The following is an 89,305-nucleotide window of genomic DNA, read 5'->3' as shown; positions in this document are numbered from 1 at the left end:
TTTGTCCTTCATTCGGCACGCGGGGGCAAGCCCACCTTCCCGACCGCGAGCTTGAGGGACAAGGCCATTACTGGCAGGTCGCTCCTCCGAGCCGTGCCTGCTTGTTAAACGTCTTGAGCGGATGCTAGAGTCTTCAACTTCAAACTCAAGGAAGGGATTAACATGCCAAACCGAAAAGCAATAATCCAAACCAGCCACGGCCCTATCACTATCGAGCTCTACGAAGACAAAACTCCGATCACCGCGGGGAACTTCATCGATCTGGTTGAGCGTGGCTTCTATGACGGCTTGAAGTTCCACCGCTACGAGCCGGGCTTTGTCATTCAAGGCGGCGACCCGCGAGGCAACGGCACCGGAGGATTTGTCGATCCGCAGACCGGGCGCGAGCGAAGGATCAAGCTCGAAGTGACGCCTGACTTGAAGCATGGCGATGCCGGCGCCGTCGCGATGGCAAGGTCTCAAGATCCCAACAGCGCTTCGTGTCAGTTCTACATCACGCTTGGCCCGGCGGCTTTCCTGGATATGAACTATGCCGTGTTCGGGAGAGTCATCGACGGGATGGATGCGGCCAAGCAACTTCGCGCGGGCGACTCGATGACCAAGGTGACTCTGGCCTAAGGGGAATAGGCGCCGGACGACGCGGGTCCGACGGATTAGCACGGATCAGATGCGCGTCATCCGTGGTCTAACTCATCGTTAGTACGACGCGCCCCGTGATCTTGGCGCGACGCATATCTTCGAACACTTCGTTGACCTGCTCGAGAGGCCGCGTTTCGACCTGACATTTGACCCGTCCTGCCGCCGCGAGCTCCAACACTTCACGCATGTCTTCGCGAGTACCTGTCGCCGATGACATAATGCTGATCTCGCGCATCATTATCGCCGGGAACGACAGATCTTCGGCGGGCATCCCAACGACCATTAACACTCCGCTCGAACGCACGGCATAGAATGCCTGGTCGTACGCAGCCTTCGCGGCCGAAGTGACCACTGCTACGTGAGCGCCGCCCATCTTGCGAATCTGCTTCACGACCTCCTCATTCGCCGCGTTCATAGTGATGTCGGCGCCCAGCCGTCGCGCGAATTCTAGTTTGTCATCGGCAATGTCGATAGCAATCACTTGAGCCCCGAAGCATTTTGCGATCTGAACGGCGAGATGTCCGAGCCCGCCAACGCCAAACACCGCGAGCCGTTGGCGCGGCTTGATGCCAGATTTCTTTATTGCGTGGTAAACGGTCACGCCTGCGCAAAACAACGGTGCGGCTTCCTCCGAGGTTAATGCATCGGGTACTTTCAATACATGTGAAGCTTTCGCCTTGATGAACTCGGCGTAGCCGCCGTCAACGGTCGCGCCGGTTATCATCTGCTTGGAGCAAAGATTCTCGTGACCCTCTTTGCAAAGCTCGCACTCGCCACAGGTCCAGTGAGTCCAAGCCACGCCGACGCGGTCGCCGATGTCTAGGTTGTTTACCGCGTCACCCTTCTGAACGATACGGCCCACGGCTTCGTGCCCGGGAATGAGCGGGCGCTTGATGATGCGGAGCAGGTGAGTCCAGTCGCCTTCGGCAATGTGTAGATCAGAATGGCAAACGCCGCAGGCTTCCACCTTGATCAGCACTTCATCGGGGCCCGGCACCGGAGTTTCGGTGTCTTCGATTTGGAGCGGCTGTTTGTACTCACGAACGATGGCTGCTTTCATTGTGTTCTCCGTCTGGAAATCGCGCGTATGCTACTACGTCAGAAGCTAGGCCGCCAGGCAGAGAGAGCAGCAGCCGGGATTTGCCACGAAGACACGAAGACTCAAAGGACCACGAAACCCTTTGTGAACCTTTGGGTCTTCGTGTCTTCGTGGCAAATCCTGACTCCTACCCTGGACTTCGACGCGACTCTCTCGTCGTGTAGAATGACTTCGAATGTTAGTTCTCGGCATAGAAAGCTCGTGCGATGAAACCGCGGCGGCTGTGATCGAAGACGGCCGGCTCATCAAGTCCAACGTCATCGCGTCTCAAGTGAAGACTCACGCGCCGTTTGGCGGAGTCGTTCCGGAGCTCGCTTCGCGCGAGCACCTCGATCGCATCGCGCCGGTGGTGGAAAGCGCGCTCGCCGAAGCCGGTGTCACGCTGGAATGCGTCGACGGCATAGCGGTGACTTGCGGGCCGGGGTTGATCGGCTCACTGCTAGTGGGTATCAGCTTCGCTAAGTCGCTGGCGATGGCCGCCGATAAGCCGATCGTCGGCATTAATCACATCGAAGGACACATTTACTCTGTCGCCTTTGAAAGTCCTCCGGTCGAGTATCCCGCGGTTGCGTTGATCGTGTCGGGCGGGCACACTACGCTTTTCCTCATGCCGGAAGAAGGCAGCTACGCCACGTTGGGTCGAACGCGAGACGACGCGGCGGGGGAAGCCTACGACAAAGTCGCGAAGTTGCTTGGGCTCGGTTATCCGGGCGGCCCGGTGATCGACCGGCTTGCGAAGTCCGGCGATCCGGGCGCGGCTGATCTGGTGTTTACGCTTCCAAGAATGGACTCAACCAATCTTGACTTCAGCTTCAGCGGACTGAAGACGGCGGTGCTTCGCTACGTGAGAGAGAAGGGAATCGAGCCGGTTGCAAACGGCGGCGAGCCGGATCAGAAGATCGTCGATCTTGTCGCGAGCTTTCAAGACAAAGTTGTGCGCTCTTTGCTCGCGCGATTGCGAGAGGCGGTGCGGCGACATCATCCGCGGACGATCATTCTCGCAGGCGGCGTAGCTTGCAACAGCGCGTTGAGGTCGGCTATAGACGCCGAAGACTTCGGCGCGCCGGTCTACTATCCGAGCCCGATTCTTACCACTGACAACGCGGCGATGATTGCGGCTGCGGGTTATCCGAAGCTCGTTCGCGGCGCAAATCACGGGTTCGAGTTCACGGCCTCGCCTTCGATGAAGCTGGAGAACGTTTTTCTGAAGGGCTACGAAGTGCCGCTCAAAGCTAGATACAAGGTGTAAGGTTGTTCTGGGAGCGCAAGCATCCCTGCCTGCTTTTCTCTCGCGCAATGACAATGCAGGCAGGGATGCCTGCGCTCCCAGGCCGCTCGAACAACTATGGACATTGTTGAAGCCGATAAGACCTTGATGAAGCGAGCGCTTGAGCTGGCGCAGCGTGGCGCTGGGATGGTAAGCCCGAACCCTATGGTCGGCGCCGTTCTTGTAAAAGACGGGCGCATCGTCGGAGAAGGTTATCACCGGTACGATCTGCTCAAGCACGGCGAGACTTACGCCATCGAGATGGCTGGGAAGCAAGCGCGCGGCTCGACGCTGTACTGTAACCTCGAGCCGTGCTGTCATCTCGGCCGCACTCCGCCTTGCACCGACGCCTTGATCGAGGCCGGGATCGCGCGCGCCGTGATCGCCACCAAGGACCCGTTTTCGCGGGTCAGCGGTCGAGGCCTCGAGCAGTTGCGCGCGGCTGGAATCGAAGTCGAAGTAGGGCTCTGTGAGGAAGAAGCCCTCCGGCTAAACGAAACCTACTTCAAGTTCGTCACGGTTGATACGCCTTTCATCCATGGCGTGATCGAATACCCGGGTGATGAGTTAGGCTCGCTCAGGGGTTGGATGCCCTCGCGTGGCTTTATCGCAGCGGCAGCCGAGTACGACGCTATCGTGCTCAGTTCGAGGACCGAACTGAACAGCTTGCTGATCGATAACCGGCTTGGCGGGCAACATCACAGGCCACCTGTGATTGTTGGGACCGCGGACTTGCTGGCCCGATACGACGCGATAAAGCGAGAGACCGATGAAGACCTGACTCTGATCAATCTTTCGCTGGCGTCATCAGAGATTCTGCGCGATGCCGGTAAGCCGGCGGGAGTTTTTGAGGAAGCTTCGAACGCGCCGGTGAACAGGCTGTCTGGCGCGCAGAGAGAGCTTGGTTCGCTGCTCGAAGCGCTGGCGCGAATCAGTGTCACCAGCGTCCTTCTCTTGCCGGGCGTGATTGATCCAAGCGCGCCGAAGAGTTTCGAACAGCTCGACAAGCTGACGCTCGCCGTCCCGGGCTCGAAAGGGAAAGACGCCACGGCGACGCGGTTAGCTTTCGCGGATCTTGAATTCGATCTCGAAGAAGTCAGCGTCGCCGAGGCGGAAGGCTATACCGAATTCACCGGCTATCCGAGCTTTCGCGAAGTCGCGTAAAAGACGAATTGATAAGAGCCAAAAAGAGTCTGGGCCAGAACTTCCTTTCCGACCAACGGGTCGCGCGTCGAATCATCGACTCAGTCTCGCCTCTTGCAGACGACATCATCGTTGAGATTGGGCCGGGCGCGGGCGCTCTCACACGTCTGCTCGCTAAACAGAGCGGCTATGTGGTTGCCGTCGAGATCGATGCCCGCTTTGTTGATGAGCTGTACCGTACGGTAAAGACTGACAACTTTTCGGTCGTCAACCGCGACGCGCTTAATATGGATTGGGTTGAGTTCACGAAGAGCGCGATGTCGATGCTTCATCCTCCGCGACGCGACTATCCGGATCGGAGACGCGTTCGAGTGGTGGCTAATCTGCCGTATTACATCTCGACTCCGATAATCGAGAAACTACTCCCGCTCGGCCGCCACCGGTTATTCGATATGACGTTGATGCTTCAGAAAGAAGTAGCCGACCGAATAACGACCGGTCCGGGCAGCAAGGAGTACGGCTACCTGTCGGTGAGAGTGCAGTACTACTGCGACGCGGCGAAGCTTTTTGAGGTCCCGCCGTCGGCGTTCACCCCCGAACCCAAAGTGCAGTCGGCAGTCATCTGCCTGACAGTGCGCGAGCGTCCGGCAGTTGAAGTCGCAGACGAAGAGCGGTTCTTCGCGCTCGTGCGGGCCGCGTTCGCTCAACGGCGAAAGACGATTCTGAACAACCTGAAAGCTGGAGCACGATCGCTCGAATTCAAGCAACCCGTGGAATCGGCTCTGGAAGCTGCCGGCGTGGCATCGCGGCGCCGCGCGGAGACTCTGTCGCTTGGTGAGTTTGCCGCGTTGTGCGCGGCGCTTTATCGCGAATGAAGCGAAATGTCTGTTCGACCAGCGCGCTGATGTTGCTATACTCGTTGTTCGGAAGAAGTAGCGTAGACTGTCCAGTCTGCGCCTGGTGTCGACGACGCCCGAACGTGGAAGGCACGCAGACTGGACAGTCTACGATACATAGGAGGTAAGTATGGTTCGGATACGTCAGATGATTAACGTTCAGGGGCGGGAAAGCTGGACACTATTTGACAGCGGCGCCCGCAATACTTACATCATTCCGGCGGTCGCCGATAGGTTGACCACATCGGACATCTCTCACCCAATCCGCACTGCGCTTGGTGGAGCGATTCAAGAAAGCAAAAAGGCGGCTGTGCTCGAGGCGGAAGTTGAGGGCTTGCCGATATCGACTCACGCAATGGTGATTGACCATATCGGGAAGGACGATGACGGAAAGCAAATCGAAGTATTGTTTGGGGCGTTGGCAATGCAGCAGTGGGGCATCCGTCTAGTTCCTGAACTGGAAAAACTTGACCTGTCACACTATCCCACGGTGTTTGTTGAGTTCTAACCGCGGAAGATATGACGAAAGATAAACTCGAAATAATACCCCTCGGCGGCGTAGGTGTGTTCGGGATGAACATGATGGCGATGCGCTGTGGGGGCGAAACGATCATCATCGATGCGGGCATGGGCTTTCCCGAGGAGGACGCGCCGGGCGTTGATATTGTCATTCCCGACTTCTCGTTTATCGATCAGTATCGCGAGGAGATTTCAGCCATCATCCTGACTCACGGACACGAAGACCACATCGGCGCGGTGCCGTTTCTGCTCAAGGAAGTCAACGTTCCTGTGTACGGTACTCACCTGACACTGGCGTTTGTCGAGAACAAGCTTGCGGAGCACGGCATACTTAAGAAGACGGATCTACATACCGTCGAACCTCGCCAGCGAGTGAAGCTCGGCAACTTCGAGGTCGAGTGGATACATGTCACTCACAGCCTCACTTCATGCACGTCGGTGGCGATCACCACTCCGGTTGGAGTGGTGATTCATTCAGGTGATTTCAAGATAGACGAAACGCCCGTGGTGGGGCCTCCGACTGATCTCGAGCGGCTTACCGAATACGGCGACCGGGGTGTGCTCGCGCTGTTGGCGGATTCGACCAATGCCGAACGCCCCGGCCGCACGCAATCTGAGCGCGCGGTCATTCCGGCGCTCGAAAAAGTATTCGAAGAAGCGCAGGGGCGAATTGTCCTGAGCTGTTTCACAAGTTCAGTTCACCGAATTCAGATCGTGCTGGACCTCGCTCGAGACTACGGGCGGCGGGTCTCGCTTCTCGGCAGAAGCATGCTGCGCAACGTCGAGGTCGCCGACAGTCTCCGGCAGCTCGACGTGCCTGACGGTATATTCGTCAGCCCGTCGGACGCTCGGCAGATGGACGACGATCAGTTGTTGCTCCTCGTCGCAGGGTGTCAGGGCGATCCGATGTCGGCGATGACCAAGCTTGCGACCGATCAGCACAAGAACCTTTCAGTCGGCGAAGGCGATCTGGTCGTGCTGTCGGCGCGGCAGATACCCGGCAACGAGCCGGCGATCTCGCGCTTGATCTCGCACTGCTACAAGCGCGGCGCGCAGGTGATCGACTCAAGCGTTGCGCGGGTCCATGTGTCGGGTCACGGCAGCCAGGAAGATTTGAAGATACTGATCGAAGCTACGCGGCCGAGGTTTCTGGTTCCGATTCACGGCGAGCACCGCCAGCTCTACAGACACAGGGATTGGGCGGCGACGCTGGGAATTGTCGAGCCGGAGAACATCGTCGTGATCGAAAATGGGGACGTGTTAGAGCTTAGCGAATCAAGCGCGGAGATCATCGCAACGGAATTCGTCGGGCGAACCTTCATCGATTCGAGCTACGAGCACGTTGAAGACATGGTTGTACGCGACCGGAAACACCTGTCATACGACGGCATCGTCGTAGCGATCGTCGCGATCAATCCCACATCGGGAGAGCTCGAGTCAGAACCCGAGTTGGTCACGCGAGGCTTCATCCACGAAGAAGATTCGAGCGAGATGCTAGCTGAGCTAAAGCAACTGGTCGAGCAGACGGTCACCAGTGCTACTCACGAAGAGCAGATCGACTACGCGGTGATCAAAGAGAAGATCCGAGTGGCCTTGAAGCGATTCATCCAGAAGGCGACAGGCCGCCGTCCGATGATCATTCCGGTGGTTGTCGAGGTGTAGCCGCAACGCAAAGTTTTGAAATTCTCTAAGGAGTCGACATGTCGTCTGAGCCGACGCTCGCAAGGATGAAGAGTTCGTAGTACGGCCTTTAGGCGGAAGTTTGTAGCACAATGGCCCGACTGTGACCAGGTACAAACTTCCGCCCAAAGGCCGTACTACGAACTCTTTCATAGGCCGAGAAGCTATGAAGAAACCATCATTCGCTAACCTCGCTCCTCTTAGTGGATTGTGGTAGATTCAATACGACCATTCGCACGAGGTAGTGATGCCATGAAAACAGATACTGAGATCAGCACAAGAGAAGCAACGGGCGAACCCGAACCATTTACACCTAGAACGCCCCTGGGTAAGAAACTCCTGGCTATTCGCAACAATATTATCGCCGACGGCCTCCCATTACTCACCCGAGAGGAAATCGAAAGGGAAGTCGCCGAACGTAGAGGCGGCTTCAACAATGGGTCTCTATGATCAGGACCTACCTTGATGCAGGCGTTTTGATAGCAGCCGCTCGCGGGAACGCACCTCTTGCTACAAAAGCATTAGACATTCTTGATGACCCCAATCGACAGTTCGTTTCAAGTGTCTTCCTGAAGTTGGAAGTATTGCCTAAGGCTGTCTATCACAAGAACACTTCCGAGGTTGAGTTTTATGAGGCTGTATTTGATGCCGTGACCGATTGGGCTGATTCCATGGATGAGGTTATCGAAAGAGGGTACAAGGAAGCCCTAGCCTCTGGACTGGCTGCGCTGGACGCCCTTCATGTGGCTGCTGCCGTGATTCTAGATGCTGACGAATTGGTGACTACGGAGAAGAGCGATAAGCCGATGTATCGAACCGCAGCCGTTAAGGTTGTATCGCTATGGGAATGAGAAACAAGTTTGGGCAAGCCAAGGCTTTGTCTCCATCGCGTTGAAACGGAGGACAAAAAGGGAACAGGCCGCCGGCCAATGATCATTCCCGTGGTGGTTGAGGTGTTAGTTGTTGAGAACGCATGGAATTCAGCTTTACCTTGGGTTTGCGTTTGGAAGGGACCGTCGCGTCATATGGAAATCCAGAACTCATTCGGCTCGCTTATGATGTGACCCTGGCATAGAGTTGCGCCCGCAAACCGATCTTGATACCCTCTGTGCGCGTCACCATAGCCGCCGGAGCGGTCAGACCTACTCATGGTTTCCGGCTGGCGTTGTAAGAGAATCGTCACAGTCAAACCCAAGGGGGACAATAATGTCAGGGCGAACTTGTGATACGTGCGGTAAAGACAAACCTCTGTCGGGAGGCAGGACCTGTACGAAAGGTCATTTCACATGCAAGGACTGCGCGCACGGGCATGAACACTGCAAGCTCTGCGGGCATACGCTCCGATAGGAGCGAGCCCCTCGCATGGTCTGGACGATAGTCACAATGAAGCACGGAGGGAGAGTTCAATGGCTGGCGAAATTACTATCAGGGGCAAGAAGGCAACAAAGGGCGAGAGAATGACGAAAGGAACACGTTGGAGACTAGCAGCCGTTACTGGGCGGAAGCGAGTTTTCGTGGGCACGCTGCTGCACACAATCAACATCGGTAACAAGCGGCTCGCTATTTTCAGCGTGCCTAAGTAATCGTCGCATCAGGCGAGGCTAGAGAGTGCCCTCTAACAAGGTACTCCAGCCGACCGTTTTGCCCCTGCTTCGCTGCGGCAAAAAACGGCGGCTGAGCTTGCACGTTAGGCAGACAAACGGAGTGGCAGTGAATTATGAGAAAGAAACCGTCAACCTTTAAGACCCAGATGCTCACGATAATCCTGGCGACCGCCTTAATGCTTGTTCCAAAACCTGGTTCAGTGATGGCGCAGGCCGCGCAAACAGACAGTCGGAACCTGCGAGTGCAACCGTCTGGTCAACTAGCGGAGTGGCCGGGGAAAACAAAGCGGTGGGCACTGGTAATCGGGGTGGACAATTACAAGGATGGACAGATTGGTGCGCTCAAGGGCGCGGGAAATGACGCCAAAGCACTCGCTGCCGCTCTTGTGAGCTACGCTGGGTTTCCCCCTGACCAGGTCATCTTGCTTGCGACGAACCAACCGGAAGAGCGGCAGCCGACGCGAGTCAATATTCTACGCAGATTGTCGAACCTGGCAGCAGTGGTGCCGAAAGATGGACTGTTGCTAATAGCTTTTGCAGGACACGGGATGGAAAGAAATGGACAAGCGTTTTTGCTGCCGATGGACGCGCAGATAGCCGACGATATCTCGTTTTTGGAAGAAACTGCTATCAGCGTGAACCGCATGAAGGACAGGATCAGGGCGACCGGTGTTGGACAGGTCGTTGTTATCCTGGATGCTTGCCGAAACGATCCGACAGGGCGGGCAGATGCGACGAATCCACTGACCGAGGCTTACACGCGAGGGTTCAATTTCGATGTACGTAATCGGGAGGTAACAGCGTTCGCAACACTCTATGCAACAGAGATTGGACACAGAGCCTACGAGTACACCGAAAAGCGGCAAGGATACTTCACATGGGCACTCATCGACGGACTCAAGGGTAGAGCAGCTAACGATCGAGGCGAAGTGACCTTAGCTCGATTGGTAAGCTACATACAAGAAACCGTTCCAAAGCAGGTCGCTGTCGATCTGGGAACCGGTAAACAGCAGCGACCCTTTGCCGTGGTAGAGGGTTATAAGGCGGATGAGTTAGTGATTGCGGTGGCAGGGACGGAATCGTCTATTGCTGGGAAACCAGCGGAAACGACGGATCCAGCAGGGATGGAGCTTACGTACTGGGAAACGATCAAGAGCAGCACCGACGCTGAAGACTTTCGAGCATACTTACAAAGATATCCCCAAGGAACATTTGTCGCGCTGGCGAGCCGGCGAGCACGGCTCGGCGAGACTAACGCACTTACAGCAACCAACCCGTCGGCTTTGCTGACAGTTGATCAAATACTCGACAGGTATCTCCAGGCCGTGGGTGGCAAAGCTGCGATCGAGAAAGCGACGACCCGAGTTGCGAAGGGATCGTATGTACAGATCCAAGGGACAACCAATATAGCCGGCTCTTTTGAGAATTATGCGAAGGCTCCAAATAAGGTGGCGACGATCATGGAATCGCAGCAATACGGTAAAGTTCAGCAGATTTTCGACGGGACAGTCAGTTGGATTAAGAATGTGCGCGGCGGTGCTTACCAAATAAGTGGTGAGGGGTTGGCCCGCGTGAAGCGGGAGTCTGATTTTTACAGAGAAGTCAACATGAGGGAGTTATACCCGACAATGAAGCTGATCCGTAAGGACAAAGTCGGTGATCGGGAAACCTATGTGATAGAGGCTGTACCTCATGAAGGCACGCCAGACACGATATACTTCGATGCACAATCCGGACTTCTTGTTCGACTGGACGGTGTCATCGAGGCTCAAAAGGGCAAACCCGCCTATACCGAGATTTACTTCGAGGATTATAGAGAGGTGGATGGCTTAAAGCTGCCGTTCACGATGCGTCAATCAGGCCCGGGCTATAACATTACAATCAAGCTCTATGAGATAAAGCACAATGTTCCAGTGGATGACGCGAAATTCAAAAAGCCGTAGACTCCGTAGACTAGATCAACCCCATACCTGTTGACTTGATCGCGTAATAGATCAGGATTAGCCCGCCGAAGACCAGCAGAAACAACACGCCGAATAGTACAAACACCCAGGCCCAGTCGCTCCAGAACGAACCCCGCTCGCCTGAAGCGTGCTTGTTAAGCAAACGTAGATTGCGCGTGTTCACCTTCCACACAAAGTCGGCCGCGTCGCCCAGAAAGGGAATGCTGCCGACAACAAAATCGGCGGCGATGTTGAACACCATCCTCGCGATCACAATCTTCGGCAAACCGTAACGCACCGATATAAAAACGATGTATGCCGAAACAATCGCGCCGATGGCGTCACCCGCCACTGGAAGAAAGAACCCGATGATCGGGTCCAAGCCGAATCTTATGTCGGTGCCAGGGATTCGGATCGCCTTGTCCATCAACAAAGCGATGCGTTCGAGATGTTGGTCTATTGGCGGGCGAGACAAAGGCTCCAGAGCAGAGCCTGTGCGTGACAAGCGCGCTCTCTCGAATGGGTCTCGGTCCGGATCCGGCGCCATGTTCTTCGGCTTAGCCATCTCGCACTCTTTCTGTCCCGCGGAACGACTCGATGACCGACTGAATAGCACGATCAATCGAGGCTGACGATTCGGGCCTCGGCGCCGGAGGGCTTCAAAGACAACATGCCTACAGTGCGCGGGAGCGAAAACCGGCGCGGTCCCGCGCTTCCAGGGTTGAACAACATCGTCGTCCCGAGCATCTGTTGATATGGCCGATGAGAATGCCCAAAGATGACGACCATTGGCTGAAGCTCTTCGACCATCTGCTTGTCGCTCTTTCGAAGCTGATGCAACTCGCCAAAGATGTGACGAATGAAAACTCGGCGGCCGGCCAGTTCTTCCACGCGTTGGTCAGGAAAGTTTCCAAAGCTGTCGTTGTTGCCTTCTACTGCGAACACCGGGGCGATTTCTTCCAATCGGGCGATCACTTCGAGCTTTCCAATGTCGCCCGCGTGGATGATCGCGTCGACGCCCTCGAAGATGGAAACGATCGACGGATCGAAAAGCCCGTGAGTGTCAGATATCACCCCTATTCTCATTGGAAATTCCACGAGCAAACACAAAACGTGAAGTCGAGTCTTATTCTATCAGCGAGGCGTGTTCAGAGAAACCGGCTTGCAACCGCGACGCGCGCGAGAATTGGGCGGGCGGGGGAAAAAAGCGCGGACGAGTTACATCAAGAAGACGAACTCGTCCGCGATGACAGAGTGTTTCTCTATCAAGAGCAGCTTCGCGACAGACTAATCGATCTCGATGGCGCCGGATTTGGAGACGCTCACGCGGCGAGATTTGGTCGTATTGCTGATGACGATGTTCGGTTGCTTGGAGCCGGGCGCGAGGTTTCCCGATCGGGCGAAAATGACGGTCGCATCTTCTGAGACTTCGACACCCGCGGGCAGCTCTTCGGCTTCGACGCTATCGAGGCGGCCGTTGCCATTTCGATCGAGGCCGAACCTCTCCCCTTTGGCGTCGAAGATGACGCTGACGCTGACGCGTCGTTCGATTGCCTGCGCTCGCGCAAGCTCCAGTTCCTCTGCTATGCCGCCAGTCGCTGCGTTCAGTTTGTACATCGCAAATCCCATTCGGCCCAGGTGCAAGAGCAGGGAAGCGACGATCAGCACGACCAGAAGCCCGACTATGGCTTCCATCAAGCCGAGTCCCGCATCCGCGCGCCAGGCAGAGTTTGGTTTTGAGAAGACTCTCATAGTGCCTCCGATTTGGGATCGCGACCAGAACAAGTCGCTCTAGTTTAGCAATTGTGCGGCCAGACAGACTTGGGGCATAAAGATTCTAAAATCAGGGCTTTTAGGCTCGATGTGGAGCGGGCTTTAGACAGGAAGGGCTCGCTGTAACTTTGGGATACGGCATGTTACACCGTTTTCACAGTCGAAGCCGGGGCCAATAACGGCAACCGGCAATGAAAGATGGTTCCCGCGCTATCGCTTCTCTCCACCGAAACGTCCCCGCCGTGCGCGACGAGGATCTTCTGGACGAGTGCGAGACCAATACCGTAGCCGCGTGACTTGGTCGTGAAGAATGGAATGAATATGCGACTAAGGTCTTCTGGCGAGATGCCGCCGCCGGTGTCGCTGAACCTGACGTGGGCGTAGCGCCGATCCGGTGCGGCGTCGATCGCTCCGGTAATCACGATGGTTTTTTTGAGCGAGTGCGGATCAATGGCTTCAGCGGCGTTGCGAAGCAGGTTGATGAAGACGCGCCGCAGCAGCGATTCATCTCCGGCCAGTTGTGAAAACTCCCCTTCAACCTTCACCTCGATCGCGTTCCCGGTCAGATGAGGTCTTGCTTCATTGACGCAGGAATCGAGGATCGAGCGCACGTCGACTTTGACCAGACTCAGGTCCTGCGGGCGCGCAAAATTCAGGAAGTCGGTCACCAGCTTGCTCAACAATCTGGTTTCGTTTAAGGCGGCATCAAATGTGACTCGGCGATCGGCGTGGGATGAAGGCCGCTCGGCTTGCGCGTCAAGCAATTGAACGTAGCCGTGAATCGTGGCCAGCGAGTTCTTGAACTCGTGAGCGAGACCGGCAGCCATCTCGCCAAGGTTTGCCAGATTGTCTTTGAGCTTCATTCGCTCGCGAAGCTCGATGACTTCGGTTAGATCGGTCATCAAGCAAAGCGCGCCTTCAACTTTTTGCGACGCATCACAAATAGGCGAGACGCTCAAACCAACGCGGCGCGCGCCGTCTGGCAGCACGACGGCAACCTCTTCACGCCGGAACGACGTAGCTTTATCGAGGCATTCGGCGATCATCGCCGCCATCCGCGGAGATGATCTGAAGAAAGAACGATAATCGACGGTTGGTGAGAAAAGCTCCCCGGTGTGAATCTGCCGGCCGTGCGCAGAACCAGCGCTGAACTCGGCGATTCCAAAAATCTTCATCGCGTGCGCATTGACCGACGTGACGACTCCCCTTGAATCGATGGTGATTAATCCGCTGGGGATGTTGGCGATCAACCGCTCACTGAATCGCTCCGATCGTTCGGCGCGACTTCGTTCCAGTTCGTGAAGGTGCGCGAGCTCTCTTTCGTGTGCTTGAAGCTGTTCGACGAGAGCTTGAAATGTTTGAGCTACGAACTCGCCCTCGCTCATGGCCGACGAGGCACGGACCGGGCTGTGACGCGCGGCCTCCACCATTCTTCTGTATGGTCTCAGCAGCCAGCGGATCAGCATAAAAACGAGCCCGATCCCGAAGACCAACGAGATGATCTGATAGCTGAACAGGTAGATAATGATCGGCGAAGACCTGAGTTGGCTGCCGGTCCAGGAAAACAGCGCAAAGCTCAGCGCAATCAGCGACAGAAGCGACAGGACTAGAACCAGCATTGCCAGCCGGGCTTTGTTTTCGACTGAGCCTAATTTCATAGTGAGTCCAAACACAGCTCTGCGGGATCCGGATCGACAGCCGGGTGATCGGGCGTGCGTCTGAGCATGATCGGCCTCACTACTGTTGATACCGTAAGGACTGAACGCGGGTTATCGCTTGATGCGCCAGACTAGCACAGACTTGTCGAGCGAAACACGCGGTTTTGGGATCACAGGCTCGCGTCACCCTGGTACTCTCCATCTTCGCTTGAAGCCTGTTGCCCTGATCGATCTGACGCTCTCACACTTAGAGTGTTGTCAGTCAAAAAGGAGAGCCGGCCAGTCCTCTTGTACCTTGCCGGCACGGCGTAGACGCGAAAGTAAGCGCCTATAAGCTCAAGCGAAATCTTGTATCCCGGCGCGTGGGGGACGGTGATCTTCGTGAAGTCAAGCATCCCGGAGCCCTGGCGAATTGTGGTATCTATCTTATCCTTAACCAGGCGCGCATACTCCCATAGAGTGACCGCGGCGTTGTACTCGTTCTCGTTCATCCGCCGGAGTTGCCGCATCTTGAACTGCTTGTAAGCGTGCATTCCGAGAACGCCGATGAATACGGCAGCGAGGATAATCAGAACGATCGCCATTCTCCCACCAGTTCTTTTCTCTCGGAGCGCGGGTGTCCGGCCCTCAGATGTTTGGCGCGTGCTCGACTCTGCGGGCGGGACGCGCGCGCTCCAGGTTCAAGCCGAGACGGAGTGCGAATCTCGGAGGTCAACGCACCAGCACGTGCGCACCGGCCGTGGTTGTGTTGGAGGGGGTTCTCGGGAGTAGCTTATACACACCGGCAGGCCGAAAATCAATATCAACCTGCGTTACCTTGCGCGGGGCGTGGGCTTCGCCTGTTCCGGCGGCGAGGTCAACTAACGTGCCGAGCCATCTAACCTGCGGAGCCGGCGGTTGCTTGAAGTTTTCGAAAGCGTGGGGGCACGTGGTAATATGAAGGTGTTGATGATCCCCACTAAGATGATTCACTTCTCGACAAGCCCCGAGACTCGATGTGAGAAAGCGGTAGAGCTTTACGAATTATGATGGGTCGCGTGCGAAAGCTTCGAGAACGGTTCCTCGGACCATCCAGACCTGTTGAATACCTGGTTCGCAACGTACTCTTTCTTGGCTTCTTTGTGCTCCTCTTGCTTGTCGTAGACGTTGGCTATCAGAGCGTACAGAATCTCGCGGAACTGGAGAACGATCACATTCGGATTGACGAAACCGAAGAGCGCCATCTTCGGCTCGTGCTCGACATTTCAGAGACCGCGGGAAAGCTAAAGGCCGAAACGCAAGCCGCTGGAGGAAACCCATCGAATTCTCGTCTTCAGTTTCTGGCGCGGCAGCGACTCGAGACGCTCAAGAAGGAAATGGAGCGCGAAGTCGAACGGGCTCGATCGAGTTCGCTTGCGGATGGGGAAGAATGGACGCAATTCGCGACGTCCTACCGAGACTTTTGGGACGCGATGGAGAGAACCGGCTCGCCTTCTATTGACTGGCACGATGAGCGAGACAAAATGCTGCAGAACGTAAGAGGACTAGTTGAATTGGTCGACCGGGAGCGAGATGAGAATAACATCAAAACGCACCAGATGAACGTGGGCGCGCGCAACCGAATAGTGGCTGCAACGGGAGCGGTCTTGGCCCTGGGTATCGTAGTGGCCGTGTTGGCGTTTTATGAGATCCGCAGGAACCTAAAGCGACTCGCGAACGCTCACGCAGCGAGCGCAGAATCGAGGGACTATCTTCAATCACTTCTGGACAGCCTCGTCTCCGGGGTAGTGGTTATCGGAAACAACGGCGCCGTCGAGACGGTCAGCAAGTCATTCCGAAGTCTGCCAGGGGTCGGGGCAGGGTCCGAAAGGGGACAAAGCTACCAGGAGCTTTTTCGAAGCAACGCTTCGCTGTTGGCGGCCGTGTCAGCAGAACTCTCACAACCTTCGGCAGGTAGCCGTCACTACGGCAGAGTAGATCTGGGCGCGCGGCTGTTTGATTGTCTTACCTCGCCGTTGATAGTGGCGGGCGAGCGGCAAGGAATCATCCTGGTTTTTGTCGATGTCACCGACGCTACGCGTGCTCAGGCGGAGCTACAACGCAATCACGCTTTAACCGCTGTTGGACAAATGACGGCTCAGATCGCCCACGAGATCAAGAATCCGCTTGGCAGCATCCGATTTGCGGCTGAGTTTCTGAAGCGAAAGACGGGAACTGACAACTCAGACGACGTATCGACTATTCAGGTGATCGAGCGAAGCGTGGACCACTTGGCTGCGATCGTTACCGAGTTGTCAGAGTTCGCGCGGCCTAAGCAATTGAACCGCGCGGAAATAGACTTGAATGATCTACTCGACGAGCTGCTTCCGATGGTCGCCGATAAACTAAATGCCAAGCAGATGCGGGTAGAGAAGCACTACAGCCCAGGCGTTCCGCCCGGTTCCTATGATGCCACCGAGTTGAAGAAGCTTTTTTTGAATCTGATAATCAACGCTATCGAAGCGAGCGAGCCAGGAAGCTCGATTGAGCTGCGGACGAAGCTCAACGGCGAACGCGAAGTATCGGTGGACATCGTAGATCATGGGTGCGGTATGGATATCGAAACACAGCGGCGGCTGTTCGAGCCGTTCTACACTACGAAGGAGAAGGGAACCGGGCTGGGGATGGCAATCGCCAAACAGATCGCGGATCTGCACAGCGGTGACCTTAGCGTGGTCAGTCAAGCTGGCGCCGGCTCGACCGCGACCGTGAAGTTGCCTGTAACTAACTTCGTTGAAGCGGACAACAGTATTGGGGCTGTCAATCGTCTTAGCAGATGAGCCTTTTCCCCCTGAAGGACCCAGAAGCAATGGAGGTGAGTCTGATGAAGCTGCAGAAAAACCTGATGCTGGCGGTGAGCACCGTGCTTTCAGTCGCCCTGATCGGTGCGATGAGCGCAAAGACTTTTGCTCAAGATGGCCGGCCACGTTACAGCGCGACGCAGTCCGGGGAGCGAGGCTGGACGATACCTCCGGACACTGTCATCAGCGTGCAGATGAACGGTACTCTCACGTCGCGGACCGCTCGGGTCGGAGACAAGTTCACGGCAACGGTAACAGTTCCGGTGTACGTTAACGGCCGGACTGTCATACCAGCGGGCTCGATAGTTGAAGGCCGAGTTACCCAGGTGACCCCCGCGAAGCGCATGAACCGGTCTGGGACCATAGGAATAGATTTCGATAATCTTGTTTTTCCCAACGGCACTGCTGTCACTCTAGTCGGAAGCCTGACCTCGGATGATCCTGAAACACGACGGCGAATCGATGACGAGAGCCGCGTGTCGGGCGAGGGCAACAACCGGGCATCAGTCTTTGTCGGCGGCGGAGGCGCGATTGGAGCTGTGCTTGGAGGAATCGCCGGCGGAGGCAAGGGCGCGGTGCTCGGTGGAGTCGTCGGGGCTGGCGCCGGTATAGCGAGCATTCTACTGTCAAAGGGTGAAGAAGCCCAGGTGCCGTCTAGTACTCCGTTTGGGATTCAGATAAGGGAAGCGCTGATCATCAGGGAGAGCGTCATTTCTGAGACCGCGTCGGGCGGCGGAGATCGCTCTTCAGATCAACCGGCGGATCGTGCGGGGGATCGCTCGACGGATCGTACCTATAGGCCCGAGGCTGCCGGATCGCAACCGGATATTACAGATCGACCGATTCCGACCCGTAGCGAACCCGAGACTCGGCCTGAGACTCCCAATGATGTGGACAGGTCAACCGCCAATGCTCCCGCGCTTCCGCTCTCATCTCCAGAGATGGTCGGCAGAGCGCAAGCGGCATTGAAGGAGCAGGGCTACTACGAAGGCGAAATTGATGGTGTAGTAAGCTCACGCACCTCCAGCGCGTTGCGGGCTTATCAGCGCGAACACAATCTCCAGGAAACGGGTGACCTGGACCCGCAGACCGCAAAGAGTCTCGGAATTCTGGGCGCCTCGAACGTCAGCGACCGAACTCCTGAGCGCCCGAGAGAGCCCAGGACAGAAAGCACTGAGTTATCGAACACGGTAATGGCAAATGTGCTTTCGGCAAGTGCGAACCGGACGCCTGACGGCGCAATTTCCTTATCGATCAATACGCAAGCGAACACCGGCGGCTGGCGCTGGGTTGGCGAACACGTCGTGAACGGCGACACTCTCGAAGTATACGCAAAGGCTGTAAGGCCGACGGGAATGGTAACTCAGGCGCTTACCAGAGGGCGGATCGACCTCACCGTGCGAGACGGCGTGGAATACGTGCGACGAGTCGTGATTCACTCGGCGGGCGGCGATCAGACGATTGCATTGGGAGGTAGAACCGATGCCGGCGCGGAACCGAGTGCGCCCTCGGGAGCTACGGCTTCCTCGGCGAGCAGTCTGCACCGCAAGGCAGAGGAACTGCTTTCGGAGTACCAGCGGTTGTATGGCGTTCGGATGACCGGTACCGGTGTTGAGGTGGACAACGCGACGCAGTACCGGGAGGCTGAGATAGAATTACTGTTTGCAATAGACAGCTTCGCGAATGCGGCGCAGCTCTATGAACGGTTGGCCAGTTCGCTTCGAGACCGCCAGATCATGCGCGGCGCAACTCTGGCTATGGCGCGGCAGGCGAGACGAACGGATCGCGTTATATCAACCACAACAAGTCGCGCGGCAGACTCGCTGGCAACGAAGTGGGATTCTATACGACAGGACGTTTTGAGGCTTATGCAGACATACAACATCAACTCGTCCGAGATCGAGAACTGATGCATTCATGGTCGAGCGTGTAGCTGTCTCGACCGCTAACCAAGACATGGCACAGTTCGCGACGGCGCTCCAGCGCGGGCAATAGTCACCGGCGACGTCGGCTTGAAGACTGGCAGACCTTATTCGACCAGCCTTATCAACACCGCGCTCCACACCATAGTCAGGTCATCGGTCTTCTGTTGCGAGCTTCAACAATCTCACGGCCAAGATGGCGGACCTGAAAGAAATCGCAAAGCGCGTATTCCTCGGAACCCTAAGGGCGATCGAACCCGACTGTGCGATCAAGCAAAGGTTGCGAGTCGATGGTGAAACGCTGACCGTTGGCGCCCAACAGATAGCTCTTAGTGCCTATGACGAAGTTGTATTGATTGGAATGGGCAAGGCGAGCCTGAAGATGGGTGCGGCGGCTGAAGCTCTTTTCGGCGATAGGATCAAACGAGGAATTTTAGTGACCGACCGACGCTCAAATGTACCCGTACGATCTGAAGTTTTGGTAGCTGGACATCCATTGCCTGATGCCAACAGTTTGATCGCGGGTGAAAGGATTTTGGAGCTGGTGCGATGCTGCGGCGCGGGCTCTTTGATTGTGTTTCTCATCTCCGGGGGAGGCTCCTCGCTGGTGGAGACGCCGGTGTCACCGCGGATATCGCTTGAAGATCTGAGACTCACGAATCAATTTCTGGTCGGCTGCGGAGCTACCATCCGGGAGATCAACATAATCAGAAAGAGTTTGTCGAGGATAAAGGGCGGACGGCTTGGGCGGCTTGCCGGGACTTCGACCTGCGTTGGGCTGTACATATCAGACGTCAATCCCGGTGATTTGGGTTCGATCGCCTCGAACCCGCTCCTGCCAGAAAAGGTTGAAGTCGATGACTTCTTCGACGTGGTGAACAAGTTCAAGTTAATGGACGAACTCCCCGCTTCAGTCGCGAGCTTGATGCGGCAAGGAGATAGTATCAGTTTGTCGGATGAACAAAGCGTGACCGCGAAGCGCCCGGTGACCGAGCTTGTGCTCGACAATTCCAGCGCCGTTCATGCCGCGGCCAAACTGGCGAAGCAATCTGGGTTTCGAGTAGAAGTGGACGCTGACATGGTCGAAGGTGAGTATAGAGCGGTCGCAGAACGGTCGGTTAATCGTCTCTTGAACCTCAAATCTTCGTTTCCGAATGAGCGGGTCTGCGTGATCTCGGGGGGCGAGGTTTCGTGCTCTGTGCGGAGCGACGGTATCGGTGGGCGCAACCAGGAATTCGTGCTATACTCCGCAGCGCGGTTGGCTGACTCAGGCGTCCTTGAAGGAGCAGCGGTGCTTTCGTGCGGCACGGACGGCATTGACGGAAACAGCAAAGCAGCCGGGGCAGTCGCAGATCCCGAACTCGTAATCAAAGCCGGACAACGCGGAGCAGATGCCGCAATCTTCATAAGCAGCAACGATTCTAATTCGTTTTTCAAGCAGGCGGGCGGCCTCGTCGTAACGGGACCAACGGGCAATAATGTCAGGGACCTTAGGGTGCTGATGGCTCAATGAGGCAGGGTCCGGTTAGATTCATTTCGATTTCGAACGCAATGGAGGAGGAGCGATGAGCAGAATCGTACCGGTTGTGGCAGTTCTACTTTTGTTGGTCGCCTGTGATAAGAAACCCGCCCCGGTGGCAAAGCCTCAAAAAGATCCAAAGATAGCAGCGATCGAGGAGAGGATCTCCAAGACGACGCCGGAAGGGAAAGAAGTCATCGAAAAGGTGCTGGCGATGAAGCCCGAGGTGAATGAGCAGTTATCGACCAAGACGGTTGGGGAGATGGCGGACGACTATGCCAAGAACAAGGGCGCGTACAATATAACATCGATTGGCTGGGAAGCGTCTCAAAAGAAGACCGGGAGATGGAAGGTAGTATTCAGCTACCTGGACTGGCAGAAGCACTTGCTGGCAGCGGAGTGGGAATACGATTCGGCCACCAAGAAGGTATACCCATTCGAAAGGGATAACGCTCCCGGCTTCTTTAGCAGCGAAGGAGCAGAGCCACAAGGCAAGAAAGGTAAGAAATAGCGCCATCGCATTCTGAAGCACGCCCGTTGACGAGACAGGCCGCGCTCGATTGTTGGGTCGATGATGAAGTCGGTAGTCCTTATTGTAGATGACGAACCAGCCGCCCGGTTCGGAATGAAGAGGGCGCTGGAGAAGGAAGGGTACACCATACATGAAGCCGACAGCCTCGAGAGGGCGGACGAGGCTGTTGAGAACCACTCGCCTAGCGTCGTTCTTCTGGACGTAAGACTTGCCTCAGGATCCGGTCTGGATTACTTGCCTTCGCTGGTTTCGAGAGAAAACCCACCGGTAGTCATAATAATCACCGCGCACGGCTCTGAGCGTATGGCGGTTCAAGCAATCAAACTTGGCGCTTACGACTACCTTGCAAAGCCTTTCGATGTCGACGAGTTGCGTATCCTCGTTCGCAACGCGTTGGAAGCTCATTCGCTCAGAGTGGAAAACACCAAGCTCCGGCGAGAACTGGCGGCGACCGGTACTTTTGGGCAGTTGATCGGTTCGTCTTCGACAATGGAACGGGTGTACTCTCTGATCGAGAAAGTCGCGCAGACTGACGTCAATGTTCTGATCACAGGCGAGTCAGGTACCGGAAAGGAAATGGTTGCCAAAGAGATTCATATGAGGAGCCGGAATGCCTCGGGTCCATTTGTCAGCCTGAACTGCGCGGCTTTACCGAGCGAGCTGATCGAGTCTGAGCTGTTCGGCCACGAGAAAGGGGCGTTTACCGGAGCTTCGGGAAGGCGAGTCGGGAAGTTTGAAGCTGCCAACGGCGGAACGCTATTACTCGACGAGATAGGTGACATGAGCCTGTCGACGCAAGCAAAAGTTTTGCGGGTTATTGAGGAGAGAAAGTTTCAAAGGCTGGGGAGCAACGAGACTATCTCCACAGATGCGCGGATAATCAGTGCGACTAACAAGCTGCTTGAAAAGGAAGTTGAGTTGGGACGATTCAGGGAGGATCTCTACTATCGCCTATGTGTCGTCAAAATGAGCTTGCCACCCCTACGCGAGAGAAGGAGCGACATCCCGGCGCTCGCCGACGCGTTTTGTCATCGCTTTTCGATCGCGTACCACAGCGAGCCGATGAAGATTTCCAAGGCAGCTCTCAAAGTGTTGCTCGATTATGACTGGCCAGGGAACGCACGTCAGCTAAGAAACTGCATTGAGAGAGCCGTTGTTCTTTCTGACACCCAAGAGGTTACCATTGAGGCGTTACCTGAAGAAATAGCTTCAGATCAAAACCGCGGCCGGCCAGCAACCGAGACATCCGTGACTGCTAAGGGTTCCGAGTCGCTAGACTTCAGGAGCGCCAAGAAAGAGTTTGAACGGCAATTCATCGAGAACTCTCTTGATCAAGCCGGCGGTAACGTAACCAGGGCGGCTGCGAGGCTAGGAATGCACCGTCAGAGCCTTCAGCACAAGATCAAGGAACTCGGGCTGAGCAAGCGATTTGTTTCGGAAGAATGACTTTCCGGTGTTCTTCAGAACGGAATGTCATCCTCAGTAACCGGCGCAGCCGACGCCTCTTGTGCATGCGGCTTGGCGGCTGGCTCATCCCTCATCGCAGGAGCATCGTCGCCGCGAGGTCCGACGAACTGAAGGTCTGAAGCGTTTACATCCAAGCTCATTCTTGTGTTGCCGTCCCTATCCTGATATTCCCTCTGCGTCAACCGTCCTTCGAGGTAGACAAGCTTACCCTTGCTCAGGTATTGGCTCGTCGCTTCAGCTCTGCTTCCCCAGACGCTCACATTGAACCAGGTCGTAATATCTTGATACTCACCTGCTCGGTCTTTCCTGCGCTCTGTGGTCGCCACGGAAAAGCTACAGACGGCAGTGCCCTGGGGGGTGTATCGCAACTCTGCGTCACGACCCAGATAGCCAACAATTGTAATCCTGTTAAACGACGCCATATCTACGCCTCCTGTATTGTTGTTACCCAGGTGAATTGCGAGCGGGACTATATCACATTTCTAGCGGAACGCCATCGAAAAGAGACTCGAATTCGTCTCACATTTTATAATCGCTGGCATCGTCAACAAGGCTTTCAGGCCAGTCATCGGGTTGTGAAGCGGCGTCTTCAGTGATTGCGGTGCTCGAATTCTTGATGACCTCATCGTTGACATAGATAGGACAGTCAACACGCAACGCCAAGGCGATTGCGTCGCTTGGTCTTGAATCTACCACCAGGACTTCACCGGCTCGTGTTAATTCGATCACCGCCAGAAAAGTGTTGTTAATCAAATCCGTAATTACCACTCTTCTCACCGAGGCCCCGAACTCCCAAATAATATTCTTGAGCAGATCATGAGTCATCGGCCGTTGAGTGGCAAGTTTTTCAATCTCGACTGCGATCGCGTTCGCTTCAAAAGGGCCGACCCAAATTGGAAGCATTGACTCTCCGTTGACGTCTTTGAGAATTATAATCGGAGTGTTTGCAGCCGGGTCCATCATTAGGCCGCGGATTTTCATTTCGATTTCCATCGATGTTCCTCAACGGGTCGCGATGTCAAATGCGTCGCGACTAACCAGCGCGCGGTTAAGGTGTTGTCAAAGATTGGTTGCAACCGACTTCGGTTCGATTAGATCACAATAGGTCTGGAAAGTCTATCGAGTAGCTTCTTTGCCCGTCTAGACGGGGTGCGATCAAGACAGGACTTGAGGTCAGTCGAGTTGTTAGTGTGTGCGTTGTCCGGGTAGCTTCGTAGATGTCCTGTCTGTGGAAGATCGGGTGGAGCGAGTGTCATCTCCGGCGGTTCTGTTCGTTTGAACCGCACCGGGCTACTGGTAGCGGACGATGCGCGCCACGGGATCGTGTTCGCCGCTGCTTGACACCAGTCACCCTTGGCATTAGGATGCAAGCGTTTTGGCGGAGCGGAACCAGCAAGAAAATGGTAATTGCTATAGCCAATCAGAAGGGCGGCGTAGGAAAAACAACAACCGCGATCAATCTATCTGCCGCTCTTGCGCGCGCCGGAAAAAAGGTCTTGCTCATCGATTTGGATCCGCAGGCCAACAGTTCGTTAACTTTTCTGGCTCATGATGCGATTGAGCTGTCGATATATGAATTCCTCACTGATGCGCAAGTCATCCGCGAGAACGTCATAAGACGAACTTCGCTTCCGGGACTGGATATTTTACCTTCCAGAATCAGCCTTGCTAAGTTCGAGAGCAAGCTGATAGGTGAATTTGACGCTCCATTCAGGCTTAAAGACAGGATGGATGGTTTGGCCAGTTCCTACGAATTCATCGTCATCGACACGCCTCCGACGCTCGGTCTGATCACCGTGAATGCTCTGGTCGCGTCGGACTATTTGATCGTACCAATTCAACCATCCTACTTCGCTCTCGAGGGAACGGACGACCTTTTAGATACCGTCGAAAAGGTGAGAGCGAGACCTAATCCTAACCTTAAGGTGTTAGGGGTGCTCATAACCCTTCTTGATAAGAGGACAACGCTTGCGAAGGACATTCACGAACAAATCAGACAGGTATTTGGCGAGAAGGTATTCGATACAGTGATCAGCAAGTCCGTTCGCCTGGAGGAAAGCCCGGCTTACAAGGAATCGATCTTTACTTTTGCGCCAAACTCAACGGGCGCCATCGAATATGCTAGCTTGTGCGAGGAGGTAATGCGCCGTGTCTAAGAAGGGACTACCGGACAACTTCAAGCTGCGCCACGACTCTCATTATGTAGAACTGCTGACGAGTAGGGGAGCCGGGGCACCGGTGGGCCGCATGATTCCTATCGATAAGCTTGCGCCCAATCCCTTGCAGCCGCGAGTCGAGATAGGCGATCTGTCTGAGCTTGTTTTATCGATCAAAGAGAAGGGGGTTCTCGAACCTCTGCTTGTGCGTCCAAGCGATGTTGGCGGCAGATTCATGATAATCAGCGGTGAGCGCAGATACCGAGCGAGTATGGAGGTGGGCCTTGCTGAACTTCCTTGCATCGAGATGGACGTGGATGATCGAGCGGTTGCCGAGATTTCGTTGATCGAGAACTTGCAAAGGAAGGATCTCACTCCGTTTGAAGAAGCCGATGGGCTCGTAGCTCTAGCGAAGCGCTTCGGCTACAAGCATGAAGAGATCGCCAGAAAGCTGGGCAAGGCGCGAACCTCAGTGACTGAGACGATTTCAATAGCTAACATACCACCGGACGTGAGAGATCTATGTCGGCGAGCCGACATCGCTTCGAAGTCAATGCTGCTTCAGGTCGCGAGACAGCCGACTGACGACGAAATGCGGGAGTTCGTTTATAAGATCGGCGCCGCCGGCCTGACAAGGGACCAGGCTCGGGAAATAAGACAAGGAAAACCACAGAAGGTGAGGAAGTTTTCTTACCAATACGATGATCCCGACAGTGAATGGTCGCTGACAATTACATTTCGGAGACCGGAAGCGACCAACCAAGAGTTAGTGGGTGCTTTGAAAGACACCCTGGCAGCGATCGGCGACTAAGAATACCTTTACTTCTATTTTTTCGCGAGCTCCGCTCTGTACCGCTTAGCTAGCTTCCGCGCAAGCTTATCGAGCTGAGGCTTGAAAGGCTTTAGCAGTCGAACTCTGAGTCCGCCCTGCTTCTCCCTCCACTTTTCAAAGTGCCTCTCGACGTAACTCTTGATTGCAGGTTCCAGCAAGGTCTTCTTTACGCCTTTCGAAAGCGTGAGCTGGTAGTGCTGGGCAACCAATGATAAGACGACCTGCGCCAAATTCGATTTTAAGGCTAGTCTCGTCAGTAGCCTCTTCGGAAACTTTTCCTTCGGCGCCAAGACGCTTAATGACACCTCTGCCCAGGCTGATTGTCCTGCCATCTTCGGGTGGTATAGAGCTGGTAGGGTGGCCCTTTGTGTCGGTGAAAGCCTCGGCTCCATTATTGTATCCACCAGGACAATCTTAGATAGACCTCTGAGATGCTCTTGTGGGACTACCTCAAGCACCATTTCGACTTTTCGATTTAGATCCTTAATGTGGTTACCCGAGAGAACTTCAATTTTTACATTCATGTTTTTCTTGAGTCTCAGCCAGGCTTTGTATGCAGGAGGTTAGCTGGCGTTATCTACGGTGTTCCCTTCAGCGCATTCTCTAGGATAGAGACTCTGGCTTCGAGCCTACGCACGGTCTTTTGGATATCGGGTAGTTTGGAGAAAGCGACTGATGACCGCAGCCAGTTCCTATGATCCATTTGCGGCGCGCCCGAGACTATCTCCCCCGCCTCGACGGAGTTGGCAATTCCGGTTTGGGGTGTAGCAACCGCGCCGTCTCCGATTTTTAGATGGCCCGCTGCACCGACCTGCCCGGTCAGTACTACTCCGATACCCGTCTTAGTTGATCCGGCAAGTCCGACCTGGGCACATAGGAGGTTATCAGTACCTATGTCGCATCCATGTCCTATGTGAACCTGGTTATCGATCTTGGTTCCTCTATGAACTCGAGTCTCGCTCAGCGTGGCGCGATCAATTGTGGTGCAGGCGCCAATTTCGACGTCGTCTTCAACAATCACAGTCCCCGTCTGGATGATCTTGTACCACTCACCATTGGATTGCTTTGCGTAGCCGAAACCGTCCGAGCCGATGACTGCGTTGTCCTGGATGATGCAGTTTCTTCCGATGATTACCCCTTCGCGTACGACGCACCCCGAGTGTAACAGAGTGCCGTCGCCGATCTCGGCGTCCTCTTGTACTGTACATCTGGCGTGTATTCGAACTTCATCCCCCAAAACTACGCGTTCGCCAATGTACGAAAGGGCGCCAATGTATACGTTTTCTCCGATAACCGCCGTGTCGGCAATCCACGCCGTCGGGTGAATCGATGGAGGCATAACGGTCGTGGAAAAAAAAATCTCCACTGCCTTTGCAAATGCCAAATAAGGATTCTCATGCCGTAAGAGAGCAAGACTCATCGGAGGACAGTCGTTGCCGACTAGAAGAGCGGAGGCCCTGGTTCGCTTTGCTTCACCTTGATATTTCTTGTTTGTGAGGAAGCTCAGATCTCCTTCGCGCGCGCTCTCTAATGTCGCCACGCCAAGGATATCGACCGATCCGTCCCCTTCCAACCTACATGAAAGTCTATCCGCAACCTCTGCTAGTTTCACCGGCTAACCTTTACAGTCCTGAGTAGTGGATAATCAAACGTTCTTCACGGCCTCACAAAGAAGAAACCGTTGCGTCTGACTTCTTTCGCAGTTCGCATAGAATATGGCAAACTGATCGCTACGCCGTCAACCCCGCTAATCTTTGGGCAGCCATGAGTGCGTTATTCGAAGAGAGGTTTTTGAGTTATCTGCGCGTCGAGCGAGGCCTGTCCGCCAATACGCTGACTGCGTACAGAAATGATCTGGGAAAGCTCTCCCGCTTTGCGAAATCGTGCGGCAAAGATCCCTTGTCGCTAAAGGCGGAGGATCTCGCGACGTTCGTGCGGTCGCTCCATAACCAACGCCTAAACCCTAAGTCCATAGCCAGGGCGTTGGTGGCCGTTCGAGGTTTCTATAAGTTCTTGATACAAGACGGGCATCTAACGCTCGACCCAAGCGCCAACCTCGAGACTCCCAAGACGTGGCAATCCCTGCCTCGGTTCCTTGCGACCGAGGAAGTTGACCGGCTGCTCAGCTCTCCAATTACATCGACAGACCTGGGATTGCGAGACAAGGCGATGCTCGAGGTTCTGTATGCCACTGGCCTTCGTGTTTCCGAGTTAGTTAGTTTGACGCCCGGAAACCTCAACCTCGATCTTGGATTTTTGACAGTCTTCGGGAAGGGGGACAAGGAGCGAGCGGTTCCACTAGGAAGGAGCGCAGTTGAATGGACGCGAAAGTATCTTGCCGTCCGCACGCGCCTAGTGCTTAAGGGCAGCGCAAAGCCAGCCCTGTTTATTAATGACAACGGGCAGCCTCTCACCAGGCAGGCGTTCTGGAGAATATTAGTGTCGTATGGTGAAAAGGCTGGAATCGGTCACATCACACCCCACTTGCTCAGACATAGCTTCGCTACTCATCTGCTCGAGAACGGCGCGGACCTTCGGTCAGTGCAAATGATGCTGGGACATAGCGACATAAGTACGACGCAGATTTATACACACATAACCAACGAGAGGCTTCGAGAAATATATAAGAAGTTCCACCCTCGGGCTTGACGCGACAGCAATCGAAGGGCGTCATATCTCTGCAATATGGGGACTGCGAGTGAACATCTCGACCAAATAGTCATGCAGGCAGTTATACAACTGCCGTTGAAAGTCCCATTCGAATCCTCGTGCCTCAATCTCTCTCGGCTTTAGATGAAGTCGATAAGGTTCATCGTACACTCTCTTTACCTTCAGCGTGACAATCACCTCAACGCCGGGTGACACCTGACGCGCCTCCCACTCGAACAAGGGATGCGAATAGCGGGAGAGTTCTTTTGTGACCTTGTTCAAGTATTCTCGTTCTCTTGCGCTATCTGGATCCGACATTTTGAGTCCCTCCGATCACAATTAGTAACCCAATCGTCCGTTTGCGATTATAGCTGACTCAAACCAAAAGTATGAAAGTCGAGACCCGTGATTGCGCGTCGCCCGACTGCCGCAAAGGCATTCGTATGACAATCTGAAGACTGTGAAATCCGAAACGACGGATGAAAGTACACCGATCTCAGTTTGGACCAAAGTTGACAAACGAATTCTTCGATCCCTAGTATGCTTCTGCAGCCCCGGTGGAGAATGGTTAATGGCAAATATCAATCGAGAATCAGTATTGGCCGTACTTCGAACGGTCGAGGACTCGGACCTCAAGCGTGATATCCTGAGTCTAAACTTCGTCCGCGATCTTGAAATTGACGTCTCCACAGTCAAATTCAGGCTGGTAGTGAACACGCCCGCATCTCCCGTCAAGGCAAAACTGGAACGATCTGCGCGCGAGGCGGTACTGAGCGTTGCGGGTGTGGAAGCGGTCGAAATCAGTCTTGAGTCGGAAATACCGCGGGCGCGGGCGGTTGAAGGCAAACAACCGGTGCCAGGTATATCCAACATTGTTGCGGTCAGCTCGGGTAAGGGCGGAGTCGGAAAGTCCACGGTCGCCGTGAATCTTGCCATAGCGCTTGCTCAATATGGGGCTAGAGTGGGCCTGCTTGACACTGACGTATACGGGCCTAATGTGCCGATTATGGTCGGCGTCAACGCGGAGCCGGCGGTGCGTGGACAAAAGCTGCTTCCACATCGAGTGTATGGAATTGAGGTTATGTCGATCGGATTTCTCAACCGCGGAGACCGTCCGGTGATATGGCGTGGACCCATGCTGCATACTGCGGTTAAGCAGTTCCTTTACGACGTGGAGTGGGGAACTCTCGACTATTTGATTGTCGACATGCCTCCCGGAACTGGAGACGCCCAGCTTAGCCTCGCCCAACTCGTGCCTGTCCAGGGCGCAGTCCTCGTCACCACGCCTCAGGAAGTCGCAATGGCTGACGTGCGCAAAGCGATTAACATGTTCGAGCAGGTCCACATCCCGGTTCTGGGTATCGTTGAGAACATGAGCTATTTCGTTTGCCCGACGTGCCAGGGCCGCCATGAAATTTTTGGATCAGGAGGCGGCGAGGAGTTAGCAAAGCAGTTCAATACGAATCTGCTCGGGCAAGTGCCGCTTTCCATCAACGTGCGGGAAGGCGGCGACATAGGTGTTCCCATAGTTGTCGGGGCACCTGATAGCTTGCAGGCAGTAGCGTTCAAACAGATTGCACAGAACGTCGCGACCCAGGTGGGCCTCCTTGCTCTACGCGGCGGCGGATTGCCCGTAATAGATATGAGCGACAGTCGCGGCGATCGCTTCGCGGTATAGGCGGGCATCGTGCATTGCGCCGTTGATAAGCTGGGGGCGTGCATTTATAATGTTGAAGCGGGTTGGGCTCCGGTTGGCGTCGGCTTCATCAGGAGAGCCCTTAAACAGCAAGAATTCGGATAACGTAAAAAGAGGAGAGTACGAATGGTATCACTAACTGAAACTGCTACCACGGAAGTTAGAAAGTTCATCGAGGCTGAGAACGCTGGACCGGAAGCTGGATTGCGTATACGCGTCGTTCCCGGCGGCTGCAGCGGATTCTCGTACTCGATGCAGATTGAAGATGGACCGCGTGCCGGCGACGAGATTCTGGATCACGAAGGCCTCAAAGTCTTCGTTGACCTGTTCTCTAAGCAGTATCTTGAAGGCGTCCAGGTCGACTATGTGAACTCGGTCATGGGTTCCGGGTTCACCTTCAGCAATCCGAACTCTACTGGTAGTTGCGGATGCGGTAGTTCGTTCTCCGTCTAAGGAACGCAGCCGCTCAGTCGGTTCGAGAGAGGCCGTGAGTTCACACCGCGGCCTCTTTCGTAGAGTGCCCAGTGGCGCCTACTGTTCTGTCTCAGCTACTCCGTGTCGCGAGCACTCCTTGTTTACTCATGCTGATACCACCTCGATTCATACCGCCATACTAGCCCGATAATTAGAAGATTTCTTACATTATTCAAACATGGGACGACCAAAATTGTGGGGCATTTGAAGTGCCGAGCTTCGCGGTCGACATTTGGTTGACACTCAAACGACTGATGTTTATAGTGGGACGCTCTCACGTGACGGCGCCTTGCTGGTCTTCGAACTTGTAAGAAAGGCACAGGCCAAAGAAACGAATCAGAATGACTAAGGAGGACGTATGCTACCGGCTTCGATTCTTCAACTGTCAATTTTAATGCCCGATCTGCGGCTAGGATTCTTTTTCTCGGACACGATTTTTCACCCACCGACGGAGGCTTCGGCATACATCCAGATAATTCTTAGGTGGCTCCACTTCCTGGCTGGGATAATTTGGATAGGGCACCTCTATTATTTCAACCTTGTTAACGTGAACTTGATGAAAGCCCTCGACGGCCCAACCAAAGGGAAGGTGATTCCTCAGTTGATGCCCAGGGCGCTTTGGTGGTTTCGATGGGGGGCGCTGATCACCGTGTTAGTCGGGTTGGCGTACTACGCTATGTACATGCTGGCAACCGATGCGAAGAACCCTGCGAACGTTGCTGCCGGCGGCAGGAACGTTTGGGTCATCTTAGTGGTGTGGCTGCTCATGCCGCTGATAGCATTCGCAATTGAGATGGCTCTAGTTAAAAAAGTAGATAACGGCTGGGTGCTGGCAGTGATTGTCGCAATACTCGTGAGTCTAATGACGATCGGAATTATCTGCTGGCTGGCATCATCGCTTCCGATGGTTGTGAGCACGTCTACGTTCGCTATAGGGATCGGCGGAGCACTCGGGCTAGTCATGCTGTTCAACGTCTGGGGGATCATCTGGCCCAATCAAAAGCGCATCATCTCCTGGACTGCAGACAATGCGGAAAACGGCACCGCCATTCCGGCAGAGTCGGCAAAGCTGGGCCGCGTAGCATTTTTAGCGTCACGAACGAACACTTGGCTTTCCGTACCGATGCTGTTCTTAATGGCGGCATCGTCGCATTTCAGCGGCTTCCTTGGTGTCAACAAGCTGTGACAGACATCGACAATGCGGCGGTTTCGCGCTGCCGCTAAAGAAGATTATGAAGCGCTGAGGGCGGAACTGATGAAGCTACAAGACCACCCACGAAGTAATCTGGGAGCGGACGGTACCCGGACTCAGAGGCTGGAAGCCGCCTTCAAGCTGCAACACAACCTGAAACATATTACTTTAGAGGTCGTCCTCGCGACACCTATGATGTCAGCTTAGGTATCCGGCCTCTCGTCGAACGCGTTGGAGCTTACTTCGTTGAGGACGACTGGTAAGGCTTCCAACTTCAACTCAGTTTCGAAGCGAACCCATTTTTCGTTGAGAGCTTAGACTAAGGCCAGGAGTTTTGCGTGTGCTCCTTGCTGATGTTAAGGTTCACCTATCACCGAGCGAAGACGGAGCGACGATGTCCGAAGCTAGCGAGCAGACGACTAAGGTATCTATCCTGTATGAATCCCAGAGGGAGCTACGGGCGCGATTTGGTTTGTCCTATGGTTGGGAAATGGCTCAGTCTTATTCCGGCGTCTCAGAAGAGCATCGGGGGGTGCGCGGGAATGCTGGTCTGATAGACCTCTCCTATTTTGGCGCGATCAAGGTTTGGGGTAGTGAAGCTGTTCAATTCCTCAATGGGTTAGTGACCAATGATGTCAAGACTCTCGCAGCGGGAACTGGAATGCGGGCCGCCTTCTTGACGGGCCATGGCAAAGTAAGAGCGCTTTGCCGGGTCTTAAACCTGGGCGAGGAGTTTCTGGTTGTTACTGATCCTCAAACACATGAAAAGGTCTTCAAGTACGTATCCCCGTTTTCGTACGCGGGTGACTTTAAAGTGGAAGATGTTTCCGAGAAATATCGACTTCTATCGGTGCAGGGGCCTAAGGCACACCTCATTATGAAGGAGGTCTGCTTTGAACCGGTCCCTTCGCTTGACGAGTATCAATGGTTTGACACGCTGATCGCTGGCCACCGCGCACTGGTTACGCGGAGTTCACACACCGGTGAACTCGGCTTCGACATCTTCGTGCCGGCCTCGGCGCTCAAGGATCTTTGGGATTTCATTCTGCTCAAGGGTCAGTTTCACTCAATTGTTGCATTCGGCCTTCTGGCATTTGACTCGCTAAGATTAGAGGCGGCAATTCCAGCATATGGGATCGACGTTGATGAAACGAACATGATGCTTGAGATAGGACTTGAAGACGCGGTTAGCTTCAAGAAGGGTTGTTATACCGGGCAGGAGGCGGTTGCGATGGCGACTTATCGCGGGCACATCAGCAAGAAGCTCTCAGGCCTAAAGATAGAAGGCGATTCGATACCAAAGCGCGGAAGCGTTGTCATAAAGGACGGAAAGGAAATTGGACTTATCACGAGCGCGATGCGGTCGTTGAGCGTCGGATCAATAATAGCCTTAGCCTATTTGAAATTTGGATTCTTTGAGCCCGGCAACATTGTCGAGGTTCAATCGGACGCCGCGCCGCTTTTAGCGCAGGTAGTAGAATTGCCTTTTTACAGAAGGGGTTGACTGAGAGAATGCGAGATGACACTTCACGTTCTTTAAGCGAATTGTCAAAGCCGATCCTTCTTAAGTGTTTGCTTGAGGTATAGCAAATCAGGCTAGGCATTGGGGTGAGGTCATCAATGGTGGGATTGGCGGCATGAACAATCTGCACGCAAGACCCAAAGTTGGTGTGATGGGTTCGGCCGGCAAAGGCACGAACGAAGCCGACTCAACGCTCCTAACCTCTTTGGCCGAACGGTTGGGGCAAGTAATAGCTGAGCGTGGTTGTGTGTTGGTGACCGGCGCCACGACGGGTTTTCCTGACATTGTTTCTCGTTCGGCGCGGAGACATGGCGGCGTGAGCATAGGCATCTCACCGGCTTCCTCCAGAGAGGAGCATGTCTCTCAATACGCGCTTCCGGATGATGGGGTCGATCTAATAGTCTACACCGGCTTCGGCCTGAAGGGGCGGAACGTGGTCAACGTGCGAACCTCAGATGTCGTCATCATCTTCGGAGGAGGCATCGGCACGCTGAACGAGTTCACGATTGCCTACGATGAGGAGAAGCTGGTCGGTGTGCTCGAGGGAACCGGCGGCGTAGCCGATCGAATCAAGGAAATCATAGCGCTATCGAATAAGCAGGCCCGGTGGGAGCTAGTCTTCGAGTCGAGTCCCGAAGCCCTCATCGATAATTGTCTGAGAGTGTTACGTAGGAGTAGCTGAAAGCGACCTGCCTTTGGGGGGGCTGGCAAGGCGGAACACGGACTCATCGACTTTTTAAGCGGATGTCATCGGAGTGCTCCAATAGCGATTCTCGTAGTACCTTCGCAATCCATCGATGCCTTCACGAAGGAGATCATTCACCGTCACGTCACCCTCAACTGGTGATGTCACGCTGATCTTACCATCGTCTCCGGGCTTAATGGAAAGATTGCCCTTAGGTGTGAGCATCTCGATCAACCCATCCCATAGGGATTCGTCCATGACGATCACGAAGCCGTCGCCGCCAAATGCGTAGACCTTGTCATCGCCGGCTTTAACATAGGACTTATCGTGCTCGGTCTGAAGCCAGTCGATTAGACTCGCAAGTTCGGTCAGCAATCCCTTGTAGGGGCCTTCGAAGCTTCGTTCTGTTGAAGTTCTTGTCATTGTTAGTTGAGCGGGGCTCAGTTTCTTTTCGCCGGACGACCGCCCGGCTTCAGTGAACGGTTCACCCACGGCCTTCCCAACCAATCTGCTTCAATTGACCGTTCTCGAGGATAACGGGCACGGTGGGATCTCCTTCGGTGATCGACAGCATCTCCTCTCGGAATTTCATATTGTCTTGCGCGTTAAACTCCTCGAAGGCGATTCCGCGCGCGTTGTAAGACTCACGAGCTTTTTCGCAGTAGGGGCAGCCGGGCTTGGTGTATATTTTGACTTCCAATGAACCTTTCTCCTACAGGGGCGTCACAGGTGAAGCGGCCAACGCCGGTAGTTTAACAAAGTGATCTAACTGCTGCCAAGCGCGATCTCCAAGATTTGATTAGGGTTCCCACAAATGATATCGTTTCGGCGTTGGCGCGGTTCGCTGAATCATTCATGATCGGGGTTCATAAAGAACGAGCGAATGCTGATGAAAAATCTAGACGAACCAAAACAACGAGCAGCGGAGCGCGCACTGGAGTTAGTCGGTAGCGGCCAGGTCATCGGTCTGGGAACTGGCTCTACGGCAAAGTTCGCGATTGAAGGATTAGGCCGCCTTGTTCGAGCAGGACTGTCGATCAAGGGTGTACCCACGTCGATTGCTACTGAGCGAATGGCGCGCGAGCTTGCGATACCGCTTATAGATCTGAATGACGCCGGCATGGTAGATGTCACTCTGGATGGCGCCGACGAGGTCGATCCGGATTTCAATATGATCAAGGGTGGGGGCGGCGCCCTTACGCGTGAAAAGCTTGTCGCGCTCGCCTCTGTAAAGAGAGTCATATTAGTCGATGAGAGTAAGCTTGTTTCAAAGCTTGGTCAGTCGCGCCTGCTGCCCGTCGAAGTGCTGCCATTTGCGTGGACATTTTCGGCGCGTCTGTTGAATGACTTCGGCTGCGTAGCAAGCCTGCGTGAGCAAGGTGGAAAGCCTTTTGTAACCGATAACGGCAACTACATCCTTGACTGCGCCTTTGGTGCTATCGAAGATCCGGCGGCTTTGGAGAAGAGAATCAAACTCCTTCCGGGCGTAATCGAGTGCGGGTTGTTCATCGGAATTGCTGATGCGCTGATTATAGGGTTCCAAGACAGGGTCGAGGTCCGAGAGCGCCGCGCTTGATTTCCTTTGCCTGACCGCATGAGCCTGCTGTAGAATCCCCCCAACCCCCAGACATCTTCCTGCCCCTTCCGGAGGTTATCTGTGAATTCGTCAGACGTGAGAGAAGGACTCTTTGAGAACTTTAGAGAATTGGTGGAGATAGAAGTGTGTCGCCATCGCGCGATGGTCCCCGAGAACAACAAACTGCTGCGATGCTTTCAATACATTAAGATGGATTCGGTCTCGGTTGGCGACTATTGCTGGAACGGCGAGTGTACCAACTGTCAGATCTGGTATCAGGCGGAGAGTGGTGAGATCAAATCTGGCCTTGCGTGTCGATTGTATGTGACGGCGGGTATGATTATCACCGGGTTGAGTCCGAATCTCAAAACTGATCTGACGGAATAGAAAATCAATCCCTTGCTTTAAACACAAACCTGTAGATCATTTCGGCCAGAGCATCTACCGCACGCTCCTTATCGAACTCGCAACTACCGATCGCGTAGTCCTGGGACACGTCAAAAACAACTCTGTGCACAATGAAAGCTGCGGCATCCACGTCGATATCCCAGGTAAGGCCGGCCTTGTGCGCAAGCGATATCAATTCCTGCAGCCTTGCGATGGAGCGATCCATCACCGCCCTATGCCGCGCCGCAAAGTCTTCGTCCTTAAGCAGAAGCTCGCTTACTACCCGATGAAGCCCGGAGTGCTTTTGTTTGTCGGCGATGGTGTGTGCTATCGCTTGTCTTATCCTTCGCTTTAGATCGGAATCGAAAAGGTGTTCGGGTTTGAGGCTCGCAAAGACGTTCTTATACAGTTCATCAGCCAGCCGGTCGAAAATCGTGAGCAGCAGTTGTCGTTTATCTGTGAAGTACACGTAAAAGGAACCAATGCTTACGCCGGCTTCGGATGCAATGTCATTAGATGTGGTCTTCTCGTATCCGCGCTCTTGGAACAACTGAATCGCCGCCTGAACAATCTTCTCTTTGGTCTGTTTGCTGCGCTCCTGCTTCGGATTTGCCGGGACGCCCAGCACTATTGATTCACCCATCTGGTTCCTCCGTGACTCCTGCGAACGCTGCTTGATTATTTCGTGACCTATTATACCCGCCCGTGAGGCCGCGCTCAAAACAATAACCGACGATGGGTCAGGATCGTCGTCCGCCTGGTTGTCGATTTGCTGCCTCATGGGGTGGATGATATCCTTTTCATCTTCAACTTTGAGATTGATCTTGAACTTAAGGAGTAATGTATGAGGGCGGTGGCCATAACCGGACACGGGGGCTTGGAGGTCCTCCAAGTTACTGATCTTCCCGACCCGGTAATCGATGACAATGAAGTGTTGATCCGCGTAAAGGCATGTGCGCTTAACTATCTGGACGTTTGGGTGAGACGGGGGCTGCCGGGCGTCGAGATCTCGATGCCGCACGTTCTTGGCTCGGACATCGCCGGTGTCGTAGCGCAGGTTGGCCGCCTGGTCAAAAACGCGAAACCCGAGCAGGCAGTGGTGCTCTCGCCCGGCGTATCGTGCATGCATTGCGAGTATTGTCTGTCTGGCCGCGACAACCTGTGCGCGTCGTACGACATATTGGGTTATCGCGCAAACGGCGGGTACGCAGAGTACGTGAAGGCGCCCTCGTTTAATGTGATCCCAAAGCCGGAGAGCCTAAGCTTCGAGGAAGCAGCATCTATCCCGCTTGTGTTCCTGACGGCGTGGCACATGCTTGTCAATAGAGTCGAGTTGAAACCCGGCGAAACCTTGCTGGTGCATGCCGCGGGCAGCGGCGTTGGCTCGGCCGCGATCCAAATTGGAAAGCTTTTAGGCGCTCGAGTCTTTGCCACTGCGAGCACCCCCGCAAAACTCGCGAAAGCCAGGTCTCTTGGCGCGGACGAAGCCATTAACTATCAACAAGAAGATTTCCTCGATGCTGTCAAAAGGCTGACCGGTAAGCGCGGCGTCGACGTCGTCTTCGAGCATACTGGCGAAGAGACCTGGGAGAAGAGCGTTCGCAGTCTCGCGCGAAGCGGCAGGCTGGTGACGTGCGGCGCCACATCGGGCTTCAAGGGTAACCTGGACATCAGGTACTTATTCTCCCGGCAGATCAGTCTCCATGGGTCATACATGGGAGCGAAGACTGAGTTGCTGGAGGTTATGAAGTTTTTTGAAGACGGCAGATTGAAGCCGGTAGTTGATCGTGTGCTGCCACTCGAAAAAGCAGCGGAGGCGCACAAAGCTATCGAGGATCGCGCCCAGTTTGGAAAGGTTGTGCTAGTACCGTGAGAGAAATGCCGGCCGGCCGACACCGAAGCTCGAATCTTTAACCCAAAACATTAAGCGTAGATCGCGGCTTTGCGATTCTGGGTGAGGCATCAGAGCTTTGGATTGGATTGTAAAGAGTGTCTCGCTCTACCGGTCTGCGCCCGGCGCCGCGCACCATCTCTTCCATGCCGAGTTTGGTCAACTGGTTTTCGTTTCCCTCCGCCAGGTACGATTCCATCAGCGAGCCTCCATCGTTGATGGTGCCGTCGAGATCGTCAGCGCCAAAACGCAGCGCTATTTGCGCCAGGTTCTTGCCAAGCATTACCCAATAGGCTTTTATGTGCGCGATGTTGTCGAGCATCAATCTCGAGACGGCAATTGTCTTGAGGCTGTCAATACCACTGGGGCCGGGGAGATGCGAAAGATCCGTGCCTTTCGGATGAAATGCGAGAGGGATGAAACACATAAACCCGTCAGTCTTGTCTTGCAGCTCGCGTAGCTTCACCAAATGGTCCACACGGTCTTCGTAGGATTCGACGTGCCCATACAGCATCGTGGCGTTAGTGTGGATTCCGTGGCGGTGGACCTTCTCAGCCAGCTCAAGCCATCTTTCTCCCGAGGTCTTGTGCGCGCAGATGCGACTGCGGGTTGGGTCGCGGAAAATCTCGGCGCCGCCGCCCGGGCAACTATCCAGGCCGGCAGCTATCAGCCCTTCAATAACCTCTTCATCGCTCATCCTGCAGACTCGCGTCAAGTGATCCAGTTCGACCATAGTGAAGGCCTTTAGATGCAGGTCTGGAAATTGTCGCTTGAGCTCGCTGAGCAACGATGCGTAGTAATCGAATTGCAGCCTGGGGTGTAGGCCCCCAACGATATGAAGTTCGCGCGCCCCCTCCTCGTAAGCCTTCCGAGCAATCTCCACGCACTCTTCAACCGACCACTCGTATGCCTCGGGATGGCGCACTCGCCTATAGAAGCCGCAAAAGGCGCAATCAGAGATGCAGACGTTGGTATAGTTCATGTGACGGTTCACATTGTAGTAGGTGAGGTCGCCGTTGATTCGCTCCCGCACTTGATTCGCAAGCGACCCGACCGCCAGTAAGTCGTCACTTCGGAACAGCGTCATTCCGTCCTCGAATGACAAACGCTCGCGGCTTTCTACTTTCTCGGCTATCCCGTTCAATTCCGTAGGCAGGGAAGTCTCGCGCATTAATGCCTCCATCGCTGATGTCACTTCAATCGTGCCGCTGAGATTATACAAATAATGTGAGGCGTCACCAAACTTTGCTCGCGGCCCAAAAGAAAAGCGCGCCCTCTCGGGCGCGCTTGCGAGGTTCCTCGTGGACGTCATCGATCTGGTCAGTTGAGGGCACAGCCGATCGATTGACCACCGGGTTATGGATTGTCTGCCGGCTTTACGATGTCTTTGAGTTCGGCGCGCAACCGATCGATCTCTAGGATGCGTTCAGAGATGCGCTCAAACAAGGCGGCTTGAGCTTTTACCCCTTCGCTGATCAAGAAGGCGGCTGCCTCCGATCTGCTCTTGAAGATTCCTGTCTGAACCAGCGCGTCAAGGCTCTTCAATGAGTCATCGTTGACGCGTACCATCACGACATGATCCCTGGCGGCGAGTGCCGAATCGATTGCCTTGCCTATTGACTCGGTAGCTTTGTTGAAGGCCTCACCTGTTTTCTGAGCCACCTCTTTGACTGACGAAGCTATCTCGTCAAAGCCCGACTTCGGGCGGGTTTCATCGTTTTGAATGTTGGTGACCACGATATCGTCGTAGTCGGGGGACTTCTCTTCGATGACTACATCACCTGACGAATTTCTCTGTTCTGCCATTTCCCAATACCTCCTTACCTTCATTGTCGTAATTTCATTACGTCAAATCAAGTGGTGAGGTTCGGCTTGAGGAGTGATTCAAGCGGGTTTTGTCTCAACGCCGCTAAGTAAATCGTTGCGGACTGAACGGCTGTGCAATATGATGAAGAGCTTTTCCTGGCCGCAAACTCGTTACTGTGTTCCGGGGAGTTGTATACCGGCAGTGCTCTAGCCTTTAGAGCAAATCCATACACATTGGACGGTGACCTATGATGGAAACACGTAGCAAACCAGCGCTGCACTCCGCAATAACGGTGCCGGTAGTTCGAAAACTACTGCATCGAGGCGCCCGCTTGCGAGTGGCGCGCATACTCACCAAAGCGTATCCGGTCGAGGTTGCGCGGCTGTTGTCCGCATTGAAGGGTTCGGAACGCGCGCAGGCATTTAAGATTCTGCTCGACGAAAGCGACGTGCAGCACATCGCTAATGTGATCAGTGAAATGTCACTGAGCGATAGTCTTCCACTGCTCGAGCAGCTCAAACCGGGGCAAATTGCCGCGTACTTGAGCGAGATGCCGGCTGATGATGCAACCAATCTCGCCTCACGCTTGCGCGACCCTTTAGCCGCTCAGGTCCTGGCGTTGATGGAAGCGGAACCGGCCGCCGATGTTCGCGAGTTGTTGGAACACGAAGAGCGGACCGCCGGCCGCATAATGACGCGCAACTACTTCGCTCTTGACGAGGACGTGACTATAGCCGAGGCGGTAGCGGCCCTTCAGAAACGTTCTGAAGAGTTCGAGATGGTCTTCTACGTCTTTGTAGTCGACAAACGAGATTACCTCGTTGGGGTCGTCAGCTTGAGGAAGTTGCTGACTACTCATCCGGCAACTCAGTTGAAGCGAATAATGGTTCAGGATGTGATCAGTGCGAAGGCGAGTGCTGATCAGGAGAAAGTAGCGAGGTTGGTGGCTGAATACAATCTGCTCGCCGTTCCCATTGTGGATGATGAAGACAAGTTAGTTGGGATTGTTACCGTAGACGACGTCATAGACGTTCTACAGGAGGAAGCTGAAGAAGACTTGCTCGCGCTTGCTGGGGTCTCGGCTGAAGAACGAGTAGATACGCGCCCCCAGCGCTCGCTCCGCTTGCGAGCGCCGTGGCTATTGGTGAATCTCGCCACTGCTTTCCTTGCCTCCTATGTCGTGTCCCGCTTTGAGGGTTCAATAAAACAATTGCCTCAACTTGCGACCCTTATGCCGATTGTGGCAGGAATGGGCGGCAACGCTGCCACTCAAACGGTGACCGTCATCATTCGGGGGATGGCCCTGCACGAGCTTGTCAACACAACGCGAGTTACTCTCAAGCAGGCAATCGTGGGCTTAGGCAACGGGTTAATAAACGGGCTGGTCTGTGCGGCGGTGGTTGCTGCGTTCTATCACAGCGTGTGGCTCGGCGTGATCATAGCCGCGGCGATGATAATCAACATGGTCGTTGCGGGAATAGCCGGCACGCTTCTCCCCGTCTTGCTTAGACGATTGAATGTTGACCCTGCGGTGGCCTCATCGGTTTTCGTGACCACATGTACAGATGTGGCGGGCTTCTTCTCGTTCCTCGGCATTGCCACGTTACTGCTGAACCTGAAGATACTCAACCCCGGATGAAATGGGATTCTCGGCGCGGCGCTTGACCTCCAATGATGTCATTAAGCAATCTCTTGGCGCTCGGGAGGTAATCGCGAGGCTCAAAGGCGAGCAAACACCCTGGCTAAAGCACAACCAGCCGTGAGTTGAAGAGACCCTATGGCCACTGCTCGCCTGCCTGTGGGAACCATCATCAACGCCGTGTCAAAGGAGCCGCCTGAATAGATTGAACCCGATGCTGAACTTGCTTGGCGGCAGAGCCTGATTGCTCGAGTTGTACCGCGCCGTTGTAGTCGTTTGAGTGTTTGAGAACGTGAGAGAGAAGACGTGACGTCCGATTCGCTTTTCGATTCCGAATGCGATTGCGGCTTCGGACTCGTTCTTGAATCCGGTGACCTGTCCGATGTTCGGATCGAAGTTCGGAGTTATCCGCCCCAACTTAAAGCCGACCCGCGGCGTGTACTCGAAGAGCAGAGAGGTCGTGGGCCGGATTCGCGCGTTCATTCCAAACCCGAACGACCCGGTATGCTGGCCGAGTCTGAGCTTCGCGGCCAGCGGCTGGGACGATAAGAATTCCTTGAATCGATCGCTGCCGTTAGCATTGATGTGGGCGGCCGGCGAGAAAAACAAATTGAGATACTTCGTGAGGCTCCGGCCGATCATCGCCTGAAAGTTATAAGTGTATCGCTCGGTAAAATTGTAATCGCCCTCAATGCTCGTGTAGGCCGACAACGCAATGGGAGAACGGCCGGCTTCGTCGAGAAGGTGATATCCGAGACCGAGTTCGATTGTCTTGCAAAGTCCGGGCTCACAGATCGGTGAGCGGTAGACATTGGCGTACAGCCGGTCAGTTATCCCGTACGTGAACCCGAATGACGAGACCGCAGAGCTATCCAGCCCCAGCAGATCCTTGGAGATTCGCGCTATGTGCTCATCGGCATCCTCCAAGTCAAACGGCGTGATCATCTCTTGAAACCGGTGGGTGAAATGCATGTTAAGGCTGTGTCGCCGCACCGCTTTCGGCGTCGGGATGTTTACGATGTGGTAATCGTACGGCTCGTATGCCTTGCTGCTCTCGCGCTCCTTGGTTTGGGCCGGCTGGGTTGGTTCTTTCGGCTTCTGCGCCTGCGCCGCAACAGGCTCGGAGATCCGCTCGACGGTTTTGTTTGAGGTATCAATCCTCAAGCGCTCGCCTGCGGATTCGACTATCACCACCCCTCGAGCGTTCGAGTCGAATGTCACCTTCATCTTTGAAGGCGCCTCCTCGGATGATCCTGTCACGACCAACTCACCGGCCATCTCGGGACGGCCGTCTTCGCGAAAAGCCGTACAGGAGAGGTGATATCGGCCCACCTTGTTTGGAGTCAACTCGATCACCTTCGTCTGCCGTGCCTTGATTTCCTGATCGATGTCAAATTCTTTGATCGCGAACGCGTGATCGACATCCTCGGAGGTGACGACGAGTTTGATGTGTTCGCCCTTGTTCACGTGGATGGTCTTCGGGCTGAAGTCGAATCCGCGCGCGGTGATTTTGATTTCGCGGGGCTGCGGCCGATCGGTTAGAGGTCCAGCCGCGCACACTGCTGTGAAGAATATGACCAGGAGTGGTGCGGTGATTCCAGAGGCGCTTCTCATCGTTTTCATTCTTTTGGGACTCCTCGACAGAATGGTAATAGTGGTTCGGTCTGAACTATGTTAGACGCCGCCGTGGCGAGTATAGACTGGGTTTATGCGTTTTCCAACGCCGGTTGATTGGGAGAAGCGAAAGGATATGTCATGACTTTCGGACGTGCGAGCGTATAATCGGTTTCCCCTTCGCACCAGGAGAAAAAGATCCATGGCGAGAGAGCCGGCAAAGACCCCACGCGAGATGCCGAGTTCCAAACGAAGGCCATCTGGCGTTGTGATCGCCGCGGCAGTCCTGGTTGTAGCAGTCGGCGCCGGGCTCCTTATACTCGCATTCATGCGCTCGAGCCCGGCGGGCCGGTCCAACGGCGCGGCGGGCAATACACCACCTGTTTCGGACGGACGAGCGCGGCAGCAGTCTTACGAAGTCATCAACGGCTATCCTCACGATCCGGCCTCGTTCACGCAGGGTCTCTTGTGGAGGGACGGTGGTTTCTATGAAAGCACCGGCTTGTACGGTCAATCAAAGCTGCGGCGTTTGGAGTTTCCATCTGGCAGAGTCCTGAAAGAAACCAGCCTTCCTCCGCAACTGTTTGGCGAAGGGCTGGCGCTGGTTGATGGCCGATTGATCCAGCTTACCTGGACTGCGCATCGCGGGCTTGTATATGACGTCGAGACCTTCCGGCTGCTTCAGGAATTCAACTACGACACGGAGGGCTGGGGACTTACTTACGACGGCAAGAACTTGATCTTAAGTGATGGCAGCAGCGACCTGTTTTATTTTGACCCTCAAACATTCAAGCCGGTCAAAACGCTTGCTGTGAAGATGAACGGTCAACCGATTCACGAGTTGAACGAACTGGAATTCATCGACGGCGAGATATGGGCGAACGTGTGGCAGAGTGATCTAGTCTTGCGCATCGACCCTTCGACGGGACAGGTCACATCATTCTTGAATCTGAAAGGGATTCTCGCGCCTTCCGACAGGAAGGGAACCGAGGATGTACTGAACGGGATAGCCTACGACGCCGAGCAGAAGCGAATCTTCGTGACCGGGAAGCTCTGGCCGCGAATCTTCGAGATAAGAGTCAAGTGAATGATTGCTGGGGGGTTCCGATAGCCGAGACGTTTCGACACTGCTTGAACCTGAACGCCACCGACCGCGATTTTTCCATTAGCCCAGGCGTTCACGCCTGGGTTGCGTGTGGGGATGGTCAGGTTAGCCCCGTTCACGGGGCTTTCCAAGCCGCTTTAGCTTTTGAATTTCGAATCCTGAGTTGAACAATTGCCTGAAGGCCAAACCAAAGCCCGGTGAACCGGGCTATCTGGTCGGGCGGCACGCGTGACCCAGGCGTGAACGCCTGGGCTATTGAAAACCGACCGCGAGCGTGAACGCCTGGGCTGAATTATTCTTCCAGTCGCGCAGCGAGTTCTTCGACGGTTGTAGCCGGCTTGAGGCACGTGTAGTTGCGGCATACGTATGCCGTAGCCTTGCCGTCAATTGCAGTTCTTCCCATCAACAACTGAATCTCCGACGCGGCGCCCTCGGCGTCAGGCTCGCACGCCGCGACAACCTTGTTAGGCAGATAGCGAGAATGGATTTCTTCGACGAATGATCTGACTTCGTGCGAATCAAGTTTGCCGGCGATTGCGATTTCCTTAGGCTCCGAGAGATAGAAATCGAGCGCGCCCAGCATGTACCCGAACGCGCTCGGGTAGCGGCTCATTGCCGGACGCATCGCCCGCAGAATCGTTACGGCGCATCGCGAGTATTCCTGACCTTGAGTGAGGAGTCCCAGTTTTAGAAGCGCGATCGCGGAAACCGAATTCCCCGAGGGCGTCGCGTTGTCAAAGTAGTCCTTCGTGCGCGTAATCAGCTCTTCGTGATCCGACGATGTGAAGTAGAACCCCCCGTCTTGCTCATCCCAGAACCGGGCTATCATAGTGTCCGCGAGCTGGCGAGCTGGCGTGAAGAATCTCATCTCAAAAGTCGCTTCGTAAACCGCGAGCAGACCCTCGATCACGTACGCGTAGTCCTCGAGGTAGCCGTTCAGTTTCGCCTGACCCGCTTTGTAAGTGCGCAACAATCGCCCGTCCTTCATCAACTGCGTTGTGAGGAACTCCGCGTTGCGCACCGCGACCTCTCGATAGTCGTCGCGCCCCAGGATGTTCGCGGCTTCAGCGAACGCCGTCAGCATAAGCCCGTTCCACGCAGCAAGCGTCTTGTCATCGCGCCCCGGCCTCACTCGCTGTTCACGCGCATAGAAGAGCTTTCGCTTGCACGCGTTGATTATCCTGCTGATCTCCTCGACGCTTCCGCCTTTTTCCACGGCGAACTCTTCAAGCAAACGAGGCGTGTTGAGAATAGAGTTGCCGTGTTCAAAGTTGCCCTCCTTGGTCACGTCGAAAAAGTCGCAGAAGATCTCACCGTCCTCTCCGCCGAGAATGCTCAGCACTTCGCCCCTGGTCCAAACATAGAACTTTCCTTCTTCGCCTTCGCTGTCGGCGTCCTCCGACGAATAGAACCCGCCGCTGCGGTCGGTCATATCGCGAATGATGTATTCGAGCGTCTCTTCCGCGATTCGCCGGTAAACCGGATTCTTCGTTTCCTGATATGCATACAGGTAGATCCGAGTCAGTAGCGCGTTGTCATAGAGCATCTTTTCAAAGTGAGGAACCAGCCACCGAGCATCGACCGAATACCGCGCGAACCCGCCCCCGAGATGATCGTACATTCCGCCGCCGGCCATCTTCTGAAGTGTCGTCTCGACCATGTTCAAAGCCTCCGGCGAGTGCGTGCGCTTGTGATGACGCAGCAACGACATCAGCGTCATCGAAGGGGGGAACTTAGGCGCGCTACCGAAGCCACCATGCTTGTTGTCGAAGCTGCCGGCCAGACCAGAGAACGCCTGGTTCAATACTTCGGTCGTCAGCATTTCGTTTGATGCGATGAATCGATCGCTCTTTTTCAACTCAGCGGTGATCGCGTCCGCGCTTGCCAATATGTCCGCTCTGCGGTTCGTGTAAGAGTCGGTGATCGAAGTTAGCACTCGCGGAAATCCGGGCATGCCGCGGCTGTCTGTTGGCGGATAATAGGTGCCGCCGTAGAACGGTTTCAGATCGGGGGTGAGAAAGACGGTCATCGGCCATCCGCCGTGGCCGGTCATCATCTGAACGGCATTCATGTATATTGAGTCGAGATCGGGACGCTCTTCGCGGTCTACTTTTATGCAGACGAAATTCTCGTTCATCAGCCTGGCGATGTCTTCGTTCTCGAACGACTCGTGCTCCATCACATGGCACCAATGGCAAGCGGAATAGCCGATTGAAAGAAGAATTGGTTTGTCTTCCGAGCGCGAGCGTGCGAGAGCTTCAGGCCCCCAAGGATACCACTCGACTGGATTGTGCGCGTGTTGAAGAAGGTACGGACTAGTCTCGTCGATCAGTTTGTTTGTGTGCCGTTCGCTGGTCATTGATGTCCTCGCGCGCGATGGGGTCCACTTGAATTGAACTATACTGGCTGAATTATTGATTTACCAGTAGAGAGCCAATTGGCGAACGCGATTGAGGCGGTAGTTCGTATTCAAGTGGGCTGGATATGGAGGAGCAAGATTGCATTGGCGCGACTCAAGTGGGGGTTGCGTCTGCGCTGCCTTTTATTCCGCTTGCTGCTTCCTGTCGGCCGGCTCTAACGTGTGCGTCGTGTGGTCGGTGACGCTGAACGAAGGCTCCGGCAGGACACGCGGCTTCGATTCAGCTAGTTCATTAGTGGTGAGTTCCGTCTGTTGAGGGATGGGATATGCTTTTTTAGCTTCGCGCATTGGGCGCAACAACAGCCAGATAATCACACTATCGACTCCCAGGAAAGCCAGGAAAGTCAGAAGCGAGAAAGCGATGATCAGCCCGTTGTTGAAGTGAACCACTTCCTTCATCACCGCCATCAGACCGATGACCGCCCCGATACCGACGACGGTGACAGATACGAGGGCCCACACGAGAGATTCGTGTGCCATCTCGGACGCTATGCTCGGGCTGCGGTCCTTCGCATTCAATTCGGCCCCACAACGATTGCAATAGCTCAAGCTCGACGACACTGCGGTACCGCAGGATGAACAATACATTTGATTACCTCACTGAGGCGATACGATACGGCGAGTTATCGAGTTTGGCAATTGCACTGTCGACGACAGGCAAGTGTATCCTGAATCGGTTGACCGGTCTCGCTTTGAAAGAACTCATTCGGACTTCGCTTCGACGGCCAGACGTCACTTGCACAGCAGCTTCAAAGGACCCATGCTGTATTCATTGATGCTCTTAAACTGGAACGAGCGGAGGGTATCGACTGCGGTTCATAGCGCGGCAGGCGCACAGATCATGGCGGAGACAAACACCTCTCATCCTGTGTTGCTCTATGATGGGCTGTGCGGCTTCTGCAGCAAGGGTGTTCAGCGCATCCTTCGCTACGATAAGCGGAAGACCATGTTCTTTGCCGCATTGCAGAGCGATTACGCCAAGTCGATACTGACCCGCCATCCGGAATTGAAAGGCATAGATTCGCTTGTGTTCGTAGAGCCCCTCGACTTCGCGAACCTGGAGCAAGTGTTCGTGCGATCCGATTCGGCGCTGCATGTGGCTCGGTATTTGGGTGGGCCTTGGAAACTGGCTCTCGCCGGGTACATCATCCCGCGATCCGTTCGAGATTACCTTTACGATCAGTTCGCAAAGCGACGGTACCGGTGGTTTGGGAAGTATGATGCTTGTCTGCTACCGGCGCCGGAAGTACGCGCGCGTTTCTTGGACTAGCGAACTACAACAAACCCCGTTTCGAAGATGCTATCGTCACCTGCTCGTCGAAACGACTGAATGATCCAGCTTTGATTGACGTATCAGCAAAAACAACGGCAAGCCCAGAGAAACCCTACTAGAAGATTGGAGGCGATATATATATCCAGAGATGACACATTCTCAATCTGGTTCCCTCCGAGTTAAACAAAGACCTATAGCGCGAGTGAAGACACAATCAGGTCCTGGCCAAAAAAGCCCGACACCTTGTTCGCGAAGAGCTGCTGGAAAGGAAGCGATGTATCCAGCCCATGCTCTCGCAAGAAACGAAACAACTGAGAATAAGGAAGAATCGTCCCCGCGACGCAAGGTATGAAATAAAGAATCTGGGTCGTTTTCATGGCGCTCATCGTCTCCTTTGCTGAATGTACCGTGGACTGTCCCCGGCCTGCTCGCGTAGCTGTTCAGCGGGCTCGAATCGAGCGCGAGCAGCGCCGTGAGCGGGAGCGCAATGCGCGTGAGCATCCCGTCCCGAAGATCGAGACTGTCTGCCCAGCCCAGAGCTTGGTGAAATCGCGATGGCGCCAGAGCCCGGTGAATTGAGGTCGCAAGAAAAGGGATGACGGGAATGCCATCGTGCGATGGCGCGAACCGTGTCTATAGCGGTCATTGTCGCTACTTTCCAGAGAGCTGATTCACAATAACAAGCCGCCAAGGGGTCGAGACTCTGCGCTGGAGTCGGTTGTTAAAACTTCTAATTTCCTTCCGCATAGTTACTAGGCAGGCGCGGTTTATAACCTTTGTCCGCTTCGATGCGCTTCAGAACGGACGTATGGATCTTGGCGCCCTCTGGAATTTTCCGCATTGCTGGCCGCCATGCCCGCCAGAACCCTGTGCGTGACTCGTGGATCTCACTCAGAGGATCCGGTTTTAGCTTCTCCTTCCAGCCATCCTTGAGTCTCAATCCCTCTCGTTGAGCATTTTCCAGCATCCAAATCAAAGCAATGTCAGACAGACCGCGCTGCTCATACCACCCGCCAACATCCGAATGCACGCCCGCAAACCAAACCTGGGCGACGTTTTGACCGGGCTGCAGATCCTCCTCTTCCCAAAGGGTGATGGGAAATTTTTTTCGCTTTTCATCGATGGAAATTGCCTGGTAGCCATGCGCCACGTCCTTGTTAAGCCGGGTATTAAAGAATTTCCTCTTGCTATATACCCAGCCAAGTGAGCCAACGGTATCCCACACGCCAATAAAATGAGGTTTGCATTCTTGACAGTAGGTTTCCTTGAATCCGGCTGCATTTCGATCATTGTCGGGGGTGTTGTATATATCGCTGGCATAAGGAATCAAGTTGACGCTGCCTTTTTGGAGCAGCCCAACTTTGTGAAGCATACCCGCCAGGGCTCGCGCGGTGTACGCACCGCGGCTGAAACCAAACAGAAATACTCTGTCGCCCGGCTGGTACCTGTCCATGAGATAACAATAGGCATCTTCGATGTTTTCCGTGAGGCCCCAGCCAAACGCCTTGCCGATAAGCACTCCGATCTTCTTGCCCAGAATGCGGCCAAAAACACTGAAGGTCCCGACGCCTGGATCATAATTTGCTATTTGATCCTGATCGCGCACAACGGTCTTATACATTTCGACAACGTTGGTATTGTGATCTCCGTACGAATTCCCGGTTCCATCGCAGCACACAACGATATTAGTCATGACCCATTCCTCCTTTGATTTTGTCGAGTGTTATCAAAGCAGCTTTGTTTAGGCTCTTAGCCGGCCTTCACAGCAAAGTGAATGTGATTCTTATGCTGGTCCAGCGTTGCGCTGTTGTAGTTGTGCTTCTGACCCACGTCGTAGTTCCAATGATTGCGATCACCTTGGCCGGCTACAGTAGCGTCAAAGATGATCTCATCGATCTTAAGCTCCAGAACCTCCGCATCGGTTGCGATAGCCGGCAGCAGCATCGCCGCTATCTCTTCGTTGCCGACATCGAACGCACGCCCCTCACCGTGATGCCCTTCGGTGCGAACAATCGAGCTTATGCGAATCTTCTGTAATTTGGAGACCTCGAGGACTAGCTTCTGCAACAATGCAGAAGCCTTTGTTCCGTCATTCTCCCCGAGTAGTTGTTTCTTCAACTTGTTTGGAGGCGGATCGAATATGATCCGGCCTTCCGTGATCTGCGACTTCAGTTCATCAACTACACTCATGGCCTCTCCTTTCGCTGCGATGTTGCGGCAATTCCTTTGAGCCCGGCATATTTTACGGCCATCTTCTTTACCGTGTTCGCTCCACGAACCGTTGCCAGCTGACCAAGAGTCTTGCTAAACACAGTATTGGAAATGGTCGATTCGCTTTGCTTCGTGCGTCCCAACCAGTAGATCTCCCGTCCACGCAGATGCAGGTCATCGACTTGGGTTCTCAGGGCCATCAGCCCTTGCTTGGATCTTTCGTCCGGCGTTTCGCTCAGGAACACAATGTTGAACGCCACAGCCGCATCGAAATCGGATGGCGAGAACGGCTGGTAATTCGCGATCTCGACTAACTCAGGTTCGGTTCGTATAAACGTGACGACTTCATAACCAAGTTCTTCGCGCAACCCATTCTCGATTTTCTTCTCGAGGGTCTTTACACTCTTAGATGTCGATTCAAAGATTACATTACCGCTCGCAATGAAAGTTTCAACATTGGAGAAGGCGAGCGACTCGAAGATCTGGCGTAAGCGATCCATCTTGACCACGTGGCCGCCAACGTTGATGGCCCGCAGGAATGCGAAGTATCGGGTCATTGATTCCTGTCTTGGCCAACTTCAGTTGTCGAGTTTTCTATAGCCAGCGGGCACTTGAAACGAGGAGTCAGAACTCGAACTTTCGACGATTCGCGCCTGGTAGGTATCGTGACCGTAAGTCATCCTTAGCGGAACACCAAACAACGTTACTATTTCCACCAAGCCTCTGGCACGCCCACTTGTCCAATAGTCCTTTGGAAAAATGCTCCTCATTTTCTCACCAAATGCGCGCACACTCTGCGGAAGGAGTTCGCTGGACACCCAGAACTCGGCTTCGGTTTCACCCTTATTCGTCTGAATGAGCTTGCGAACTCTCAATCCCGATATCGTGTCGGTCTCTTCGGTCAACTTGAGATCACCGCCTTGCGCGGCGTCGGCGTCCTTCGGTGATTGTGCGATTTCGACTGCCTTTCGGCTAGCGCTAGCCTGCAACTCAGCATAGGTTTGAACACGATAAGTCTTATCTTTGTTGTTCATCGTGAAAAAAGCTTCGTCACTGAAGAGGACAGCATCTGAGCCGTCATTGAACTCGAACAGAAGGCTCTGAGCATTCACGTGAATAGTGGCGATCTTTGATCCGTCCTTTTTTACAAACTCAATCACCCTGGATTTCGCCGAAACGACTCCGGCGTTGCCAGAAGTAAGAAACGCCAGCATCAGACTGAGTGCGAGTATCTTGATTTTCATTATCTCTCCCTCCCCTGTTAAACCTCTCGGCTCCACGATTCAGCGGATTATAAATGACTTTCGGCGGATTTGAACAGTGGTAAGGATGTAACTGCATTTGGTTGGAATCGCCGCGTTCGGCTGCCGCGGTTGTTCGTGCTATTATGCTGGCGCTTCAAAGCGCCGGTATCGAGATCGAATCCGGGGCTGGCTCTGAAAAGGGAACAGATTTCTTAGCAAGGTCACGAAAGCTCAAAGAGAATCCCATCGCACAAAGAGAGGAACCATGACTGAGCGAATGAATCGGCAATGGAGGCTCGCGGCGAGACCCGTGGGTAAGTTCAAGGAAAGCGATTTTAGTTTTGCTGAGGCGCCGGTGCCCGAGTTGAAAGAGGGCGAGCTGCTCGTTCACAACCAGTACCTCTCTCTCGATCCAACCAACCGCGGTTGGGCGAATGAGGTAGATACTTACCTGCCGGCCGTCAAGCTCGGCGATGTCATGCGTGGCGGCGCGATCGGCGTTGTTGAAGAGTCGCGCAATCCAGGCTTCAAAGCGGGCGACCACGTTTCAGGTTTGCTGGGCTGGCAGGACTACGCTGTTACGGACGGGCTTGGTCTCACGAAGCTGCCTGACATTCCCGCGGTTCCATTGACTGCTTACATGGGATTGTTCGGTCACATAGGGCTGACGGCTTACTACGGGTTGCTTGACGTTGGCAAGCCGAAAGCCGGCGAGACGCTGGTTGTGTCTGCGGCCGCCGGAGCCGTCGGATCGCTGGCCGGACAGATCGGAAAGATCGTAGGGTGCCGCGTCGTCGGGATCGCGGGCTCTGATGAGAAGTGCCGCTGGCTTGCTGAAGAGCTGGGGTTCGACGCGGCCGTCAACTACAAGAAAGGGAACGTGCTCGAGGCCCTGAAGCGGGAGTGTCCGAATGGCATCGATGTCGACTTCGAGAACGTCGGAGGCGAGATTCTGGATGCGGTGCTGGCCCTGATAAATATCGGAGCGCGTATTTCATTGTGCGGATTGATCTCACAATACAACGCGACAGAGCGAGTGCCGGGCCCGTACAACCTCGCGATGCTGATCGTAAGGCGCGCGCGAATCGAGGGTTTCTTAGTAACCGACTACATGGACCGCGCCCAGGAGGCGATGACCCAACTCGGGCGCTGGTTGATGGAAGGTAAGATCAAGTACCGCGTGGATGTCGTTGAAGGCCTCGACCAGGCACCGCGCGCGGTGAACAAGTTGTTCGATGGTTCCAACCAGGGCAAACTCGTGATCAAGATATGAATAGGTTTCTGGTTTGTGGTTTCTGGTTCTTGGTTTCTGAGGTGAGGACTGTCTTTCACCGAGCCACAACGAGAAACTAGAAACCAGAAACTCTCAGGGTGTGAGGTTTGCGCCGAAGATTGCCTGAAGCGGCGCGCCCTTATTGTCCCAACCCAATGTCGTGCACACCACGCGGCCCTGCCAATCGGCTTCCGAACGTCCGGTTAGCTCGACACTGATTGTAAACGTAAGCGCGCCCGTCGCGCCCAAGCGGTGTACAAACGGGATAGCTTCAGAATGGCTCATGCCGCTTGCGGATCTAGTGGCGATCAGCACTCTCTGCCATTGAGCCGCGCGATTAGCTTGCTCTAGCATATTGAACGTCAGATCGTAGCGAAATCCAGAAGGGGTCTTCCTCGATCGCACTCGGATCAACCGTGAATCAAATCCACCGGAGCTTCCGCGAGGTAGGGCAGGCATGGGCGAGGTCGAGACTTTCGTGGTCGTCACTGGTGGTTGTGGCGGCGTCACTACACCCGGCTTTGGACCAGGTTGCGCGGCTGTAGAGCTGCGTGCGCTTCGCTCGGTCGCTGAAGCGGAGACACCTTCGTTGCTTTTTCGCTCGGGGGGTTGCTCAGCCGGTGGCGTCGAAGCTACCGGTGAAGGCTGCTCGTCCCTGTAATCTTGCGCTTCTTGAGGCGTGGGAATGAATGGCGAGGGTTGGACTGCTGCTTCGGTCGCACTGGCAACTCGCACGACGGCTGGAGACGGCCGCCTCGACAGATTTGAAACCAACGCGTAGATAGCCACGAGCGCGAACACTGCCAGCGCGAGAACGGTTGCGATCGCGGCGACTCGAAAGCCAGGTCGTTCGAACCCTCGCTCTTGAACCTCCGTCAGCGACTCAGGGTAGAACAATTCGGAATCGCTTTCCTCAGAGCTGCCGCCGGCCGTGAGTTGTGGATAGTCGAATTCAAGAACGGGAGTGCCGGTCGCGACTTCAGCCGCGACTGGGGCCGCGCGATGCGGCTTTTCTATCTGCGGACGCGTCAGATTGAGACGCGTGAGCCGATTTGAGAGCGTAGCTTCGGTTTGTTTTGATGGCAGTTCAACCGTAGCGGCGCGTTCTTTGTTTGAGAGCCTGGGTATGTGGTGTTTTGTCAGCGGCACGCCGTGCATGGGGCATTCGGAGAAAGTGAGCGGGTATTCAGAAGCACAGGTTGGGCAGTACAACACGAGTGCCGCGGCAGTCTCTGCATGGATCTCAGCGGGGACCTCAGCGGGAACTTCAGAGGCGATCGCCGCATTCTCAGACGATCCGCTCGAGCGAGTCCCAAGACTCGAGCCGTCATCCGGACAAAACAAATATGTGTCTTCCATATCAAGCGCGCAAACTGGGCAGGTCTTCATCTGCTCCTCCCGCGTGAACCGGACTAAAACATCGATCGCCGTTAGATGTTCAACAACTGGAACTTCTCATCACCAGATGCGTTAGCCCTCGACAGGAGTTGCCCGTAAAGCCGATTGCAATCGCCCCTTTGAGCAAAGGATCGCCGGCGCCGGGAGCGCGACAACCCGGTTCGACCTTGCCTCGAAAGCTGGCAAACGCGCAAGGTTGTCGGTATTCTTGAACAGAATGCGAACACACATAAACCTTTCGAGGCAGCCTTTCACAAATCACCGCGTTCTGTGGATTGCCGTGGTGGCGGTCTACTTCACAAGCTTCTGGCTGTTCCTTTGGATCGCCGGTGAGAAGGATCGCGTGATCGCGAAGGAGATAGAAGTCAAACAGCGCATCGAGGGGCAGAAGCAAGCTGAGGCCGAAGCGAAGCTCGAACAGGAGCGGCGCAATCGAGCGCAAACCAAGACCGTTGTCACCGAGCAGCAAGCGTTGGAGCTCGCGGCCGCGCGGCAGTTGATTCAACGCAAGGGATTCTCGTGGAATAGAATGATCGGCGACATTGAAGGCTATGTACCAAAGAACACTCGCATCATGAGCATCAAAGTCGAGGAGCTTATGGGCGACTCGGAACAAGTGATGGCTAGAGTCCAGATAAAGGCGGTCGGCACCACGCCCGGCGAGATGACCGAGATGATGATGAGCCTCGATAAGTCGGGCGGATTGTTTACTGTCGGTGAAACCGGTCAGGAAACGGCGACCGAGAGCGGTGAAACACCTTTCACTCTCAATCTGACTTATAAACCTTCGAGAGGTGACGCCCAGTGAGCACACACGTGCGAGAAAGAGTGCCGCGTTCAGAAGTTCGCTCGATCAAGGTGACCGGGATACCGTTCGGTCTCAACCCCGGCGAGGCGATCGCGGCTTTATTTGCCGTCGTGTCTCTCGTGCTTGTCCTTGTGTACTACTTTTCTTCGCTGAAACCCGAGCAGGACCGCTTGCGCATTCTGGAAGCGGAACTTAGCGAGCAGCAGAAGAACATCATTGCCAGCACAGGCCATGTCGGCGAGGAAGCGACATTTCTCGACACGGCTAAGAGTGCACTGGAGACTCTGGACGCGTTCAAGACCAGCCATCTGAAACCGTTTTCGTCGGGGCGAATAAGTCTCATAAAAGAGATCAACGCGCTCGCTAAAAAGAACAACGTCGCGCTGACCAGTGGAATAGATATGGGCTCGAGCATGGGCGACTCGGGCGGCGAAGGCGAAAAAAGTACTGGCGAGACGAAACGCAAGAAGGCCGACGAAATGCTCAGCGCGATCCCGAGCGTCGCTTTTCGATTTACTGTGTTCGGGCCGTACTCCAACGTGCGAACGTTTATCAACGAGCTCGAGCACGATAAACAGTTTGTGGTTATCAACTCGGTCAATCTTTCGAATCAGGATGCGCGCGCGACAAGCAGACGCTCGCGCGGAGAAGGAATGTCGGGAATCATGTTGACGATCGAGATGTCTGCATACTTTCAGCCGATGTAGCCTGGACTCTGGATGTATCCGCTATCGAGAAGGAACGAATGGCCAAGCGAACTTCATCATCAGAAAAAACAAAACGTATCCTCCTGGCCGGGCTGGGGGTTATTCTCGCGGCCGTCTTCGTCTATCAGATCTTAAACAGTGGCTCTACTCCCAAGTCAAAGCGCGGCACTCAAACCGTAGCCAACACGCCTGGCGCGCCGCTTCCGGCGACGGCGTCGTCATCCACGGTCCCGCCACCCCGACGATTGGGTGCCGCCGCGCAGCAGGAAGCGCAGATGCAGCAATTGCTCTCCGACCTGACGCCGCTCAACTTGAGGTTGGCTTCCAGCGGGGGAGGTCCAAGCGCGCCCGGTAGCCGCGGAAATATCTTTGCTTATTATGTTCCGCCGCCAACGCCGCCGCCGCCGCCTCCTCCTCCTCCTCCAATTCAACTTGTGTCGATGCAGCCTCAGTCAGCAGTGGCGGGCACTCCTCGTTCGTTCACGATATTGGTTAGCGGCAACAAGATTCCTGCCGATGCGCAGATACTCTTCGACGGCGCGCCAAGGGTCACCAAGCGCGTGAGCGATACGCAGCTTTCGACGGAAATGGTATCCGGGGACTACAGTCTTGCACGCAACATCAACGTGGAAGTGAAGTCCCAAAGCAACCCGGCTGAGAACTCGAACTCGATACCATTCGTCGTTCAGCCGTCGCCTGAGCCCCAGTTTATTTACAAGGGAAGATTGGGCACCCTCAATCAGCCGCAGTATAACTACGCAGTGTTTGAAGTCAGCACAACGCGAGAGGTTACTCGAGCGAAAGTTGGCGACACGATAACCGGAGTATGGAAGATCGATGCAATATCAGCCGACAGCGTCGATGTCACCCACACACAGTACGGCATCAAGCGGCGCGTGCCTCTCCAAGACAAGGTGAGATGATGCTTTTCGAAGTTCCAAGTTTGGTGGATAATCGCGATCGGGCAAGCTCAAACGAGCAAGGCTGGGCGTTGCTCGGGTTGCTGTTAGCGCTCGGCGTGATGAGCATCGTGCTTGTTTCGTCTGTAGTTCCTAATGTTCAGATGCAGGTCCAGCGCGACAAAGAAGCCGAGATGATCTACCGGGGCACGCAGATGGCGGAAGGAGTCGCTCGCTACTACGGCCGCGGCACGCTTCAGCCGCTTCAGGTTCAGCTTCTTCTGACAACTCCATACGGCCCGCTCACAGAGCTGGCTAAACTGCGCGAAGGGGTTACGCTGGGGGTCAAAGAAATAAAATTCGTGAGACCATCGGCGATGATAGACCCGATGTTTAGCTCCGATTGGGAGCCCATACGCGCGCGCGACCCGAGGGTCATGAGATTCCTGCAGGCCTGGTTAGCAGCAACGGGAACAGTCAAGATCAGTCAGGATTACTTTCTTATTGCCGGTCCGCCGCTCCAGCGAAGCGCCTTCGAGAAATCAGAACCATCGACGCCAATTCAATCGCCGGGCGCCGCCGCGCCAGGGCAGCCGACTCCTCCCAATCCAGCAAACCCCGGTAACCCTCAAGTCAAGCCGCCTGACCAGAAACCTGACGACGACGATGATGACGATGACGACGAGGCGACCAACGATCCGTTCGCTCGCTTTTTTGAATCTGGCGGTCCGGGCCACAACAGCGTTCCAATTGTAGGTGTCGCGTCGAAAAAGAAAGGCAAGGCGACGACCTCATACTTCGGACTCGACAAGTACGAAGACTGGGTCTTCATCTACATCCCGAGGAACTTTCAAGTAGGGTCAGGGCAACCAGGGTCAGGGCAACCAGGCTCAGGGCAACGGAGGGTAAGCCAGTAGAACAGACAGTAAATCGATTTTTCGCTCATCCCGTTTTGGTTTACACTCTCTACGCCATCTCTTGCGAGTACAGCGAACGCGGCGTTTAGATCGCTTTCGGCTGGGGCCTCAGGCCGATGGCAGAGCGATCGCAGTCGAACGGACTCGAAATGGCCACCAGCACCAACCCGCAAGAACCAAATCAAAAAATCTCTGAAGTGAGTTCCGAAGCTGTTCAAGCCGCGGACGGTGATCCTCAATTGATTCGCGGCGTCGGCCTTGCAAGCGCTACCAGGCTGAACATGATCGACATGATCGGCGTCGGTCCGTTCATTACCATACCGCTGATCGTCGCGGCGATGGGTGGACCTCAAGCGATGCTCGGGTGGATATTCGGCGCGCTGCTGGTCATGTGCGACGGCTTGGTTTGGGCGGAGCTTGGAGCCGCGATGCCACGCTCGGGCGGATCGTATCGCTATCTGAAAGAGATCTACAACCCTGCCAAGCTTGGCCGGATGATCTCGTTTTTGTTCATCTGGCAACTCACATTCAGCGCGCCGCTTTCGATCGCTTCAGGCTGCATAGGCTTATCGCAATACGCCGCATTCATCTGGCCGGGCCTGAACAAGACCTTCTTCGCGAAGACCGCCCAAATCCAGATTCCAGTGATCGGCGCGCTTGACCTGAGCGTGGCAATGACCGCCGGAACGTTGGTGGCGATGGGCACCGTCGCAGTAGCGGTGTTTCTGCTTTATCGCAAGATCACGATCATCGGCCGTCTCGCAGGGTTCTTGTGGGTAGGCGTGCTGGTGACAGTGTTGTGGGTGATCGTTGCGGGCGTCTCGAACTTCGACAAAGCGCGCGCCTTCGACTATCCGCCGAACGCTTTCACTCCGTCCCTCGCTTTCTTCCAAGGTCTGGGCGCGGCAATGCTGGTGGCGGTTTACGACTACTGGGGCTACTACAACGTCTGCTTCTTTGGCGGCGAGGTGAAAGACCCGGGCCGCGTGATTCCTCGCGCGATCATCTACTCGATAGTCGCGGTGGCGGCGATCTATATCGTGATGAACATCAGCATCCTGGGCGTGATCCCGTGGCAGGAGCTGAACGAAACAGCCAAGCCCGAGAACGAAGCCGTGCGCAGCCACATCATTTCCACGCTGATGGAGCTATTGTACGGCCACTGGGCCGGTGTGCTGGCGAGCCTGCTGATCATGTGGACGGCGTTCGCATCGGTCTTCTCGCTCATGCTTGGGTATTCGCGCGTACCCTACGCTGCGGCAGTGGACGGCAATTACTTCAAGTCGTTCGCGCGAGTTCATCCGAAGCACAGGTTTCCATACGTCTCGCTTCTTGTGATGGGAGGAGTTGCGGCGGCGGCTTGTCTGCTTAAGCTCAAAGACGTGATCACCGCGCTGGTGGTGATAAGGATCATGGTTCAGTTTCTCGCCCAGATAGTCGGCGTGATCGTACTCCGCGTAAGGCGGCCCGATATGCCGCGCCCATTTCGAATGTGGCTGTATCCGATCCCGTCAGTGCTTGCCTTCCTCGGGTTTGTTTATGTACTGGTGATGCGGCCGAAGTCGATGCAGCCGATCTGGCTTGCGCTTATGCTGGTGATGATTGGTTCCGCGATCTATCTGGTGAGGTCGAGGCGGCGGCGCGAGTGGCCGTTCGACGAGCCCGGGGCCGTCGCCAATACGGGCGCCGAATAAACTCGCCCTCTCATTCAGTCGCGTCTAAGCAGGCTCAAGAGAGAGTGTTTGGTTGTAGCTTTGCGCGACTTGAACTCTTCAACCCAGCCCTGTGTTGTCAGGAACAATTGAGTCGCCGAAGGCGGCTGTGCTTGCTTCTCGCTCTCACGATCGACCTGTTCTCGTTTGACTAGCCTTACCGTCATTGTTGATCACCCAAATGTGAATGCCTGGGATACAGGCACCCAATCACCGAGCAACCTGGATGCCAAAAGTATGAGACGCTTGATTCTGCGGAGCGCGACGGATACCATACGAACAGAGTCTATCGTCGGGCGCTGGTTGAGAAGCCGGTGGAATCCACACGCAAGATGTGGCGCAGGGTTGCCGCGAGTTCACGGATGGCGATCTTCGGATCATCCGCAGCAAGCTGTCGTAATAGACGATGGGACAAACCGGCGTTGTGTGAATGCGCTCCTCCGCCATTTCGCGTAGCGCCCACTCGGGTTCAGATAAGTGCCACCGTAGAGACTCCGAACAGGCCGGTGCGAGATGCGAGTGGAAGCCCCTCGAAGATCCCCGGCTAATCCGGTTCCTTGTCTGCAGGCGTAAGAGCAGCGGTATTGATATGAGCCGTTCCGAAGAGCTACTCAGATTTCTAGAGCAACTTCGAATCACCGATCTGATTGACTTCGTCATTGTCTGGGCGATCATCTACGGACTGCTCAAACTTGTGCGCGGCACCCGGGCCGTGCAAATGGCTGTCGGTCTACTCGGAGTAGGTCTGCTTTACCAGCTTTCTGTACTACTGGGGCTCGAAACGCTCCAATTCGTCATGCGGAATACGTTGCTGTACTTCGGATTTGCGATATTGGTGATCTTCGCACCTGAGATACGTTCGGCGTTGATGCGAGTAGGATCGAACCTGGGCCCGTTCCGGTTCGGGCACTCAAAGGCGAGCCACGAAGCCTACGATGACATAGTGCTTGCCGCGATGACGCTCTCGTCTAGAAAAGTAGGCGCCCTGATCGTGCTCGAGCGAAACGTTGGGCTGCAGAACTATATTGACACCGGCGTGGCGCTTGCGGCTGTGCTTTCGTACGACCTGCTGGTGACGATCTTCGATGAGCACACTCCGCTGCACGACGGCGCAGTCATCATTCGCAACTACCGAGTCGAAGCTGCTAGCTGCTTTCTTCCGCTCACGCTCAATCCCAGGTTGTCTAAGGAGCTGGGCACGCGCCATCGAGCAGCCATAGGCGTCACTGAAGACACCGACGCGGCCGCCATAGTGGTGAGCGAGGAGACCGGCGTCATCTCATTCGTTCAGAACGGCGAGATCACTCGCTACCTCAACAGCACTTCACTTCGCGATTTGATTCGCAACGCGCTGGAACCCCAGCGGCGGCTTGTTGAAGCCGTTCGTCCTGCCCGCCGCGCGCGCCGCAAGGCTGAATTGCCGGCCGATACCTCACGAGAGCAAGTCAGCGAGACCTATATCAAGTAAGAGCATGGCGATGCACTGGATGAATGACTATTTGAAAGCGCTGAAAGAGTACGGCAGGGACTACGTGCTCGAGAACACCAGCCTAAAGGTACTGGCGCTGTTGATCACCGGTGTGTTGTGGCTTTCGGTGGCGTCGCGGCCGGTCAGTCAGGTCGCATTAAACGGCGTGCCGATCGAGTTTTCCAATCTCTCTCCCAACCTGACGCCCTCGAAGTATCCGCCGCTTGTGGCACGGGTCTATATTGAAGGGTCGCGCGATGTGGTTGATACGCTTCGAGCTGGACAGTTGGCGGTGACTGCCGATATGTCCGGAGTTGAGCCCGGTGTCAGAGTGATACCGCTCAAGGTCGAGATCAACCGTTTGCCCGCGAACGTCAGGATGAAGGAGATTGAGCCGCCGGCAATCACCGTAACCGTCGAGCGTGTGGTTGAAAGGGAAGTGCCCGTAGTTCCCAGATTCGAAGGCGAGCCGCCGATCGGCTATCAAGTGATCGACTGGCAGATTATTCCCTACACTGTCAAAATCGCCGGCGCGGAAAGCCAAATGCGTGAGATCACCGAAGTCTCGACCGAGACTGTCAGGCTCACAGACAAGACCGCCACGTTCAGCGCGCCGGTGGCCATCGACATCGGGTCGCCTAATCTGAGTATAAGCGAGGACAGCGGCCGCAAGGTCATGCTCACGGTCAACATCGGCGAGGTTCAAAAGGAGCGCGTCATCGACGACGTTCCCGTTGCTCTACTCGGCTCCCCTGGTCGCGCGCGCGCGATACCAAGGCTTGTCAAGGTGACGGTCTACGGCGCGCGCTCGGCAGTCGATGACATGACCGCGTCCGATGTCAGCGTTAGTGTAGAGTATCGAGGCGCGCCGGGGATGGTCATCCCTAAGGTCACGCTTTCGCCGGGGTTCGAGAACCGGGTCGTGGTGCGGTCGGTCACGCCTCAGACAGTTCGAGTCAGGTAAGCTGTCTCAATAAAAAGCAATCAACCTGCGGTACATTTGCAAAGGAGCATTTGTTGATGCTGGGAGCCGCGAGACAAAGACTGTTCGGGACCGATGGGATTCGAGGGATCGCAGGCAGATTTCCGCTCGATGACAAAACGGTGGCATTGATTGGAAGATCACTTGTTTTGAACCTTGCCCGAGAGCTTGACCGTGCGCCCAGCATATTGATTGGCCGCGACACGAGGGAGTCGGGGCCGCAGATCGAGATGACGCTCGCAGCCGGCGCTACGGCCGCCGGAGCGACCGTGAGGTCAGCAGGAGTTATCACCACGCCGGGTGTTGCTTACATCGCCCGCACGACCCCGTTCGACGCGGGCATCGTGATATCGGCATCCCACAATCCGTATCGAGACAACGGCATCAAGGTGTTCTCTACGTCAGGCAGGAAACTCGCCGACGATATGGAGCGCCGGATAGAAGCGGATATCGCCGGCCCGGCCGACGTGGCCGCCGAGCAGAACCATCACAAGGGGCAGCTCGACTGGCTTCACGATCAAGCGACAGCGGAAAGGGAGTATCAGGAGCGTTATATCCACTACCTTGCCGCGGAAGTGGGCCGGGGTTTGAGATTCGAAGGGCTAAGGCTGGGCTTGGACTGCGCTAACGGAGCAGCATCCGCTATTGCGCCGGCGTTATTTGATCGTCTCGGCGCGCAAGTCGAGGTCATTTCTGCCGAGCCCGACGGCCGGAACATCAACGAAGGATGCGGATCGCTTTACCTTGAAGGCTTGCAACGATTGGTCGTCGATCGACGGCTCGATCTTGGGATTGCTTTCGACGGCGATGCCGATCGCGCGCTGTTCGTCGACGAAGGCGGAAGACTGGTGGACGGCGACGCAACACTGTTGATTCTGGCGGATGATTTAAAGAAACGCGGGCTACTGGCAGGCAACCGAGTGGTTTCCACGGTCATGAGCAACATCGGCCTCGAGATAGCGCTGCGTAAAAGGGGAGTAGAGTTAGTGCGGGCGCAAGTGGGCGACCGGTACGTTCTCGAGGAACTACTGGCACGCAATGCAAAGCTCGGCGGCGAGCAGTCGGGGCACATCATCTTCCCGGATATCTCGCTTGCCGGGGACGGGATGATCACCGCCATCGAGGTGCTTCGTGCCGTGCGCGATGCGGGTTTTCCGCTTGGCCGGCTTGCAGCTCAGATGACTCGTTACCCGCAGGTGCTCGTGAACGTCCGCGTTGTCGACAAGCCGTCGCTTGAAACGCTTCCCGAAGTCAAAGGCGAGATTGAGCGGTTAGAGCGCGATCTGCAAGATCGAGGGCGACTGCTGGTGCGATATTCCGGCACGGAAAATCTGGCGCGCGTAATGATCGAAGGCGAGAACGAGCTTGAGATCACGGAACAAGCGAACCGGCTTGCGGACGTCATAAGGAAAGCAATCGGCGAATAGCTCGCACTCACGGAAAAGACGATGCACCAGTATTTCTTGACCACGCTCCGACCGGTGAACTAACATCGAAGGTGATCGCTACCGAGGGCCAGCCAGGAGGTAATTCTATGAGAAGGTATTTCTGTTCTATCACCCTTTGCGCTTTGATAGCGCTCGGCGCCGTGCCCGCGCGCTCGCAGGCAGCGCGCGAGGCGACAATCGAACCCGAAACCAAGGCCAAGATCGTTCTTCAAACTCGACTCAGCTCGAAGCTGAGCGAGCCAGGCGATCCGGTGAGAGCTGTAATAGACGAACCGCTATACGTCAATGACCAGCTTGTGCTGCCGCGCGGCACTGAGTTCATAGGGCGGGTTACGCAAGTCACCCCGGCCCGGCGCCCCCAGAAGCAGGGGAGCATCGCCATAGCTTTCGAAAGAATCGTCTTGTCCTGGGGCGAAGAACCGGTGTCGGTCGTCGTCACATCGCTTGACGACTGGGACAAGAACGAGAAGCTAAACGCCGACAGCGAAGGCAAAGTCAAAGGCGGACACAAAGGCGAGAATACGGCGCGCAATGTTGAGCGCGGCGGGGTGATCGGCGGCGCAGGCGCAGGCGTGGTGATACTCTCGGGCGGCGGACTGGGCGCCGGCGCAGCCTCGCTCGGAGGTGGCCTGCTCGGTGGTCTGTTGCTGACCAAGGGCGGGGAAGTCTTCGTGGCGCCCGGAGCGATCTTCCGCGTGAAGTTCGTGAAGCCGATTACCTTGCCCGTCGTTCAGGCGGGGTCGCCGCCTCGGTCGATACAGCAAGATGACGCGAAACCTGCTCAACCGTCCGACAGGAAGCCTCCCGGCCAATAGCAACCATGTGCGGGCGGCGACTTGTCGCCGCCCTTCGGATCACGGAAGAGCGGCGACAGTAGATCCACTCCAAAGACCGAACCATGTGGCACCGCACGAAGCGACTCATCAATTCTTATCTCGACGACTTGATCCAGCGAGTCAGTGGTCCCGACCGAGAGGCGCGTGGCGTGACGCGCGCGGAACTCGCGCGCCTGAACGAACTTGAGGTTCAGACCCGCGCTTCGGCTAAGGTGCTGGAGAAGGAATTGGCCGAGGTCGGGCTGAAGATCTTGGGGGTAGCCGAGCGCGAGCGAATAGCACGAGAACGAGGCGATGATGCTTCGGCATCGACTGCCGGAAGCCAGCTTGTCACGCTCGCCGCCGAACGCGATTTGATCAAGCAGCATCTCGGCGAAGCTAACGCGGCTGCTGAACGCGCACGCGCCCTGCGCGAGGAGCGGCGGCTTCTAGGCGAGGACCTCGCGACCGAGACTTACATGACCTCGATGCGCGAGAACCTGTCTTCCATACAAAGGCCATTTGACAGCACGGATCCGGCCGCGACTATCGAAGAAATGCGGGGGCGCATAAAAAGTTCAGGTGGGTTCTCGACCGATGCTCGAGTAGCCGAAGCGGAGCGCGAACTCGAAGCGGAACGAGCCCGAGCGCGAGTTGAAGATATCCTTTCGAGGTACAAGCAAAGCGGCACCGGCGGCCAGGCCTCGAGTCAGACCGAACGGACAGCATCGCAACCCGCTCCGGCGGCGCAGTCTGAACCCAACTCTCCTCCAGCAGATTCTGACAATGAGCCAGGCCAATCAAAGACGCTTGGCCGCACCGATGGCCCCGTCCGTCCGATAGACTAGTGCGGTGTTGCGCCGGCCTAGCGAGCCACTGCTGGGCAGGCGAGCTTTTGGGGCAGTTGCCGTGGTGTGGATTTGAGCTTCAGGAAGGGCCGCTCGATCAAGTAGTGCGAGATCGTGGCAAGGATGATTGTGACCAGGATGGCGCCTGCCAATTGTAGGACAACCGGATAAGCGGCGAGCGCCTTCCGAGCCGCATGCAGAGTAAGTTGCTGATAGAGATAAAGCGAATACGAAATTCGTCCGAGGAATCTAACGACTCCCCACTCAGTCCAACCCCACAAGCGCGTCGAGCTGAAAGCGATCAGTTGCACTACGAGGATCGCGACGAGCAAGGGCTCTATCGCGAAACCGACGACGTCGCGATACCTATCTATATAAAGCTCACCCCCGTAGATGGAAGTCGCAAGAAGCGCAATGGTCATGAACGGCAATAGCGCATTGGCTGAGACCGCGCGCCACAGAGATGAAAGCGACTGTCTCTTGAGCAAGACTGCCAACAGGCACCCGACCATCAATTCATCAAGACGCGTATCGAATGCAGCGTAGATGTACGCTTGATCGACATGAAATCCGTAGCATAGAACGGCGCGATAAATCCAAACGGCCCCGATCAAGCCGATGAGAAACGCGGTCAACTTTCTGAGGTTGCGGCGCAGCAATAGAAAAACGAACGGCCATAGAAGATAAAACTGCTCTTCGATGGCCAGCGACCATGTATGGCTGAACCCATTGTTAGGATCGCCGTTGATTGCGTTGTAGTAGTTGCTGGTGTAGAAGAGCGCGCTCCACGCGTGAGGCCACAGCACAGTTCGGCCGGTCTCCAGCAGCAGCGCGACCATGATCAACCAGTACACGTAAAAAGCGGGGAAGATCCGAAGTGTCCGGCGCTTGTAGAATGCGCCGAGCGAAATCGTTCCGTTTCGGTCATTCTCCTTCAGAAGGAGCCAGGTAATAAGAAAGCCGCTGAGCACAAAAAAGATCATCACGCCGTGACCACCGGGCACCATCTCAAATCCGAAGTGTCCAATGATGACGAGAAAGACAGCTACCGCGCGCAAGCCATCAAGCGCGGGTATGTGCGAATGGGTGAGCTTTGAATCTAATTGGACCGGCAGAGACATTCTTCTCTTCTTCTCGAGCGGCTGGCGACAAGATTCGCGTAGGCGCGTGCCGCCTAGTGCAGAGATATGTCCAACCTCGTGGGTTTTCCAGATTCGATAGGTTCGTTTCGCTCAGGCTCGTGGTCCGGGTGCTGGGCTTACCGCCTGATGGGTTGTGGGCTTCATTTCGCTCAGGCTCGTGGTCGGGAAGGTGGGCTTGCCCCCGCTGTTGAATGAGGCGGTGCGCTCCTTGTTGACAGCGGGGGCAAGCCCACCTTCCCGACCGCGAGCTTGAGCGGGGTAGCGTTCGGACCGGTTGTTTGTGCGGATACTAACGGCTAAGGCCGCGCGGCGGATTCGAGAAAAGCCTTCAGCTTTCTTGACCGAGACGGATGGCGTAGCTTCCTTAATGCCTTTGCTTCAATCTGACGAATGCGCTCGCGGGTTACTGCGAAATGCTGGCCGACTTCTTCGAGCGTGTGTTCACTTCCGTTGGGACCGAGGCCAAAGCGCATCTTGATGACTTTCTCTTCGCGGGGTGTGAGTGACTTCAAGACTTCTTCGGTGATCTCACGCAGGTTGGAGGTTATTACCGCGTCGGCTGGATTCAGGATCGTCTTATCCTCGATAAAATCGCCCAGATGAGAGTCTTCCTCCTCACCGATGGGCGTCTCGAGCGAGATCGGCTCCTGGGCAATCTTCAAAACCTTGCGCACCTTTGAGACGGGGATGTCCATCTTCTTGGCTATCTCTTCGGAGCTGGGCTCGCGGCCGAGTTCTTGAACCAGCGCGCGGGAGGTGCGAATGAGCTTGTTGATCGTCTCAATCATGTGTACAGGAATTCGAATCGTGCGCGCTTGATCGGCTATCGCCCGGGTGATCGCCTGACGGATCCACCAGGTTGCGTAAGTCGAGAATTTGTAGCCGCGCCGCCACTCAAACTTGTCAACAGCCTTCATCAGACCGATGTTGCCTTCCTGGATCAAGTCCAGGAACTGCAGGCCGCGATTGGTGTACTTCTTTGCGATCGAGACGACCAGTCTGAGGTTCGCTTCGATGAGCTCCTGCTTGGCGACGCTTGCTTCGTACTCGCCGGTGCCGATGGCAGCAAGCGAGCGATCGAGTTCGAGCGCCGAAGCATGCCATCGCGCTTCCATCTCGGCTAGCTGCCGCTCGGCGTCGCGAAGGTTGCGTTTCAGCTCGCGTTCGTCCTCGTTCCACTTCTTCTTGTCAATCGCGCGGCGAGCCTTGTCGATGCCGGCTCGCGCATCGCGCGACCTGTTGACTCCTTCGCGGATAAGCCCGGTGAAATGATCCTGCTGTTGAAGCACCAGATCCAGCGCGCGAGCCAGACGACTCAGCTCGACGCGGGCGACCGCCAGCTTGCGTCTCAGCCTGGGCACTCTGGGGGATTTCTTTGGCTCTTCCAGCACCCGGTCGTGCAGCTTGAGCATTCGGGTGTAGCTCTTCTTCAATTCACCCATCGATTCAAGCGTCGCGACGTGGTATTCCTCGATGCGCTCTTCGGTGATTGCTTCCTGCTCGCTGAATGTGACCACTTCGCGGATGTGCAGCTCGCCGCGCTTGAGCCGCTCGCCGATCTGGATCATTTCCTCGATGCAGATGGGCGAGCGCGATATAGCCTTGAGCACACGCTGGCGGCCTCGCTCTATACGCCGCGCGATTGAAACTTCGCCGTCGCGGGTCAGCAGCGGAACGACCGCCATCTCGCGAAGGTATAGCCGCACCGGATCATTCGTCTTGTCCAACGTACCCGGAGTCAGGTCGAGATCCAGTTCCTCGTCGAGCGCGTCTTCCAGTTTTCCGTCGCCGTTACTTCCGATCGCGGCGGCGGCGGCTTCGATGAACTTCTCGTCTGAATCAGATATCGAGATTCCTTCGGCGCCGATCACATCGAGAATAGCCTCGATCTCGTCGGCGGAATTCATGTCGGGAGGCAGCAGCCGATTTATGTCGTCGTAGGTGAGATACTCCTTCTCCTTTCCTACTTCGAGAAGTTTCTCTACTTCGTCGGAATACTTTTCGTTGATATCGGACAACCCTTGCTCTCCTGTGGGGTGACAATTCACAGAGACGCTTTCAAGCCACTGTGAATTCGTACCCTCATTGCGAAAATCTGTCAAGATACTATTCGTGCAACAACACAGATGTCAGGGCGACGGGGGCATTGTAAGACTTTCTTAACATCTCCGATCAAACACGAAGGCACGAAGACACGAAGAGAGATGGGAAGAGAAGCTCAATTCGGCTTTGTGCCTTCGTGCTTTGTGGTTGGATGATCTCATTGTTTCTTCAAGTGACTTACGCAACCGACAGCGCAAGTCTTCGCTTCTGGAGTTCTGTTTTCTGCTGATACAGGAGCAGCACTCGTGCGCTGTCTTGCTCTCGTTCGGCCTGGCCTATCTCTATCTGAATCGCATCAAGCATTCGCTCGAAACGTCTTCGGCGCAGAGAAGAGAGCGCCTCGGTAGCCTTCTTGAACAGCGTGTCGAAGTCATCGCCGCCGGCCCAGGCCAGGTCGCTCATCAACAATGCCGGCAGCAACTCGCGTTCTGACTCCGCTTCTACGCGCTCGGTGAGATTGTCGAAATGAAACTCGACCGCGTGCTTGTCCATATCAATGACTGCCGCGAAAATCGCTCCAGTAGCCAGTTCCGCGTAGTCATCTTCGATCAGAGCCGAGATCATCGCGCGGCGCACTTCCTCGTTTGAGAGCATCAACTCGAGCAATTGGCGCTCGCCAACGGTGATCTCTTCGGCAGCTCGCACTCGCTTGTTGTCCATCGAGTGCTGCCTGTTTGTAGCCGTGCGCTTTAATTCTTCACGAACGACACGCGAGTCAATCTTTAGCCGGTCGGCGATCTGGCCGGCGTAATCGGCGCGCGCAACCTTGTCGCGCATTCGCGCCAGGTGCGGAAGAATCGCGTTTATCGCCGCGACCTTTCCCGTCGGCCTCGAGGTGTCGTGCCCGGCGATCGACGTATCAACGATGTAATCTATGTACGGCTGGGTGGTCTTGAGCAGCTCGCGGAAGCGATTGACTCCGTGCGCTCTGACGAATTCATCGGGATCCTGTTTAGTCGGCATTCGCAGTATGTTTACCTTGAAGCCTTCGGCCAGCAGCACGTCTATCGATCTCAATGTTGCAGCTTGGCCGGCGGAGTCAGGGTCAAAGTTTACGACGATCTGAGGCTGGTCCATGTATCGCCGGAGAAGTCTGACCTGGTTATCGGTCAGGGCAGTGCCAAGGCTCGCAACGATATTGTGGACGCCGTCTTGAAACGGAATGATGTGGTCAAGGTAGCCTTCAACCAGAATTGCAAAGCCAAGGTTACGAATCTCGTTCTTCGAATGCGCGAGCCCGAACAGGTTGCGGCCCTTTGTGTACACGCTTGTCTCGGGCGAGTTCAGATACTTTGGCTCACCCTCTCCCATCACTCTGCCTCCGAATGCGATCACACGGCCCTGAGGGTCGGTGATTGGAAATATCAGTCGCGCGCGGAACCGATCATAGAAGCCGCCGGCGTCTTTCAACACAGCTAAACCGCTGTTGTGAATCTCGTCGGTCGTGGCGCCGCGTTCTTTGAGATGGTTCGTCAGTGCGTCCCAACTATCTGGAGCGTAACCAAGACGAAACAACTTCGACGTTTCTTCCTCGATCCCTCGCGAGTGGACGTACTCGCGAGCGCTCGCGCCTTCCTCGATGCTGTTCAGTTGAAGCTCAAAGAACTCCGCGGCCCACTCGTTCAGGCGGAGAATGCTCTCGCGGTCGCGGGCAATCTTTTTGTGATCTTCGGTTTCCTCGACGACCGGAATAGGGATGCCGCTCTTCTGGGCTACTATCCGCACCGCTTCCGGAAAGCCACAGCCTTCGATTCGCATCACAAAATCAAATATGCTGCCGCCGACGCCACAGCCAAAGCATTTGAACAGACCCTTGCCGCTATGAACAGTAAACGAAGGAGTCTTTTCAGAGTGAAAGGGGCAACAGGCGAGATAGTTCGCGCCGCGTTTCTTGAGGCTGACATAGTCGGATACCACTCGGACTATGTCGCCCTGGTTCTTAACGTCGTCGGCAAAGCCTTGCGGCAGACGCATCGTTTAATCCAATCGTTGATAGGAACTTTGAAGGAGCAGCCGAACAAGCTAGAGAATTTCTAGCAGCAAACAAAAAACGGCGCAAGGCGTGGTCGATCAACCTGGGTTGGCCATTCCCGGTGAGGAATGCTGATGCTCGTTAGTGTCTCAATTTGATTGTCCGGCAAACTTCAGTTTGTCGTAGCAACCGGCTTATGTCGACAAACGGAAGTTTGTCGGACAATCAAATTAAGACACCGCCTGGTGTTCCTTGAGCTGTCCCGCGGAGCTTCGTAAAAAGACTAACAGGCTGTCGGTCTCGATCACGACGGGCGACGCGCTGCCGGGTCGCTAGAGAGGACGCGGATGGCGCGAAAGCTTGCATAGTCACTGGACGCTTTAATCAGCCAGCGGCGCACGAATTTAAACACCGTTTCTGATAGACATTTCGCGCTTCGCTTCCGTGAACGCAACTTCTTCCAGCTCCACGCGTTCTTTGATTACCCTTGTCAGCCAGTCTCCGACGTTCTTCTCTCTGTGCAGCTTCGCGAGGAAGGCAACCCGAGCAGCTAGCTCTGGCGGGAGAAAGACAGATCCCGGTTTTGCTCTGCGAACCCGGATTGGTTTCTCCCAAGCTGAATCATCATCGGCTTGCGATTCTACTATCTCGTCGATTTCTTCTTCCGTAAGTTGCTTTCTCGTTGGCTTCTTTCTTGATTTCATTATTCAAAGTCCGAAGGGGTGAAACTGCTCCACTTGACCACAGGCGTATCTTACATTGAGCCGATCGAGTTCTGGAAGGTCGTTGAACCGCGGGCCAGGTGCCACTGGCTGAGGGTCGATCTTGACGATGACTGCCTCCCGCGTATAATCATTGGTTTAACCGGCTCAAGCCTCCGCTGACATGCTGTAATGAAAGATTTCCGCATACTCCTCAAGAACGTCAGACCTTACGCCGGACTGTTTGCGATAGCTTTCCTGTTGATGATCTTTGTCGGGGTGTTTGAAGCCGGCCGAACCGCGCTGCTGAAATCCATCATTGACGAATTGCCCGGCGCCTCGAACGGTCCAACCACTGGTCCCGCCTCGTTTGTCGATGCACGCAGGTACTTGCCACAGAACGTAGAAGCGTTGCCTATCATCGCGATCCTGCTCGTGGGGTTTACCGTCATTCGCGCTGCGTCGGAATATCTCTCGAGCGTCTTGATGTGGCGTATTGGCGTTAGCGCGGTGGTCGACCTTCGGCAGAGGCTGTACGATCATATCCTTCAGCAGTCCAGCGAGTTTTTCACCGACCATCCGACCAACCAACTGACGACTCATATCCTAAGCGACGCCGAGAAGGTGCAGGTGTCTGTTTCGACGCTGCTGGCCGATATGCTGCGTGAGGGGCTGACTTTTCTGTCGCTGCTCGCCCTGGTCTTCATTCTCGAATGGAAGCTTACTCTGGTGGTATTGATTGTGGGACCGCTCGTGTATGTGCTGACATCCAGGTTTGGCAAAAAGCTCAGAAGGATTGCACACTGGACTCAGGAAGGAATTGAAGACGTCCTCGACGTCTCGCAGGAGACCATAGCGGGGCACCGTATTGTGAAGGCATTCGGAATGGAGGGCTTCGAGCAGCGCCGCTTCCGCGATGCGCTCCACCGGCTGGCAAGTCATCAGGTTCGCGCGGCCAGAGTTGTCTTTTTGTCGTCGCCGATTCTGGAGCTGGTCGGCGTGGTATTGGCCGCCGGGTTCGTTCTTTATGCCAACCGGGAGATCGAAGCGGGGAGGATGACGATCGGAACCTTTGCGTCGTATATCGTCGCAATGCTCGGCATGTACGACCCGTTGCGGCGGCTGTCGCGAATTCAGAACCACTTCCAGCAATCATTTGCGGCGATATCGCGAATATACACGCTGCTGAACACCCACACCGAAAAGCGCGACCGGCCTGATTCGATAGATTTGCCGCCGCTGCGAGAACGGGTCGAGTTTCGCGGCGTTTCGTTCAGGTATCAAGATTCGAACGACTGGATCTTGAGGAATGTGAACCTCGAAGTGAACAGGGGTGAAGTCGTTGCGCTGGTCGGTCTGTCGGGCGCCGGCAAGTCTACTCTGACTAGTCTGCTGATGAGGTTCTATGATCCTACGAGGGGCGGGATATTGATCGATGGCGCGGACATCCGGGACGCGAGACTTGCGAGCCTGCGCGCGCAGATCGCTCTTGTTACCCAGGAAGTCATTCTGTTCAACGACTCGATTGTCAGCAACATCGCATATGGCGGCGGGGACTCTGATCGAGCGAAGATCGAAGCCGCTGCTCGCGCTGCCTACGCGCACGACTTTATAATCGAGCGCGGCGGCTACGACACGCTGATCGGGGAGCGAGGCGTGAAGCTCTCGGGCGGCGAACGTCAGCGGCTTGCGATAGCCCGCGCCATTTTGAAGGACGCGCCGATCCTGGTGCTCGACGAGGCGACTTCTGCGCTCGACACACAATCCGAGCGCTGGGTTCAGCGCGCGCTTGCGAACCTGATGCAAGGCCGAACGACTATCGTGATAGCGCACCGGCTGACGACGATTCACCGGGCAGACAAGATCGTCGTGCTCGATCGCGGCCGAGTGGTGGATGCAGGGACGCACGATCAGTTGATGTCCCGCGGAGGGATCTATCGCGACCTGTATGAGCTTCAGTTTTCCGACGATCTGATTGGCGAAGAAAGGGAAGCGGTCCGTAGTCCGTAACTACACACTACGGACCACGGACTACTGACTACTAACGAATACTTATGATCAAAAGCATGACCGGGTTCGGACAGGGAAGCGCCGAGGGTGACAATTTCCGCGTACGCGTGGACATTCGCTCGGTAAACAATCGCGCACTCGACGTTCATACGCGACTGCCGCAGGAATTCTCCAGCCTCGAGGTGAGCTTGAAGAAGCAGGTTCAGGCGGTGGTCAAACGCGGCCGCGTGGACGTGACTGTGTTTGTCGAGCAGTTGAAGGCGGCCACGTTCGAGATCAATCGCCCGCTGGTATCAGGCTACCTCACGGCATTGTCCGAGTTGAAGCGTGAATTCGGACTCGACGGCGACCCTTCGCTCGAGCTGATCGCGAAACTTCCGGGCGCGTTGCAAGTTTCGCAGGATTCGGGCTCACTCGATGAAAAGCTTGTCGCAGGCGCGGTGGCCGCGGTGTCGCAGGCGCTAGCATCGTTGACCGAGATGCGAGTGGTTGAAGGGCAGGGGCTCGCCGCTGATCTCACTTCCAGGCTCGACAACATCGAGCGGCAAATGCCGGCCATCGAAAACGAAGCCGCGCGCTTGCCGGCAGTCTATCGTGAAAAGCTGATGAAGCGGCTCGAGGAAGTTGTGGCCGGCGGACAGGTAGATGAAACGCGGATCGCTCAAGAAGCGGTGATGTTAGCCGACCGGTCCGACATAAGCGAAGAGATCGCGCGCTTCAAGAGTCACGTCGCTCAGATGCGGGACTTGCTTCAAAGCACTGACGAAGCGGGCAAGCGGCTGGATTTCATCTTGCAAGAGATGAATCGCGAAGCAAACACGATACTGTCGAAGTCCAACGACCTTGCCATAAGCGACGCGGCTATAGTAATCAAAACCGAGGTAGAGAAGCTCAGGGAACAAGGTCAGAATGTCGAGTGATACCCCCAAACGAGCGGACCATCGCGCGGACTCTGGAGCCGACCCGGTCGCGGCCAGTCCCGCCGAACGTGGCAACCTGATAGTCGTGTCGGCGCCGTCGGGAGCCGGCAAGTCCTCGCTTGCCGAACGAGTGTTGAAGCGCGTTCAGGATGTGCGATTCTCAATCTCCTACACCACGCGCGAGCTTCGCGGCGATGAGCAGCATGGGGTTGACTACTACTTTGTCAGCGAGGAGGAATTCCGCGCGATGGGCGAGCGCGACGAGTTTCTCGAATCCGCCGAAGTGCATGGCAACCTTTACGGCACTCACGAGCAGCCGGTTGAAGAGATGCTCTCGCAGGGCCTCGACGTGATGCTGGATATAGACGTGCAGGGCGCCGAGCAAGTGCGCCGGCGCGTTGCGGACGCGATTTTGATCTTTGTTTTGCCTCCGTCGCGCGAAATCCTCGAAGCTCGTTTGCGAGCGCGAAACCTCAATGAGCCGGCCGACGTCGAGCGTCGATTGCGCCACGCGGGAATCGAGGTGCAGTTGTATGAGCGATTCGACTACGTCGTTTTGAACGACGATCTGGATCGCGCGCTGGCCCGGCTTGAGGCTATAATAATCGCAGAGCGTTGCCGTCCGCAACGCCAGAGAAATCGAATCGAGTCCATAATAACTACCTTCGGAGGTGAGCCGTTTCATGCCTGAAGTAGACGACGAAGCGGGTTGGACAACAGAGATAGACAGCAAGTACCGGCTTGTGTTGCTTGCGGCCCAACGCAGCAAGCAGCTTCAACGAGGGGCTAAGCCGCGTATATACCCGGCTGCCAGGAAGACGACGCGGGTAGCACTTGAAGAGGTGCGGAAAGGGCTGGTGCGCTATCAGCCGATGGTCAAGCCGCTCAAAGCGGAATGATCATCTGAGTTTGGTAGTCCCGCCTTCAGGCGGAAGTTTGGATGGTCGACGACCATCGGCTACAAACTTCCGCTTGAAGGCGGGACTACGAACCTGAAACTGTTAGGTGAAGCATTATGATAGTTGCTCTCGGCGTTACCGGATGCATAGCGGCATATAAGGCTGTCGAGGTCCTGCGCGGGCTCCAGAAACGCGGGGCTGCCGTCAGAGTCGTGATGACCCGGCACGCCACCGAGTTCGTTGGCCTGCTCACATTTCAGTCCATCTCCGGACTGCCGGTGATAACCGAGATGTTCGCGCCCACCGATGACCCCGAGATCAAACACATCCAGTTAGCTCAATCAATCGATCTTCTGCTGGTCGCTCCAGCGACGGCTAATGCGCTTGCGAAGTTCGCCAACGGGATCGCCGACGATTTCCTTTCCACGCTGTACATATCCACCACCGCGCCTATGCTTGTCGCGCCTGCGATGAACGTAGAGATGTGGGGCCACCCCGCAACTCGCGAGAACGTTCGCCGATTGCGCGAGCGCGGTGTTCAGTTTGTAGACCCGGAAGAAGGTTACCTCGCGTGCCGCACTGTGGGTGCCGGGCGTTTGGCCGAGCCTGATGAGATCGTCCGCCGGGCGTGCGAGATCATCGGTCTTGCTGCGGCGCCGAACTCGAGCGATGATGCGGCCGGGCTTCCACAGGACCTTCGCGGCGAGCGCGTGCTGATCACCGCCGGACCGACACAGGAGGCGATCGATCCGGTTCGCTTTTTGAGCAACCGCTCGTCGGGGAAGATGGGCTATGCCGTGGCTGAAGCCGCACTCGCGCGAGGGGCAGACGTCACATTGATAACCGGGCCGGTCTCGATCGCGGCGCCAAAAGGCGCGCGCACGATCTCTGTTCGTTCTGCCGCGGAGATGTACGAGGCGGTGAAAGCCAATCTCGAAGGCGCAACAATGGTTGTGATGGCGGCGGCCGTCGCCGACTATCGTCCTGCGAGCGTTCATCAACAAAAGATCAAGAAGAACGGAAGCGCGCTTGTGCTCGAACTCGAGGAGACCGACGACATCCTGACGGCTGCGGCTGGCGGGAATGGCTCACGCGTTGTCATAGGTTTCGCTGCTGAGACTGAGAATGTGCTTGCGAACGCGAAGAAGAAGCTCGAGGAGAAGGGCGCGGACTTGATCGTCGCCAATGACGTATCGGCTTCGGATTCAGGATTCGACGTTGACACCAATCGAATCGCGCTAGTATCAAAGGAAGGTGTGGTCGAGCTGCCGCTGATGTCAAAGCGCGAGGCAGCAATGCGAATCATCGACGCGGCAAGAAGCATGAAGAGTGCGCTGGGCTCTTGTAATAGTCCTGAAGCATAATTGCAGTCTTAGGCGCCAGAGTTGGGTAGCGTCCTAATCTTGTGTTGATATTCACAGGCGACGGAATATTTGGACTGCGGCGGCTTTTTGTGCGTTGCCGCCGCTTTTCGTGATTGCCCACGAAACGACAGAAAGCGGTGGCAACGCAAAGACGCCACCGCAGTTCAAATACGCGGTCGCCCGGTAGTGTCCTAATCGACCAACACAAGATTAGGACACAACTCAGAGTTGCGTCACGCTGTTGGCAATATCCTAGCCTATGGTATTCGACCTGATCGGAAGGATCGGCGACATCGAGACTATTGCTGTCGGGAATTCAATCCACGATATTGTGCGTTTGAGAAGAATGTACGGGGCCGGTCATTGGAGGAAACTAAAGGGCAGAGGGACAATTCGGCTCAAAGATGGGACCATATGCGAAGCTGAGCTTCATTGGTATGAGGCGCATGGAATTGGGAAAAAAGAGCTAAAGATCAAAGACTTCCTGGAAGAATGATTATGGGAAAACCGAAGGATCAGCAATTTGCGGTGTGCGTCAACAACAACGAGTATCCTGCGTCGCTGGAAGTTCGCAAGATCTACGAAGTACTTCCAGATGATAAGGCGGCGAAGCACGGATTGGTTCGGATCGTAGACGAATCCGGTGAAGACTATCTCTATCCCCAAGATTACTTTGTTGCGATCATCCTGCCACAAGCGGCCGAGAATGTCTTTCTGAAAGCATCCTAGCAACCCGCAGGCGTAAATAACTGCAAAGCGCCGGTGCTATAGCATCCTGGAGACCAACGTGAATCCTACTCTGACGCGCAAGTTTCAATCGTGGGCACTTGTCTTTTTCGTAGTCGCCGTTTCTTGCTGGTCTCCCTTTGGTTCTCGATCGCGCGCCGATACGCGGCCGGCCGAAGACCGCGGCGCCATGGCGTTGGGCCAGGCGATCAAACGGCTTGGTGTGGTCGGCAGCGTGCTTCACACCGGTGCTCATCCGGATGATGAAGACAGCGGCTTGCTCGCCTACCTTGCGCGAGGGCGGCAAGTGCGCACGGCCTACCTGTCGCTCACCCGCGGAGACGGCGGCCAGAACGTGATCGGTCCCGAGCTGTACGAGCCGCTCGGCGTGATTCGCACCGATGAGTTGCTTGCTGCGCGAAAGATCGACGGCGCGCAACAGTTCTTTTCCCGCGCGTTCGATTTTGGGTTCAGCAAGTCACGCACTGAGACGCTTTCAAAGTGGGACCGCGAAGCTGTCCTCGCCGATATGGTCCGGGTCATTCGCACCTTTAGGCCGCTGGTTATCGTGTCGGCCTGGAGCGGGTCACCTAACGATGGGCACGGGCATCATCAAAGCTCTGGCCTGTTGACTCAGGAAGCATATCGCGCGGCGGCTGACCCGTCGCGTTTCCCCGAGCAGATCAAAGAAGGCTTGAGGCCCTGGCAAGCGAAGAAGCTATACCTTCGTTCGTTTGACGGCGCAGCGAGTCCTCGCGAGTTCTTACCGTCGCTGGCGACGCTTTCACTGAACACCGGCGAGTTCGATCCGTTGCTTGGCTGCAGCTACTACGAGCTCGCCGCGCGAGGACGCAGCCAGCACCGGTCTCAGGACCAGGGAACCATCGAAGCGCGCGGTCCGCGGCTCTCGCGGCTGCGATTGATCGACTCGAGGCTTGGTCCGATCAAGAATGAAAGGGACATTTTTGAAGACATCGATTCGTCGATGGTCGGAATCGCCGCATACGCCGGAGCCGCGGCGGCGAGGCTGAGAGATCAGCTCGCGGAAATTCAGTCGGCTGCGGATGAAGCAAAGGCGAAATACAATCCGCTGGCGAAGGCTTCGGTCACTGAGATAGTGGCGCGCGGCTTGAAGAAGCTGCGCGAGATCAGCAACGGGGTTGGGGCGCTGGGCTTGAATGAGTCTGAGCTGTTTGAGACGACCTTTCTTCTCAAACAAAAGGAAGCTGACTTCGCCGACGCGCTGTTGAAGTCTGAAGGCGTGGTCGTCGATTGTCTGGCTGATGACGAAATCGTCACTCCAGGTCAGGCGTTCGCCATCACTCTGAGCGCGTACGTGAACTCGGCTGCTAAGCTCGGCTCGTTTGGATTGCGAACACCCACGGGCTGGACAGCGGTTCAGAAGGGAAAGGAGAAGGTCACCGAGGTTGACGGCAGGCTTGTGCTGGAAGCTCAATACACCGTCACCGTCTCGGCCGATGCCGACCCGACCCGGCCATACTGGCTGAACAGCCCTCGCAAGGGCGATATGTTCAAGATCGATAAGCCGGAAAAAGGCGCAACCGGGATCGAGCCCGTTTCTACTCCTGCGCTGATGGGGGTCGTGGACTTCAACATCGCCGGCGCATCGATACAGACCAACCAGAAAGCTGAGTATCGTTATGCCGACCGGGCGGTTGGTGAGATTCGCCACGAGCTTAAGGTCGCGCCCGCCGTGTCGGTCAACGTCTCACCGGACCTCCTTGTCTATCCGAAATCCGCGGCCGCGATCGAACGCCAAGTGACCGTGTCGGTGACTAACAATCAGAAGGGCGGCGTACGCGGTTCCGTGACGCTTCAGAAACCCGCTGAGTGGCAAGTGACACCGGCGTCTGCCAACTTCGAGCTGAAACGCGAAGAGGAGCGAGCCTCGCTCAGCTTCGTCGTGAAAGTGCTGGGCTCCAGCGCAGAGACTCGGCGCACGTTGTCGGCAGTCGCGACCGTTGATGGGCGCTCGTACCGCCAAGGTTATCAAGTTGTCGCTTATCCTCACATCGAGCCGCGTTTCGTCTATCACGAGGCTCAAGCCGAAGCCGAGGTGATAGACGTCAAGGTGGCCCCGGGTTTGAAAGTCGGCTATATCGAGGGAGCGGGCGACGATTTCGCCGCGGCCCTGAAACGCATTGGCGTTGACGTGAAGACGATCGACTCGAAGGAACTCGCGTCCGGTGACTTGAGCGCGTATGACACGATCGTCGCGGGCGTTCGCGTGTACGAGGTTCGCCCCGATGTGATCGCGAACAACGCGCGATTGATGGATTATGTGAACCGGGGTGGAACTTACATTGTTCAGTACAGCAGGGGCAACTTCGAGACGGGCGGGTTCGCGCCCTACAGGACCGGAAGAGAAGAGAGACAGGACGCGCGCGTTTCGGGGCAGGGGGCGCGGCAAGCTGATCGAGAGCCGCGGCTCTTGTATCTCAGCGAGGCTGAGATCGCTTTCGCTCTCTCGAAGTCAGCGACAAAGCCAAGAGCCGGGTTCATCGGAGCAGCGGGCGATAAGGTGCTTGATTCGCTGCGCAGCGCGGGACTCGACGCGCGACCGCTTTCAGCTAGCGAACTCGGGAGTGATTTGTCACAACTCGACGTGATCGTTGTTGGCTCAGACGCGTCGTCAAAGGCCGAGTTGGCCCAGTACAACGCGCGTTTGCTTGAATACTCGCGTAGGAAGTTGGTGGTCGCGGGTTACTCACAAGCCCAGTTCGTGAGCGGCGATTTCCCGTCGTATCCGAAGCCTGACGCCCGGCCTTTTCGAGTGACCGACGAGTTGGCGGCGGTGACTATACTCGAACCCAATCATCCGCGTTTCAATTTTCCGAACAAGATCACCGAGCGCGACTTCGATGGCTGGGTGCAAGAACGCGGGGCTTACTTCCTGGGCGACTGGGATTCGCATTTCAAACCGTTGATGGCTAGTCACGACCCGGGCGAACCGGACTTGAAGGGAGGGGAAGTGATCGCCGAGTACGGCAAGGGGATTTATGTCTACACTGCGTACGCCTGGTTCAGACAATTGCCCAAAGGAGTACCGGGCGCCTATCGGCTGATTGCGAATCTTGTGAGCTTGTCGAAAGCGAAGGCTGCTCGCGGACAATCCGCAAGATGAACCTAAGTGCGTAGGATCGCAGGTCGGGAAGGGTGGCTTGCCCCCGCTCTTTTTCGTCAGTGTCCAGTTTGAGCAACAAGAGCGGGGGCAAGCCACCCTTCCCGACCTGCGACCCTTCACTCTCCAAGCTGAAGTCTCAATCCCTTGCTTTACCAGTGCTGGAGCGCGGCCAAGCCACCCTTCCCGACCTGAACCCTTCACTCTCCAAGCTGAAGTCGCGATTCTTTGCTTGACCAGCGCCGGTCCCCGGATAAGAAGATCGATTTGAACGCTCCCGAGGAACATACTCAGTGTGAGCCGCTTCTTGCTTCGGGTTTTGTTTTTAACAACCGCTCAGCCTCTTCAAGCGCAGCATCCCGATGCTGCTGAATATCCGATATCTTCAGCTCCACCGTCTTGTCCGGAGTCACTCCCGTTCCTTCGAAAGTGTTTCCCTTGGGGGAGCGGTAGCCGTATTCACTCACCGCAAGCTCACCCTTGCCCTTCACGCTTCTGAACTTCGATATGCCGAGCACGCATCCGCAACTCCGGCGGCCGACCACCATAGCGCGGCCGTTCTCCTGCATCACTCCGGCGAACAACTCCGAGCCGCTGCCCGAGCCTTCGTTCACCAGGATCGCGAGAGGACCCTTGTAGACCTGCTCATCGTCATCGGTGCGAACGTAGACCGATTTCCCCGCGCGCGTGCTGAACTTGCCAAATGCAACCTTCGAGTTGAAAAAGTAGCTTGCGATCTTCGCAACTTCTTCTGCTTCGCCGCCGGGGTTGCCGCGAATGTCGATCACGATGCCGGGTGCATCCTTGAGTTGTTCCAGCGCTCGCCGGAATCGTTTTCGGATTGGCGATTTCCAAAGCGTCAGCCTGATGTAGCCGTAGCCGGATGGTAAGCGGCGTGAGGTGACCACTCCGGTATCGGCGACGATGCGGCGCGTCAATGCTACATCCAGCACTGAACCGTCTGCCCGCCCGAGGCTCATTCGAAGAGTCGTGCCGGGGGCCCCGTCAACGATCATCCGGTACAGCCTGAGCCGAACGGCGCGATCCGTGGACGAGCCTGCTACGCGAGCGCGCGCATCGGCCAGTTGTTGGGAGACGGGCTTGCCGTCGATGGCAAGCACGATCATTCCTTCCTCGACGCCCGCGCGAGCGGCGTCTGAAACCGGCTCCACGCTTACGACGACCGGTTTCCCTTCAACCTCGTAGATGGAGACGCCGGCGCTGACGGCTTGCAAGCGTTCGCGCTCGCGGCGCTCTTCGGGGATGTGAAAGCGTGTGTGGGCGTCGTGCAGCTCGCCGACCATACGCTTGAGGAGTCCGTAGAATTCGTCTTCGGTGTTTGTCCGTTCGATGAGCGGGCGATAGCGCTCGCGCACACCGCGCCAGTCTACGCCGTTGAAAGAAGGGTCATAGTACTTCTCGTTGATGGTTTCCCAAACCTCCTCGAAAACCTCGACCCGGTCCTTGGGCGACAATGGATCCGATGAATCGCGGGCCGCGATCGAATGGGCGGAGTTGCCTGGCGGGCTACCGCTGCGCGCGCCACTCGCGAAGAGCACCAACGCCAGGAGGACAAATGTTGTGTATCGTTTGAACCGGCGCATGTTTTTTTAGAAGATCACAATCGCCTTCAATCTAGCAGACCACAGCCTGGCGCTATGCGCGCGAGGGCAGTCAACACCTGCACTATAACAACCAGGTTTTGTTGCTACAACGAAGGAGCGTCCTATCTCAGTTGACCGTTGTTCAACGAGGTTGATAGTTTCTAGCTTGGCTAAACCCGAGGATCGAGAGAGAAAGGAACTCATAGTATGCTTCCGTCTTTTCAGAACGAACCCTTCACCGACTTTGCCAGCGAGCGCAACGCGGCAGTGATGCGCGAAGCGATCGCCGACGCCGAATCTCAATTCGGGCGCGAGTATCCGCTTATCATCGGAGGCAAGCGCTACACGACCGGCGACATGCTCGCTTCAGTGAACCCATCGAACTACGAGGAGGTTGTCGGGCTCGTACATAAGGCCACCGTCGAGCTCGCGGACAAAGCGATCGAAGCCGCAACCGCCGCTTTCCAGGAGTGGAAGAACGTCGCGCCTGACGTGCGAGCGCGCTATCTGTTGAAGGTCGCTTCGCTGCTCCGCAAGCGCAAGGCAGAATTCAATGCGTTGCTCGTCCTGGAAGTGGGCAAATCGTGGGCGGAGGCAGATGGCGACGTTGCCGAGACCATCGACTTCGCTGAGTTCTACGCGCGCGAGATGATCCGCTACGGTCAGGAGCAACCGCTGACGGCGCTCGCCGGCGAGCAGAACGAACTCGACTACATCCCGATGGGGGTGGGGATCGTGATTCCACCTTGGAACTTTCCTCTTGCGATCCTCGGAGGAATGACGCTGGCCTCGGTAGTGACCGGCAACACCGTGGTGCTCAAACCCTCCAGCGAGAGCCCAATAGTCGCCGCGAAGTTTGTCGAGCTGCTGGAAGAAGTGTCGCTTCCGCCTGGTGTGGTGAACTTTGTCCCCGGCAGCGGCGCAAAGATTGGCGACTACCTCGTAGGCAATCCGCGAACTCGCTTCATCGCCTTCACGGGTTCGAAAGAAGTCGGGCTCCACATTAACGAGCTTGCCGCGAAGACCGCCGAAGGCCAGTTGTGGATCAAGCGAATCGTCTCCGAGATGGGTGGCAAGGATACGATCGTCGTCGATGAGACCGCTGATCTGGATGCGGCAGTTGATGGAGTTGTCGCGTCGGCGTTTGGATATTCAGGACAGAAATGCTCGGCGTGCTCGAGAGTAGTCGTGGTTAACCAGGTATACGATGAGGTTGTTGGCCGAGTCGCCGATCGAGCTGGCAAGCTTAAGGTCGGTCCGGTCAAGGAACAGGAGAACTGGACGGGTCCCGTCTCGAGCAAGAGCGCGTATGAGTCGATTCTGAACTACATCGAGATTGGAAAGGGCGAGGGCAAATTGATGACCGGAGGCGGCCCGCTAACGGAGGGCCAACGCGGATGGTTTATCAAACCGACGGTGGTCGGCGACGTGGAACCGATGGCGCGCGTCTCGCAAGAGGAGATTTTCGGCCCGGTCCTGGCGGCGTTTCGGGCGCGAGACTTCGACTCGGCGCTCGAAATTGCCAACAACACGCAATATGGTTTGACCGGCGCAGTGTACAGCCGCGAGCGTGGAAGACTCGAGCAAGCTCGTCGTGATTTCCACGTGGGCAATCTGTACTTGAATCGCAAATGCACCGGGGCCATGGTTGGCGCGCATCCGTTCGGCGGCTTCAACATGTCCGGCACCGACTCAAAGGGCGGCGGGCGCGATTACCTGTTGCTGTTTCTGCAGGCTAAGGCGGTGTCCGAGAAGCTTTAGCAGGCTGCTTAAAAAGTCGATGACACACAAGTATTCAGGTGCAATCCTACCAGCGCAGTTGGTGGATAGTTCATATTCGACATGGCTGTCATCAGCCGGAAAGTGACTCCGAGCGAAGAGTTAGGCTGGGTATAAACGAACCACCAACTGCGTTGGTGGGATTACCGGGACTCCCCGAGTTTCGTGTACAGTGAACTATCTATTCCGTGGGCAATGAGAATTATTGCTAAGCTACTTCTGGCGGTCCGCGGGTTCTTGACCACGGTTCTACCGCGCCGTTATCTTTAGTCTTATGCAGAGAGCAAGTGTTATCTTCCTACTCGCTGGCTGTCTGACTGCCTCGGCTGCCGCGCAGCAGACGGCGCCGGAAACGAAGACGAGCGTGCAAGTCCAGCCATCAACGCCGCGGGGCGGGTTCATCACTCCTTCCGAAGTAAACGTTCGCATCGGGGCCGACGTCAGGACCTTCGTTGTGATGGCGGCGTTGAATGTGGCCGGCTTTGACTATGAGACGGGCGATCAGCCCTTGTCCTCCGCGCGCGCCGCGTTGAGAAAAGACCTCGCCGCGCTTGATCCGCAGGTGAAGGAAAAGCTCGCGGCGTTTTACAAAGCACACAGACGGCCGGGCATGGACGAAACCGCCGATGCAGCCCGGTATGCCGCGCTCAGCGTGATGATGACGCAGCCTCCGGGTTTCACGATCTACCAGTCGTCAACAGACCTCGCAATCCCGGACGACTTGCAGCCTCTGCTCGGTTTTATCCCGCTGGTTCGAGAGTTCTACGTGAAGAGCGGGATAAGAGAACTCATTCCGAAATACATGTCGATTGCAGAAACGTCCGCGGCGGCCTATCGCATTCCAGTCGGCACGGTGATCTACGATGTCCTCGACTACTTTCATACGAAACCAGAAACGGTAATCAACATGCGCCCCCTGGTCATTACGACCGGCGAGGCGGATTTCAAAAAGCAAAAAACGACGGTGATCACTCGAACTCGCACGAGGCAGGTCTTCGTCATCCCCGATCCGCTTGCCGCGATGGATACTTCGACTGTGCGCGGCGACATTCTGAATCAGAGAGAAGACTTATTGTCGCGCAAGATTGGCGACGACTACATCGTGATTGTGGGACCTTCGCGAGCTGGTGCTGCCGATCCGGTGCGTCAGGCGATGATAAGATTCGTGATCGACCCGATGGTCGAGCGGCACTTGAAGGCTTCGCTCGAGTACAGGGATCCGATGCTGAAGCTGGTTGCTTCGGTGCCGACCGCGGCAAAGCAGTACTCGAACAGCGTGTATCTTGTCGTCCGCGAATCGCTGGCGCAGGCCACCGAGGCGAGGCTGCGGCGGATAAATACCATCGCTACTCGAGGAAGCTACACCGAGGACGACGCGGTGTTCGACCTTGCGCAAGCTTATCTTCGCGGCGCGGTGCTCAGCTTTCACTTCTATGATTCGCTAATCGGTTTAGAGAAGGTCGGCATCAGCATGGAAGACTTCTTCGATCAGATGGTGGCGACAGCGAAGTTCGATCGCGAGGCAGCGCGGCCGAGGGAATTCGAGCCCGTAGTAGCTCGCGTGTCGGCGCGCCGGTCTAAATCGTCGAAGAGCACAAATAGCGAAGGCGCCGCCGCCGAAGCGGCGATGGGTGCGATGGCAGCGAAGATCCTGAGGTCTGATGATCTGATCAGGGAGAAGCGGTTCAAAGAGGCGCGTTCGATCCTGGACGAGGTGCTGTCGGTGGAGCCTGGCAACGCCAGAGCCCTGTACGGGCTTGCGCAGGTCGTGACTCAGACGGCCTCGGCTGCTGAGCTCGACCCCAAGGCCGATGAGAACGACAAGATTCAGGCGCAGCATGAACGGCTCGAGCGGGCGATCAAGCTCTACCGGAAGGCGATCGAAAATGCGTCGAAGGATTCCGAGCGCTGGTTGATCCAGTGGAGTCATGTGTTTCTCGGACGAATATTCGATTTCCAGGAATTCCGCCCGGACGCGCTCGGCGAGTATGAGAAAGCAATCGCGCTGGGTCCCAATATTCCGAACGGCGCGTATAAAGAGGCGCAGGAAGGAAAAGAGCGCCCGTACGATCAAAAATAAACCCGACGGCGGTTCCGAGTTCAGGGTTCCGGGTTCGGGGTTTAAACCCGGAACCCGGAACTGTGAACCCTTGAACATTGAAGCGAAGCGATGAACTCTTGACGGTCACTGGTTGCGGCGGTTATCATCGTCGCCGTCATAGAAAACAAGAGAAGACCGTAAGACCTGCCCTGGAGTTACTGATAATCCTCACACGACTTTTTCCAAAGGAAAGGTGGAGATATGTCTGTCAGTTTGGGGATAAACGGTTCTGCGGATGTTCAGGTAGTAGCGGGTGAGAGCCTGGTGCTGCGGATCGCGGCCTACGATCCTAACGGAGTCAGCAAGATTTTCGTCCAGTGTTTTCAGTTCAGCATGGCGAGCTCCAGCAAATCAAAGCTGGCCGTGGGGGAGGTGTCAATTCCCCTTGAACAGAGTTACTCGCAGACAAGCTTTGACCTTACCATTCCGATTCCTGAAAACGCTGCTCTAGGAAAGTGGGGCGTCCAATTGATCGAGTTCACGAATCAGCGCGGGTACAAGTCATCGTTCTATCGCGGTCACGGAAAGTTCGACAAGGTTGTATTCGAGGTGGTGCCGCCTCCAAGCAAAGAGGATGAGTTGCTGCGCTTCGATGGAGTGGAGATTGCCGGACGGGGCCGCTGTGCGTGAGGGAGAGTCAACGATTTCTCACCCCCGTACTTTCAAGTGAAGTTCTGATGCGAGCAGATTGAGAATCTCGTCTACCCTATTCGATACGTCTGGAGCATCTGTGTTAGGTCGTCAAGGACCTTTGCTTGCGCCTCAATGATCTTGCCTTTCTTTGGGTTTGTCTCCCTCGAGCGCCTGGAGCAACTCGTAAGCGACCTTGATTGGCACGCCAAAGTTCGAACCGCCAAAGCTCTGATTCCCATCAACCGTGGCGAGTATCGCGGAGTTGATCGCAATTACCCGGCCGTCGCGGTCGAATATTGGACTACCCGATCCGCCTTCGGTGGTCTGAGCGCTATGGACAATGCGGCCCGGGAGAGCGTCGCTGATAGTGCCGGTGGTGGTCAGCGGCCTTATCAGACCGCGCGAAGCCAACCCCGCAGCTACTTCGATAGCGCTTTGGCCTCGGGTGCGCAGTATCTCGCGCCGCTCCGTTTCTTCAATGCGCTGAAGCAGCCCGTCGACTCCGGTCGGGTAGCCCAACAGCACCACCGGTTCGCCGATTATCGAGCTGGGATCTTCTTTACTCAGAGGGAAGATCGGCAGCGCCGCTTCACCCTGATCGAACCTGCAGAGAGCAATGTCATATCGAGGTGAGGTTGCTGCCACTTTCAAATCAAAGGGCGCCTGCCGGGAAGGGAAGAAGGCCTCGAGTGAATCCAGCCTTGGAGTAAGGCCGCCGCCCTGATGCAAGATGATCTCGGCCATCTGATCGGTCGCCCACGGCTGCACGACGTGTTTGTTGGTCGCGATCACGCCTTTCTCTACCACGAAGCCCGTGCCGGTGTAGTCTATTTGGACCGGCGGTCCGGCGCCGTCAACAGAAGCTTGCAAATTGCCGCTCTTATCCACGGGCATATCGCTGATGCGGTCCGCCGTTTCGTATCGGAGCACGCGCCCGGTGCCGCGCTCGACGAAAGTGTAGCTGCCTACTATCAGGCAAACGCCCGGACTGTACAACTCAGCGATCTTCTGGGTGAACCGGCGCATCTGGTCGCTGACTTCGCGGAGCCTCTCGATCTCCTCTTGCTGTTTGCGGATTAGTTCCTGGTCCTGTTCGCGCCGGGCCTGAACCCCCGCAATCTGCTCTCCGAACCGATCAGTCTTGTTGGTGTTGCGGATCAAGGTTACCAGGCTGAACGCGATTACACCGAGGGCCAGTAGCAACACTGCCGCTACCCCAGTCAGGCCGAGCAACTTCGCCTTGCGAGGGATTTCAGCCCAGAGGCTCGCGGTAAGCTCTTTGACGAACAGCGTAGCCGTAAGCGGATGAACAGACTGCCCTGGAATTCTGTCGATCTCGGCAACGTTGCGGCGAACGGGATGGGTGGCCGAGAAGTTCTCCGGCATTACCTGGAACAGCACGCTCGCGCTAGCCAGCCCGTGCCCAAAGTGGATAGCGTCGCCGTCGTGCAACGTGTATCCTGCGGCGGTTTCATCCGCTCCGAGTTCTTCGCCGTTGATTGTTATCTCGAAATGGTTCTTTTCAATATGTGGCACGAGGTGAAATGTGTTTTCGTCGTCATAGATATCGGCAATTACACCCTCGGGAAGGGAACCACCCTCCTCGGGAACGAGCTTCACGTCACAGGCATCCGAAGTGCCCAGCGTCACGTGTTCTTGTGTAAAGATTCTTGTCTTACCCTTCTCTGAACCTGAGAGGTAGACGAACATCAACCGGCTCATTCTTTTATTGCGCCTCGCTGAATGAATAATAACATCAGTGATTTAAACTTGCAGCGGAAAGATTGACAGCGCTACGGGCGCGGACTCTTAGTTTGTGGAATCGCCTTCGAGGTTGCTTGCAGGATTCACCCAAGTCTTTCCAGAATGCACCGCGGCTCGACGACGATTGTCTTGAATGAAGAGAGGCGGACCAGGCCGGGCTTTGAGCGCGGCGGCTTTGAAACGAATTTCTTCTGAGTGTAGTGCACTGCGGCTTTACCCTCGCGCTTAGCCTGCGAATAGAAGGCCACCAGTTCGGCCGCTTCAGCGATCGTCCGGTGAGGTGGAGCGTTGCGGGCCGGATTGCGAATGATCGCGTGCGAGCCCGGATAGTCCGCAGCGTGAAGCCAGATGTCTTGCGGCTTGGCTACGCGGAACGTGAGCGCGTCGTTGTCGCGGTCGTTCCTTCCTACCACGATTTCATACCCGTCGCTCGACCTGAACCTGCGCCCGAAAGCATAGCCGCCTTTTTCCCTCGTGCGCTTATTCGTGTCGCGCCGGGCGCCGCGCGTACCGCCGATCAGTCGCTCGGCCGCTTTACCCACCTCCGCGATGGTATTTGCCGTCGGCTCCTGTTCGAGCCTGGCCAGGAGTTGTTTCAGTGGCTCAAGATTGTGGGAGACTTCGCGCTCTCGCGTAGCTATTGCCGTGAGAGCGCGTCGCGCCTTTTGATATCTCGCGAAATAATCAGATGCCGCCGCTTTCAACGTGGCGCCTTCGGGTATCTCAATCTGGATTTCGGCTTGGCCGGGGTCGTAATAATCCACAACGGTGACTCGGGTTTCTTCGATTCGAGCGTTGGCCAGGTTGGCTAAAAGCAGATCGCCACAGCGCTTTAGCTTCTCAGGGTGTTCGAATCGAGCGCGGTCGACTTCGATCGCCTTGACGGCCGATTCTCGCTTGCTGACCTCGCGCTCGATCGACTGCTTCAGCGCCGCGTACTCGACGCCGAGCGCCGTCGCGCGGCTGCGCGCGCTGTAGTATTGGTCGGCGGCTTCCGAGAGAGACGAGAATTGATAACGCTTCAGGCCGCTGCCTTGAGCAAGCTCGATATGTGAAAGTAACAAATCTGTCCTGCGGTTTATGACTTCTTGCCCGATCCGCTCAAGTGGCAATCGCGAATACACGAGAGGCAGCGGATCGCGATCGAACAAGGCTTTAACTAAGGACATAAAGGACGCTGCGGGACTCGCGTCCTTCGAACGAGCTAGAAACTCATTTCTGAGTTGCGGCCCGAAGCTCGATCCGCTTCCAAAAAAACGATCAAGCGCTTCGGACTGGGTGATTGAATCATTCAGCTCGGCAGTCAGACTTGCCGGATCGAAGGTCTCGACGGATGGGATGGGAGCAACTGATTGCCCTGGGGCGTGTTGCTCGAACAGCATCCCCATGACCGTTCCGTTGGCGTCGATTAGATAAGCGTTGGCCGAGCGTCCGGTGAGCGCCAACACCAGCGAGGTCTGGATTTTGTTATCACCCGCGTCCAGTTTCTCGAAATCGATTTGGACGATCCGGTCACGCGGCTCTTTCCGGAGTTTTACAAGCCTCGCGTCAACGATGTGTTTGCGCAGCAATGAAAGAAAAAAAGTCGAAGTGTGCTTTCCCGTGAAAACTTGAGCGGCGATCTCAGTAGAAAGATAAAGAGCCGGATCGGTTCGATCCAGTGAAGCTAGCAGTTGCCGGCCGCCGGTTAGGCGCAGATCAAAGAGCAGGGTCGAATTTGCGAGTGATATCCGAACGACCGTGCGCCCCTGCACCTCGGGCATCACTTCTTGCGCGAGCGCCGACAGATAGAAGTTATCCACGCAGTAATATTACTTGAGGAATACTCAGGACGAAATAAGCGCGCGCGCAATACTCCAGCGGCATCTAGCGACGCGGGCGCGGATTGCCGTTTTAGAAATCTCGAACGACCACGGTGCCAGAGATAAAATCCTGCCACCCTCGGTGCTTGCGATCGAACGCGGCCCAGAGGATTCCGGCCATTGCCGGCGCGGCGGCAAGAAAGTAGCCGGCCGTTCTGAATAGGGCTTGGGACGGGGAGGGAGCTTCAAAGGAACGCGCGTCTACAACGCGGGTGTTCGTTAACATCATGCCGAAAGTTCTACCGCAGAGGCATTGGGTCAGCGCAAGGTAGAAGAACGCTATCAGCGCTACGATGGCTCCGGATGCAAGCCTCGTCTTGGCAATTGAAAAGCTGCCATCCGCAATCATTATGAACGCCAGAAACGGCGAGCAGCTAACTGCCACGGCGAGAAGATCCACGAGGTCTATCACCGCGTGTGTGAGAATCGAGGGACTCTCGTTTCGCAGAAACTCAG

Annotated in this window: 83 protein-coding genes (1 of these 83 running past the window's edge); 49 read left to right on the top strand and 34 right to left on the bottom strand. The window is 55.8% G+C overall.

All coding sequences use genetic code 11. The annotated features are described in order from the left end of the window. The first annotated feature begins 162 nt into the window (after positions 1-162). The gene (locus AABO57_01780) at positions 163-618 is read left to right on the top strand and encodes a peptidylprolyl isomerase (GenBank protein ID MEK6284454.1); all 456 of its coding nucleotides are present in this window, start codon (positions 163-165) and stop codon (positions 616-618) included. 67 nt (positions 619-685) lie between these two features. On the opposite strand, the gene AABO57_01775 is transcribed toward AABO57_01780, so the two are convergent. Then, positions 686-1,699, bottom strand: coding sequence for a zinc-dependent alcohol dehydrogenase (locus AABO57_01775; GenBank protein MEK6284453.1), 1,014 nt, complete (start codon positions 1,697-1,699; stop codon positions 686-688). Between the two features lie 214 nt (positions 1,700-1,913). On the opposite strand from AABO57_01775, the gene tsaD reads away from it, so the two are divergent. The 8 genes from tsaD (at position 1,914) to AABO57_01735 (ending at position 10,790) form a co-directional block, all read left to right on the top strand. Continuing rightward, complete coding sequence (gene tsaD / locus AABO57_01770; GenBank protein MEK6284452.1) at positions 1,914-2,987, top strand: tRNA (adenosine(37)-N6)-threonylcarbamoyltransferase complex transferase subunit TsaD; 1,074 nt, start codon at positions 1,914-1,916, stop codon at positions 2,985-2,987. A gap of 96 nt (positions 2,988-3,083) precedes the next feature. Then, on the top strand, positions 3,084-4,169 hold the full coding sequence (gene ribD / locus AABO57_01765; GenBank protein MEK6284451.1) for a bifunctional diaminohydroxyphosphoribosylaminopyrimidine deaminase/5-amino-6-(5-phosphoribosylamino)uracil reductase RibD: 1,086 nt from the start codon (positions 3,084-3,086) through the stop codon (positions 4,167-4,169). Positions 4,170-4,177: 8 nt separating this feature from the next. Continuing rightward, entirely contained in the window at positions 4,178-5,023 is an 846-nt protein-coding gene (rsmA, locus tag AABO57_01760) for a 16S rRNA (adenine(1518)-N(6)/adenine(1519)-N(6))-dimethyltransferase RsmA (GenBank protein MEK6284450.1), read from the top strand. Positions 5,024-5,174: 151 nt separating this feature from the next. Then, positions 5,175-5,552, top strand: coding sequence for a hypothetical protein (locus AABO57_01755; protein MEK6284449.1), 378 nt, complete (start codon positions 5,175-5,177; stop codon positions 5,550-5,552). 11 nt (positions 5,553-5,563) lie between these two features. Then, positions 5,564-7,225 (top strand): ribonuclease J, encoded by a 1,662-nt coding sequence (locus AABO57_01750; GenBank protein ID MEK6284448.1) that lies wholly within the window; start codon positions 5,564-5,566, stop codon positions 7,223-7,225. Positions 7,226-7,689: 464 nt separating this feature from the next. Then, entirely contained in the window at positions 7,690-8,094 is a 405-nt protein-coding gene (locus AABO57_01745; protein MEK6284447.1) for a nucleic acid-binding protein, read from the top strand. Positions 8,095-8,649: 555 nt separating this feature from the next. Beyond that, positions 8,650-8,826, top strand: a complete 177-nt coding sequence (locus AABO57_01740) for a hypothetical protein (GenBank protein MEK6284446.1) — start codon at positions 8,650-8,652, stop codon at positions 8,824-8,826. A gap of 134 nt (positions 8,827-8,960) precedes the next feature. Beyond that, the gene (locus AABO57_01735; GenBank protein MEK6284445.1) at positions 8,961-10,790 is read left to right on the top strand and encodes a caspase family protein; all 1,830 of its coding nucleotides are present in this window, start codon (positions 8,961-8,963) and stop codon (positions 10,788-10,790) included. A 10-nt stretch (positions 10,791-10,800) separates the two neighbouring features. Here the strand turns inward: AABO57_01735 and AABO57_01730 are convergent, their stop codons facing one another. From AABO57_01730 to AABO57_01710, 5 genes are all read right to left on the bottom strand, one after another. Next, entirely contained in the window at positions 10,801-11,355 is a 555-nt protein-coding gene (locus AABO57_01730) for a DUF4112 domain-containing protein (protein MEK6284444.1), read from the bottom strand. A 53-nt stretch (positions 11,356-11,408) separates the two neighbouring features. Further along, on the bottom strand, positions 11,409-11,864 hold the full coding sequence (locus AABO57_01725; protein ID MEK6284443.1) for a metallophosphoesterase family protein: 456 nt from the start codon (positions 11,862-11,864) through the stop codon (positions 11,409-11,411). Positions 11,865-12,077: 213 nt separating this feature from the next. Beyond that, on the bottom strand, positions 12,078-12,542 hold the full coding sequence (locus AABO57_01720; protein MEK6284442.1) for a GspH/FimT family pseudopilin: 465 nt from the start codon (positions 12,540-12,542) through the stop codon (positions 12,078-12,080). A gap of 164 nt (positions 12,543-12,706) precedes the next feature. Further along, complete coding sequence (locus AABO57_01715) at positions 12,707-14,221, bottom strand: ATP-binding protein (GenBank protein MEK6284441.1); 1,515 nt, start codon at positions 14,219-14,221, stop codon at positions 12,707-12,709. Positions 14,222-14,391: 170 nt separating this feature from the next. Next, on the bottom strand, positions 14,392-14,805 hold the full coding sequence (locus tag AABO57_01710; protein ID MEK6284440.1) for a hypothetical protein: 414 nt from the start codon (positions 14,803-14,805) through the stop codon (positions 14,392-14,394). Between the two features lie 453 nt (positions 14,806-15,258). Between AABO57_01710 and AABO57_01705 the strand changes: the two genes are divergently transcribed. The 5 genes from AABO57_01705 (at position 15,259) to AABO57_01685 (ending at position 22,459) form a co-directional block, all read left to right on the top strand. Next, a complete protein-coding gene (locus AABO57_01705) occupies positions 15,259-17,019 on the top strand; it encodes an ATP-binding protein (GenBank protein ID MEK6284439.1) in 1,761 nt (586 codons plus the stop codon). Positions 17,020-17,063: 44 nt separating this feature from the next. After that, positions 17,064-18,950 (top strand): peptidoglycan-binding protein, encoded by a 1,887-nt coding sequence (locus AABO57_01700; GenBank protein MEK6284438.1) that lies wholly within the window; start codon positions 17,064-17,066, stop codon positions 18,948-18,950. Positions 18,951-19,158: 208 nt separating this feature from the next. Then, positions 19,159-20,475 (top strand): DUF4147 domain-containing protein, encoded by a 1,317-nt coding sequence (locus AABO57_01695; GenBank protein MEK6284437.1) that lies wholly within the window; start codon positions 19,159-19,161, stop codon positions 20,473-20,475. A 52-nt stretch (positions 20,476-20,527) separates the two neighbouring features. Next, complete coding sequence (locus AABO57_01690) at positions 20,528-20,992, top strand: hypothetical protein (GenBank protein ID MEK6284436.1); 465 nt, start codon at positions 20,528-20,530, stop codon at positions 20,990-20,992. A gap of 60 nt (positions 20,993-21,052) precedes the next feature. Continuing rightward, positions 21,053-22,459: a sigma-54 dependent transcriptional regulator gene (locus tag AABO57_01685; GenBank protein MEK6284435.1), complete on the top strand. Its 1,407-nt coding sequence runs from the start codon at positions 21,053-21,055 to the stop codon at positions 22,457-22,459. A gap of 14 nt (positions 22,460-22,473) precedes the next feature. Here AABO57_01685 and ssb read toward each other — a convergent pair whose 3' ends face one another. Then, entirely contained in the window at positions 22,474-22,902 is a 429-nt protein-coding gene (gene ssb / locus AABO57_01680; protein MEK6284434.1) for a single-stranded DNA-binding protein, read from the bottom strand. Positions 22,903-22,999: 97 nt separating this feature from the next. Next, positions 23,000-23,473 carry a bifunctional nuclease family protein gene (locus AABO57_01675; GenBank protein MEK6284433.1) on the bottom strand — a complete coding sequence of 158 codons (474 nt, stop codon included), beginning with the start codon at positions 23,471-23,473 and terminating at the stop codon, positions 23,000-23,002. 407 nt (positions 23,474-23,880) lie between these two features. On the opposite strand from AABO57_01675, the gene AABO57_01670 reads away from it, so the two are divergent. After that, on the top strand, positions 23,881-24,636 hold the full coding sequence (locus AABO57_01670; GenBank protein MEK6284432.1) for a ParA family protein: 756 nt from the start codon (positions 23,881-23,883) through the stop codon (positions 24,634-24,636). Beyond that, the gene (locus AABO57_01665; GenBank protein ID MEK6284431.1) at positions 24,629-25,447 is read left to right on the top strand and encodes a ParB/RepB/Spo0J family partition protein; all 819 of its coding nucleotides are present in this window, start codon (positions 24,629-24,631) and stop codon (positions 25,445-25,447) included. Before AABO57_01670 ends, AABO57_01665 begins: the two co-directional genes overlap by 8 nt. A gap of 14 nt (positions 25,448-25,461) precedes the next feature. Here the strand turns inward: AABO57_01665 and AABO57_01660 are convergent, their stop codons facing one another. Next, a complete protein-coding gene (locus AABO57_01660) occupies positions 25,462-25,992 on the bottom strand; it encodes a hypothetical protein (GenBank protein MEK6284430.1) in 531 nt (176 codons plus the stop codon). Between the two features lie 53 nt (positions 25,993-26,045). Further along, positions 26,046-27,080, bottom strand: coding sequence for a UDP-3-O-(3-hydroxymyristoyl)glucosamine N-acyltransferase (gene lpxD, locus AABO57_01655; protein MEK6284429.1), 1,035 nt, complete (start codon positions 27,078-27,080; stop codon positions 26,046-26,048). 152 nt (positions 27,081-27,232) lie between these two features. Here lpxD and xerD point away from each other — a divergent pair, with 152 nt between their 5' ends. Then, positions 27,233-28,117 carry a site-specific tyrosine recombinase XerD gene (gene xerD / locus AABO57_01650; GenBank protein ID MEK6284428.1) on the top strand — a complete coding sequence of 295 codons (885 nt, stop codon included), beginning with the start codon at positions 27,233-27,235 and terminating at the stop codon, positions 28,115-28,117. A 21-nt stretch (positions 28,118-28,138) separates the two neighbouring features. On the opposite strand, the gene AABO57_01645 is transcribed toward xerD, so the two are convergent. After that, a complete protein-coding gene (locus AABO57_01645; GenBank protein ID MEK6284427.1) occupies positions 28,139-28,435 on the bottom strand; it encodes a hypothetical protein in 297 nt (98 codons plus the stop codon). Between the two features lie 253 nt (positions 28,436-28,688). On the opposite strand from AABO57_01645, the gene apbC reads away from it, so the two are divergent. The 5 genes from apbC (at position 28,689) to AABO57_01620 (ending at position 33,683) form a co-directional block, all read left to right on the top strand. Further along, positions 28,689-29,795 carry an iron-sulfur cluster carrier protein ApbC gene (gene apbC / locus AABO57_01640; protein MEK6284426.1) on the top strand — a complete coding sequence of 369 codons (1,107 nt, stop codon included), beginning with the start codon at positions 28,689-28,691 and terminating at the stop codon, positions 29,793-29,795. A 144-nt stretch (positions 29,796-29,939) separates the two neighbouring features. Then, positions 29,940-30,266 (top strand): iron-sulfur cluster assembly accessory protein, encoded by a 327-nt coding sequence (locus AABO57_01635; GenBank protein MEK6284425.1) that lies wholly within the window; start codon positions 29,940-29,942, stop codon positions 30,264-30,266. A gap of 379 nt (positions 30,267-30,645) precedes the next feature. Then, on the top strand, positions 30,646-31,473 hold the full coding sequence (locus tag AABO57_01630; GenBank protein ID MEK6284424.1) for a urate hydroxylase PuuD: 828 nt from the start codon (positions 30,646-30,648) through the stop codon (positions 31,471-31,473). Positions 31,474-31,873: 400 nt separating this feature from the next. Continuing rightward, positions 31,874-32,983, top strand: coding sequence for an aminomethyltransferase family protein (locus AABO57_01625; protein MEK6284423.1), 1,110 nt, complete (start codon positions 31,874-31,876; stop codon positions 32,981-32,983). 133 nt (positions 32,984-33,116) lie between these two features. Beyond that, on the top strand, positions 33,117-33,683 hold the full coding sequence (locus tag AABO57_01620; GenBank protein ID MEK6284422.1) for a hypothetical protein: 567 nt from the start codon (positions 33,117-33,119) through the stop codon (positions 33,681-33,683). A gap of 54 nt (positions 33,684-33,737) precedes the next feature. Here AABO57_01620 and AABO57_01615 read toward each other — a convergent pair whose 3' ends face one another. Continuing rightward, positions 33,738-34,109, bottom strand: coding sequence for a hypothetical protein (locus tag AABO57_01615; GenBank protein ID MEK6284421.1), 372 nt, complete (start codon positions 34,107-34,109; stop codon positions 33,738-33,740). A gap of 61 nt (positions 34,110-34,170) precedes the next feature. Then, positions 34,171-34,386: a glutaredoxin family protein gene (locus AABO57_01610; protein MEK6284420.1), complete on the bottom strand. Its 216-nt coding sequence runs from the start codon at positions 34,384-34,386 to the stop codon at positions 34,171-34,173. A 189-nt stretch (positions 34,387-34,575) separates the two neighbouring features. Between AABO57_01610 and rpiA the strand changes: the two genes are divergently transcribed. Together rpiA and AABO57_01600 are read left to right on the top strand one after the other, a co-directional pair. Then, a complete protein-coding gene (rpiA, locus tag AABO57_01605) occupies positions 34,576-35,262 on the top strand; it encodes a ribose-5-phosphate isomerase RpiA (GenBank protein MEK6284419.1) in 687 nt (228 codons plus the stop codon). 81 nt (positions 35,263-35,343) lie between these two features. Further along, positions 35,344-35,649, top strand: coding sequence for a hypothetical protein (locus tag AABO57_01600; protein ID MEK6284418.1), 306 nt, complete (start codon positions 35,344-35,346; stop codon positions 35,647-35,649). 4 nt (positions 35,650-35,653) lie between these two features. Here AABO57_01600 and AABO57_01595 read toward each other — a convergent pair whose 3' ends face one another. Next, the gene (locus tag AABO57_01595) at positions 35,654-36,292 is read right to left on the bottom strand and encodes a TetR/AcrR family transcriptional regulator (GenBank protein MEK6284417.1); all 639 of its coding nucleotides are present in this window, start codon (positions 36,290-36,292) and stop codon (positions 35,654-35,656) included. A 201-nt stretch (positions 36,293-36,493) separates the two neighbouring features. Between AABO57_01595 and AABO57_01590 the strand changes: the two genes are divergently transcribed. Further along, positions 36,494-37,522, top strand: coding sequence for a zinc-binding dehydrogenase (locus tag AABO57_01590; protein ID MEK6284416.1), 1,029 nt, complete (start codon positions 36,494-36,496; stop codon positions 37,520-37,522). Positions 37,523-37,559: 37 nt separating this feature from the next. Here AABO57_01590 and mqnE read toward each other — a convergent pair whose 3' ends face one another. Further along, complete coding sequence (mqnE, locus tag AABO57_01585; protein ID MEK6284415.1) at positions 37,560-38,711, bottom strand: aminofutalosine synthase MqnE; 1,152 nt, start codon at positions 38,709-38,711, stop codon at positions 37,560-37,562. A gap of 185 nt (positions 38,712-38,896) precedes the next feature. Next, positions 38,897-39,346, bottom strand: a complete 450-nt coding sequence (locus AABO57_01580; GenBank protein MEK6284414.1) for a hypothetical protein — start codon at positions 39,344-39,346, stop codon at positions 38,897-38,899. A gap of 248 nt (positions 39,347-39,594) precedes the next feature. Between AABO57_01580 and mgtE the strand changes: the two genes are divergently transcribed. Next, complete coding sequence (gene mgtE / locus AABO57_01575) at positions 39,595-40,986, top strand: magnesium transporter (GenBank protein MEK6284413.1); 1,392 nt, start codon at positions 39,595-39,597, stop codon at positions 40,984-40,986. Between the two features lie 183 nt (positions 40,987-41,169). On the opposite strand, the gene AABO57_01570 is transcribed toward mgtE, so the two are convergent. After that, a complete protein-coding gene (locus tag AABO57_01570; GenBank protein MEK6284412.1) occupies positions 41,170-42,609 on the bottom strand; it encodes a DUF5777 family beta-barrel protein in 1,440 nt (479 codons plus the stop codon). A 193-nt stretch (positions 42,610-42,802) separates the two neighbouring features. On the opposite strand from AABO57_01570, the gene AABO57_01565 reads away from it, so the two are divergent. Next, positions 42,803-43,687 (top strand): glutaminyl-peptide cyclotransferase, encoded by an 885-nt coding sequence (locus tag AABO57_01565; protein MEK6284411.1) that lies wholly within the window; start codon positions 42,803-42,805, stop codon positions 43,685-43,687. 310 nt (positions 43,688-43,997) lie between these two features. On the opposite strand, the gene AABO57_01560 is transcribed toward AABO57_01565, so the two are convergent. Next, a complete protein-coding gene (locus tag AABO57_01560) occupies positions 43,998-46,064 on the bottom strand; it encodes a thioredoxin domain-containing protein (GenBank protein MEK6284410.1) in 2,067 nt (688 codons plus the stop codon). 183 nt (positions 46,065-46,247) lie between these two features. Beyond that, positions 46,248-46,604, bottom strand: a complete 357-nt coding sequence (locus AABO57_01555) for a hypothetical protein (protein MEK6284409.1) — start codon at positions 46,602-46,604, stop codon at positions 46,248-46,250. 361 nt (positions 46,605-46,965) lie between these two features. On the opposite strand from AABO57_01555, the gene AABO57_01550 reads away from it, so the two are divergent. Then, positions 46,966-47,394 carry a DCC1-like thiol-disulfide oxidoreductase family protein gene (locus AABO57_01550; protein ID MEK6284408.1) on the top strand — a complete coding sequence of 143 codons (429 nt, stop codon included), beginning with the start codon at positions 46,966-46,968 and terminating at the stop codon, positions 47,392-47,394. A 194-nt stretch (positions 47,395-47,588) separates the two neighbouring features. Here AABO57_01550 and AABO57_01545 read toward each other — a convergent pair whose 3' ends face one another. The 5 genes from AABO57_01545 to AABO57_01525 form a co-directional block, all read right to left on the bottom strand. After that, positions 47,589-47,783: a DUF2834 domain-containing protein gene (locus AABO57_01545; protein MEK6284407.1), complete on the bottom strand. Its 195-nt coding sequence runs from the start codon at positions 47,781-47,783 to the stop codon at positions 47,589-47,591. 344 nt (positions 47,784-48,127) lie between these two features. Continuing rightward, the gene (locus tag AABO57_01540; protein MEK6284406.1) at positions 48,128-49,090 is read right to left on the bottom strand and encodes a DUF2235 domain-containing protein; all 963 of its coding nucleotides are present in this window, start codon (positions 49,088-49,090) and stop codon (positions 48,128-48,130) included. A gap of 56 nt (positions 49,091-49,146) precedes the next feature. After that, positions 49,147-49,587, bottom strand: coding sequence for a hypothetical protein (locus AABO57_01535; GenBank protein MEK6284405.1), 441 nt, complete (start codon positions 49,585-49,587; stop codon positions 49,147-49,149). Then, entirely contained in the window at positions 49,584-50,165 is a 582-nt protein-coding gene (locus AABO57_01530; protein ID MEK6284404.1) for a DUF1697 domain-containing protein, read from the bottom strand. Before AABO57_01530 ends, AABO57_01535 begins: the two co-directional genes overlap by 4 nt. 21 nt (positions 50,166-50,186) lie before the next feature. Next, complete coding sequence (locus tag AABO57_01525) at positions 50,187-50,852, bottom strand: hypothetical protein (protein ID MEK6284403.1); 666 nt, start codon at positions 50,850-50,852, stop codon at positions 50,187-50,189. A 265-nt stretch (positions 50,853-51,117) separates the two neighbouring features. Here AABO57_01525 and AABO57_01520 point away from each other — a divergent pair, with 265 nt between their 5' ends. Beyond that, positions 51,118-52,125 carry an NADP-dependent oxidoreductase gene (locus tag AABO57_01520; protein ID MEK6284402.1) on the top strand — a complete coding sequence of 336 codons (1,008 nt, stop codon included), beginning with the start codon at positions 51,118-51,120 and terminating at the stop codon, positions 52,123-52,125. Positions 52,126-52,218: 93 nt separating this feature from the next. Here AABO57_01520 and AABO57_01515 read toward each other — a convergent pair whose 3' ends face one another. Then, on the bottom strand, positions 52,219-53,514 hold the full coding sequence (locus AABO57_01515; protein ID MEK6284401.1) for a hypothetical protein: 1,296 nt from the start codon (positions 53,512-53,514) through the stop codon (positions 52,219-52,221). A 226-nt stretch (positions 53,515-53,740) separates the two neighbouring features. Here AABO57_01515 and AABO57_01510 point away from each other — a divergent pair, with 226 nt between their 5' ends. The 5 genes from AABO57_01510 (at position 53,741) to AABO57_01490 (ending at position 58,548) form a co-directional block, all read left to right on the top strand. After that, entirely contained in the window at positions 53,741-54,331 is a 591-nt protein-coding gene (locus AABO57_01510) for a hypothetical protein (GenBank protein MEK6284400.1), read from the top strand. Then, entirely contained in the window at positions 54,328-55,038 is a 711-nt protein-coding gene (locus AABO57_01505; protein ID MEK6284399.1) for a hypothetical protein, read from the top strand. The genes AABO57_01510 and AABO57_01505 overlap by 4 nt, the downstream gene beginning before the upstream one ends. Before the next feature lie 38 nt (positions 55,039-55,076). Beyond that, a complete protein-coding gene (locus AABO57_01500; protein MEK6284398.1) occupies positions 55,077-55,961 on the top strand; it encodes a hypothetical protein in 885 nt (294 codons plus the stop codon). Then, positions 55,961-56,854, top strand: coding sequence for a hypothetical protein (locus AABO57_01495; protein MEK6284397.1), 894 nt, complete (start codon positions 55,961-55,963; stop codon positions 56,852-56,854). Before AABO57_01500 ends, AABO57_01495 begins: the two co-directional genes overlap by 1 nt. A gap of 116 nt (positions 56,855-56,970) precedes the next feature. After that, positions 56,971-58,548 (top strand): APC family permease, encoded by a 1,578-nt coding sequence (locus tag AABO57_01490; GenBank protein MEK6284396.1) that lies wholly within the window; start codon positions 56,971-56,973, stop codon positions 58,546-58,548. 14 nt (positions 58,549-58,562) lie between these two features. On the opposite strand, the gene AABO57_01485 is transcribed toward AABO57_01490, so the two are convergent. Further along, on the bottom strand, positions 58,563-58,733 hold the full coding sequence (locus AABO57_01485; protein MEK6284395.1) for a hypothetical protein: 171 nt from the start codon (positions 58,731-58,733) through the stop codon (positions 58,563-58,565). A gap of 422 nt (positions 58,734-59,155) precedes the next feature. Between AABO57_01485 and cdaA the strand changes: the two genes are divergently transcribed. From cdaA to AABO57_01460, 5 genes are all read left to right on the top strand, one after another. Beyond that, positions 59,156-60,034, top strand: coding sequence for a diadenylate cyclase CdaA (gene cdaA, locus AABO57_01480; GenBank protein ID MEK6284394.1), 879 nt, complete (start codon positions 59,156-59,158; stop codon positions 60,032-60,034). 10 nt (positions 60,035-60,044) lie between these two features. Next, positions 60,045-60,998, top strand: a complete 954-nt coding sequence (locus AABO57_01475) for a CdaR family protein (protein ID MEK6284393.1) — start codon at positions 60,045-60,047, stop codon at positions 60,996-60,998. 56 nt (positions 60,999-61,054) lie between these two features. Beyond that, the gene (gene glmM / locus AABO57_01470) at positions 61,055-62,443 is read left to right on the top strand and encodes a phosphoglucosamine mutase (GenBank protein MEK6284392.1); all 1,389 of its coding nucleotides are present in this window, start codon (positions 61,055-61,057) and stop codon (positions 62,441-62,443) included. Positions 62,444-62,550: 107 nt separating this feature from the next. Continuing rightward, the gene (locus AABO57_01465; GenBank protein ID MEK6284391.1) at positions 62,551-63,279 is read left to right on the top strand and encodes a hypothetical protein; all 729 of its coding nucleotides are present in this window, start codon (positions 62,551-62,553) and stop codon (positions 63,277-63,279) included. An 83-nt stretch (positions 63,280-63,362) separates the two neighbouring features. Beyond that, complete coding sequence (locus tag AABO57_01460; GenBank protein MEK6284390.1) at positions 63,363-64,127, top strand: hypothetical protein; 765 nt, start codon at positions 63,363-63,365, stop codon at positions 64,125-64,127. Positions 64,128-64,144: 17 nt separating this feature from the next. Here AABO57_01460 and AABO57_01455 read toward each other — a convergent pair whose 3' ends face one another. The 4 genes from AABO57_01455 to AABO57_01440 form a co-directional block, all read right to left on the bottom strand. Then, on the bottom strand, positions 64,145-65,248 hold the full coding sequence (locus AABO57_01455) for an acyltransferase (protein ID MEK6284389.1): 1,104 nt from the start codon (positions 65,246-65,248) through the stop codon (positions 64,145-64,147). 317 nt (positions 65,249-65,565) lie between these two features. After that, positions 65,566-67,287 (bottom strand): RNA polymerase sigma factor RpoD, encoded by a 1,722-nt coding sequence (gene rpoD / locus AABO57_01450; GenBank protein ID MEK6284388.1) that lies wholly within the window; start codon positions 67,285-67,287, stop codon positions 65,566-65,568. Between the two features lie 262 nt (positions 67,288-67,549). Continuing rightward, the gene (gene dnaG / locus AABO57_01445) at positions 67,550-69,346 is read right to left on the bottom strand and encodes a DNA primase (protein MEK6284387.1); all 1,797 of its coding nucleotides are present in this window, start codon (positions 69,344-69,346) and stop codon (positions 67,550-67,552) included. Positions 69,347-69,748: 402 nt separating this feature from the next. After that, positions 69,749-70,048, bottom strand: coding sequence for a hypothetical protein (locus AABO57_01440; GenBank protein MEK6284386.1), 300 nt, complete (start codon positions 70,046-70,048; stop codon positions 69,749-69,751). 189 nt (positions 70,049-70,237) lie between these two features. Here AABO57_01440 and AABO57_01435 point away from each other — a divergent pair, with 189 nt between their 5' ends. The 7 genes from AABO57_01435 to AABO57_01405 all read left to right on the top strand — a co-directional run bounded on the left by AABO57_01435 (position 70,238) and on the right by AABO57_01405 (position 79,109). Continuing rightward, positions 70,238-72,055, top strand: coding sequence for an ABC transporter transmembrane domain-containing protein (locus tag AABO57_01435; GenBank protein MEK6284385.1), 1,818 nt, complete (start codon positions 70,238-70,240; stop codon positions 72,053-72,055). Positions 72,056-72,099: 44 nt separating this feature from the next. Continuing rightward, positions 72,100-72,975, top strand: coding sequence for a YicC/YloC family endoribonuclease (locus tag AABO57_01430; protein MEK6284384.1), 876 nt, complete (start codon positions 72,100-72,102; stop codon positions 72,973-72,975). Next, positions 72,965-73,666, top strand: a complete 702-nt coding sequence (gene gmk / locus AABO57_01425) for a guanylate kinase (protein ID MEK6284383.1) — start codon at positions 72,965-72,967, stop codon at positions 73,664-73,666. Before AABO57_01430 ends, gmk begins: the two co-directional genes overlap by 11 nt. Beyond that, positions 73,659-73,874 carry a DNA-directed RNA polymerase subunit omega gene (gene rpoZ, locus AABO57_01420; GenBank protein MEK6284382.1) on the top strand — a complete coding sequence of 72 codons (216 nt, stop codon included), beginning with the start codon at positions 73,659-73,661 and terminating at the stop codon, positions 73,872-73,874. The genes gmk and rpoZ overlap by 8 nt, the downstream gene beginning before the upstream one ends. A 116-nt stretch (positions 73,875-73,990) precedes the next feature. Further along, entirely contained in the window at positions 73,991-75,238 is a 1,248-nt protein-coding gene (coaBC, locus tag AABO57_01415) for a bifunctional phosphopantothenoylcysteine decarboxylase/phosphopantothenate--cysteine ligase CoaBC (protein MEK6284381.1), read from the top strand. 498 nt (positions 75,239-75,736) lie between these two features. Continuing rightward, positions 75,737-75,967, top strand: a complete 231-nt coding sequence (locus AABO57_01410) for a hypothetical protein (protein ID MEK6284380.1) — start codon at positions 75,737-75,739, stop codon at positions 75,965-75,967. A 58-nt stretch (positions 75,968-76,025) separates the two neighbouring features. Next, positions 76,026-79,109: a PIG-L family deacetylase gene (locus AABO57_01405; GenBank protein MEK6284379.1), complete on the top strand. Its 3,084-nt coding sequence runs from the start codon at positions 76,026-76,028 to the stop codon at positions 79,107-79,109. Between the two features lie 287 nt (positions 79,110-79,396). Here AABO57_01405 and AABO57_01400 read toward each other — a convergent pair whose 3' ends face one another. Next, on the bottom strand, positions 79,397-80,710 hold the full coding sequence (locus AABO57_01400; GenBank protein ID MEK6284378.1) for a S41 family peptidase: 1,314 nt from the start codon (positions 80,708-80,710) through the stop codon (positions 79,397-79,399). A 207-nt stretch (positions 80,711-80,917) separates the two neighbouring features. Here AABO57_01400 and pruA point away from each other — a divergent pair, with 207 nt between their 5' ends. The 3 genes from pruA (at position 80,918) to AABO57_01385 (ending at position 85,220) form a co-directional block, all read left to right on the top strand. Next, positions 80,918-82,471: an L-glutamate gamma-semialdehyde dehydrogenase gene (gene pruA / locus AABO57_01395; GenBank protein MEK6284377.1), complete on the top strand. Its 1,554-nt coding sequence runs from the start codon at positions 80,918-80,920 to the stop codon at positions 82,469-82,471. Between the two features lie 382 nt (positions 82,472-82,853). After that, positions 82,854-84,569: a hypothetical protein gene (locus AABO57_01390; GenBank protein ID MEK6284376.1), complete on the top strand. Its 1,716-nt coding sequence runs from the start codon at positions 82,854-82,856 to the stop codon at positions 84,567-84,569. Positions 84,570-84,791: 222 nt separating this feature from the next. Continuing rightward, a complete protein-coding gene (locus tag AABO57_01385; protein ID MEK6284375.1) occupies positions 84,792-85,220 on the top strand; it encodes a hypothetical protein in 429 nt (142 codons plus the stop codon). A gap of 132 nt (positions 85,221-85,352) precedes the next feature. On the opposite strand, the gene AABO57_01380 is transcribed toward AABO57_01385, so the two are convergent. The 3 genes from AABO57_01380 to AABO57_01370 form a co-directional block, all read right to left on the bottom strand. Further along, positions 85,353-86,945 carry a trypsin-like peptidase domain-containing protein gene (locus tag AABO57_01380; GenBank protein MEK6284374.1) on the bottom strand — a complete coding sequence of 531 codons (1,593 nt, stop codon included), beginning with the start codon at positions 86,943-86,945 and terminating at the stop codon, positions 85,353-85,355. A 125-nt stretch (positions 86,946-87,070) separates the two neighbouring features. After that, positions 87,071-88,789: an NFACT family protein gene (locus AABO57_01375; GenBank protein ID MEK6284373.1), complete on the bottom strand. Its 1,719-nt coding sequence runs from the start codon at positions 88,787-88,789 to the stop codon at positions 87,071-87,073. Between the two features lie 91 nt (positions 88,790-88,880). Next, positions 88,881-89,305 carry the 3' portion of an RDD family protein gene (locus tag AABO57_01370; GenBank protein ID MEK6284372.1) on the bottom strand. 415 nt of this gene lie beyond the right edge of the window, so 425 of the gene's 840 nt are visible here — the last part of the coding sequence; its start codon lies off the right edge, out of view — the gene reads right to left on this strand; the stop codon is at positions 88,881-88,883.

This window comes from Acidobacteriota bacterium, assembly GCA_038040445.1.
Lineage (GTDB): Bacteria > Acidobacteriota > Blastocatellia > UBA7656 > UBA7656 > Onstottus_A > Onstottus_A frigus.
This window is presented reverse-complemented; position numbering and strand designations above follow the sequence as displayed.

Excerpts from the sequence above, each read along its gene's own strand:
- AABO57_01560 (MEK6284410.1), bottom strand. The coding sequence starts at position 46,064 with ATGACCAGCGAACGGCACACAAACAAACTGATCGACGAGACTAGTCCG.
- AABO57_01400 (MEK6284378.1), bottom strand. The coding sequence starts at position 80,710 with ATGCGCCGGTTCAAACGATACACAACATTTGTCCTCCTGGCGTTGGTG.
- AABO57_01685 (MEK6284435.1), top strand. The coding sequence starts at position 21,053 with ATGATGAAGTCGGTAGTCCTTATTGTAGATGACGAACCAGCCGCCCGG.
- AABO57_01710 (MEK6284440.1), bottom strand. The coding sequence starts at position 14,805 with ATGGCGATCGTTCTGATTATCCTCGCTGCCGTATTCATCGGCGTTCTC.
- AABO57_01695 (MEK6284437.1), top strand. The coding sequence starts at position 19,159 with ATGGCGGACCTGAAAGAAATCGCAAAGCGCGTATTCCTCGGAACCCTA.
- AABO57_01555 (MEK6284409.1), bottom strand. The coding sequence starts at position 46,604 with ATGGCACACGAATCTCTCGTGTGGGCCCTCGTATCTGTCACCGTCGTC.
- AABO57_01670 (MEK6284432.1), top strand. The coding sequence starts at position 23,881 with ATGGTAATTGCTATAGCCAATCAGAAGGGCGGCGTAGGAAAAACAACA.
- AABO57_01780 (MEK6284454.1), top strand. The coding sequence starts at position 163 with ATGCCAAACCGAAAAGCAATAATCCAAACCAGCCACGGCCCTATCACT.
- AABO57_01745 (MEK6284447.1), top strand. The coding sequence starts at position 7,690 with ATGATCAGGACCTACCTTGATGCAGGCGTTTTGATAGCAGCCGCTCGC.
- AABO57_01520 (MEK6284402.1), top strand. The coding sequence starts at position 51,118 with ATGACTGAGCGAATGAATCGGCAATGGAGGCTCGCGGCGAGACCCGTG.
- mgtE (MEK6284413.1), top strand. The coding sequence starts at position 39,595 with ATGATGGAAACACGTAGCAAACCAGCGCTGCACTCCGCAATAACGGTG.
- AABO57_01385 (MEK6284375.1), top strand. The coding sequence starts at position 84,792 with ATGTCTGTCAGTTTGGGGATAAACGGTTCTGCGGATGTTCAGGTAGTA.
- AABO57_01700 (MEK6284438.1), top strand. The coding sequence starts at position 17,064 with ATGAAGCTGCAGAAAAACCTGATGCTGGCGGTGAGCACCGTGCTTTCA.
- AABO57_01550 (MEK6284408.1), top strand. The coding sequence starts at position 46,966 with ATGGCGGAGACAAACACCTCTCATCCTGTGTTGCTCTATGATGGGCTG.
- AABO57_01535 (MEK6284405.1), bottom strand. The coding sequence starts at position 49,587 with ATGAGTGTAGTTGATGAACTGAAGTCGCAGATCACGGAAGGCCGGATC.
- AABO57_01570 (MEK6284412.1), bottom strand. The coding sequence starts at position 42,609 with ATGAAAACGATGAGAAGCGCCTCTGGAATCACCGCACCACTCCTGGTC.
- AABO57_01380 (MEK6284374.1), bottom strand. The coding sequence starts at position 86,945 with ATGAGCCGGTTGATGTTCGTCTACCTCTCAGGTTCAGAGAAGGGTAAG.
- AABO57_01475 (MEK6284393.1), top strand. The coding sequence starts at position 60,045 with ATGCACTGGATGAATGACTATTTGAAAGCGCTGAAAGAGTACGGCAGG.
- rpoZ (MEK6284382.1), top strand. The coding sequence starts at position 73,659 with ATGCCTGAAGTAGACGACGAAGCGGGTTGGACAACAGAGATAGACAGC.
- pruA (MEK6284377.1), top strand. The coding sequence starts at position 80,918 with ATGCTTCCGTCTTTTCAGAACGAACCCTTCACCGACTTTGCCAGCGAG.
- dnaG (MEK6284387.1), bottom strand. The coding sequence starts at position 69,346 with ATGCGTCTGCCGCAAGGCTTTGCCGACGACGTTAAGAACCAGGGCGAC.
- AABO57_01525 (MEK6284403.1), bottom strand. The coding sequence starts at position 50,852 with ATGAAAATCAAGATACTCGCACTCAGTCTGATGCTGGCGTTTCTTACT.
- mqnE (MEK6284415.1), bottom strand. The coding sequence starts at position 38,711 with ATGCGCGAGACTTCCCTGCCTACGGAATTGAACGGGATAGCCGAGAAA.
- AABO57_01580 (MEK6284414.1), bottom strand. The coding sequence starts at position 39,346 with ATGGCAGAACAGAGAAATTCGTCAGGTGATGTAGTCATCGAAGAGAAG.
- AABO57_01435 (MEK6284385.1), top strand. The coding sequence starts at position 70,238 with ATGAAAGATTTCCGCATACTCCTCAAGAACGTCAGACCTTACGCCGGA.
- AABO57_01530 (MEK6284404.1), bottom strand. The coding sequence starts at position 50,165 with ATGACCCGATACTTCGCATTCCTGCGGGCCATCAACGTTGGCGGCCAC.
- glmM (MEK6284392.1), top strand. The coding sequence starts at position 61,055 with ATGCTGGGAGCCGCGAGACAAAGACTGTTCGGGACCGATGGGATTCGA.
- apbC (MEK6284426.1), top strand. The coding sequence starts at position 28,689 with ATGGCAAATATCAATCGAGAATCAGTATTGGCCGTACTTCGAACGGTC.
- AABO57_01440 (MEK6284386.1), bottom strand. The coding sequence starts at position 70,048 with ATGAAATCAAGAAAGAAGCCAACGAGAAAGCAACTTACGGAAGAAGAA.
- AABO57_01740 (MEK6284446.1), top strand. The coding sequence starts at position 8,650 with ATGGCTGGCGAAATTACTATCAGGGGCAAGAAGGCAACAAAGGGCGAG.
- AABO57_01615 (MEK6284421.1), bottom strand. The coding sequence starts at position 34,109 with ATGACAAGAACTTCAACAGAACGAAGCTTCGAAGGCCCCTACAAGGGA.
- AABO57_01775 (MEK6284453.1), bottom strand. The coding sequence starts at position 1,699 with ATGAAAGCAGCCATCGTTCGTGAGTACAAACAGCCGCTCCAAATCGAA.
- AABO57_01750 (MEK6284448.1), top strand. The coding sequence starts at position 5,564 with ATGACGAAAGATAAACTCGAAATAATACCCCTCGGCGGCGTAGGTGTG.
- AABO57_01500 (MEK6284398.1), top strand. The coding sequence starts at position 55,077 with ATGGCCAAGCGAACTTCATCATCAGAAAAAACAAAACGTATCCTCCTG.
- ssb (MEK6284434.1), bottom strand. The coding sequence starts at position 22,902 with ATGGCGTCGTTTAACAGGATTACAATTGTTGGCTATCTGGGTCGTGAC.
- AABO57_01720 (MEK6284442.1), bottom strand. The coding sequence starts at position 12,542 with ATGAGAGTCTTCTCAAAACCAAACTCTGCCTGGCGCGCGGATGCGGGA.
- AABO57_01625 (MEK6284423.1), top strand. The coding sequence starts at position 31,874 with ATGTCCGAAGCTAGCGAGCAGACGACTAAGGTATCTATCCTGTATGAA.
- AABO57_01565 (MEK6284411.1), top strand. The coding sequence starts at position 42,803 with ATGGCGAGAGAGCCGGCAAAGACCCCACGCGAGATGCCGAGTTCCAAA.
- AABO57_01715 (MEK6284441.1), bottom strand. The coding sequence starts at position 14,221 with ATGAAATTAGGCTCAGTCGAAAACAAAGCCCGGCTGGCAATGCTGGTT.
- AABO57_01410 (MEK6284380.1), top strand. The coding sequence starts at position 75,737 with ATGGGAAAACCGAAGGATCAGCAATTTGCGGTGTGCGTCAACAACAAC.
- AABO57_01540 (MEK6284406.1), bottom strand. The coding sequence starts at position 49,090 with ATGACTAATATCGTTGTGTGCTGCGATGGAACCGGGAATTCGTACGGA.
- AABO57_01755 (MEK6284449.1), top strand. The coding sequence starts at position 5,175 with ATGGTTCGGATACGTCAGATGATTAACGTTCAGGGGCGGGAAAGCTGG.
- AABO57_01630 (MEK6284424.1), top strand. The coding sequence starts at position 30,646 with ATGCTACCGGCTTCGATTCTTCAACTGTCAATTTTAATGCCCGATCTG.
- AABO57_01660 (MEK6284430.1), bottom strand. The coding sequence starts at position 25,992 with ATGAATGTAAAAATTGAAGTTCTCTCGGGTAACCACATTAAGGATCTA.
- AABO57_01595 (MEK6284417.1), bottom strand. The coding sequence starts at position 36,292 with ATGGGTGAATCAATAGTGCTGGGCGTCCCGGCAAATCCGAAGCAGGAG.
- AABO57_01635 (MEK6284425.1), top strand. The coding sequence starts at position 29,940 with ATGGTATCACTAACTGAAACTGCTACCACGGAAGTTAGAAAGTTCATC.
- gmk (MEK6284383.1), top strand. The coding sequence starts at position 72,965 with ATGTCGAGTGATACCCCCAAACGAGCGGACCATCGCGCGGACTCTGGA.
- AABO57_01490 (MEK6284396.1), top strand. The coding sequence starts at position 56,971 with ATGGCAGAGCGATCGCAGTCGAACGGACTCGAAATGGCCACCAGCACC.
- AABO57_01485 (MEK6284395.1), bottom strand. The coding sequence starts at position 58,733 with ATGACGGTAAGGCTAGTCAAACGAGAACAGGTCGATCGTGAGAGCGAG.
- AABO57_01430 (MEK6284384.1), top strand. The coding sequence starts at position 72,100 with ATGATCAAAAGCATGACCGGGTTCGGACAGGGAAGCGCCGAGGGTGAC.
- AABO57_01510 (MEK6284400.1), top strand. The coding sequence starts at position 53,741 with ATGCGAACACACATAAACCTTTCGAGGCAGCCTTTCACAAATCACCGC.
- tsaD (MEK6284452.1), top strand. The coding sequence starts at position 1,914 with ATGTTAGTTCTCGGCATAGAAAGCTCGTGCGATGAAACCGCGGCGGCT.
- coaBC (MEK6284381.1), top strand. The coding sequence starts at position 73,991 with ATGATAGTTGCTCTCGGCGTTACCGGATGCATAGCGGCATATAAGGCT.
- AABO57_01735 (MEK6284445.1), top strand. The coding sequence starts at position 8,961 with ATGAGAAAGAAACCGTCAACCTTTAAGACCCAGATGCTCACGATAATC.
- AABO57_01675 (MEK6284433.1), bottom strand. The coding sequence starts at position 23,473 with ATGGAAATCGAAATGAAAATCCGCGGCCTAATGATGGACCCGGCTGCA.
- AABO57_01590 (MEK6284416.1), top strand. The coding sequence starts at position 36,494 with ATGAGGGCGGTGGCCATAACCGGACACGGGGGCTTGGAGGTCCTCCAA.
- ribD (MEK6284451.1), top strand. The coding sequence starts at position 3,084 with ATGGACATTGTTGAAGCCGATAAGACCTTGATGAAGCGAGCGCTTGAG.
- AABO57_01460 (MEK6284390.1), top strand. The coding sequence starts at position 63,363 with ATGTGGCACCGCACGAAGCGACTCATCAATTCTTATCTCGACGACTTG.
- AABO57_01455 (MEK6284389.1), bottom strand. The coding sequence starts at position 65,248 with ATGTCTCTGCCGGTCCAATTAGATTCAAAGCTCACCCATTCGCACATA.
- rpiA (MEK6284419.1), top strand. The coding sequence starts at position 34,576 with ATGAAAAATCTAGACGAACCAAAACAACGAGCAGCGGAGCGCGCACTG.
- cdaA (MEK6284394.1), top strand. The coding sequence starts at position 59,156 with ATGAGCCGTTCCGAAGAGCTACTCAGATTTCTAGAGCAACTTCGAATC.
- AABO57_01495 (MEK6284397.1), top strand. The coding sequence starts at position 55,961 with ATGCTTTTCGAAGTTCCAAGTTTGGTGGATAATCGCGATCGGGCAAGC.
- AABO57_01465 (MEK6284391.1), top strand. The coding sequence starts at position 62,551 with ATGAGAAGGTATTTCTGTTCTATCACCCTTTGCGCTTTGATAGCGCTC.
- AABO57_01515 (MEK6284401.1), bottom strand. The coding sequence starts at position 53,514 with ATGAAGACCTGCCCAGTTTGCGCGCTTGATATGGAAGACACATATTTG.
- AABO57_01730 (MEK6284444.1), bottom strand. The coding sequence starts at position 11,355 with ATGGCTAAGCCGAAGAACATGGCGCCGGATCCGGACCGAGACCCATTC.
- xerD (MEK6284428.1), top strand. The coding sequence starts at position 27,233 with ATGAGTGCGTTATTCGAAGAGAGGTTTTTGAGTTATCTGCGCGTCGAG.
- AABO57_01645 (MEK6284427.1), bottom strand. The coding sequence starts at position 28,435 with ATGTCGGATCCAGATAGCGCAAGAGAACGAGAATACTTGAACAAGGTC.
- AABO57_01620 (MEK6284422.1), top strand. The coding sequence starts at position 33,117 with ATGAACAATCTGCACGCAAGACCCAAAGTTGGTGTGATGGGTTCGGCC.
- AABO57_01690 (MEK6284436.1), top strand. The coding sequence starts at position 20,528 with ATGAGCAGAATCGTACCGGTTGTGGCAGTTCTACTTTTGTTGGTCGCC.
- AABO57_01545 (MEK6284407.1), bottom strand. The coding sequence starts at position 47,783 with ATGAGCGCCATGAAAACGACCCAGATTCTTTATTTCATACCTTGCGTC.